The sequence below is a fragment of the Spirosoma sp. SC4-14 genome, assembly GCF_037201965.1.
In the GTDB taxonomy this organism is placed as follows: Bacteria; Bacteroidota; Bacteroidia; order Cytophagales; family Spirosomataceae; genus Spirosoma.
In genome coordinates this window covers 3,075,685-3,191,027 of the sequence record NZ_CP147518.1, presented here as the reverse complement: position 1 = coordinate 3,191,027, position 115,343 = coordinate 3,075,685, and the positions used below count along the sequence as shown (strand labels likewise).

82 protein-coding genes (2 of these 82 only partly in view) are annotated in these 115,343 nt (G+C 48.1%); 37 read left to right on the top strand and 45 right to left on the bottom strand.

Annotation, left to right across the window (positions count from 1 at the left end; genetic code table 11):
• From WBJ53_RS12805 to WBJ53_RS12790, 4 genes are all read left to right on the top strand, one after another.
• Positions 1-493, top strand: the 3' portion of a protein-coding gene (locus WBJ53_RS12805) for a tetrahydrofolate dehydrogenase/cyclohydrolase catalytic domain-containing protein (protein WP_338876520.1). Its footprint begins 389 nt before the window's first position; 493 of the gene's 882 nt are visible here — the last part of the coding sequence; its start codon lies beyond the left edge, outside the window; its stop codon occupies positions 491-493.
• 82 nt (positions 494-575) lie between these two features.
• Entirely contained in the window at positions 576-956 is a 381-nt protein-coding gene (locus WBJ53_RS12800) for a RusA family crossover junction endodeoxyribonuclease (RefSeq protein ID WP_338876519.1), read from the top strand.
• The gene (locus WBJ53_RS12795; RefSeq protein WP_338876517.1) at positions 946-1,203 is read left to right on the top strand and encodes a hypothetical protein; all 258 of its coding nucleotides are present in this window, start codon (positions 946-948) and stop codon (positions 1,201-1,203) included. The genes WBJ53_RS12800 and WBJ53_RS12795 overlap by 11 nt, the downstream gene beginning before the upstream one ends.
• A 140-nt stretch (positions 1,204-1,343) precedes the next feature.
• Positions 1,344-4,295 carry a DUF2723 domain-containing protein gene (locus WBJ53_RS12790; RefSeq protein ID WP_338876516.1) on the top strand — a complete coding sequence of 984 codons (2,952 nt, stop codon included), beginning with the start codon at positions 1,344-1,346 and terminating at the stop codon, positions 4,293-4,295.
• 84 nt (positions 4,296-4,379) lie between these two features.
• On the opposite strand, the gene WBJ53_RS12785 is transcribed toward WBJ53_RS12790, so the two are convergent.
• The 4 genes from WBJ53_RS12785 to WBJ53_RS12770 all read right to left on the bottom strand — a co-directional run bounded on the left by WBJ53_RS12785 (position 4,380) and on the right by WBJ53_RS12770 (position 11,313).
• Complete coding sequence (locus WBJ53_RS12785; RefSeq protein WP_338876515.1) at positions 4,380-5,978, bottom strand: Na+/H+ antiporter; 1,599 nt, start codon at positions 5,976-5,978, stop codon at positions 4,380-4,382.
• Between the two features lie 108 nt (positions 5,979-6,086).
• Complete coding sequence (locus WBJ53_RS12780) at positions 6,087-6,992, bottom strand: hypothetical protein (RefSeq protein ID WP_338876514.1); 906 nt, start codon at positions 6,990-6,992, stop codon at positions 6,087-6,089.
• A gap of 409 nt (positions 6,993-7,401) precedes the next feature.
• Entirely contained in the window at positions 7,402-8,283 is an 882-nt protein-coding gene (locus tag WBJ53_RS12775) for a porin family protein (protein WP_338876513.1), read from the bottom strand.
• A gap of 159 nt (positions 8,284-8,442) precedes the next feature.
• Positions 8,443-11,313, bottom strand: coding sequence for an ATP-binding protein (locus WBJ53_RS12770; RefSeq protein ID WP_338876512.1), 2,871 nt, complete (start codon positions 11,311-11,313; stop codon positions 8,443-8,445).
• A 557-nt stretch (positions 11,314-11,870) separates the two neighbouring features.
• On the opposite strand from WBJ53_RS12770, the gene WBJ53_RS12765 reads away from it, so the two are divergent.
• Complete coding sequence (locus WBJ53_RS12765; protein ID WP_338876511.1) at positions 11,871-13,235, top strand: FAD-dependent oxidoreductase; 1,365 nt, start codon at positions 11,871-11,873, stop codon at positions 13,233-13,235.
• Between the two features lie 234 nt (positions 13,236-13,469).
• On the opposite strand, the gene dnaJ is transcribed toward WBJ53_RS12765, so the two are convergent.
• Both dnaJ and WBJ53_RS12755 read right to left on the bottom strand, forming a co-directional pair.
• Positions 13,470-14,630, bottom strand: a complete 1,161-nt coding sequence (dnaJ, locus tag WBJ53_RS12760; protein WP_338876510.1) for a molecular chaperone DnaJ — start codon at positions 14,628-14,630, stop codon at positions 13,470-13,472.
• 95 nt (positions 14,631-14,725) lie between these two features.
• Complete coding sequence (locus WBJ53_RS12755) at positions 14,726-15,316, bottom strand: nucleotide exchange factor GrpE (protein ID WP_338876509.1); 591 nt, start codon at positions 15,314-15,316, stop codon at positions 14,726-14,728.
• A gap of 251 nt (positions 15,317-15,567) precedes the next feature.
• Between WBJ53_RS12755 and queG the strand changes: the two genes are divergently transcribed.
• The gene (queG, locus tag WBJ53_RS12750) at positions 15,568-16,503 is read left to right on the top strand and encodes a tRNA epoxyqueuosine(34) reductase QueG (protein WP_338876508.1); all 936 of its coding nucleotides are present in this window, start codon (positions 15,568-15,570) and stop codon (positions 16,501-16,503) included.
• Here the strand turns inward: queG and kynU are convergent.
• Positions 16,491-17,759 carry a kynureninase gene (gene kynU, locus WBJ53_RS12745; protein ID WP_338876507.1) on the bottom strand — a complete coding sequence of 423 codons (1,269 nt, stop codon included), beginning with the start codon at positions 17,757-17,759 and terminating at the stop codon, positions 16,491-16,493. The genes queG and kynU overlap by 13 nt on opposite strands.
• A gap of 225 nt (positions 17,760-17,984) precedes the next feature.
• Between kynU and WBJ53_RS12740 the strand changes: the two genes are divergently transcribed.
• From WBJ53_RS12740 to WBJ53_RS12720, 5 genes are all read left to right on the top strand, one after another.
• Positions 17,985-19,379 carry a glycosyl hydrolase gene (locus tag WBJ53_RS12740; protein WP_338876506.1) on the top strand — a complete coding sequence of 465 codons (1,395 nt, stop codon included), beginning with the start codon at positions 17,985-17,987 and terminating at the stop codon, positions 19,377-19,379.
• A 6-nt stretch (positions 19,380-19,385) separates the two neighbouring features.
• Complete coding sequence (locus WBJ53_RS12735) at positions 19,386-20,831, top strand: NADH:flavin oxidoreductase (RefSeq protein ID WP_338876505.1); 1,446 nt, start codon at positions 19,386-19,388, stop codon at positions 20,829-20,831.
• The gene (locus tag WBJ53_RS12730) at positions 20,828-21,598 is read left to right on the top strand and encodes a 3-ketoacyl-ACP reductase (RefSeq protein WP_338876504.1); all 771 of its coding nucleotides are present in this window, start codon (positions 20,828-20,830) and stop codon (positions 21,596-21,598) included. The genes WBJ53_RS12735 and WBJ53_RS12730 overlap by 4 nt, the downstream gene beginning before the upstream one ends.
• A gap of 194 nt (positions 21,599-21,792) precedes the next feature.
• Positions 21,793-23,097 carry a Gfo/Idh/MocA family oxidoreductase gene (locus WBJ53_RS12725; protein WP_338876503.1) on the top strand — a complete coding sequence of 435 codons (1,305 nt, stop codon included), beginning with the start codon at positions 21,793-21,795 and terminating at the stop codon, positions 23,095-23,097.
• An 85-nt stretch (positions 23,098-23,182) separates the two neighbouring features.
• Complete coding sequence (locus WBJ53_RS12720) at positions 23,183-24,442, top strand: MFS transporter (protein WP_338876502.1); 1,260 nt, start codon at positions 23,183-23,185, stop codon at positions 24,440-24,442.
• Between the two features lie 75 nt (positions 24,443-24,517).
• Here WBJ53_RS12720 and WBJ53_RS12715 read toward each other — a convergent pair whose 3' ends face one another.
• From WBJ53_RS12715 to WBJ53_RS12685, 7 genes are all read right to left on the bottom strand, one after another.
• On the bottom strand, positions 24,518-24,883 hold the full coding sequence (locus WBJ53_RS12715; protein ID WP_338876501.1) for a heavy metal-associated domain-containing protein: 366 nt from the start codon (positions 24,881-24,883) through the stop codon (positions 24,518-24,520).
• A gap of 34 nt (positions 24,884-24,917) precedes the next feature.
• Positions 24,918-26,387 carry a hypothetical protein gene (locus WBJ53_RS12710; protein ID WP_338876500.1) on the bottom strand — a complete coding sequence of 490 codons (1,470 nt, stop codon included), beginning with the start codon at positions 26,385-26,387 and terminating at the stop codon, positions 24,918-24,920.
• 18 nt (positions 26,388-26,405) lie between these two features.
• On the bottom strand, positions 26,406-27,437 hold the full coding sequence (locus WBJ53_RS12705) for a sialidase family protein (RefSeq protein ID WP_338876499.1): 1,032 nt from the start codon (positions 27,435-27,437) through the stop codon (positions 26,406-26,408).
• Between the two features lie 75 nt (positions 27,438-27,512).
• Positions 27,513-27,854: a four-helix bundle copper-binding protein gene (locus WBJ53_RS12700; protein WP_338876498.1), complete on the bottom strand. Its 342-nt coding sequence runs from the start codon at positions 27,852-27,854 to the stop codon at positions 27,513-27,515.
• 101 nt (positions 27,855-27,955) lie between these two features.
• On the bottom strand, positions 27,956-28,570 hold the full coding sequence (locus WBJ53_RS12695) for an AraC family transcriptional regulator (protein ID WP_338876497.1): 615 nt from the start codon (positions 28,568-28,570) through the stop codon (positions 27,956-27,958).
• A gap of 112 nt (positions 28,571-28,682) precedes the next feature.
• Positions 28,683-30,947 (bottom strand): TonB-dependent receptor, encoded by a 2,265-nt coding sequence (locus WBJ53_RS12690; RefSeq protein WP_338876496.1) that lies wholly within the window; start codon positions 30,945-30,947, stop codon positions 28,683-28,685.
• A gap of 83 nt (positions 30,948-31,030) precedes the next feature.
• A complete protein-coding gene (locus WBJ53_RS12685; protein ID WP_338876495.1) occupies positions 31,031-31,483 on the bottom strand; it encodes a hypothetical protein in 453 nt (150 codons plus the stop codon).
• Between the two features lie 289 nt (positions 31,484-31,772).
• Between WBJ53_RS12685 and WBJ53_RS12680 the strand changes: the two genes are divergently transcribed.
• Entirely contained in the window at positions 31,773-35,414 is a 3,642-nt protein-coding gene (locus tag WBJ53_RS12680; RefSeq protein WP_338876494.1) for a VCBS repeat-containing protein, read from the top strand.
• A gap of 36 nt (positions 35,415-35,450) precedes the next feature.
• Here WBJ53_RS12680 and WBJ53_RS12675 read toward each other — a convergent pair whose 3' ends face one another.
• Entirely contained in the window at positions 35,451-35,960 is a 510-nt protein-coding gene (locus WBJ53_RS12675; protein WP_338876493.1) for a DUF4494 domain-containing protein, read from the bottom strand.
• A 260-nt stretch (positions 35,961-36,220) separates the two neighbouring features.
• Between WBJ53_RS12675 and WBJ53_RS12670 the strand changes: the two genes are divergently transcribed.
• Together WBJ53_RS12670 and WBJ53_RS12665 are read left to right on the top strand one after the other, a co-directional pair.
• Positions 36,221-36,769 carry a YceI family protein gene (locus WBJ53_RS12670; RefSeq protein ID WP_338876492.1) on the top strand — a complete coding sequence of 183 codons (549 nt, stop codon included), beginning with the start codon at positions 36,221-36,223 and terminating at the stop codon, positions 36,767-36,769.
• Between the two features lie 346 nt (positions 36,770-37,115).
• A complete protein-coding gene (locus WBJ53_RS12665; RefSeq protein WP_338876491.1) occupies positions 37,116-40,391 on the top strand; it encodes a C25 family cysteine peptidase in 3,276 nt (1,091 codons plus the stop codon).
• Here the strand turns inward: WBJ53_RS12665 and WBJ53_RS12660 are convergent.
• Positions 40,388-41,089, bottom strand: a complete 702-nt coding sequence (locus WBJ53_RS12660; RefSeq protein ID WP_338876490.1) for a hypothetical protein — start codon at positions 41,087-41,089, stop codon at positions 40,388-40,390. The genes WBJ53_RS12665 and WBJ53_RS12660 overlap by 4 nt on opposite strands.
• 109 nt (positions 41,090-41,198) lie before the next feature.
• On the opposite strand from WBJ53_RS12660, the gene WBJ53_RS12655 reads away from it, so the two are divergent.
• Positions 41,199-43,151, top strand: coding sequence for an asparagine synthase-related protein (locus WBJ53_RS12655; RefSeq protein ID WP_338876489.1), 1,953 nt, complete (start codon positions 41,199-41,201; stop codon positions 43,149-43,151).
• 43 nt (positions 43,152-43,194) lie between these two features.
• Here the strand turns inward: WBJ53_RS12655 and WBJ53_RS12650 are convergent, their stop codons facing one another.
• From WBJ53_RS12650 to WBJ53_RS12600, 11 genes are all read right to left on the bottom strand, one after another.
• A complete protein-coding gene (locus tag WBJ53_RS12650; protein WP_338876488.1) occupies positions 43,195-44,361 on the bottom strand; it encodes a nucleotidyltransferase family protein in 1,167 nt (388 codons plus the stop codon).
• A 3-nt stretch (positions 44,362-44,364) separates the two neighbouring features.
• Positions 44,365-45,285 (bottom strand): serine kinase, encoded by a 921-nt coding sequence (locus WBJ53_RS12645; RefSeq protein ID WP_338876487.1) that lies wholly within the window; start codon positions 45,283-45,285, stop codon positions 44,365-44,367.
• Positions 45,276-45,716 carry a lasso peptide biosynthesis B2 protein gene (locus tag WBJ53_RS12640; protein ID WP_338876486.1) on the bottom strand — a complete coding sequence of 147 codons (441 nt, stop codon included), beginning with the start codon at positions 45,714-45,716 and terminating at the stop codon, positions 45,276-45,278. The genes WBJ53_RS12645 and WBJ53_RS12640 overlap by 10 nt, the downstream gene beginning before the upstream one ends.
• Entirely contained in the window at positions 45,688-45,975 is a 288-nt protein-coding gene (locus tag WBJ53_RS12635; RefSeq protein ID WP_338876485.1) for a PqqD family peptide modification chaperone, read from the bottom strand. Before WBJ53_RS12635 ends, WBJ53_RS12640 begins: the two co-directional genes overlap by 29 nt.
• Before the next feature lie 101 nt (positions 45,976-46,076).
• On the bottom strand, positions 46,077-46,220 hold the full coding sequence (locus WBJ53_RS12630; protein WP_338876484.1) for a hypothetical protein: 144 nt from the start codon (positions 46,218-46,220) through the stop codon (positions 46,077-46,079).
• 143 nt (positions 46,221-46,363) lie between these two features.
• On the bottom strand, positions 46,364-47,401 hold the full coding sequence (locus tag WBJ53_RS12625; RefSeq protein ID WP_338876483.1) for a T9SS type A sorting domain-containing protein: 1,038 nt from the start codon (positions 47,399-47,401) through the stop codon (positions 46,364-46,366).
• A gap of 117 nt (positions 47,402-47,518) precedes the next feature.
• Positions 47,519-51,055: an Ig-like domain-containing protein gene (locus WBJ53_RS12620; protein ID WP_338876482.1), complete on the bottom strand. Its 3,537-nt coding sequence runs from the start codon at positions 51,053-51,055 to the stop codon at positions 47,519-47,521.
• A gap of 710 nt (positions 51,056-51,765) precedes the next feature.
• Positions 51,766-53,805, bottom strand: coding sequence for a M3 family metallopeptidase (locus WBJ53_RS12615; protein ID WP_338877186.1), 2,040 nt, complete (start codon positions 53,803-53,805; stop codon positions 51,766-51,768).
• 290 nt (positions 53,806-54,095) lie between these two features.
• Complete coding sequence (locus WBJ53_RS12610; RefSeq protein ID WP_338876481.1) at positions 54,096-54,557, bottom strand: hypothetical protein; 462 nt, start codon at positions 54,555-54,557, stop codon at positions 54,096-54,098.
• A 185-nt stretch (positions 54,558-54,742) separates the two neighbouring features.
• A complete protein-coding gene (locus WBJ53_RS12605; RefSeq protein WP_338876480.1) occupies positions 54,743-56,014 on the bottom strand; it encodes a dicarboxylate/amino acid:cation symporter in 1,272 nt (423 codons plus the stop codon).
• A gap of 194 nt (positions 56,015-56,208) precedes the next feature.
• Entirely contained in the window at positions 56,209-56,733 is a 525-nt protein-coding gene (locus tag WBJ53_RS12600) for an acyl-CoA thioesterase (protein WP_338876479.1), read from the bottom strand.
• Positions 56,734-56,895: 162 nt separating this feature from the next.
• On the opposite strand from WBJ53_RS12600, the gene WBJ53_RS12595 reads away from it, so the two are divergent.
• From WBJ53_RS12595 to WBJ53_RS12585, 3 genes are all read left to right on the top strand, one after another.
• Positions 56,896-57,345: a DUF2147 domain-containing protein gene (locus tag WBJ53_RS12595; RefSeq protein WP_338876478.1), complete on the top strand. Its 450-nt coding sequence runs from the start codon at positions 56,896-56,898 to the stop codon at positions 57,343-57,345.
• A gap of 96 nt (positions 57,346-57,441) precedes the next feature.
• On the top strand, positions 57,442-58,575 hold the full coding sequence (locus tag WBJ53_RS12590; RefSeq protein WP_338876477.1) for an NAD(P)/FAD-dependent oxidoreductase: 1,134 nt from the start codon (positions 57,442-57,444) through the stop codon (positions 58,573-58,575).
• 59 nt (positions 58,576-58,634) lie between these two features.
• Positions 58,635-58,820 (top strand): CsbD family protein, encoded by a 186-nt coding sequence (locus WBJ53_RS12585; RefSeq protein ID WP_338876476.1) that lies wholly within the window; start codon positions 58,635-58,637, stop codon positions 58,818-58,820.
• An 83-nt stretch (positions 58,821-58,903) separates the two neighbouring features.
• Here the strand turns inward: WBJ53_RS12585 and WBJ53_RS12580 are convergent, their stop codons facing one another.
• From WBJ53_RS12580 to WBJ53_RS12545, 8 genes are all read right to left on the bottom strand, one after another.
• Positions 58,904-61,513, bottom strand: a complete 2,610-nt coding sequence (locus tag WBJ53_RS12580) for an ABC transporter permease (protein WP_338876475.1) — start codon at positions 61,511-61,513, stop codon at positions 58,904-58,906.
• Positions 61,514-61,556: 43 nt separating this feature from the next.
• A complete protein-coding gene (locus WBJ53_RS12575; protein WP_338876474.1) occupies positions 61,557-64,250 on the bottom strand; it encodes an ABC transporter permease in 2,694 nt (897 codons plus the stop codon).
• A 58-nt stretch (positions 64,251-64,308) separates the two neighbouring features.
• A complete protein-coding gene (locus tag WBJ53_RS12570) occupies positions 64,309-66,945 on the bottom strand; it encodes an ABC transporter permease (RefSeq protein ID WP_338876473.1) in 2,637 nt (878 codons plus the stop codon).
• A complete protein-coding gene (locus WBJ53_RS12565) occupies positions 66,942-67,268 on the bottom strand; it encodes a PadR family transcriptional regulator (RefSeq protein ID WP_338876472.1) in 327 nt (108 codons plus the stop codon). The genes WBJ53_RS12570 and WBJ53_RS12565 overlap by 4 nt, the downstream gene beginning before the upstream one ends.
• Positions 67,269-67,461: 193 nt before the next feature.
• Positions 67,462-70,116, bottom strand: a complete 2,655-nt coding sequence (locus tag WBJ53_RS12560) for an ABC transporter permease (RefSeq protein ID WP_338876471.1) — start codon at positions 70,114-70,116, stop codon at positions 67,462-67,464.
• Entirely contained in the window at positions 70,113-70,448 is a 336-nt protein-coding gene (locus WBJ53_RS12555) for a helix-turn-helix transcriptional regulator (protein ID WP_338876470.1), read from the bottom strand. Before WBJ53_RS12555 ends, WBJ53_RS12560 begins: the two co-directional genes overlap by 4 nt.
• A 517-nt stretch (positions 70,449-70,965) precedes the next feature.
• Positions 70,966-73,428: an FtsX-like permease family protein gene (locus WBJ53_RS12550; protein ID WP_338876469.1), complete on the bottom strand. Its 2,463-nt coding sequence runs from the start codon at positions 73,426-73,428 to the stop codon at positions 70,966-70,968.
• A gap of 30 nt (positions 73,429-73,458) precedes the next feature.
• Entirely contained in the window at positions 73,459-74,637 is a 1,179-nt protein-coding gene (locus WBJ53_RS12545; RefSeq protein WP_338876468.1) for a hypothetical protein, read from the bottom strand.
• Positions 74,638-74,840: 203 nt separating this feature from the next.
• On the opposite strand from WBJ53_RS12545, the gene WBJ53_RS12540 reads away from it, so the two are divergent.
• The 7 genes from WBJ53_RS12540 (at position 74,841) to WBJ53_RS12510 (ending at position 82,913) form a co-directional block, all read left to right on the top strand.
• Positions 74,841-76,130, top strand: coding sequence for a hypothetical protein (locus WBJ53_RS12540; protein ID WP_338876467.1), 1,290 nt, complete (start codon positions 74,841-74,843; stop codon positions 76,128-76,130).
• Positions 76,131-76,192: 62 nt separating this feature from the next.
• Positions 76,193-76,450 carry a DUF1016 N-terminal domain-containing protein gene (locus WBJ53_RS12535; protein WP_338876466.1) on the top strand — a complete coding sequence of 86 codons (258 nt, stop codon included), beginning with the start codon at positions 76,193-76,195 and terminating at the stop codon, positions 76,448-76,450.
• On the top strand, positions 76,447-77,085 hold the full coding sequence (locus WBJ53_RS12530; RefSeq protein WP_338876465.1) for a YhcG family protein: 639 nt from the start codon (positions 76,447-76,449) through the stop codon (positions 77,083-77,085). The genes WBJ53_RS12535 and WBJ53_RS12530 overlap by 4 nt, the downstream gene beginning before the upstream one ends.
• A gap of 156 nt (positions 77,086-77,241) precedes the next feature.
• Positions 77,242-78,051, top strand: coding sequence for a helix-turn-helix domain-containing protein (locus WBJ53_RS12525; RefSeq protein ID WP_338876464.1), 810 nt, complete (start codon positions 77,242-77,244; stop codon positions 78,049-78,051).
• A 218-nt stretch (positions 78,052-78,269) separates the two neighbouring features.
• The gene (locus tag WBJ53_RS12520) at positions 78,270-78,596 is read left to right on the top strand and encodes a helix-turn-helix transcriptional regulator (protein ID WP_338876463.1); all 327 of its coding nucleotides are present in this window, start codon (positions 78,270-78,272) and stop codon (positions 78,594-78,596) included.
• A 3-nt stretch (positions 78,597-78,599) separates the two neighbouring features.
• Positions 78,600-81,293: a permease prefix domain 2-containing transporter gene (locus WBJ53_RS12515; protein WP_338876462.1), complete on the top strand. Its 2,694-nt coding sequence runs from the start codon at positions 78,600-78,602 to the stop codon at positions 81,291-81,293.
• A gap of 174 nt (positions 81,294-81,467) precedes the next feature.
• Positions 81,468-82,913 (top strand): alpha/beta fold hydrolase, encoded by a 1,446-nt coding sequence (locus WBJ53_RS12510; protein ID WP_338876461.1) that lies wholly within the window; start codon positions 81,468-81,470, stop codon positions 82,911-82,913.
• 33 nt (positions 82,914-82,946) lie between these two features.
• Here WBJ53_RS12510 and WBJ53_RS12505 read toward each other — a convergent pair whose 3' ends face one another.
• Entirely contained in the window at positions 82,947-83,675 is a 729-nt protein-coding gene (locus WBJ53_RS12505) for a LytTR family DNA-binding domain-containing protein (protein ID WP_338876460.1), read from the bottom strand.
• On the bottom strand, positions 83,672-84,823 hold the full coding sequence (locus WBJ53_RS12500) for a histidine kinase (RefSeq protein ID WP_338876459.1): 1,152 nt from the start codon (positions 84,821-84,823) through the stop codon (positions 83,672-83,674). Before WBJ53_RS12500 ends, WBJ53_RS12505 begins: the two co-directional genes overlap by 4 nt.
• A gap of 274 nt (positions 84,824-85,097) precedes the next feature.
• Here WBJ53_RS12500 and WBJ53_RS12495 point away from each other — a divergent pair, with 274 nt between their 5' ends.
• The 3 genes from WBJ53_RS12495 to WBJ53_RS12485 are packed head-to-tail and all read left to right on the top strand — an operon-like array spanning position 85,098 to position 89,304.
• Positions 85,098-86,177, top strand: a complete 1,080-nt coding sequence (locus tag WBJ53_RS12495; RefSeq protein WP_338876458.1) for an alpha/beta hydrolase-fold protein — start codon at positions 85,098-85,100, stop codon at positions 86,175-86,177.
• Positions 86,178-86,206: 29 nt separating this feature from the next.
• The gene (locus WBJ53_RS12490) at positions 86,207-87,133 is read left to right on the top strand and encodes a nuclear transport factor 2 family protein (protein WP_338876457.1); all 927 of its coding nucleotides are present in this window, start codon (positions 86,207-86,209) and stop codon (positions 87,131-87,133) included.
• Between the two features lie 14 nt (positions 87,134-87,147).
• Complete coding sequence (locus tag WBJ53_RS12485) at positions 87,148-89,304, top strand: xanthine dehydrogenase family protein molybdopterin-binding subunit (protein WP_338876456.1); 2,157 nt, start codon at positions 87,148-87,150, stop codon at positions 89,302-89,304.
• 59 nt (positions 89,305-89,363) lie between these two features.
• On the opposite strand, the gene WBJ53_RS12480 is transcribed toward WBJ53_RS12485, so the two are convergent.
• The 5 genes from WBJ53_RS12480 to WBJ53_RS12460 form a co-directional block, all read right to left on the bottom strand.
• Complete coding sequence (locus WBJ53_RS12480) at positions 89,364-92,003, bottom strand: ABC transporter permease (RefSeq protein WP_338876455.1); 2,640 nt, start codon at positions 92,001-92,003, stop codon at positions 89,364-89,366.
• 76 nt (positions 92,004-92,079) lie between these two features.
• Complete coding sequence (locus WBJ53_RS12475) at positions 92,080-94,734, bottom strand: ABC transporter permease (RefSeq protein ID WP_338876454.1); 2,655 nt, start codon at positions 94,732-94,734, stop codon at positions 92,080-92,082.
• Between the two features lie 76 nt (positions 94,735-94,810).
• Positions 94,811-97,438: a permease prefix domain 2-containing transporter gene (locus WBJ53_RS12470; protein WP_338876453.1), complete on the bottom strand. Its 2,628-nt coding sequence runs from the start codon at positions 97,436-97,438 to the stop codon at positions 94,811-94,813.
• A gap of 85 nt (positions 97,439-97,523) precedes the next feature.
• Positions 97,524-100,208: an ABC transporter permease gene (locus WBJ53_RS12465; protein ID WP_338876452.1), complete on the bottom strand. Its 2,685-nt coding sequence runs from the start codon at positions 100,206-100,208 to the stop codon at positions 97,524-97,526.
• 24 nt (positions 100,209-100,232) lie between these two features.
• Positions 100,233-100,568: a helix-turn-helix transcriptional regulator gene (locus WBJ53_RS12460; RefSeq protein ID WP_338876451.1), complete on the bottom strand. Its 336-nt coding sequence runs from the start codon at positions 100,566-100,568 to the stop codon at positions 100,233-100,235.
• A 337-nt stretch (positions 100,569-100,905) separates the two neighbouring features.
• Between WBJ53_RS12460 and WBJ53_RS12455 the strand changes: the two genes are divergently transcribed.
• The 9 genes from WBJ53_RS12455 (at position 100,906) to WBJ53_RS12415 (ending at position 112,337) form a co-directional block, all read left to right on the top strand.
• A complete protein-coding gene (locus tag WBJ53_RS12455) occupies positions 100,906-102,222 on the top strand; it encodes a TolC family protein (protein ID WP_338876450.1) in 1,317 nt (438 codons plus the stop codon).
• Between the two features lie 107 nt (positions 102,223-102,329).
• Positions 102,330-103,424, top strand: coding sequence for an efflux RND transporter periplasmic adaptor subunit (locus WBJ53_RS12450; RefSeq protein ID WP_338876449.1), 1,095 nt, complete (start codon positions 102,330-102,332; stop codon positions 103,422-103,424).
• 56 nt (positions 103,425-103,480) lie between these two features.
• On the top strand, positions 103,481-104,731 hold the full coding sequence (locus WBJ53_RS12445) for an FtsX-like permease family protein (RefSeq protein WP_338876448.1): 1,251 nt from the start codon (positions 103,481-103,483) through the stop codon (positions 104,729-104,731).
• Positions 104,732-104,825: 94 nt separating this feature from the next.
• Positions 104,826-105,518: an ABC transporter ATP-binding protein gene (locus tag WBJ53_RS12440; protein ID WP_338876447.1), complete on the top strand. Its 693-nt coding sequence runs from the start codon at positions 104,826-104,828 to the stop codon at positions 105,516-105,518.
• Positions 105,499-106,518 carry a histidine kinase gene (locus tag WBJ53_RS12435; RefSeq protein ID WP_338876446.1) on the top strand — a complete coding sequence of 340 codons (1,020 nt, stop codon included), beginning with the start codon at positions 105,499-105,501 and terminating at the stop codon, positions 106,516-106,518. The genes WBJ53_RS12440 and WBJ53_RS12435 overlap by 20 nt, the downstream gene beginning before the upstream one ends.
• 96 nt (positions 106,519-106,614) lie before the next feature.
• Complete coding sequence (locus tag WBJ53_RS12430; protein ID WP_338876445.1) at positions 106,615-107,385, top strand: LytTR family DNA-binding domain-containing protein; 771 nt, start codon at positions 106,615-106,617, stop codon at positions 107,383-107,385.
• A 173-nt stretch (positions 107,386-107,558) separates the two neighbouring features.
• A complete protein-coding gene (locus tag WBJ53_RS12425) occupies positions 107,559-107,759 on the top strand; it encodes a hypothetical protein (protein ID WP_338876444.1) in 201 nt (66 codons plus the stop codon).
• Between the two features lie 184 nt (positions 107,760-107,943).
• Positions 107,944-110,751 (top strand): pitrilysin family protein, encoded by a 2,808-nt coding sequence (locus WBJ53_RS12420; protein WP_338876443.1) that lies wholly within the window; start codon positions 107,944-107,946, stop codon positions 110,749-110,751.
• 164 nt (positions 110,752-110,915) lie between these two features.
• Complete coding sequence (locus WBJ53_RS12415; RefSeq protein WP_338876442.1) at positions 110,916-112,337, top strand: leucine-rich repeat domain-containing protein; 1,422 nt, start codon at positions 110,916-110,918, stop codon at positions 112,335-112,337.
• 93 nt (positions 112,338-112,430) lie between these two features.
• Here the strand turns inward: WBJ53_RS12415 and WBJ53_RS12410 are convergent, their stop codons facing one another.
• The 3 genes from WBJ53_RS12410 to WBJ53_RS12400 all read right to left on the bottom strand — a co-directional run.
• Positions 112,431-113,468, bottom strand: coding sequence for a serine hydrolase domain-containing protein (locus tag WBJ53_RS12410; RefSeq protein WP_338876441.1), 1,038 nt, complete (start codon positions 113,466-113,468; stop codon positions 112,431-112,433).
• Between the two features lie 193 nt (positions 113,469-113,661).
• Entirely contained in the window at positions 113,662-114,846 is a 1,185-nt protein-coding gene (locus tag WBJ53_RS12405) for an FAD-dependent monooxygenase (protein WP_338876440.1), read from the bottom strand.
• A gap of 224 nt (positions 114,847-115,070) precedes the next feature.
• Positions 115,071-115,343 carry the 3' end of a VIT1/CCC1 transporter family protein gene (locus tag WBJ53_RS12400; RefSeq protein ID WP_338876439.1) on the bottom strand. It continues 429 nt past the right edge of the window, so only the last 273 of its 702 coding nucleotides appear in the window; its start codon lies beyond the right edge, outside the window; its stop codon occupies positions 115,071-115,073.

The window sequence follows — 115,343 nt, the reverse complement described above, 5'->3', positions numbered from 1 at the left end:
CAAAAGCCTACCAGCCTACATTTCGGCTACGCCACAAGGCGTTCTCGAAATGATAAAACGCTATAACATCGAAACATCGGGTAAGCATTGTGTGGTGGTAGGTCGTAGCCAGATTGTTGGCCTTCCGATGTCGATTCTGATGCAGCGCAACACCTATCCGGGCAACTGTACCGTCACGCTCACCCATAGCCGGACTCAGAATCTGGCCGAAATCTGCCGCTCTGCCGACATTCTTGTTGCAGCCCTGGGCCGTCCTGAATTCATCACCGCCGATATGGTAAAAGAAGGAGCGGTTGTGATCGATGTTGGTCTGGAGCGGGTACCGGATGCCAGTAAAAAAAGCGGCTTTTCGCTCAAAGGCGACGTCAAATTTGCGGAAGTAGCGCCGAAAACGAGCTTCATTACGCCCGTACCGGGTGGAGTTGGTTTAATGACGATCTGTTCGCTGATGCAAAATACGCTGAAAGCCGCCCGGGGGGAGGTGTATGTGTAGAGAAATCTTAGTACAGATTATCAAATCTGTGTATTGCTTCGTCGTTAACACCAAACCTAAAGCCTATAAGAGTACAAAAAAGTTGAGCTATCAGAAGCGACTGGTCACCGCTTTTCAGGCTAGCTGCCCGCAACATTCCCCCCTTTCAACGGATCTATATGGGCTAGTTTATCATTTCTTTCGGCGGGATATTGGCATTGATGCCGACAATTTGAGTAAGCCAGTTTGGGATACGTTGAAAGGACTATTATTTGACGATGATAGTCAGGTTAAAATGCGCATAGCCGGTAGTTTCGACCTGTTAGTCAATGACTTGGCAGTTCTCGATTTTTCGGGGTTACCGGGCGGCATCATCAATACTTTGCTGGAGGTTTTAGAAACCGAAGAGCACGTCCTTTACGCTGAATGTGGTAACTTCACAACAGATACAATCCGACTAAATCTGGCCAGAAATGGAAATTAAACAACAGTACTTGCAAAACTACCTGCATGATATAGCCATTGACCAGTTGATGGATGATTATCGGGCCAAGGGGTATCAGGTAGTCAGAGAGGAAAAAGTTGGTGATTACCGGGCAGATTTAGTTGCTAAAAAGAGCGACTCATTTCCACTATCATTTGGGATTATCCTGAAGCATAACGAAACGCAGGAATTGTTTATAGCCGATGCCGAAATGATAGAAGTAGATACGTCATCGTTTTATGACTAGTGCTATAAAAACGACTCGGAATCATAGCAAAACAATTGTAACCTTAACAAACTTTAACAGCCTATCCAGACTCCCCAGGCTACTTTTTACGTATTTTTGGCTGCTACTTACACAAAAGCAGTTCGTTAATCTCCATTTGTATGCAATCATTCAAACGCCTGAACACGCTCACGGGCTGGCTAACTTTCGTCGTCGCGCTGATTACCTATGCGATGACCGTCGAACGAACGGCCAGTTTCTGGGACTGTGGCGAATTCATTGCGTGTTCGTTTAAACTTCAGGTACCGCACCCTCCTGGTGCCCCTTTCTTCCTGCTCCTGGGACGAATTTTTTCCATGATGTCGTTCGGCAATCTGACATCTGTAGCCTACTGGATCAACATGGCATCCGTACTGGCCAGTGCCTTTACCATTGTGTTTCTGTTCTGGACTATCACCATGCTGGCACAAAAAGTACTGGGCAAACCCGAAAATGAATACACAACCGCCGATACACTGCTGATTCTTGGCTCCAGTGCGGTAGGTGCTCTGGCCTACACGTTTTCCGATACATTCTGGTTTTCGGCGGTTGAAGCTGAGGTATATGGAATGTCGTCGTTCTTTACGGCCATTGTCGTATGGGCAGCCTTCAAATGGGAACGTATCGACGATGAAGCCGCGGCCAATCGCTGGCTGATCCTCATTGCCTACCTTACGGGTCTGTCGATCGGTGTTCACTTGCTGAACCTGGTTACGCTACCCGCCCTTGCCCTGATTTATTACTTCAAAAAATACCCCAAACCAACCTTCTGGGGTGGTGCAACGGCTTTTGCAATCGGCATGGCCATTCTGGGTATTATTAACTCCGGTATCATCCCTGGCCTGCCCAGCATGGCTTTCTTCTTCGAGCGGCTGTTTGTCAACTCCTTTGGGTTGCCGTTTAACTCGGGCATGATATTCTTCGTCATCGTGTTTCTAGGGGCCGTTACGTACGGAATTATCTGGTCGGTTCGGCAAAAGCGTCCTGTCCTCAACACATCGCTGCTGGCACTGGCTTTTGTTCTGATCGGTTATGCATCGTATATGCAGGTGCTGGTACGGGCCGATTTTAACCCGCCAATTAACGAAAACAATCCAAGTGATGCGCTGAACTTCCTGTCGTATCTAAAACGCGAACAATATGGCAGCCGGTCGCTGCTGTATGGTCCGGTATTCACATCACGACCCATCGATCAGAAACAGGGCGCGCCGATCTGGAAAAAAGAAGGCAACAAATACGTTATTTTCGATTATCAGCCCGAATATGTATACGCTCCTGGCGACGAAATGCTGTTTCCAAGGGTGTATAGCAGCCAGCAGAATCACCCACAACTATACCGTCAGATGCTGGGGCTGGCCGAAGGGCAGAAGCCAACAATGGGCGATAATATCAAGTTTTTGTTCAGCTATCAGTTGGGGCATATGTGGTGGCGCTATCTGATGTGGAACTTTGCCGGGCGTGAAAGCGACGAAGAAGGCGCAGGTTATCTATTGCCCTGGTCGACCAATCAGAACGCTCCCGATTTGCTGGTTCATAACAAAGCCCGCGATAATTTCTACATGCTGCCTTTCATGCTGGGTCTGTTTGGGATCGCATTCCAGTATTTCCGTCGTCGTCGCGATCTGCTGATTGTTGGTCTGCTCTTCCTCTTCACAGGTATTGCCCTTCAGGTTTTCCTTAACTCGCCACCATCCGAACCGCGCGAGCGCGACTACATCTACGTTGGGTCGTTCTATTTCTTCGCCATCTGGATGGGGCTGGGGGTCATGTCCATTGCCGAAGGGTTGCAAGCCTATCTGAAAGCAGACAAGCTCCGCAATGGTCTGGTGGTTGGTTTGTGCCTGCTGGTACCGGTGATGATGGGCGCCAAAAGCTGGGATAACCACAATCGAAATCACCGCTACCAATCGGTCGACTTTGCCAAAAATCTGCTGAATTCCTGTGCGCCGAATGCCGTTCTGTTTACGGGTGGCGATAATGATACTTTCCCGCTCTGGTATGTTCAGGAAGTTGAAGGATTCCGTCGCGATGTGCGCGTTTGTAACCTGAGTCTGCTCGGAACGGAGTGGTACATCCAGCAAATGAAGCGCAAGACCTATGAATCAGATGCCTTACCGATTTCGCTGGAATTCGATAATTTCAACAAGGGCAAAAATGATATTGTGCCGTTCTATGAAGTACCGGGCGTGAAAGATGGTATCGATCTGAAGCAGTATATCAACCTGATCCGAACCAACAATCCGGCCATTCAGGTACCACTGACCAGTGGCGATATGACCAACGTGCTGCCGTCTTCTATTCTGTTCCTGCCGATCGACAAGGCCGCTATCGATAAAGCGAACTTTGTTCCACCCCTGCTACGGCCCATGTTGAAAGATACGTTACAGTGGACAATCGGAAAAAAAGACCTGTATAAGCCTGATCTGATCATGCTCGATATTATTGCGACCAATAACTGGAAGCGTCCTATCTATTTTTCGAGCACACTGGCCAGCGACAACTACCTGAGTCTGAAGAACTATATGCAGTTGGAAGGCTATGCTTACCGGCTGATGCCGGTGGCGGTTCCGGGCGCTACAGATGGGTATGTCAATTCGGACATCATGTATAACAACATGCTGAAAAAGACGTTCTGGCGTGAGTTCGACAATCCGGATGTGTACTACGACGAAACCTATAAAGGTCCCCCAGTTATCTCGGCCCGAATAGCGTTCTTCCGGTTGGCCGATCAGCTAATCCGCGAAGGCAACATTGATAAAGCGCGTCAGGTACTCGACTTTTCGCTGAAGGTGATTCCCGACAAGAGTATTCCTTACGACCAGATTTCGTCGAATTACGTGCGGTTCCTGTTTACGGTTGGTGATGACAAAAAAGCCCTCCAGATAGCTGATACGATGGCAACCCGCGCCGATCAGAACCTCACCTACGACAAAACGGGAAATCGGTTCGGAAGTCCTGATTCGGACCTGTATATTCTGCAAACGATTATTGAAGCCTGTAAGGATGCCAAACAAACGGCTGCGGCCAACAAGTATGAGGCTATCTTCCAGAAACACATCAATTCGTTTGGTTAACGGATTCCATCCTAAAAGAGAAAGACTCGATCGGTTTACCGATCGAGTCTTTCTCTTTTAGGCAATCAGCAACGGCCAATGCCTCTAATGAATGGGATGGTTCATTTTTTCTTCCTCCAGATCAATTCGGGCTTCTTCCTTCCGAATGATCTCATCATCAAACTCTTCGCGATTGCGTAACCGGTGTAGTTCCCGCCGTTTAACACCGATGATCTCATTCATAATCTGGTTATACTCGGCAATTTTCTTACCATCGCATTCCAACGAATCCAGATGATGTTTTGTCAGGCGAACATCGCTTTTGATTCGGTCCTTCAGATTACGAACCAGGTCGTTAGTTTCGGTAGCACTGGCATACCGTTCTTCTAATTCATGAAGCGCAACTTTCAGTAATTTCAGTCGAATGGCCGATTCCTGTTCTTCTTCAGAGGGTCGGTTATCAGGGTCTTTATAGTTGATTTTTCGGATAACAAACGGTAAGGTTAGCCCCTGAAAAACAAGCGTAACCAGAATCACAACAAACGTGATGAACAGAATCAGATTCCGGTGCGGAAACGCCTGACCGTTGTTCAATGTCAATGGAATCGACAAGGCCGATGCCAGCGATACCACCCCTCTCATACCAGCCCAGCCCACAATAACGGGTCCCCGCCAGCCTGGATTTCGATCGGCAACCGTAATCCAGCGGCCAATCACCGTTGTAAACACAGATGAAAACAGAACAACTGCCATACGGGTAACAATAACCACCGACGTAATCATTAGCGCATACAGAACAGCATCCATTTTTGAATAATTACCCAGCGCACTGATAATAACTGGCAATTCAAGCCCAATCAGAATAAATACCAGCCCGTTGAGCGCAAACACAACCGTGGCCCACATTCCTGTTCCCTGAATACGGGCGCTGTGGTTCAGAATTTTATGGCTATGATTGGACAGAAAAAGACCTCCACTCACCACGGCCATAACTCCGGAAACATGAAATTCCTCGGCCGTCAGATACATGAAATAAGGAGCCATAAATGTCAGCAGTATACTGACACGGGTTGTTGTGAACAGATAGCGATGAATCACATAAAAAACACCCGCAATGGCTAATCCGACCAGAATTCCCAGGAAGGTGACCAGCATGAAGTCGACCGCTGCCGTTTGCCAGACAAACGAACCCGACAAAACAGCCGCCAGGGCAAACCGAAACACAACCAGACTGGATGCATCATTAACAAGACTCTCCCCTTCCAGAATGCTAATGGATCGCTTGGATACGTTTATTCCTTTCAGCACCGATGTGGCCGCCACGGCATCGGGGGGCGAAATGATGCCCCCCAGCAGATAACCCAGCGCAAGTGTGAACCCAGGAATAAATGCACTCGACATGTAGGCAACCGCCGAAGCCGTTACAATAACCAGCCCAAAAGCCAGCACAATAATGATCCGTCGCCAGCGCCAGAACTCCTTCCAGGATGTAAACCAGGCTGCTTCATAAAGCAGGGGGGGCAGAAAAATGAGAAAAATAAGTTCCGGGTCGATAGCTATTTGGGGAATGCCCGGAACCAAACTAACGGCAAGTCCGCTCAGTACTAAAAAAATGGGAGCCGAAATCCGTAAACGCTGCCCTAGCATCACAAAGAGCGATACAGCCAGCATCAGACCTAAACAAAGCAGTAGCGTTTGGTGCATATAGAGTAGAAGAGCCAGATAACAAAAATAACATAAGCGGCCTCCTTTCAAATGACAAACCTACCCAAGAGCGACACTCTAAAAAATAACTACCTGATAAATAAATTTTTAGGGGCTTTTTACCTCATATTGCTTCCCATAAATATACCGCAGTGAAATGCCAAAGCCCCATCCGGTTCCGTTCGCCGTAATAGCCGATTGTTGCTGTGATGTTGTATTGACGGTATATGTCAGATCGGAACGAAGTGCATTGCCAAGTCCCCAATATTTACGAACATAAAACCCCAGTTCAAGGGTCGACGATAAGCGGGTGGCATAGTCGACGCCCAATTCAGCAGCGCCCGATATTCGCTTCTCGGTCCCGGTAATCACATTGAGATGAAGCGTATCGATTCGATGGCTATGGGCATAAGTACTATATCCCGAAAACTTCAGCTCTTCGGTCTGCCCATCGCCATTGGGTATGAGCCAGGCACCTGCCGTAAGCCAGAATCCTGTTCCATTAGCGGCATTCTTTCCTAAACCGATTCGGCGTTTCAAACGCACCGGAATACCAAAGCCGCTATTCTGGTAGTTGAACACAAACGGGCTCGGGTCGTTTGTAATCGTAATATTCAGGTGAACCGGCGCATGCGTATAGCCCGTTTCAATAGCCCAGGCATTATGAAAAGTATAGCCCGTAAGGATACTCCAGGCAAATTTAGTCTGATTAGTACTACGGACCAGGCCATCAAATGAATTGGTTAGTGTGCTCAAATCGGTCCGAAATCCTCCCTCACTGCTTAGATACCAGGTTTGCGTTTCTTTTAACCGATGGAGTTCCAGATAATCGGCCTTCCGATCACCACTTGTCCGCCCTATGTGGCCTTTAGCCCTACGATCTTCGGGGTCGGCCGTCAGAACGCGCCGACGCACAGGCGGAGGAGCATAATAGTTTGTATCGAATACAACCTCCTGAGCCCATGCAGATGTCGATAAGCCTAAAAAAACCAAAAAAAGATAGATGTTCTTCACTATAGATTCAGTGTTTTAACCGAATAAACAGATACCGTACTTCAAATTACGCAGATCTTCCCTGTTGTGTTGCTAACGAAAGGCGCTTCGTCCCGAATTTCTTCGATAGCGATACTGACTCCTGAATGTGCGTCCAGATTCTGGCATCATGTACTATATCAACAGTTAACAAAAATACCCGACCTCAAACAAAGTCGGGCGTTAGGCTACTTATCAACTTTTCAAACGTTTCTTAAAACCAGCGAGGACCTTTACATCGATACTTAAACCTCAAAGAAAAAGTCCGGCCTCAACACGAACCGGACTTTCTGTCACTATCTACATTAAAAAACAGGTTTGTTCTAAAACATACCTCGTTTTGGCAAAACTAACATGAAGGATAGTATTTACAAAAACAGGGGTTTGTATACTAATGACCCGATAAAGGAATCAGATACCCTACCGAAAGCATTGCATTCTGGGGCGTCAGGCTGGTTCCGTCGTCATTACTTGAGAACAAATACGAATAGCGGCCTTCGACCAGAATTGTTCCCGTTCCCATTTTCATTGCCACACCGGCTCCACCCGCAGCTCCGTACGAAAACCGGCCCTGGCCCGTCATATCGATCACCTGCGATTGCGACTGACCGCTTTCCCGAACCGAAATAGAACCGCTCAAGGTGTAGGCTCCTACTGGCCCGGCATTAATAAAAAACCGAAGTTCAGGTTGTCCAAAAGAAGCTTTTAGCAGTACCGGTACTTCAACCAGATTGTATTTAAGCTGCAAATAGTCGGCCCCGAATGCCATACGAATTCCGTATTGTGTGTATAAAAGCTCGGGCTGAACCGAAAATGATGGTCCACCAATATTCATGACAACACCACCGTGGAAGCCAGCAACGCGCTTCAGGGTAAGACCCTCACCCATAGCCGACGCATCGACTCCTCCGATGGTCGAGAAATTACCTCCTACCCGAAACCCAATTCGAAAGCGGCTTTCTGACTGGCGATAGATTGCCACTGGCCGGGCAGGTTGAGGGGTGGCTACAACAGTGACAGGCTTTGGAGCCGGAGTTACCGCAGGCGATTGCTGAACCGGCATTGCAGAAGCCTGTTGAGCCGAACCGGTAGTTGGGGCAGCAAGTGCAGCCCCCCTGGAAACGCTACCTGCTTTTGGGGTCGTTGTACTTTGAACTGGCTGAGTAGTTTTGCGAACCTGCGAAACCACCGGTTTACGCTGCAAGGTTTTGGTTTGTGCCGATACACCCAGGGGCACAATCAGCAGCGCTAGTAGAGGCAGTAAATTGTTCATCCTATTATTATGCTTTTCTTGTTGTTTACAGCCCAAAATTGAGCAACGAGAATGCACTTTGCATTTGTAAACCGTTTGAACTAGCATTTCAACGGGATGAACCGAAAAAAGACGACCTCGAACAACACACGCACCAATGGTCGATATGATTCCGGACTACTAAACGGGAGGCCGTCTGGTCATGCTCTCGACTTCGGCCTGAATGATGGGCATTGCAGCTTTCAGACTTTGCATATACTTTCTGACAAGCGGTATAAGTTTCGGTAAGGGCTGCGCAACAACCAGGTGGGCTTCCAGCTCGCTTATCTGTAACGAAATGTCCTGCAAGCCAAGCATCTGAATGGCAGCCTTCTGCGTGTGCACGATTTTCCCGATCGTTTCCGTATCATTTTCGACCAGTGCTCTTCGTATGGTAGCCAGTTGATCTGGGGTTTGGGCGAGAAAGACGTTCAGCAGTTCCAGCGCCAGTTCTTTATCGTTGCCAACAGACTCCAGGAGTGGGTTAACCGAAAAATGATTGGCAGGTGTGGACGGTGCGGGTTCTGACTCAACGGGTTTATCAGGCTTTACCGTAGCTGGAACGTATTTCTGGATCAATCGTTGCAAATCGTCAGGCAGAAACGGTTTCGACAGGAAATCATTCATACCTGCCCGAAGGCATTGTTCCCGTTCGCTAGCCAGCGCATGAGCTGTCATGGCAATAATTGGAATTGGCATTTGAAGAACAGTTCGTATATGGCGAGTGGCCGTATAACCATCCATCACGGGCATCTGAATATCCATTAATACCAGATCAAAGGATTCCCGCATCAGTTTGTCGATGGCCTGCTGCCCATTTTCGGCAATTTGAGCCGTATAGCCTAACCGCTTCAATACGCCCAGCATCAGCTTCTGATTCATCCGATTATCTTCAACAACCAATATTCGCAGTTCATGTTCAGCCAACCCCCACGAAGAAGATGGCTGTCCTATTGGCTGACCAACAGCATCCTGCGCAATCCGATACGGAATTTCGACCGTAAAGCAGGAGCCTTTTCCGGGCGTACTGGTTACCGTTACCCAGCCACCCTGCATTTGCGCCAGCGACCGAACAATGCTCAGTCCTAATCCGGTACCACCATATTGACGGGTAGTGGAATCGTTGGCCTGCCGAAAACGCTCAAAAATATGCGGTAATACATCGCTATCAATCCCAATGCCGGTGTCCTCGACAATGAAACGCACCCGTACCGAGTTATTAGCTTCCGGGCTGTTCTCGATCCGTAGCTGCACACTTCCTTCTTTGGTAAACTTGATTGCATTGCTGAGCAAATTCAGTAATATCTGGGTTAATCGGGTTGGATCGCCCAGCAAAACAGGCGGAATCGTTGATGCTATTTCCGTTCTAAGATCCAGCTTTTTGTCGCTGGCCGTCGGCAGAAGCATCGTCTTGATTGAATCGACCAGCGATGGAATACTAAACGGAATCGTTTCCAGGGGAAGCATGCCCGACTCGATTTTGGCAATGTCGAGGATATCGTTTACAATCGTTAGCAGGTTTTTTCCGGCAGTGCCTATATCCCGGTTAAATTCTTTTTGTTCTGCTGTTAGTGCCGTTGTTTCAAGCAAACTGGAAAACCCAAGAATTGCATTCAGTGGAGTTCGAATTTCGTGGCTCATATTAGCCAGAAATTGTTTTTCGGTCAATCGGGCTTCATTCAGTGCATGAGCAAACCGGAACGATAATACCAGCGATTGCAGATAAAAGAACCCGACATAGCCAACAAACAGGATAAATTTATCGGGTATCTCCACGCCAAAATACTGCCCCAGAATTAAGCTGAAAACGACCATCAACAAGGCTGTGCTCAGTAATGAGTACTGGGCACCGGGTCGTTTTCGCCGGGCGGCAAGCGAATACACAAAAAATGCATAGCCAATATAGAGCACCATTAGCACCAGAAATGGGTCCATCAACTGTGTAAACAGCAGGGGTGGTAAGATTAGAACCGTACTGACAAAAGCCAGACATATCCAGGCCATAGGAATGGTGATCCGTCGGTCGGTATCGTTCGGATACAGCGATTGTGTATAAACAACAAACAAGGCTACGGCCAGATATAAGGAAGCATATTCGAGTCGGAGACTCAAGGCCCACGGAATAGTAGGCATCAATGTATGCAACACATAGAGGTCGGTTCCGATAATCCGATAACTATACACTAAACAAAACAGACCGAAATACAGCATTGGCCGGTCGGTTTGGCTGAATCCAAACAAACCAATAAAAAACAGCCCGGCCATGAACACGCAGCCTGTCAGGAATAAATCCAAAGCACGGGCCACTTCCAGACGGGTTTGCAACCGGCTGGCTTCACCAATTCGTAAGGCTTTCGCAGAACCTCCTTTAGCGTGCTGAAAATTGGCAATCTGCAAAAGTAATTGGAGTGTATCGCTGCTGGCAGGTAATTGGATCAGTTGTGTTGACCAATGGGCGGTCGTTGAATCGGCTGTACTGGCAGGATTGCCGTCGTGCGCCACCATCTCACCGTTCACAAATAATCGGTAGGCTGTATACTGATCAGGCACTTCCAGCATAAGCGGTACCGATCGTTGTGGCAATAGAACGGTAAGCGAATACGTAGCAAACCCCTGACTGCCCAGGCGTTTTTTTCCCCAGTCACTGGCCGTCCATAACTGCGGAAATGTAGTATACGCAAAAGGCGACTCCGGATTGCCCGGAATGCGTAATTGATTCCAGTACCATTTCCATTCGCCACGCAATTCAGCATCCTGCCGCGAAAAATTCACCTGTCTTAAATCCAATACTCCCTGTTTGGCTATCGGCTGTGAGCCCGCCCGCGTATAGGAAAAGCACAGACACAGGAATAGCACAGCGCATACAGTCCGGTCAATTGGTATGGACCGAAGGCCTTTTTTTAGCCCGGTTGTCGTATTGTGTATAGACGTTACAATCTGGTTCTTTTTACTAGTTTCCTTCCAACAGATACTCCCCCACAGATTCCAGCCAATATGCCTGATGTCTTGCATTAGTAGCTCTTCTACAAGTATTCGATCTATGTATTACCGAACTAATCGTCCAGAAAACGAAGAGCCCTCCAAGAACTACAACCACTGTTTTTTACAATTGTAGTTACCACAAATCTAATTAAACAAATTTACAAGAAAAGGGACAGGGCTAATTCTGTATCCGATAGGACACTAGTGTTTTCCGGATAAAAGCGAACGCACCAGTCCACAAATCAAGATGCCACCCCAAAAGAACAGTCGGCACATCGTCCTGATATTGGTTACAGGAAAAGGCCTAACAGGAAGCCGGGTATTTTATCAAAAAAAGAATGCGCCTTTTGAGTGGCTATAATCGGTCTGCCTTACCGGAAAAAGTTTATTAGCTCGCTACGAAACAATTATCGGTAGCCATTTGAGGCAAAGTGGTTAGAGATTGCTACACTATTTCGGTAATTTGCCCGTGTGTCAGTCAGTCGATGGACTAACACCTTATTTTTATTACCATCTACTCAAGCGTTTTACCAACAGCAGCAAGTCGCAAATGGCATGCTGGCAGGTAGTTAATTTTACTGTTTTACATGATGAAATCAATTCATAGCGCTTATGATGCCCTGATCATTGGCTTTGGGAAAGGGGGTAAGACGCTGGCTGCTTACCTGGCCAATCAGGGATGGACCGTGGCATTAGTTGAACAGTCGCCATTCATGTATGGAGGCACCTGCATAAACATTGCCTGTATACCAACCAAATTCTTAATACATGATGCCGAACTGGGTAAGCCATATGCAGAAGCCATCAGCGAAAAAGATCAACTTATCGGTACTCTGCGGCAACGTAATTTCAACATGGTCGACCAGTCGCCCAATGCTACAGTAATTACCGGCAAAGCCGCTTTCGTGTCTCCTCATCAGGTTTCTGTTCGGCTTACGGATACAGGAGAAGAAGTTCTGATTGAAGCCGGGCGAATTTTTATCAACACCGGTGCTAAACCCCTTATTCCATCAATTCCGGGTCTTCAGCATAGCCAGCGCGTGTTTACCAGTACTACCCTTATGCAACAGAAGCAACTCCCTGATGAGCTGGTCATTATCGGCGGAGGTTACATTGCTCTGGAATTTGCCAGTATGTATGCCCAATATGGTTCCAGGGTCACGATTCTGGATCGATCGATTCATTTCTTACCAAAAGAAGATCGGGATATGGCCGATGCGGTCCAGATCATTCTTTTAAGTAAAGGTATTCGAATTGAACAAGCCGTAACGGTCGACGAAATTATCCCCGGCGACGACCGTTACGATACGGTTGTTTACCATGGACAGGAACAAAATCGGCAGGAAATTTCGGCTGCTGCCATTCTGGTGGCCACTGGCAGACAACCTTATACCGAAGGCTTAAATCTTTCGGCAGCAGGTGTCGAACAGGACGCCAGAGGGTATATAAAAGTTAATGACCATCTTCAGACCAATATTCCGCACATCTGGGCAATTGGCGATGTGAACGGAGGGCCTCAGTTTACCTACATCTCCCTGGACGACTTCAGAATTATTCGGAGCCAGTTCTTCAACTTTAAGCCGCATACGCTGACAGATCGCAGCCAGGTAGCCTTTAGCTTATTTACCAGTCCACCTTTCTCCCATGTGGGTTTGCGCGAACACGAAGCACTGGCGCAGGGCTATCGTATCAAAGTAGCTACCTTACCAGCCGCATCGATCACGCGGGCTCACGTCTTAAAAGAAACGGAGGGTTTGTTAAAAGCCATTGTCGATGCGGATACCAATCAGATTTTGGGATGTACGCTATTGTGTGCCAACTCCAGCGAATTGATCAATCTGGTTCAATTGGCCATGCGTGCCGGATTCGATTACACCGTATTGCGCGATACGATCTACACTCATCCTTCCATGAGCGAAGGGCTAAACGATTTGTTCGCTAAGCTAACCTAATCGGAACCAGTTAGGCTTTATCTGCCTATACTGGAAGGTTAGCATATTGTTTCTTTTCTGAAATAACGCAGGCTGGATTTTTCTTCCAGATGCAATTGATAGACTGGTGGTCTTACCCTACCCATTCTTTCATGTACAGCCCTGTAAATAAGGAATTCACAACAAAAAAGCCCCTTTCGGGGCTGATTTGTGCATTTATTATGTATCGGGTTAGTAACCGCTTTTGCTCAGTACTTAACCGTGGAAAAAGTCCTTCATCTTATCGAAGAAGCCTTTCTCGTTTTTGTTTGGCTTTGGCTGGAAATTCGGCGAAGTACGTAGCTTTTCAAGTAGTGACCGCTCTTCGGCCGATAGCACTTTCGGTGTCCAGACGTTAATGTGTACAAGTTGGTCGCCCCGGCCATAACCATTCAGTTCCTTAATGCCTTTACCTTTCAGGCGTAGAATCTTACCGCTCTGCGTACCGGCATCGAGCGTGATTCGGGCTTTCCCGTCAATGGTTGGAACTTCAACATTGGTCCCAATAGCTGCATCGATGAAGCTCACATACAGATCAAAGACCACGTTATTACCATCGCGTTTCAGATCGGCATCTTCCTCTTCCTCAATAACAATTAACAAATCGCCAGCAACACCTCCGCGTGGGGGCACATTGCCTTTGCCACCCACCGATAGTTGAATACCTTCGGCAACACCAGCCGGAATCTTGATAGGAATCACATCTTCCTGCAAAACACGACCTTCGCCAAAGCAAGCGTCGCAGCGATCGGTAACAATTTTACCTTCGCCATTACAGGTTGGGCAGGTACTGGTCGAAACCATCTGTCCAAGCATTGTATTGACGACTTTGCGGGTTTGGCCGGTTCCATTGCAGGTCGTACAGGTCTGAACGGCCGTACCGTTTTTAGACCCATTGCCACCACAGGTGTTACAGGTAACGTGGCGCTTAACTTTTATTTTTTTCTCAACACCATTGGCAACTTCCTGTAGGTTTAGCTTCAGTTTAATGCGCAGATCGGAACCCCGACGCACGCGCTGCCGCTGACCACCGCCACCTGCTCCACGGAAAAAGCTCCCAAATGGAGAATCATCGCCAAAGACATCGCCAAACTGGCTAAAAATATCCTCCATGGTTGGCCCGCCAGCGCCATACCCTCCGGCAGCACCACCTACACCCGCATGCCCAAACTGATCGTAACGAGCTTTCTTTTGCGGGTCGTTCAGAACGTCGTAGGCTTCGGCAGCCTCCTTAAACTTTTCTTCAGCAGTAGGATCGTCAGGGTTTTTGTCGGGGTGATATTTGATAGCCATCTTTCGATAGGCCTTCTTTAATTCCTCCGGTGTAGCGTTTTTGTCAACGCCCAATATTTCATAATAGTCGCGCTTCGTTGCCATATCTGTTTAGCGAAGAGTGTAGAGTGAAAAGTGAAGAATAAGGACAAGTGCATGTTTCTTTATTCTTCACTTTTCACTCTACACTCTTTACTATTTTAGCTTCCAACAATCACTTTTGCAAACCGAATGACCTTGTCATTCAGATAGTATCCTTTCTCGATTTCGTCAATAACTTTGCCTTTCAGGTCGTCGCTGGGCGCAGGAAATTGCGTCACAGACTCGTGCAAATCAGCGTTGAAAGGTTCGCCTTTCGACGTCATCGGTTTGAGTCCTTTATTTTCCAGTGTCTTGAACAACTTGTTATAAATCAGCGACACGCCTTCTTTCACCGCAGCAACGTCTTCGGCAGTTTCCATCGATTGCATGGCCCGTTCAAAATCGTCGACAACCGGAATCAACGCCTGAAGCAGTCCTTCATTGGCATTGCCAATCAACTCTAGTTTTTCCTTGGCTGTGCGCCGACGAAAGTTCTCGAAGTCAGCGTACAAACGGAGGTATTTATCTTTAAGTTCAGCAAGTTCGCTACCTATCCGGTCGGTTTCAGCGACAAACCCTTCTGCCGAAGCCGTTTCGGGAGTTTCTTCTGGTTCTCCACCATTGACCGTTACAGTCTCTTCACTTGCCAGGTTGTCAGGTTGTTGCGTATTCGCAGACGATTGATCGTCCAAAATGTCTTTATTTTCCATTGATGAGCTTCTATTTCGCTTCCAGAAATTCATATGCAAAGATGGGCAAAAGACCGGCCAAAACCGCATTTCCTGCCAACTTGACATTATCCGAGCCAGGATTTTTGGGATTTAACCGATTAACTGGATTTAAAAAGATGTGGTAAACGTTCTTATATAAAATTGATTCAGTCATTTATCATTGGTCATTCGTCGTTGGTGGATGCAGTTTGCAACAACGATCTGATGACAATTGACAAAATCCTGATTGTATGCATACAGTGGCTGGTCGATACGCCAACCTTATCAAAGCAAAAGCCCGTGAATTGGGCTTCGATTTTTGTGGTATAGCAAAGGCTGATTTTCTGGAAGATGAGGCTTCACGGCTGGAAATCTGGCTAAAGAATGGTATGCACGGCCAGATGAATTACATGGCTAACCACTTCGACAAACGGCTCGATCCGCGTTTGCTGGTCGACGATGCGAAGTCCGTCATTACGGTACTGCTTAACTATTATCCCGAACAAACGCTACCGGAAGCCAGCGACGACTACAAACTCTCTAAATATGCGTATGGCACAGATTATCACTTTGTTATAAAAGACAAACTGAAAGATCTGCTGGCCTTTATTCACAAAGAAATTGGCGAAGTTGGTGGCCGCGCGTTTGTAGATTCAGCTCCGGTTATGGATAAAGCCTGGGCTAAACGGGCAGGACTGGGATGGATAGGAAAACATACGAATCTGATCAATCGCGAGATCGGTTCATTTTTCTTTATTGGTGAGCTTATTCTCGATCTGGAACTCGAACCCGACGGCCCTATTACTGACTATTGTGGCACCTGCACTCGCTGTATCGATGCCTGCCCCACCGACGCCATTGTTGGGCCCTATGTGGTCGATGGCAGCAAGTGTATTTCGTATTTTACGATAGAACTAAAGGAAGCTATTCCAGAAGACGTTCGGGGCAAATTCAAGAACTGGATATTTGGCTGCGACATCTGCCAGGATGTCTGTCCCTGGAACCGGTTTGCCCGCCCGCACCAGACTCCTGCCTTCGATCTGCATCCCGATTTAGCTACGTTCACAAAAACCGATTGGGAAGAAATTACCGAAGAGGTGTTTCGGGAAGTATTCCGGCGCTCGGCCGTAAAACGAACCAAATTAGACGGTCTGAAACGCAACATTACGTTCAATCAGGAAGCGTAGAATCTCTTTAAAACCTCACCAACCTGCCAAATCTCTTCGAACGTATTGTAGAGCGGTGTTGGAGCCAGACGGATGCAATCGGGTTCGCGCCAGTCGCCAATAATGCCTTGTTGAGTCAAGTAGTTGAACAGCGCTTTGCCATTTTTACGCACTAACAGCGACAACTGGCATCCTCGCTGGTTCGGGTCGTCGGGAGTTAGAATCTGAATTTTATCGAAGGGTGTCAGTATGTATTCCAGAAAACCAGTCAGGTGTTCACTTTTTTGACGTAATGCCACTATACCGGCTTCGGCCGTAATAGCGATTGCGGCACGATGCACTGCCAAAGCCAGAATATTGGGCGTACTGACCTGCCAGCCATCGGCACCGGTATCTGGCAAAAAACCGGGCGTCATCTCAAAACGACGATCTTCGCGATAGCCCCACCAACCCGCCAGTCGTGGCAAATGCTGGTCGTGATGTTTCTGATGCACAAATATCCCCGAAACCGCCCCTGGTCCGCCATTTAAGTATTTATATGAACACCAGGTTGCAAAATCGACTCCCCATTCATGGAGTCGTAAGGGTACGTTGCCTATAGCGTGAGCCAGATCGAAGCCAATGGGCACACAATAGTGCCGGGCCGTCTGCGTAATGGCATCCATGGTATAGACCTGTCCGGTGTAGTAATTGAGGCCACTCATCCAGATCAGCGCCAGCGAATCGGCATGTTCGGCAATCGCGTTCTGAATATCGGTCGTATGAATTAGTCCATCGTTGGCGCGCGGAGCAATTTCAATCAGCACCTCGGAAGGCGACAAACCCCGGTGTTTTATATGCGTTTCGAGTGCATACTGGTCGGATGGAAAATCACCGGCAATGGTCAGAATTCTGTTTTTTTTATCCGTAGGCTGATAAAAAGAAGCAAGCAGCAGATGCAGATTTACGGTAAGAGCATTCATCGGACAAACTTCCACTTGCTCTGCCCCTACAATCTGGGCCAACGATTCTTTACAGGATTTATGATAGCTCAACCAGGACTGTTCAGCCCCCTCACGCTGCTCAAACCAACCTTCCACACCCAGATTCTGCCAAGTGTTCAGTTCCTGATTTAGCACTTCGCGAGCACATTTAGGTTGTAACCCCAGCGAATTACCACATAAATAAACTACTGGTTTGCCTGCGTGCTGAGGAATATAAAAACGGTCGCGAAACTGCCGAAGCGGATCAGCGTGGTCGAGTTGTTGCGCAAAATCGAGTGCGTGTTCGTAGATCATTGAGCGGCATTGACTATTGATCTACAAACTACGGTTTTACTCCCGTTTTGTTCAAATCATTCTTCAGATACTGTCCCCGTTTTGCGTTACGTTCGTCCGCAATACAGTTGCAGAAGAACTCTACCAGAACATTTTCATCCGAATTATAGTAGTCATTTCCAATCTGCTTCTTTAAAGGAACAACGACCTACTCGTTTATCCTAAACCCACGGATTTCCCTACCGTATGCAGATTGACTACTCAGTACAACCTACCGACCTTACTACAAAACTTGATCGTTTCTGGGAACTCTCAGGCCAGAAAATTCACCTTATTGAATCCGAATACGACATTACAAATGGCTCTCCCGTTTTCACCGCAGCTGGCAAATACACAACCCGTGGCTGGACAGAATGGACACAGGGCTTTCAGTTTGGATCGGCAATCGTACAGTTCGACGCAACTAACGACACCGATTTTCTGGCAATTGGGCGTCAGAAAACGCTAAGTCTAATGGCTCCTCACATCAGCCATGTTGGTGTACACGACCACGGCTTCAATAACGTCAGTACCTATGGCAACCTGCTCCGGTTGATGCACGAAGGCCGAATACCACACAATGAGTGGGAGAAAAACTTCTACGAACTGGCCCTGAAAATTTCTGGTGCGGTTCAGGCCAGCCGCTGGACAACGATCAAAACTGGCGGTTTCATCAGTTCCTTCAATGGCCCCCATTCGTTATTTGTCGATACCATTCGTTCCTGTCGGGCGCTGGTGCTAAGTTATGCGCTGGGTCATACTTTTCAGGGTGAAGGCGATGTGAAAATAAACTTGCTCGAACGAGCCCTACAGCATATGAAAGCCACGGCCGACTATTCGGTTTTCTATGGCGAAGAACGCGATACGTATGATATCTGGGGGCGAACCGCTCACGAAAGTGTGTTCAACACAAAAGATGGCAATTTCCGTTGCCCGAATTCACAACAGGGCTATTCGGGTTTCACAACCTGGACACGCGGTCTGGCCTGGGCTATGTGCGGTTTCGCCGAAGAACTCGAATGGCTCTCCACCCGCAACGACTCCGAACTGGAACCGTTTGGTGGACGCGCTGCCATTGAAGCCTATATGCTCAAAGCGGCTACGGCCACCTGCGATTTTTTTATCGAGCATACGCCTACCGATGGCGTTCCGTATTGGGATACGGGCGCACCTAATCTTCACCGTTTGGGCGATTATCTGAATTACCCGGCCGATCCATTCAACGATTTCGAGCCAGTCGATAGCTCGGCAGCGGCTATTGGTGCTCAGGGACTTCTGCGTCTGGGGAAATATTTAACCAAACAAGGCGATACAGAAGCCGGGAAACGCTACTGGCAGGCTGGTTTGACCGTAGTGAACACCCTACTCGACGAACCCTATCTAAGCACCAACCCTGTTCATCAGGGATTGCTGCTGCATTCGATTTATCATCAGCCAAATGGCTGGGATTATGTGCCACCCGGCAGTAAGATTGCCTATGGCGAATCGAGTATGTGGGGCGACTATCATATCCGCGAAGTGGCGCTTTATCTGCAACGCATCATTCGCAATGAGCCTTACTACACGTTTTTCAATCGGATCGCCAATCGTTTGACCGTATGAATTCCAATGAGCGAGAAATATAAACCCGCCTACCCTCGCATGGCTCAGCTAAAAACAGCGGCTGACCTGCGCACCTATCTGGAGACAAACGACATCGAGTTGCCGTTTGACAAGACGGTATTGCCACCTGGCGAGACCCCGTTTAACCGGCCAATTCAGCTAAAATCTGGAAAAACAATTGGCAACAGTCTTTGCATTTTGCCGATGGAAGGCTGGGACGGTACTACCGATGGCCGCCCGACAGATTTTACGCGAAATCGATGGAAAAAATTCGCCATCAGTGGCGCCAAACTGCTCTTTGGCTGCGAGGCCGTTGCCGTTTGTCATGCCGGAAAAGCAAACCCTAATCAGTTGGTTCTGAACACGGACACCTTTTCTGACTTTGTCGATCTGAGGCAGCTAATTCTTAACGAACATACCAACGCATTCGGTACTACCGACGATTTGGTAATTGGTTTGCAGCTTACCCACTCCGGGCGGTTTTGTAAACCCAAAAGCCACAAGGCATTTGAGTCGAAAATTCTCTACAGCCATCCGTTTCTGAACAGTAAATTTGGTATGCCAGCCGATTATCCAGTTCTAACGGATGACGAAATCGACCAGATTATTGCCCAGTACGTTGAAGCAGCCGTTCTGGCCCAGAAAGCCGGTTTCGACTTTGTAGATGTCAAACACTGCCACGGTTATCTTGGCCATGAGTTCCTGAGTGCGGTCTGTCGCGAAGGGCGTTATGGAGGTTCATTTGAGAATCGAACACGCTATCTGCGGAATATTGTGGCAGGTATTCGGCAGGCAGCCCCAGGGCTGGGAATTGGCATTCGGCTGAGCGCGTTTGATATGCTTCCGTTCAAGAAAGGGCCGACCGGAACAGGTATTCCCGAAACAGCCGAAGAGTATCCGTTTGCCTTTGGTGGCCAAACCACCGGCTTAGGCCCCGACCTGACCGAGACGAAAGCGTTTTTGTCGCTGGCGCAATCGCTGGGCATTCAATTGGTATGCATTACGGGCGGTAGTCCCTATTATAATCCGCATCTGATGCGTCCGGCTCTGTTTCCGCCTTCGGATGGTTACTTGCCGCCAGAAGATCCACTGCTGGGCGTTAAACGACAAATCGACGTTACCTACGAACTAAAACAGGCTTTCCCCGAACTCGTAATTATTGGCTCGGGCTATTCGTATTTGCAGGAATGGCTACCTAATGTCGCTCAGTATGTGCTGCGAAACGGAATGGCTGATAGTATAGGATTCGGACGTATGGTTCTGTCGTATCCGACGATGCCCGCCGATATGCTTGCCGGTCGGGCGCTGGTCCGCAACCATATTTGCCGAACGTTTTCCGATTGCACAACAGCCCCTCGTAATGGACTCATTTCGGGCTGCTATCCGTTAGATCCGCTCTACAAAAAGAGCCCTGAAGCCGAAGAGCTTAAAACCATAAAAGACCAACTGTGAAGAACATCGCATTCATAACAGGTGGTAGCCGGGGAATTGGATACGGTATTGCCGAGCAACTGGCCAAAGCCGGATTCGATCTGGCCATCAATGGCGTGCGGCCCGAAGCACTGGTGACTGAGGCACTGGACAGCTTACGGGCATTAGGCGCGGAGGTGCTCTACTGCCCCGGCGACATTGCCTCCCGCGACGACCGAATGGCTATGCTCGAAACCATAAAAGCACGTTTTGGTCGGCTGAATGTATTGGTCAATAATGCTGGCGTAACGCCGAAAGAACGGCGGGACATACTGGAAGCAACGGAAGAAAGTTTCCAGCACGTGCTGTCGACCAATTTGCAGGGTGCCTATTTCCTGACGCAGGCCGTTGCCAACTGGATGATCGAACAGAAACAGAATGATCCTGATTTCAAGGGCTATATTGTTAACATTTCGTCGGTTTCGGCTACGGTAGCTTCCCTAAACCGGGGCGAATATTGTGTGGCCAAAGCTGGTTTAAGTATGGCCACACAGTTGTTTGCCGCCCGACTGGGCGAATTCGACATTCCGGTTTATGAAGTCCGGCCCGGCATTATTCAAACCGATATGACGGCCGGAGTTACGGCCAAATACGATAAACTGATTGCCGACGGGCTATGTGTCCAGAAACGCTGGGGCCTGCCCGACGACGTTGGTCGCGCCGTTGCGGCTCTCGCACGGGGCGACTTCCCCTATTCAACTGGCCAGGTTATTATGATTGATGGTGGCCTGACTATACCCAGGCTCTAAGATTTTGATAATCAGCATCCGATTCTAATTAGTTTTAGTCCTTTTTACTCTTTGTTCAGTATATGGTTTACGGTATTCGGTTTCTGTTTACGGTTGCTTCGCCAATTAGTATACATCTCATCGAGGCAGCGCGACCGAAAACCATAAACCGAATACCACAAATCTCTTACATACCCTAAATCCTCCAATCCCTCATGGACAGTCAAAACGAATCCAGAAGAGAGTTTATCAAATCCGCAGCCCTGGGCTCATTAGCAGTAATTGGCTTACCAACCTATATTCCGGCCCATGCCTTTGGTGCAAACGACCGTGTACGGGTGGCCGTTATCGGAGTCAATGGTCGGGGTAAAGATCATATTCAGGGGTTTTCGAAACAGAAGGACGTTGAAGTAGTTACGCTCTGCGATGTCGACAACAACGTGCTTCAGGAACGCGCTGCTGATTTTGAAAAGAAATACAATCGGAAAGTGCAGACCGTGGGCGATTTACGTCAGGTTTATGATGATAAAAATATTGATGCCGTGAGCATTGCCACTCCGAACCACTGGCATGCACTGGCGGCTATCTGGGCTTGTCAGGCAGGGAAAGACGTATATGTCGAAAAACCAGGCGCACATAATCTGCACGAAGGCCGTAAACTGGTCGAAGCAGCCCATCGCTATAACCGAATTGTACAGCATGGCGTACAGTTGCGAAGTTCGGCCGCCATTCAGGAAGCGGTTCAGCACCTGCGCGATGGGCTGATCGGTAATGTGTATATGGCGCGCGGACTGGTGTTCAAATGGCGTCCTGATATTGGCGATCAGGGCAAATCACCTGTTCCGGCCGAACTGAACTGGAATATGTGGCAAGGTCCGGCGCAGGAGAAAGAGTTTAGCAAAAACTACGTTCACTACAACTGGCACTGGTTCTGGGACTATGGCAATGGCGATATTGGTAATCAGGGTATTCACGAAACCGACCTTTGCATGTGGGGGCTCAATGTAGGTCTACCCGAAGAAATCACGTCGTCAGGCGGCAAATTTTTGTGGAAGGACTGCAAGGAAACGCCCGAAACGCTCACCTCGGTCTACAAATACCCCAAAGAAGGCAAGGTAATTCAGTTTGAAGTGCGCCCCTGGATGACCAACAAAGAAGATGGCGTAGAAATTGGCAACCTGTTTTATGGCGATAAAGGCTACATGGTCATTAACGGCTACGACGACTACAAAACCTTTCTGGGTCGCGAACGTACACCCGGACCAGCCCGCAAAGCCGGTGGAGACCACTATGCAAACTTCATCGAATGCGTCCGGTCGCGGGATAAATCAAAACAAAACGGCCCGGTCGAAACGGCACACCTGGCGTCGGGCATTGCCCACCTCGGCAACATCGCCTACCGCTTAGGCCGAACCCTGCATTTCGATCCGAAAAACGAAGTATTCGTCGGCGACAAGGAAGCGAATCAGATGCTTACCCGTAAGTATCGGGCACCGTTTGTTGTTCCCGAAAAGGTGTAATGCCCTAAGTAGTTTCTGGTTTACTGTTTCAGGTATGGCTCCTCTACCCAAAAACAATAAACCAGAAACGATAATCCCTTAATCGATGAAGCCCCTCTCTACTCTTGAACCGTTGCCCCCGAATCGATCTATTCTTTCTCAATTACTGCAACTTCCAGTGCTGGTGGCAGCACTGGGGTATCTGGTCGATATGTACGATCTCTTTCTGTTCAGTGTTGTCCGGGTCCCCAGTCTGAAAGGATTAGGGATCGATGGCGATCAATTACTCAGCAAAGGGATTTTGCTCCTGAATGCTCAGATGGCCGGTATGCTCATTGGTGGGATATTCTGGGGTATTCTGGGCGATAAACGGGGGCGTCTGTCGGTGTTGTTCGGTTCCATTCTGCTCTATTCGCTTGCCAATATTGCCAATGGTTTTATTACCTCGCTGGATCAGTATGTGCTGCTGCGTTTTATAGCCGGAATCGGGCTCGCTGGTGAGCTGGGAGCAGGTATCACGCTGGTTACTGAAATTCTGCCGAAAGAAATTCGTGGCTACGGCACAACGCTGGTTGCAACGATGGGGGTTCTGGGTGCCATTCTGGCTTACTTCATTGCTGACCTCTTCAACTGGCGGATATCTTATTTTATAGGCGGAGGCATGGGGCTGATTCTGTTGATTCTTCGGGTCAATATTCTGGAGTCGGGCATTTTTACGCGCTCACGCCAACGAGTGCTCCCCCGTGGCAATGTGCTGATGCTTTTTTCTTCCCGTTCGCGGCTTCGCAAATACATTCAGTGTATTCTGGTAGGCCTGCCAATCTGGTTTGTAGTGGGCATTCTGATTACCTTTTCGCCCGAACTTGGAAAAGCACTCGGTCTGACCGAACCCGTTGCAGCCGGAAAAGCGGTTATGTTGAGTTTTTCTGGGCAGGTATTGGGCGACATTGTCAGCGGTTTTTTGAGCCAGTACCTAAAAAGCCGGAAGAAAGTGATTCGGCTTTTTATGCTGCTATCACTGGCGTTTATGCTCGTTTATCTGCTCGTGCCGCTAACCGATTTAACGCTTTTCTATGCTGTCTGCGTTTGCCTTGGCTTCGCCAATGGCTACTGGACGCTGTTTGTGACCATTGCCGCCGAACTTTTTGGCACTAATCTTCGAGCCACGGTTGCCACCACTGTGCCGAACTTTGTGCGGGGCGCAACCATTCCCCTGAGTGCCCTGTTCGTGCAATTAAAACCCGGTTTAGGAACGGTTTACAGCGCCCTGGTTGTGGGCTTGCTAACGATTGCATTGGCTCTTGCAGCGTTGACGTACCTCGACGAGACCTTTACCAAAGATCTGGACTACGTAGAAGAAGTTTAGTCCGGAACTGGCAATTCATCATAAAAAACGCCCGACAGGATCACCTGTCGGGCGTTTTTTATGAAACGAAAAACATTATTGATGATCCATTCCACCGCCTTTTTTACAGCAGCTTGGGAGTTTGTTATAGCCTACTTCGTCGGCCAGTACATCTTCGGCATCGTAACCTGTTTTGCTGATGTTGGCCTTTAGTTTGGCCACATCGGTTTTAGCCGGGTTGTAGCGAATGGTCACTACTTTGGTTTTTACATCCAGATTAGCTTCTTTGACTCCTTTTTCAAACGACAGGTTGCGCTCGATACGCGCTTTGCACATACTGCAAATAGCCGACGTTTTAATTTTCACTTCCTTGTCTTTGTCGTCGCGAACGGTCGATCCGGCAAAAGCAGATCCCAAAATCACCAACGACGTCAGGGCAGTCAGAAACAGGTTACGAAACATAGTTGTACGAAGTTTATGAGTTGAAAACAAAAAATTAACGGGAATGGTGCCCGCTCAGGCGGTGCATACTGTTCATTGTCATCAGGCTGGGACTCAGGCGGAGATAAATTTCCCCCGACACCGGTGTTTTGCCGTATATATTCTGTAATAGGCTATGGTCGGGGCGGGCTGCCGTAATCTGCGCTCCGAGTACCAGATCGGATTTAAAGTGCTGCGCCAGCCGATAGTTCATCCCAAGCGTAAGCGAGTTAATGACAAACGTTTCGTGCAGATCAACGCCCAGATCATCATAAAGCGGTATGCTCAGTTCTTCCAGCGACTTCCGTACGTTCTCGTAGCGGCCATAAAATGCAACCCGATCTATCTGCAAACTGCTTTCGGCCAGTATTGAATTTTCGCCCTCGCCATTGTGGCTATTCCGCCCCCAGACAAGCGCTGATGTAATATAACGACCTGGTGAGAATGCTTTACTATGCAATACAGACGCCGTGGTTCGGGTAACATTTTCGTCGGGATGCAACTCTTCGGGACTATGCAAAAATCCCTGCGAAAACTGGAATGCCAACGACGGCGACGGGTTGACCGACACCCGGTAGGAATAGCTATCGAACCGGGGTTTGTCAAAATTATACCGGTTCTCATCTGGTTCACGGCCCGTGAATGACGACCCTTCAATTTTGGCCCATTTATACCGGAAACCTATCGTTGCCACACCGAACAGAATGTGCGTAGCATCCTGCCAATGGTGGCTTAAGGGCGCATCGGGATTGTTGAATGAGGAGATTCGGTGCATAAACGCAGGCGGTCCCAGAGCCGGTTCGCCAGGATAACCGACATACCCATAGAGATCGATATCCTTGCTGAATGCATGGCTATAGCTGATCGACAGTTCCGAAACCAGATCGTGCGGATGTTGTTTGTCGATCAGGGGTTGCCCTTTGTAGCTTTCCCCGGTCTGGAACAGCAGGGGATACCCGCCATTGCTAACCGTCAGTGGGTCGAGCGAAATCATGGCCCGAATTTGAAACAATCCACGTTTCCCTACTTTTCGCTGAGCCATTCCCATAAACCAGTTTGGTGCTCCCAACTGCTGATTATGGCCCCGTTTATCGACATTATTGGCATTCTGGCTGGTATAGCGCAGATAAATCGCATAGTGCAGCATATAACTCCACCCTTTCGGGCTCGGCTGACTCATATAGGCGTACATCGGCGTATTGTCGGGATGCCACGACGTTCCCGATCCGTTTCGGTTCATGGGCAAATTTCGCGACAGCGAATGCGTCATGCCCATGGCGGTATCCATCATCATACCGTAGTTCCTATTCGCCATTGTGCCCATCCTGTCATCCATTTTCATTCCTTCGTGCATGGCATGATCCATCGTGGGGTTTGCGGTATCTGCCTTCGGTTTATCCGGCATAGGCATCCCTTCAGGGTGTTGATGCTGCGCTAATCCTACAGTTGAAACGAGGAAAAGAGTTAGCAGAATTAAGTTATTCATCACGTTTTTGTATTCTGTTTACTGAACGAGCTGCGCCCAAACAGAGCCATCCGCTTCCCAAAATCCCATCACCTGTTCAGGCGGCACAAGCGCTATTTTGGGGTACGCCCCTTTTCCAAGCAACTGTGGCTCCGACTGACCAGGCGCTAACACAAACACATTGGCACCCTGCTGAAATACGATATACTCCCCTTTCCGGGTCGATACAATTTTGGCATTTTTACCTTCGGCTATCTCCCTTTCCGGTTGCCCCGGCTTATCCGTGAAGAGCTTGTTTGTACGACGCCAAACCGTAGAAATTGTTCCATCAGGAGCCATAAACAAGCCGCCCCCATCCATCGGACACGCTTTCAACTCCCAGGTTCCTTCACCAATTTTCTGAGCCTGACCAAACGTTTTTCCAGCGTCTGTCGACTCTAGCAAATACATATCCCGCGATCCGGCCAGGTAGTTTCGAAACATGATTGCCACATGCGCCCCGCGGCTAACAGCCGATACCTGACAACACTCACAAACTGTACCATCGGGCGACTGATACAGAATCTGGTTTGGCGACCATGTTTTTCCTCCATCAGTCGAATAACAGCCTGCGATTTTGTTTCGCCGATTGCCTCGCAGGTCGAGCCAGACAGCATTTATTACATTATCCTCATTCGCAGTTAGTGCAACAAACCCTTCTTTGGCAATATCGGCTACATCGTTGACCTGCACACGTCTGGGCCATTTGCCCGTTTTTCGGTCCATCGAATAAGCCCATACATTTCCAGGCTTATCAGTAGCCAGAACAATCACCTTCTGAGCAGTAGCAGTAATCTGCGGCCCCCGCGAGGCTCCCAATTGAAGATTGGGCAGGCTATCGACCAGAACCGGCTTACTGAATGTTTTTCCATCACGGGAAAAGGCATATAAAATAGCATTCCCCTGACCATAGACGACATGGATTCCTCCGACAGGATCATTCGCCACCGACGGATGGATACCACTACCAATAAGAATCGGCGATCCGGCCAGCCGAATAAATAATGTCAGTACAAGCGTAAATAGAGTCATTGATTTCGATTAAACGAGGTTAACCAGCGTCCAGCCGGAATCAATAGAATTGAAGTCCGGCTGGACGCAATCTTGCTAAGCCGCCATCTGACGGCATTCTTCGGCGCATTTGCGACAGGCTTCCGCGCAGGCTTTGCAATGGGCAAAGTGATCGGCATGTTTTTCGCATTCGGCAGCACAGGCCTCGCAGGCTTCGGCACATACCTTCATGAACGATTTCATAAACTGCGATCCACGCGCCGTCAATCGCCCACAAAGCGTGCAGAGATCGGCACAGTCCCGGCAAAGCATAATACAGGCTGTCATATCGTGGCCTTTGCTATCGGTATCGCCTGCTTCAATACAGGCCGTAGCGCATTCTTCACAGGCTTTTGCACAGTCGAAACAGGTGTCAACATGCGAGGTCATTGTTTCCATGATAGTAGGTAAGTTTGACTTGTTCTGACCACCATTGGTCTTACAAAATAACTCACCGGTTGGTATTGGGTTTTTACATAATTATGGACTGGGGTACGGTTTCACTCTTTCGCTCCGCCCGGCGGCCCGGATTCATTTTTTCGCTCATTTAGCACCGCATCCAGGCTTCGTCGTTCAACATGAGTAGCTTTCCGAAACTGTCCGGGCGTCTGTCCCGTCACGTGCCGAAACTGATTCGACAAGTGCTGCACGCTACTGTACCCCAACCGCCAGGCAATTTCACTGAGTGTCAGCTCATCATAGCGCAGCCACTCTTTTACTTTCTCAATTTTCAGGGCGATGATGTATTTCTCCAGCGTTAGCCCTTCAGTGGCCGAAAACAGTCCACTCAGGTACGAATATTCGTAGCCGAGTTTGCGCTCCAGAAAGGCCGAATAATTTTCGGTAGCGAGCCTTTCGCCTTTTAGATGCTGTATTTCGTTGATCAACAGCACTTTCATGTGTTCGACCAGCGACTGTTTGCGATCATCGATCAGATCGAAGCCGTTGGCCTGTAGCATTTGCCGAATCTGCTGAAGCGTTATGGCTTGTGGCAAACCAGCTACTTCGGCTTCCCCCAGTTCGACCTGGCCAACCGTCAGCCCCATTTTCTCAAGTTCTTCGCGCACGACACGTTTACAACGGTCGCACACCATGTTTCGAATTGTGAGTTTCATAGCTATTAATCTGAACCGGGATTTGCAGGATTTAAATGATTTCCCAGATTAGATCTATCCAGGGAAGAAATCAGGAAAATCGTTTAAATCCCGAAAATTCCGGTTCAGCCAGTTATGGTTGCGGTTTAAATCGAAAGCCCAGATAGACCATCTGGCCGGTAATTGGTCCCCAAACGTGTGCTCCAGCATCGAAACTGGGACCGAAGGGATCATTGGGCGCGATGATTGGGTTTTGCTGGCGAAAGCCCGTGAGGTTTTCGCCACCCAGGTAAATTTCCCAGCCACTCCGAAACGCACGACTAAGCTGAGCATTGAGGTTATAGAAACCTGGCGCATAATCGGTTGGCATATTCTGATACGATGTATGCACATAGCCTTCGGCCAGATACGGAATCCGTCGAGGGCCGTTCCATTGGAGCGTTGCGTCGAACTTCCACTTATCGTAAGGCAATGCATAGCCTGCATTCAACAGCACCCGATCGCGGCTAACCATCATTTTCGGCAATAATCGCTCTTCTCCGAAAGGACCACCCATGCTTTGCCGAACGTCGAAGAGTCGATAAGCGGCCTTAATGTCGAATCGCTTCACGGGCTGAACATTGACTTCGACCTGAAAACTGTTGGCAAACGAAGGTCCCTGTAGGTTGTAGAAATACAATTCACGCGGATGTTCGATGTCTACGACCAACTGGTTCTGGAAATTAGTACGGTGGTAATCCATACTAAACGAGGCTTTCTTACCAAAAACCTGAAAATCGTTGGTGAGACTCACACCGTAGTTCCACGACACTTCAGGGCGCAGCGCTTCTTTCAGATAAACCGTTCGGGAACTAACCAGATAGCCAAAATTTTCGGCAAACGGGTTAGGTACCCGAAACCCCCGACCTGCCGACGCCCGCAGGGCAACGTTATCGCTCAGATTATACTTCAGATGAAGTCGGGGAGTGAATTGTGTGCCATAGAGATTGTGAAAATCTACGCGTCCACCGGCTACCAGAGTCAGCTTATCAGGATAAACATACGTATATTCGGCAAAGACCCCCGGCACCGATTCGGTTCGTGCCGTATGAATCGTTTTATAGGTTTCGTTGTAATCATCGAGCAGATAACTTATCCCGGTTTTAAAGCTATGATTGGTATTGTCGATGATCGTCTGGTAAATCAGATTGGCATACAATGTCTGCTGGCGACCATCGTAGGGAGCAAATCCGAAACGAGCCGACTGCTCATGATGTACGCCGTTTAAGATGAGTCCGAGGCCTTTATAGGGCTTATCGGGATACAGTTTAGCCGTTTTCGAGAAAAACTCCAGTCGTTTTGTCGTATTCAGAAAACTATAGCGCGATTCGCCAAAGCGCGACAATTGTCCGCCATTACGGTCTTCATAAAGTGCCTTAACGCCAAACTGAGCCATAAATCGATCACTACTGTATTTATAGCGATTAATGGCATTAAGCTGCGTATAGAGCGGCAAATCCCGAAATCCATCGTTATTCTGATCGATTTCACGTTGTAGTGTACTGGCATGTCCCAATACGCCCATACTCCATTTTTTGCTTAGCGTTTTCGACCAATTGGCATTTCCTTCAAATCGGCCAAAACTGTTTACATAGCCATTCAGAAAAATGGTCTGTTTATCGTCGGGTTTCTGCAATTCAATATTCATCTGGCCACTCATCGACTCGTAGCCATTGACCACTGAACCAGCCCCTTTGCCCACATCGATACTGGTGATCCAGGTACCAGGAATGAAACTCAGACCAAACGTAGTGGCCAGTCCCCGAATTGTTGGGATGTTTTCAACGTTCGTTTGCACATACTGGCCACCCAACCCCAGAAACTGAATTTGCCTGGCCCCCGTAACGGCATCACTATACGACACACTGACAGACGCATTGGTCTCGAAGCTCTCCGACAGATTGCAGCAAGCTGCTTTGGCCAGCGTTCGTTGGGTGATCAGTTCGGTTTGTATCGGATTAATCCGATCTATTTGCCCCGGCCCGCCCGACACCGTAACCTCCTTCAATGTTTTTTCGGGAGTAAGAGTTACGGTCAATACAGTATTCACACCGGTAAAAGTCAGCGTATCAGGCTGGTATCCAACATAGCTGATAATGAGCCATTTGGCTGCGGGTTGTTTGGCAAGTGCAAAATGCCCCAGCGAATCGGTTAGGGTACCTTTTGTTGTTCCTGCCCACACTACACTAGCGCCAATAAGTGGTATGCGGTTGCCATTAACAACTTCGCCAACAGTTCCCTGAACCATCGACTCAGCCGCAACCGAAGTAGTAGATTCTACGGCAGATTGATTACTGACGGATTGCCCCCATACGGGCGATATAGCCAGCAGGGAAATCCATATATAAAACGATTTCATGAGTTCGTTGATTAAACTATAAACCAGACAGGTGCCAGCAGCAATATGACACTGGCAGAATTGGCTTAGATTTAATCAGCGATTCAAATTAAAAGGCAGCGAACGAGCGTCAGAATGTCACGCCCGGATGGGGATGGGGGATCGGAAGAAAGGGTAGCCGCAACCGAAGCACTTCTGTCGAAAATCCACTCGACAATCCAGGCCAGCATTGCTGTTACACCTGCTAAAACCGACTCAGTGACGATTTTAACAAACTTGGCAACTAACTGACTAAGTGATGAGTTAACATCAATGTTTTCGTAGCGTTGATCTTCCTGGCAGCATTCGGTCTTTTTGACAACCGTTTGCATGGATGGTTCCGAAACAGCATGTCTGGAACAGCCAGCTTCGGTTCTGGTGCCACTAAAAGCAACAACCATCGTTTTTTTCTTGCCACGCATCTGACACGTGTGTTCAACGAGCCCAAACCCCGTACTGCTAAGCAGCACGACGCAGGCCATCAAGACGTTGAACAATTGGAACAGAGTGCGTTTCATATCGGAGTCAAAGGTAAAAACGGTTACTAATAATTACAAGTCCCGCTCTCACGAACTGGTAATTATGTAAGCTTAGAACAGGATTTTATAAACCGTACTTTATTAAACGGTTAGTCAGGATTAATAACCAATAGTCATTTGCCGTTGAGATTTTGCACCAATCAATGCCAACAGACTATTGGCTTCAGATTAAATGGTTTTAATCCTCTGATAATTTATGATTTATCTTCCTGTAGTCGTATTTTTGTTTACCTGAAATGCATCTTATACGTAACTCGCTTTACCTCACGTGAGAAATTTCTCTCTTTTTATCCTAATTGGTATCACGTTTTTTCTGACTTCCTGCGATAAACCTCTTTTTTCGCTCCTTCCAGCCAGTGATACCGGCATCACGTTTTCCAACCGGATTACGGAAAACGATACGATGAATATCATCGATTTTGAATACGTTTATAACGGTGGTGGAACGGCTATCGGTGACTTTAATAACGACGGTCTGGCCGATATTTTCTTCACGGGCAACCAGGTTGCTAATCGGCTCTATATAAACAAGGGCGATTTTAAGTTCGACGATATTACGGCGAAAGCGGGGGTTAGTGGCAATGGAAAATGGTGTTCGGGTGTTGCCCTGGTCGATATCAATAATGATGGCTGGCTCGATATATACGTCGGCGCTACTGTCAGTAAAATAGCTACCAAACGAGAAAATCTGCTGTTTGTGAATCAGGGAGCAAAGCCAGGTGAGTCGCCGGTCTTTCGCGAGATGGCCAAAGAATATGGCATTGCCGATGATGGGCATACGACCAATGCCGCTTTTTTCGACTATGACAACGACGGCGATCTGGATTTATATGTGTTAACAAATACGATCGAGAATAACCCAAATGCCTATCGTGACCGTATTCTGGATGGCACCTCTCCCACCACCGACCGCCTATATCGCAACGACCCCAATCCGGCATTGGGTCACCCGGTTTTCACCAATGTATCCAAACAGGAAGGCATTCAAAGCGAAGGATATGGGCTTGGGCTTAATATTACGGATATCAATCGCGATGGCTGGAAAGATGTATATGTAACAAATGATTATCTGAGCGACGACCTCCTCTATATCAACAACCACGATGGCAGCAATCGCCATACGGGTTTTACGGACCAGGCCCCTCTCTATCTGAAACACACCAGCGGAGCCGCCATGGGCAACGATGTTGCCGACATCAATAACGATGGTTTAACGGATATTGTGGCTGTCGATATGCTCCCACGCGATAATTACCGCAAAAAAATGCTGATGGGTGCCAATAATTATCAGACCTATCTTAACAACGAACAATTTAAACATACCTACCAGTTTACCCGAAATACGCTCCAGTTAAATCAGGGGCTGGCACCCACCGCAACCGGCTGGCATCCGGTTTTTAGTGAAATTAGCCTCTTTAGCGATATTGCTGAAACCGACTGGAGTTGGGCGCCTACATTGCTCGACTTCGACCATGATGGCTACCGGGATCTTTTGGTAACAAATGGTTTTCCAAAAGATGTAACAGACCGCGATTTCGGGTCGTTCCGGGAGCAAAGCGAACGTGTCGCTACCAAATCGTTTATGCTGGCGCAGATTCCAGTCATAAAAATCAGCAACTATGCTTTCCGAAATAAAGGGGATCTAACGTTCGAAAATGCCACCGAAAAATGGGGCCTCCAAAGCCCGTCGTTCTCTAATGGCGCAGCCTATGGCGATCTGGACAACGATGGCGATGTGGATTACGTAGTCAATAATATCAACGATTCGGCCTTTGTTTACCGAAACAACCTTGTTGAAAGCAAAGCAGAAAAGGCCAATTACCTGCGGATTAAGTTCGTAGGTGAAGCCCAGAACCGCATGGGTCTTGGCGCTATCGTTGAGCTATACTACAACAAAAATAAGCCCTCTGGTCCAAAACAACAGCTCTATGAACACAGCCCTTACCGGGGCTATCTGTCTACAATGGAACCCGTTGCCCATTTCGGATTAGGTGATGTAGCGACAGTTGATGAGATACGAATCATCTGGCCCGGTCTGAATGGTAGTCCACAGAAACAGCAGACTCTGCGCAATATTAAAACCAATCAGGTCTTAACCGTTGATGTGCGCAATGCCCGTGAACCCGTGCCATCAACTCCGCAACCCCGAGGTCTGTTCAACGAAATAACCGATTCGCTTAAGATTACGTACACTCATACCGAACCCGAATACATCGACTTTAACGTTCAGAAACTACTCCCTCACAAACTCTCGCAATTTGCCCCGGCGGTCTCGATTGGCGATGTTAACGGCGATGGGCTCGATGATATGTTTGTTGGCGGTTCACGAATGAACAAGGGACATTTTTTGCTCCAGACGCCATCGGGTGCCTTCGTTGAAAAAGATCTATTACCCGAACCCGCTATCTCCACTCCAATTGTTGGCGGCACAGCCAATGCAAAAGACAAACCCGAAGAAGATATGGGCACACTTTTGTTTGATGCCGATGGCGATGGCGATATGGATCTGTATGTAGCGAGTGGCAGTATTGAAGGCAATCCCAACAGTCAAACGTTTCAGGACAGATTGTACCTGAATAACGGCAAAGGTGTTTTCACACGTGATCTGGCAGCATTACCAGTTTGTACGGTTAGCAAATCCTGTGTAAAAGCCATTGATTTTGATCGCGACGGCGATCTCGACCTATTTGTGGGGGGGCGTGTAGAACCCGATCACTATCCGGCTCCAGTATCGAGTTTCATCTTCCGAAACGATTCCAAACCGGGTCAGGCTAAATTTACAGATGTCACTAAAACGGTGGCACCTGCCCTACAAAATCTGGGATTAGTATGCGATGCACTCTGGACCGACTATGACAACGATGGCTGGCCCGACCTGATGCTTGCTGGTGAGTTTATGCCACTAACCATTCTAAAGAACCAGCAGGGTAAACTTCAGCCGGCCGATACAAAACTCCAGAATCAAAAAGGCTGGTGGAACTCTTTGGTAGCGGGCGATTTTGACCGCGATGGCGATATGGATTATCTGGCTGGCAATTTGGGCCAAAACGCAAAAATGCGGGCCAGCGATACCGAACCCGTTCGTATGTATGCCAACGACTTCGATAACAATGGTTTCTTCGATGCAATCCCAACCATTTACCTGCCCGACGAAACTGGCAAAAGCCGGGAATTTACGTTCCACGGCCGCGACGATTTAATTAAGCAGATGATTGTGATGCGGAAACGATTCCCGCTTTATAAAGACTTTACGCAAGCTAGTATCGATAAATTGCTTACTCCCGAAGAACGGGCCAAAGCGCTGGTGCTGGAAGCTACTTATCTTCAATCGGCTTACATTGAAAATAAGGGTGATGGCACATTTGCGATGCACGCCCTACCCACACCCGCCCAGATGGCCCCAATTTTTGGCATGGTAACCACCGATGTTGATCAGGACGGCAATTTAGATGTCATGATGGTTGGTAATGATTTCAGCGGTGAAGTCTCAATGGGTCGCTACGATGCCCTGAATGGCTTATGGCTTAAAGGTGATGGCAAAGGCGGGTTCACGGCCCAGTCCATTGCCACCAGCGGATTTTATGTACCGGGTAATGCCAAAGGGCTCGCCCAAATGGCTTCTGCCGATGGACATGAACTGCTGATTGCGACCCAAAATCGAGGCCGTTTGTGCGTATTTCGCAATACAAAACCCACACCGTTCGTTCGGTTGCGCCCCACCGATACATCGGCATTGCTGACCTTCGCCGATGGCAAAAAACAGAAAGTTGAGTTCAGCTACGGCAATTCGTTCCTGTCGCAGTCGGCCCGAACATTGCTCGTCGATCCTCAGGTGAAAGCAGTAGAAATAACCGATTCAAAAGGCAATAAACGTCAGGAGTTTAATCAGACTAAACTCGTAGGGCGGTAAATCAAAAAGGCGGGTAGAGACCCGCCTTTTTGATTTTTATTCGGCCGCTTCGATAATTTCACTCAATGGTCGTAAATTCCGTTTGTCTTCTTCGTTATAAGGAAAAATTTCCAGAATCTTTGTGGTATTCACGTCGGTAATTTCGAACGGGTCGAGGGCGGTTTTCAGGCTCAACTCCACTCGTTCGTAAGCCTGTTTAGGATTCTCGCCATTCACGAGCATCACACTGGGCGATTTCTTCTGTTTTCCGGTCCGTTCGTCTTCAGTTATAAACATGGCCTTAACCTTATACCAGGTTTCGCCACCATCTTCATGATGGAACACATCAGCGAGTTTCATTCGGGATATGTTCGTAATTTCGAAGTCGGGCGTGTTGGCCGCAATCTCCTGATATAGCCGGGTTTCGGCGTCCGTATAGCTAACGGCATCCACCAGATAAGCCTCCGTAACCGTTTTCTGCTTTATAAATTCTTCGTTTCGCGAACCTACGTTCGCGTCGTCAATGGGTTGCTGATAGCGGATTTTTCCGAGAAACCAGTTGGGCATTTTTTAGTGATTTGATACGTATACAGAACAAAAATTGGTCGGCAAAGGTGCCGAAAAAATCCTCAAATCCACCTACCAGACGCTCGCTTTTTAGTCAGTATTGAACCGCAACACCGGCCATTCGGTTCAACTCTCAACACCCCTACCCGAAGCCCGACAAAAAAAATTAAATCTGATGAAACATTTTTTGAAAATTAAATGTATATACATTAAATGCACGTACAAATATTATAACCAACAACACAACTCGTATAAATATCATGGAAGCTCAAGCAACCACCGCCACAACCTGGGTTATTGATCCGATGCACTCAGAAGTACAGTTCAAAGTAAAACACCTGATGGTATCGACCGTGACCGGCCTGTTCAGTCAGTATGAAGGCCAACTCGAAATGGCTGGCGATGACTTTGAGGATGCAACAATCACGTTCTCGGCCGATATCAACAGCATCAGCACCGGAAACGAACAACGCGACGGTCACCTGAAATCAGCCGATTTCTTTGATGCCGAACAATTCCCAAAACTGACCTTTGTTTCTACGCAGTTTACAAAAACTGGCGATGATACCTACGACCTTATTGGCGACCTGACCTTACACGGCATTACGAAATCCGTAAAACTGAAAGCCGAATATGGCGGACAGATGCAGGACTTTTACGGACAAACCAAAGCTGGTTTCGAAGTTACGGGCATCATTAAACGGAAAGAGTTTGGCCTCTCCTGGGATGGCGTTACCGAAGCCGGTGGTGTGGTCGTTAGTGACGATGTTCGTTTGGTCATGAACATTCAGGTTACCAAACAAGCGTAATCCCTTACCAACCAACCTAACCGGTTTTGAGAACCAATAGGTTTACCACTATTACCCTTCATAACAAACAAAGAAAGCACGCTGAGCATCTTGCCCACCGTGCTTTTCTTTTTTTATTCCTACTACATACTTTGATATACATACAGCTTATTTATCGATACAGAATAATGCGTAGCTCTTACTATTTCACTCAATAAGCGCTACTGGTCACAGTATAGTAACTAATAAATCCACCGTTCTCCTTATCTTTGAAAAAACTGTTTCGATTGTGTTGGGGGGCAGAATTGAGGCTTTCGGGACTCCGAACGGCCAACTGTTATTACTCCTGGATTAATTAATCAACTGTATGAAAAACTGGGTACTGTTAGCGTGCTTCCTCGTTCATCCTCTCGCTATATATGCCCAAAATCGATTCGGAAACGAATGGATCAGGCCCAACCAGCATTATATTAAACTGTCCATCAATCAGGCTGGCGTCTACCGGGTTACTTATCAGGATATTCAGCAGGCAGATGCGACTCTATTACAGACAAACCCCACAAACTGGCAGTTATTCTTCAGAGGTCAGGAAGTGGCCATTCGACTCGTTGGCCAGCAGGATGGTCGTTTCGACTCGCAGGACTACGTTGAGTTTTATGCCGAAGGCAACGATGGTAGCCAGGATTCTCTTCTTTATCGGCCACAGAAACGCCTGCATCCCTATCAAACCCTATTTTCGGATGTGGCAGCCTATTTCCTGACGAGCAGCCCTACCCAGTCTGGCAGGCGAGTGGCCGAACTCAACTTGTCGGCGCAGAACCTAACGGCCGAACCCTACCACATCGAAGAACGTGTTCAGGCATTTACGAGCGACTATACGTTCAACAACCTGAAAGGGCTGGAGCCCTATATTCAGGAAAGCTATTTTGAACCGGGCGAAGGCTGGTCGGGACATAATCTGACGGCCGATTCGATAGGGATTGTAAGGTTTGTGTTTACGGGCAGGGTATCGACAAATATTCCCATTACGCTGGAAGGCATGGTGAACGGCCGCGACAACAACCCTCATCAGATCCAGATTCAGCAGGATAATAACACGACTACCCCGTTAGCCAATTTATCGTTCTCGGGCTTTAACAGCCAGACATTTCAGAGTACACTGCCGACAACAGACATTCAGAATGAGCAGCTTACCCTGCATTTTGTTCCGGCTAAACCCGTTAGCTTTTACCCAACCAATAATTTTTCTGTTACCTATGTAAAGCTGTCGTACCCGCAGGCAACCGACATGACCGGCCAGACGAGCAAGCTCTTCCACCTGCCTGCCGGAACTCGTCAAACAGCTTTGCTGGCCGTAACGAATGCCCCCACAACCGCTTTCGCCTACGACATTACCGACAAAGCCAACTGCCGGTATCTGACCACCCAACTCAGTGGCAATCAGAAACAGGTAGTGGTTAGTGACCTCGGACGAAATCGAAACATTCTCATAACCGATCAGGTAGCTAAACCCCTGGCAATTCAAAGCATACGGTTCCCGGCTTCGTATCCCAAAAACACTACGTATCTACTCATTACGCACGCGTCGCTGAAACAATCAGCAATTACGTATGCAGCCTATCGGACATCGGCGCAGGGAGGTGGCTATCAAACCTTTATTGCCGACGCCGATTCACTGTATGACCAGTTCAACTACGGCGAACGCAGCCCACTGGCCCTTCGGCGTTTTGCCGATTTCATGCTGGCCAATTCGTCGGTGCAGCATCTGCTGCTGGTAGGGCGAGCCTGTAGTTACCCCTATCTGGTCAAAACAACCAGCAATGACCTTGTTCCAACCATTGGCTATCCCGGCTCTGATATTCTGCTTACGGCTGGTTTGAATGGGTACTCGATCAATACACCTGCCATTCCGACCGGGCGGCTTAACGTGACGACCAACGAGCAGGTTCTCACCTATCTCGAAAAGGCAAAGCAGTTTGAAAACTCAACTCCCAATGGGCTCTGGCGCAAACGGATCATTCATATCAGTGGTGGCAAATCGAAAGACGAAGCGCAAAGCCTACGTACGGCGCTGGCTAATCTGGGAACGGTCTTCAGCAATGGGTTGGTGGGCGGAGAGATCAGCGCTTACAGCAAAAACAATGCATACGAAGAAGTTGAACCGCTCAATATCACCCCCGAAGTGAACGAGGGAGTTGGCGTCATTACCTTTTTCGGGCATGCTGGCCCCGCCGTCACCGATATGAATTTTGGCTTTGCTTCGCCGGTCGAAAATGGGTATCGGAACACAAAATACCCACTTATGGTGTTCAACGGCTGCGGGGTGGGCGAGATTTTTTCTAACTTCAATACCCTGTCGACCGACTGGATTCTGGCGCCAAACAAAGGAGCTACCCTGGTGCTGGCGCACTCCTACCTAAGTTTCGAGCAACCCACCACCCGCTACCTCAACGAACTATATGCGCACCTCTATACCGACGCCAGCACCCTGGGAATGCCATTCGGGAAAGTGCAACAACAGATCAATCAGAGCCTCGACAAGGTTGTTAACAATGATTCCTATTTAACCTCTGTTATGCTGGAAATGGTGTTACAGGGCGATCCGGCTCTGCGTGTATATCCCCTGCCAAACCCCGATTATGCCATTGAGGATAAAGGCATTTACATTCAGTCGTCGGTGACGGGCAGCGCCATCAAAAACAGCGATTCCATTGAGGTTGTTATTCCACTTCGGAATCTGGGGAAATTTGTGGCAGGGCAGTCGGTTGCGGTATCCGAAACGCGAACCTTTACTACTGGAGGAACCAGCACTACGCTCCATTTTACGGCCTTTCATTACCAAGACACACTGGTTTATACAATCGCCAAAGATCCTAACCTGAAACAGATCGACATTGCCATCGACCCAACTAATCAACTGACTGAATTAGACAAAAGCAATAACAAAGCCACACTGGCCATCGACTGGACTACCGCCGAAATGGGAACCAGTTACCCTTTAGATGCGCTCCCCGACAATGTTAGCCCTACGCTTAACGTATTCATCAATGGCTCAATTAAAGAAAATAAGGCTGTAGTCAATACCACACCTCGCATCGATGTTTACCTGCTCGACGAAAATCCGCTTTCGGCTACTGATCAGGATGCCGTAGAAGTTTACATAAAAACATGCGATAGCTGTGCTCAACAACGGGTTCCATCAGAAAATATAACCTTTACGCCCCTGGCTACTAATCAATTACAGGCCACCGCTACGTTATCGTTTCAGGCCGGCAGCACCTATCAATTGTTAGTTATTGGGAAAGATGGCTCGGGCAATCGCACGATTCCACCTTATACGATCACGCTGAAAACGCTGGGCAGCGATGAGCCGGTTGTTGTCAATACGTATCCGAATCCCGCAACGACCTACACAAAATTTGAGATCATACTAAACCGGGAAGAATTACCAACCGAATCGAAACTAACGATTTACACCGCATCCGGTGCTCAGCTTTTTGAGCATATATTGCCGGTTGCAACCGGCAACAATTCGTTCTTATGGCAGGGAACAGCCCCAGGCCTTTACCCATATTCGATTCATCTGACCTGGCCAGATGGGCGCATTGAAACCTATACGGGCAAAATTGTCTGGCAACCCTAAGGCAATCGGTTCGAGGCAATCAGTTCCCACTTTTGCGTGGTTCCTGACTCGATCATGGCTTTGCCAATGCAATCGGGAGTTGACTGGCAATAGGCGAGCGACGCATTTTCGCGAAAAATCAGACCGACATTCTGTGCATAAACCCACCGGTTTTTCGCCAGGTTGATCAGGGTTGAATCGTTGGCACCCACAACCGAAACCGTACGATCAAAGGTCAGCGAGCCAACCGAAAACGGACGGCCATTGTCCTGATAATGCAGTAGTGTATCGGGATTAGCATTATATAAATTGGTATTCCACGAATCGGTCAATGCAATCGGGAACACCAGCCGCACAACGGGCACATTGTTATCGACACTAACGGCTTCGGTCAAACTGCGGTAGACGCTACGGATAGAGCTAACCTGCCAGGCTGCCTGTTCTGACGTTCGGGTCGATTCTTCCATCAGGAAAAACAGTTGACCATCTTTGGTATACGAACTACTGATTTTATCCTGTATCTGAAACGTTTGGGTTATTGTGGGGTTTGTAGGAGAATAGTTTTCCTGAGTTACCTGATAAATCCAGTAGTCGCCAGTCTGGAGTGGGAAATAGGTAGAGTCGGCAGGTTCCGGATTGGCAGAATCCTGCTGGCAGGCACCACAGATACTCAGTAAAATAAGTAATGAAATGGTTTTCAGGCCGCTTTTTTTAAGCATTTTCAGGATGATATAGCAATCGTTTTTGGCAGGAGGAACTTAGCACAAATAAGCAAAAGCGAAGATACAAAAGATAGCCATTTAGTAAGGATTTCGGGAATACACAACGATGAGTGGAATTGCGGGAATAGTTCGGTTCGACCAACAGGCGGTCGCCAGAAACGATGTAGAAGCGCTGCTTTCGCGGCTGAAACACCGGGGCACAAGCGTTATTCAGGCCATTGAAAACGGGCTGCTGGTCAGCTTTGGTGGCCTCCTCGAAACCGAATCTGATACGAAACTCTACGCAGTTGCCGATGCCGACATTTTTGGCCGATCTGCGATCAAAAACCCATTCATCACTACCTACCGGAACAATCATCAGGATTCATTCAATGAACTTAACGCCGATTTTGCGGTTGCTGTCTGGAACGAACGTCGGCAAACAATCACCTGCGTGCGTGATCCGTTGGGGGTTAAACCATTGTATTATGTGTTTCAGCCCGGTCGTTTTTTTGCTTTTGCTTCTGAAATCAAAGCGCTGCTCGATCTGACCGATGTTGCCATAACGCCAAATTACACCAAATTCAGAGAGTACCTGACCTGGGCAACAACCTATGTGCCATATGGCGAGGCTACCTTCTATGAGGGCATCTATAGCGTCTTACCGGGTCATTCGCTCGAAGTAACCCATCAAACCCTTCATACCAGTCCATACTGGAATCTGAATCTTTCTCCCTTTAAGGGGTTAGATCGGGCGGCCGACTATGCGAATCTGTTCAGAACGCATTTTACCGAAGCCATTGACCAGCGTATGAGAAGCCGCAAAACCATTGGCGCTCACCTGAGTGGTGGACTCGATTCGTCGTCGGTAAGCTCAATAGCACAACACCTGTTAACGCAACAGCATCGCCCGGCGCTTCATACGTTCAATATCGATACAGGATTAGCTTCAACCGACGAGAGCACTTACGTACAAGCGGTTGTCGATCAATACCATACGTCGCATCAGGCCGTTCGGCCGCTTCAGCATGTGTTGGATTCCATTCTCGAAATCAATCGCATTTTCGACCGGCCCGATCATTTCATTATCCCGTCTAGTTTCCATTTAAGTGTTTCGCGGGCAGCCCGGCAGGTCAACTGCGACCTCATTCTTACGGGTCATGACGGCGACAGCGTAATTACACCTGGTTTCGACTATTTCGATGAACTGATCGAATTGGCCGATTGGGAACGTCTCCGAATGGCCAGCCAGCAATTTACCGCTTATGCCGACCGAAATCTGCGGTATGTTACCCCCAACTGGAACCAATTGTCCGATCAGGCAAAATACGAAAAACACATTCTGTATCTGATTGGGCCAACTCTCAAAAAGCAGTTGAAAGAGCAGCGAGCCACCCAGTTTATGGGCACATTTCGCCAACAGAAACAGACGCTCGGTCTTTCGTGGGCATCCATCATGGGTTACCTCAGCCAGCGAATCCGGGACAAATGGGCGCATAAAGCTTTACTTGACACTGTTCTAAACGCTGAATTCAGGCAACAGACAGCAACAAAGTCGCAGCAATCGACTCAAAAACTTACCGATTCTCTGAGCAGCGAACATCAGGTTCCGGTTAAACCGATTCTGAATCTAACGAACGTGATCTGTAATGAGCAGTTAAACCATATTGGTGCTTACTATGGGCATCAATATTCGTTTCCGTTCTTCGATAAAAATGTCATGGCACTGGGTTTAGCGACGCCACTGGCAGTCGAGTTCGACAATGGGCGCGGGCGTGGACTAATCCGAAATGGCCTGCAAACAATTCTTCCGCATTCGATTTCTACCCGATTAACCAAAGCCAATTTTGTTGAGTATGGAAACTTATCGGCCAGACAACTCTATGAAGCCACGCACGAACAATTCAGTGCCACGAGTCACCCGATCTGGGAGGTAATTGACCGGCAACGGTTTTCACAGATCAAAGATTTTGTTTTCGATGGCCGTATCGATGTTACCCGAAAAACCCGTTATAACTGGCTACTCAGCCGGTCGATTTATTTAGCCTTATGGCTGGGTGCACTTCGCGGCAAACCGTAAAAACTCGGTGCCTCTGTCGACAATTTGAAAGCAACTCTTCTTACTATTTTGCAGGAACGAAAAAGCGGGAAAACGAGCGAATTGCCCGAATAAAGACCGTGATTGGGCCAAACTCCCTCGGAATATAGACCAGTTGTTTCCCTATCTTGAACGTGCTGGCCCTAAATACCCGACTTGTAGCGAACGTAGCGTAAATTTTCAGCTTTTTTCGGGTCTGCTGCTGCGTTTTGGCAAAAAACGTTAACTGACTCAATACCAGCGGACTAAACTCAATCGGCTCGTCCGATTCCCAGTTGGCTTCATACCCATTGGCCAACGAGCGTATTGCATCATCAGCCAGTAGGTTTCGGATTGTTTCGGGCATAGCCAACGACCATAGCTCCTGACACCAGTATAACCCCACCAGAAAAACCCGTTCAAGGCCATACCGACGCATTTCGGCCAGTAGCCACAACCAATCGGTAGGTTTGCCGTTTAGCAGAAAATAGAGATCGTTGATATAATAAATCTGCTGCCAAATGTTGGTTACGCCATGGTGCGAGACCAGTAAAACCACCTGCAATTCGTGTGAATGCGTCGGTTGCGATTGAATGTAGCTCAGATCAAATCCGGCATAATCTTTATTGAAGCACAGAATTTTCCAGTGCAAATCAATATCGATCGGGTTATTGAAAACCTGTTTGAACAGACTAACTTCATACAGATCGTCGAGAAGTTTCTGTTCTCCATCCTGAAAATAAAGCTGGTGTTTAGGGCTAAGGCTATATTTTTCGGCTTGTAGGATTTCAATTGCCCGGAACGCCAATGACTGATCGACCAGCACATCAATATCGCCACTAATCCGTAGACTCGGGTCAGGATAGCCGTGCTCGGCCAGATAGACACCCTTAAAGGCCATGTGCCCAATGCCGTGCTTGTTCAGCAGCGCATCGAGCAGCCGATACTGTTGCTGTTTCACCAAACCATCGATGGCCATCAGCTTATTATCGTTCTGGATCGTCTGCAGAAACGATTCGTTTACCTGAGTAAGAGCAGGTAGGGTTCGACATAGATACGGAATCAGCCGATGCCGTTTGGCCAGCCCATACACCCGTTTCCAATCCAGCGGATACTGAGCCAGAAAATCGCCTAGCTGTTTTTTTCGGGAAGCCGACAACTCCAGCGCACAGGCCATCAACAGAAAGCGAATTTCGGCAGATCGATCGGCCATGTTTTATAGAGTCGTTTTCAGGTATTCGACAAAGTCATAGAGCGTCTGAAAATTGGCCGGGCGATTCATTCTGACCACCGAAATAGCATTGGCAACTTCAATGCTCTTTTCAAAATAGTCTTTTAGGGCCGTTCCATTCAGTAGCCCATCAGGCAACGGAAAATGATTGAGCAGTTCAATCGGCACCTGACTTTTTGCCACCGGATGCATCGGATTGCCGCTTTCGAGTGGGGGTTCCAGCACAAAAATCTGCTCCAGCGGCACTTCATGTTCGTCAAACGAATCGGCCTCTGTCCAGGCAAACTTATTAACGCCCTCGCGCACCGATGCCAGATCTTTTTTTTCGATACCTAACCCTTCAACCGCACTTTCCCAGATTTTTATTTGCGGAAATGCCGGAATCAGCGATGGCCTTCCACTGCTATTTATACGTATACACACCAAATCGTCACATACAACTTTCACACCTTTCTGCGAAAAAGCGGCTACCGTCGTTGATTTACCAGCACCCGGCTGCCCCAGAAATAGAACCCCTTTCTGGTTGATCTGAATGGCGCTACCATGCAACAGAAAATACCCTTTTTGAAACAGAATCAGGCCAAGTGCTTCGCTAAGCGTAAAGAGCGATAATGTGTCGGCATCGACTTCGTCTGCCTCCAGAACCAGTTGATTTTCGTTTACCATCAGAAACGACAGCAAGGGAGGCCAAACCAGCCAGCACTTCCCCTCAGCATCCTGAGCAAATCGGGCATTGAGCCCGGCTCGATACACTTTGGTTGGTTCTAAGGGTGGACTTGGGGGGATGTTTCCGCGGCTAATGAATAAATCAGGCTTTCCTGACTGAGTTTCGGCAAGATGCGGGAGTGGCACTTCTGAAGCAATGTTCAGGCCATAGGCCCTATAATATTGTACACTTATTTCCATTCCAGAATTGGCTCAAAGACCTGGCCTGTCTGTTCGCCAAGGATTGTTTTATCGTTATATGTGATCCAGGCATGGGCCGCAAACCCCCGACTGGCGTTTTTCTGAACCCCAATGCGTAGCTGCACATCGTATCCACGGCGTAGTAACCATTTTGCACTCAGGGCCTGAACCAGACAGGTAAACCCGAGGGGAATATGGCTACTCACTACCCGAATGGCCCAGATACATTCGTGCAGATAGGTATCGGCTGAGTCGTGTACTTTATTTTTAAACCCGGAATCGGTCTTTACGAAATACCTGAATGGCAAAATAAACAACAGCAATTTATAGACAGAAAGCACCCCGAAAGCATAAACCAGAAGCCATTTCCGCTTCCGGTTCAGGTGCCAGAACCTGCCCAGTTTAGACGGTTGCTTCGATAAGTTTCTCATGCAATAGCGATTCCAGAAACGTCATTAGTTCGGCCTGACAAACACTCTCTTCTACATCAAATTCATCAAGTATTTTTTCTTTTATTTCCTGCACTGTTATCGGCGTATTATCTTCTAAAAGCGACCAGATAAACCCACCGATTTCATTTAGTTCGTAATAATTCCCGACTTCATAATTCAGCACAATTGTTTCCTGACCTAACACGGAAGACGATTGCCCACTTACTCGTTTAATTCGACTGCTGGATGTAATATTCATGTACTACGATTCAATAAACGGATTGGAAATTAACGAAAATAGCTTGCTTCGTCAAATTACAGACGAAGCAAGCTATTTTCTTATTAATTAATCGGCAGTTATTAACCGAATGTACCGCCAAAACCGTCGGTGTTCGACCCTACTTTTAAGGTCAGTTTCTTAACATTGCCCAATACGTTTACTTTAGGCGTTTTATAGGCCTTTTTAACAGAGCCAATCTGGGGTTGTTTTGTATTTTTATTCATTATCGATGAGATCTTAAGGTCTTGACTGAGTTTTTTGCGGAGCGGCTTAGCACTCCTGCGTTTTCAAATGATCGGGGTGTATTGTAAGCGTTGAGAACCCGTTCTGTCAACCCTACTCAAAGGCTGACGAACCCTCACCGAAACTATTCTACAACAATCCGATGCTGGCGGCTTAGTCCGCGCTCCTCAACCGTTACGATATAGAGACCCGCCGATAAATTAGCCGTGGTACGCAACAGCAGGCTACCCGACTGAACACCTGCTTTTTGCACAGGTAACGAACGGCCATCTGATGAGAACATTTTCACAACGGCCGTTTCGGGCTCATCGAGACTCAGAATAAATTGCTGACCTTTTATAACCGGATTCGGGAATACGCCATAGTCCCCTTCCCGAACTACTACCGATACAGCGGGGAAAGTCGTCCTTTTTCCACTCAGGTCAATCTGGGTAAGCCGGTAATAGCTCGTACCGGCAAATGGATTCTGATCAATCAGGGTGTAATATTTCTTGGCATTACTATTGGCTGCCACTTCGCCAATTTCACCAGCCTTCTCAAAAGTTTTCAGGTCTTTACTACGCTCCACCAGAAAGCCTTTGTTATTGGTTTCCAGCGAGGTTACCCAATCGAGCTGCACCGTACGATCTTCCAGAGCTTTTGCCGTGAAGGAGATGAGAGATACAGGCATTGCACCGGCAGTAACAATTATTGTACCATTAGCATTATCGTTACCTGACACATTCGTTCCCACAGGTGGAGTTGTAGCAGCATTAATACTGATAGGAGCACCTGCCGTTACAGTTAATCCAACAATATTCAATGTAAACAGGTAATTGGCATTACCTGCCACATCGCCTAAGCTACTAACCACCGTAACGATAGTCCCCGTTGATGGGTCGTATGTACCAATGGTTGTAGTTAGGTTGGATGGAGCAGATGGGTTAAAGCTAAAGCCCGTTACTCCAATGTTAGGAGGAAGATTGATCGTCCAGGTTGCATTATTGGTTTGAGAAATCGGAGCAGAACTGCCGTTACCAAAATTAGCTTGAACAGTTCCTGCTTCGCCAACAGAAACGGAGCCAGGGACCGAAGCGATTCCACCCACTGAGGGGTCCTGCGCATAACTGGCAGAAAGAATACCCACACCCATTAGAAAAACTAGTAAAAGTTTTCTGGTCATGATTACAACTGTTTAGTTTAAAATTTTTGTTAATAGAGGATTTAAATAATTGGTAACTCAATAATGGTACCAAGTACACTTTACTATTGGTAAAAATACTTGGTACCATTAAAAAGTTTATAACGCATTAATATTTCTGGCGTAAATATTATTTACCGGGTTGCTATCATACGTTTCGGAGGCATCATTGGCTACATTAACGGTAATATTTGCCGTACTATTAGAGTTAGCTACCGTACGAGTAATAGTAAAACCTAGATTCATAAAGCCATTTGCAGCAATAAATTGCCCGGCATTTATGGTCAAAGTCAACTGCAAGCCATTATTCGATGTGACCGTCCATTTATTATTATCTACATTAGTTGTAGATCCACCTGACACATTTATAGACGTGCTAGTGTTGTCAAAAGCTAATGTATACCCAAATGGAACCGTTATCGTGAATACTATATTTCCACTTGAAGTCTGCTGGCCTACCAGTTCATAAATACCTACTGTGAAATTTTTCACTGTGTTTGCTCCAGACGTCGTAAAGTTATTCGAAGGCAAATTGATGATTGGCGTCAGATCTGGCCCCGAAGGATTCACCAGAATGTGCAGTGTTCCATTACCGCAAGCCTGGGGAGAACCATCGTCGCAAGTTGTATAGGTAAAGTCGACGGGGCCCGTGAAGGTTGGGTCTGGTGTGAAGGTAAAACTACCATCCGAGTTCAGCACCAATGTACCCGACCCCGGAACGGTAACGTTCTGAGCCGTAACCGTCTGGTTATTTCCTTCGGCATCACTATCGTTGGTTTTCACATTACCCGTCACCAGCAAGCCTTTGGTTGTGCTTACATAATCGTCGACAACTGTTGTTGTATTGGCACCAGCCGGATCTTTCACCGTAATGGTCACATCTGCCGTAGCACACAAACCACTTGGCGTTTCACAAACCTGATAGGTTAGCGTGTCTGCTCCATAATAACCTGGGGTAGGCGTATAGATCACGTTGCCGCTGCCATCTACCGTTGCCGTTCCGTGCGAAGGCTGCGTTACAATAGTCGGCGTACCTAATGTGCCCCCTTTATTACCCGGTCCGTCGTTAGCCGTTACTTTAATGGTAGCAGAGCTCGGTGTAGTATCCGATCCATTTACGATAGCAATATCTGGGTTTGCCACAGGGTTATTGGTCGTTACCGTTGGATCGAGAACCGTAATGGTGAGCGGTTCGGTCTGGCAATTCGTGCTCGACGTGGGCGGACATATCGGTACATTATATACGTACACACCGGGAGTCGCGCTTGTGAAGGTGTAGCTGCCAGTAGAGGTAAGTGTCAGGCTGGGCGTTGACCCATTTGGGCTGCTGGCCGGGCCAGATGGTTGGCCATAGGTTGTGCCCGACACGGGTGTGTCGTTGGTGCTCACATTGCCCGAAACCGGAATGCCCTTATTCGTCACGTTGAAGTCAGGGTTAGCCGTAATGGAACAAACCAGCCCCCCCCCCGTCGAGGTTTTCGTATCGATAAAGGCTCCATAAACGTCGAGGCTACCGCCCAGAACATCTAAACCAACCAGCGGAGAAACACTCAGTTTAATTTCATCAAACTGCTTTGTCGTAACAAAACCAACATTGAAGAAATCGGATGTCGATCCAAACAAAGCAACAGACAAATTCAACAGGTTTCCGGCATTTCTCGACTCCTGTAACGTCCCATCAAGATACGTCGTTACTGTCAGTCGCGAGAACAGATCAGCCGCTACCAATCCAGACACGTTTTTAACCGTAAATCCGGCGAAGGTTCCAATCGGGAAGGTATTGACAGCATCCAGAACCGAAATGGTTGCATCGGCAGCCACACCGGCGGTGTTGGTAATGCGGGCAAAATCAGTAGTGCTGGCCGACACCACGTTCCAGGCATCCTGCACAGTTGTCGATGCACCAACGATACCCGTCACGCCCGTATTTTTCGGGTTAATAACAACAGGGAACGTTGGCGTATTGAGCGAGTAGGTTGTGTTACAGGCAAGGGTGGTTGCACAGTTTTTCTGGATGATGGCATTATAGATCCGTATCGTCCCCAGATCGGCCCCTACCAACTGATTGAATGTAATTTTCACTTCATCGAACGGAACGGTTGCTACAATGCCAACAATCTGGCGGGTGAAGCCCGACCCTAACAGAGAGCTGGTAGCTCCTATTATCAGCCCATTATCAGTGCTGGTTTGTACGGCGCTGCCGTTGTTATAAAGTGTAATCGTTGCCGTGCTCAGAACATTTGCCGACAGCAGGGTATTGGTCTGAATATCAAACCCGGCAAAGGTGGTAGCCGGATAGGTATCGACCGCATTAGCCACAGCAAACGTTGGACTAACCGCCACTCCCGTTGTTAAATCGATCGTTGCGTAATTCGTGGCATCGCTATCGACCACATTCTGTGAGTTATTGATGCTACAGGCTACGCACGCCAACGCACCAATACCGGTATTTGCTCCGTCCACATAAACTGGCTGATCGGGATTGGTTACTGGCGTCAATGTATTACAGGTCAGATCGACGCCAGCACAGAAGCTTTCAAAAACAGCGCCGTAGATGTTAGTGGTCCCCACCGCGTTAACACCACTTAAGGTGAGCTTGATTTCATCGAATGGAGCCGTTGCAATGAAACCAACCACTTGTCGGCCCGTTCCGCTCAAAAGAGAACTACCAACCGAAACCAGACTTGCACCTGTAACGCTTTGCCCGGTAGCCGTACCATTCAAGTATGTCGAAATGGTTAATCCATTCAGAACACCTGCAGTTAGCAAATTCGTACTGGAAATATCCATGCCGGCAAAGGTTCCGGTCGGATAATCAGTGATCTGATCTTTAATGGCAAACGATGCCGAACCAGTACTCAGCAATAAATTAACTGATGCAAAGTCGCTTGTGCTGGCACTAATGGCATTATCCTGATTTGATATAGTCGCTACATTGACACCGCTAAATCCTGTGTTAATGGGATCAACAAAAACCGGGTACGTAGGCGCAGTCGGTGTTGTTGGGGTGTTACAGGTTAATGCAGGCCCGGCACAGAACCGCTCAACAAGTGGAGCATATACGCTCAATGAGCCAGCCACTAAACCAGAATAGGTGATTCTGATTCTGTCAAAACTGCTGGTTGTATAAAAACCAACTTTCGATTTACCACTTAGTATACCTGTCGCTAATAAAGAGCCTGTAGTTTTAGTTTCAACAGCCGTATTGCTGGACCCCAGGTATGTTGAAATTGTTACGGTACCAACGGCGGCCAACAGCGAATTATCATCGACCACAAATCCAGCAAATGACCCTCCTGGATATACGTTTCCGCCGGTAGCATTCAGATCTTTAACTTCCAGCCAGGCCGACCCTCCAATAAGAAAACTAAACGTCGACGCCGTAGAAAAAGTAGCATCGTCATCAATCAGATTAGCCTTGTTAGAAAACGCATCGCCACCAACAATAGCAACCTGACTGGAGGTTACCGACAAGCTGGCAAATGTCGGATTGGTTAATGCCGTAACGGTATTACAGGCTGCACTACCAGATTGCGCGTAGGCCTTTGGCGGACTGGCGAAAAGTAAACAAAAAGCACAGCTAGCATAAAGCAGTAGCATGGCTCCCCTAACTAAATAGTCGGATAGTTTTTCCATAAAACAGTTGAAGTAAAAGTGAAAAAATAATGCGAATAGAATAAATGGGAATGCAATCAGGTAAATGGCACACTGAATTGTACCAAGTCATATTGCTCAGACGGCAATGGACATAGAGAGGCTTCTGTTCATCATAAAAAGAAAAGTGTTGATAGTTGAGTATTTAGTAATTCACAGATGATCAAGTTACCAATTACTGTCGCAAATAAACAATATATAGTTTTAATTCGCGAAGAAATTTACATGTATTTTTAACTATGATCACTGTATGACGCATAAAAGTATACCCAATGAACTTTATCGGTATAAAAAATATATTATTCGGTATATTATTATTAAACAGTAAACAAATATATTTTTTCAGGCGATTTATAACTATGATTTATCAAAGAATTTATTTACAAAATAATCCTACTATCCATACCTAATAGCTATTTATTAATATATTACGTCAATATTATGCGTCACCAACCACCTTTACACCTAATTCATATTTGAATAGTCATAAAATCAAAATAGATAGCCGCAAATAGCCACTATATTTAATGTAACTTTCCAATCCTACTAAAGCCGAATTGTGCTTTTCAACTTTATACATTCATCTATTTAAATAATTATTTACATCTAAATTCACGTCAATAAATTCCATAGAAACAAAAAGGCTACCGCTTCTCAGCAGTAGCCTTTTTGTTTCTATGGAATAGCGATGGCTATAAAACCAAACCGCTACGGCGTAGCATGGCCCTGGGTGATGGTTCGCGCCCCCGGAATTTCTTATACAATTCCATTGGTTTCTCACTACCACCTTTCTCCAGCACATTCTTACGGAAGCTTTCGGCAGCTTCTTTGTTGTCGAGCCCTCCCTTTTCCTTAAAGAACTCAAACGCATCGGCATCGAGCACTTCACTCCATTTATAGCTGTAATAGCCGGCCGAGTAACCGCCCGCAAAGATGTGTGAGAATGCCGGGCTAAACGCCGTTCCTTCAACGCGGGGAAACAGGTTGGCCACCGAATCAATTTTTCCTTCAACCTGCGAAATGCTTTCGCCGGTGGGTTTCTGATTATGGTAATACATATCGACCAGACCAAACCGCAACTGGCGCAGATTAGCCAATCCCGCCAGGAAATTCTGGCTGGCCCGAATCTTCTCAATCAACTCGTTCGGAATCACTTCGCCCGTCTGGTAGTGCTTCGCAAAGAGTTTCAATGCTTCGGGGTCGTAGCACCAGTTTTCCATCACTTGCGAAGGCAGTTCGACAAAGTCGCGTGGAACGCTGGTTCCGGTAAGGCTTTCATATTTTCCGTTGGCCAGCATACCATGCAGGGCATGGCCAAATTCATGGAAGAGTGTTGTTACTTCATAGAAAGTCAGCAGAGACGGCTTGGTATCGGTAGGACGAGTGAAGTTGCACACATTAACAATATGCGGACGAATGTTTTCGCCGTTCTCCACTTTCTGCCCCTGAATGTCGTTCATCCAGGCACCGCTACGCTTACCGGCACGCGGAAAATAGTCGCCATAGAACACCGCTACGAATTTGCCATTCCGATCAAAAACATCGAACGTTTTTACTTCCGAGTTATAAACCGGTATATCGCTGCGCTCTTTGAAGGTGATTCCATACAGTTTGTTGGCGACCGTAAAAACACCATCGAGCACGTTTTCCAGCTTAAAATACGGTTTCAGCGTTTCATCGTCGAGGTCATACTTTTCTTTTTTCAGCTTTTCGGCATAGTAGCTATTATCCCAGCTTTGCAGTTTGTCTTCCGTAAATCCGTGTGCTTTGGCATAGGTTGTTAGCTCAAGAAGCTGACGTTCGGCTGCCGGACGAGCATAGGTAACGAGTTCGTCGAGAAACGACTGTACTTTATCTTTTGAGCCAGCCATGCTTTCTTCCAGCACAAAATCAGCGTGGGTTTTGTAGCCCAGCAGATTAGCACGTTCATAGCGCAGGTTTACGATTTTTTCGATAATGGCCGAATTATCGTTTTTGTCGCCATGAAAACCCCGGCCGTTGTAGGCCAGAAAGAGTTTTTTGCGGAGTTCACGGTTATCGGCATACTGCATAAAAGGGCCATAGCTGGGAGCCTGCAGGGTAAACGCCCATCCTTCTTTCCCTTTTTGCTGAGCCGTTGCTTTGGCGGCTTCGCGAGCAAAATCAGGCAATCCTGCCAGGTCTTTCTCATCGGTCACTACCATCAGATACTCGTTGGTCTCGTTGAGTACGTTCTCCCCAAACTGAAGCGACAGTTGCGACAGTTCTTTGTCAATAGCCCGCAGCCGCTCTTTACCTTTTTCGTCGAGATTAGCGCCATTCCGGGCAAACCGTTTGTAGGTTTTCTCAAGCAGCATACTGCTCTCCGGATCGAGTTTGAGGCTTTCCCGATGATCATAAACGGTTTTTATTCGATCAAACAGCTTCTCGTTCAGCGTAATGTCATTCCCGTATTCGGTAAGCAACGGCGACGCTTCCTTAACAATTTTCTGGAGTTCGGGACTTGTTTCGGCACTGTTTAGGTTGAACAGCACCGACGCTACCTTACCCAACAAATTACCCGACCGCTCAAGGGCCACAATGGTGTTGTCGAAGGTAGGTTTTGCCGGATTAGTAACAATGGCATCGACTTCTTTTCGTCCCTGAGCCAGGCCTTCTTTCAGGGCAGGCAGGTAGTCATCATTTTTGATTTTGTCGAATGGAGCCGTTTGGTGAGGTGTCGAATACGGCACCAGAAATGGGTTCTGGGTCATCTTAGATTGTTTTGGCGTTACCGGCGACTGAGCCAGCGTTGTTGTAACGGCTAAAGTCAGCAGCACCCCCGTTTTTTTGATCTGTTGATGCATTAACATACAGTATTGTGGTATGAGTTTCCTTGAAAAATACGAAACAAAGACAACTCCACCAATTGACCGTTGCATCTGCGGTTATAGCAGCGGCTGAATGGCATACATCGTTTGCTGGTAGCTCTAAAGAGGGTCAACAAAAAAGCAGCCAATCAAACTGATCGGCTGCTTCCAACATACACCACTCCTCTCACCAATCAATACCCTCTCGGATAGTTTCTCCGGTCGTTGCCATACCCACGGCCACGGCTGGCCGACCGTTCGTAGGGGCGCATCCGATCAATTACCCGGTCGCGTTGCTGAGGACTCAACACGGCCATCATGTCGAAAAATTGACTTTGGCGGGCCTGCCGGAAGAAATCACGCTGGCGCAGGTCGCGCGGGTCAATGCCACGGGTTTGCTGTTCAAATCGATTCCGAATACGGCGAATTTCGCGCTCCTGCCTGCGCGACAGATTCAGTTCGCGATCCCACCAGTCGAGGTGACGGTCGAACTGATAATCGTCGTAGTCATAATTGTAATTTGGCTGACCATATCCCTGGCTATAGCCTGGCTGCGACGGATAATTGTTGGGCGAAGGATAGCCATAACGTTGTGCCAGCGCGTTGGTGGTGAGCAGAACGACCAGCGTTGCGGCCGTTATCAGTACTTTGTTCATGGTAGCAACTATTTTCAGGTTGTATTTGCCTCTTTGAACAAGTGCTCACTAAATGGTTTAATTTAATCCCCGAAAAAGAATAAAAAATTTATAAGCTTAAGTAGCCCGTTGTCCACATAGCCCCAGTGGACACAAAGAGTCAGGTGAGAGATTCTTTGTGCCCGCTGGGGCCTGTAAGCCGCTGTTTAATACTTATAGTCTGCCAGTTCGTTTTCGGCTTCCTGTTTCAATACCCGGTTGTATTTTGTCCGGTCGAACTCGCCCTCATTGTTGGCAATAAAAATAGTAGCGGCCGTATTCCCGATAATGTTCGTAATCGATCGGGCTTCCGACATAAACCGATCGACACCCAGTAGTAATGCCAATCCCTCTACCGGAATAACTTTAATGGCGGTAAGCGTACTGGCCAGCACAATAAATCCACTACCCGTTACACCGGCAGCCCCTTTGGAAGTAATCATTAGAATCCCAACAATGGTCAACTCCTGCCCTAATGACAGGTCGATTCCGAACACCTGCGCCAGAAAAACGGTTGCCATCACCAGATAAATGGTTGTGCCATCCAGATTAAACGAATAGCCTGCCGGAACAACCAACCCCACAACCGACCGCGAACAGCCCAGCGTTTCGAGCTTTTCCATAATCTGCGGCAAAGCCGACTCCGACGACGACGTTCCGAGTACGATCAGCAGTTCTTCCTTAATAAATTTCAGAACAGCCCACAGACTGATTTTGTAGTAGCGAAGAATCAGATTAAGGACAACGAATATGAAGATAAACATGGTAGCATACACCGTACCCATCAGTTTGGCCAGCGGCAATAAGGTGCTCAGTCCATACTTGCCAATGGTAAACGCCATACCGCCGAAGGCCCCCAATGGAGCCAGCACCATCACCACGCCCAGAATATTGAAAAACACCTTCGAAAGCCGTTCAAACGTCTGAATCAGCGACTTTCCGGTTTCGCCCATCCGTGTCAGGCCAACCCCAAACAGAATGGAAAAGACCAGCACCTGCAAAATATCGCCTTCGGCAAACGCTTTGATGGCATTACTTGGAACAATGTGCAGAAAGAACTCGGTCCAGTCCATTTCGGCACCCTGCTCGGCATATTTACTGATGTCGCCCCCTTTCACCTCTGCCGTTTGCACACCAGCGCCTGGTTTAATGACATTGGCCAGCAACAGCCCAATTGCCAGAGCACCGGTAGTAACCACTTCGAAGTAGAGCAATGCCTTTCCGCCTACCCGGCCCACTTTCTTCAGATCGCCCATATTACTGATGCCCAACACAATGGTCAGGAAAATAATAGGAGCTATTACCATCTTGATCAGGTTGATGAACAGGTCGCCGAGGGGTTTTAGCTTAGCCGCCGTTTCGGGGAAGAAATAGCCGGTCAGAATGCCCAGCGTAATGGCAATCAGAACACGAACAGTGAGGTTATTGAGCAGACGCACAGTAGAGAGGGTTTCAGTAACTAGTTTGTAGTTTGTGAGTTCGAAGCCTGATCAGAATTGCTTCCAGGCCACGCACTGACAAACTACAAACTTTTTTTCAAACGGGCGTAGAACATGTTTTTTTTCGACAGGATTGACATGATTTTCAGGATTAGTCTTGAAAATCATGTCAATCCTGTCAGAAAGAGCTTGTTCTATACCCTGACCGGGACGAGTTCCTGCTTGATTTCGCGAATACGGTCGTTAAAATTTACTTCTGGATAACCGACGTGCGGATACTTCGTTGCTTCCAGATAGGCCATAACGTCGGGGGTATGTGGCGTACGTTTACCTGTTTGCACACTAATGTACTTCGACGTCATCCAGAGCACGTTTTTCAGTTCCGTTTTGTCATCGTTGGTCATGAAAAACTCTTCAACGAGGGTATCTTCGTTGAAATAAATCAGCCGGGAGGTGATGCGTACCCACTCACTCACCAGTGCGGGTCGGATGTAGGCAATCTGGTGCTGGTATACGACCCAGCTCGTTTTCAATTCCCGAAACATCTGGCCATAGTTAATGTCGTAGAGTTTGGCTACCTGATCTTCACGGGCATTAAAATAATAGTCGAAATACTTTGCGTTGTTGAGGTGCTGAAGAGGATCGCAATCCTGAAACCGAATAATTACCCGCGATTCGGTTTCGGTTGGATAGGTCCGGTTGGGATCTCGATGAAACATAGTTACTGATTAATTCACATAGAATACCTGAGCCAATTCGGGAATCTCCCGAACTCAAAATCCTGTAAATCTACGGATATGTGGCATCTGGGTTCAGACTTTTTAGTCCATATTTACGTTAATACAGCAAATTTACCGTTTCATTTTAATTAACGAGTACTTATGAAAACCCTACGTAACCTGGTCGCAATCTTCATTCTGCTCATTGCCCAATCTGCTTTTATTGCCGACGACGACTCTGATGCGGTAGTGGGCACCTGGCTAAATGGTACGAAAAAAGGGCATGTGCAAATTTATAAGCGCGGAGGCACCTATTTTGGTAAACTTATCTGGCTTAGCGAACCCAATGACCCCACAACGGGCAAGCCAAAAACAGACATCCGCAATGGCGACCCCTCCAAACGAACCCGCCCCCTGATGAATTTACCAATCATGTATAATTTTAAATACAACGGAGGCAATGTCTGGAGCGATGGTAAAATCTATAATCCGGAAGATGGGAAAGAGTACAATTGCAAAATGACGCTGAAAGACCCTAATACGCTGGACGTACGAGGCTATATGGGTATCTCACTGATTGGCAAAACTCAAACCTGGACCCGGATCAAGTAGGTAAAACCGGTTTACGGTTTATGGTGGCTCCGCCTGTCAGCGTTCATTCTTCTAGTACAGCGCAATCGTAAACCGTACACCATAAACGGTACACCCATGTCAACAATCATCATTGGGGCTGGTCCGGCGGGGTTGGCCATTGCCGGGCAACTGGCTCACCGAAAGCTCCCGTTTACGGTTCTGGAAGCCAGCGACTACATTGGTTTTGCCTGGCGTAATCACTACGATCGGCTGCATCTGCATACCGTAAAAGAACATTCGGCTCTCCCCCACTTTCCTTATCCGAGCAATTACCCAACGTATGTACCTCGCCTACAGGTGGTTGAATACCTAGAACGTTATGCCGAACAGTTTAACATTCGTCCACACTACAACCAGAAAGTGATTGGGCTTCAACGAATAGCCAACGGACAGTGGCAGGTACAGACCGAAACCGATACGTTTACGGGTGAGCAGGTGGTGGTGGCAACGGGCTATAACCGCATACCGAATATTCCAGAACTACCAGGCCAGCGCGATTTCCGGGGCATTATCTGGCATAGCTGCGAATATCGTAATGGCGCACCCTTCCGCGACGAAAATGTGCTGGTTGTAGGTATGGGAAACACGGGTGCTGAACTGGCGCTCGATTTACTGGACTATGGAGCCAAACCCTTTATTTCCGTTCGTAGAGCAATCAATATCATCCGGCGCGATTTGTTCGGGCGACCCGCTCAACCGACGGCGATCTTCCTCAGTAAATTTCCGACCTGGTTTTATGACTTTGTGGCTGGACTTTCGCAGAAAATCAGCGTTGGCGATGTATCGGCCTATGGGCTAGGAAAACCGGCCCATCCGCCGTCCTACGATACCCGACGCGGTGTGATTCCCGTTATCGACATCGGTACGCTCGATCAGATTAAGGCCGGAAAGATCACCGTTGTTCCGGGTATTGAACGAGTCAACGCTAAAACGGTCACCTTTACCGACGGGCGCGAACTTCCCTTCGATGCTATTATTCTGGCAACCGGTTACCGACCGGGACTTACTTCGTTTCTGGACTCGACCCTGGCCGCACAGATTTTAAATGATCGCGGCTATCCCAAACAGCTTTGGTTCAGCAATCCGCCCCTCAAAGGGCTTTACTTTCTGGGATATACAACACCAATTACGGGTGTTATTTATAATCTTACCATCGATTCTGACCAGATTGCAACTCATATTGCCCAAAACAATTCCGTCATGGCATAGTTATACTTATGTAATCAGGGCGATTACACTAATTTCTCAACGTTATAAACACTACGACCATGAACGAGACAACCGTGAAAGGGGGCTGGAACGAAATGAAAGGCAAACTGAAACAAGCCTATGGCGACCTCACCGACGATGATTTAACCTATCAGGAAGGTCAGGAAGACGAAATGTGGGGAAAAATCCAGCAAAAAACCGGAAAAACGAAAGACGAAATCAATAAAGCGATTGCCGACCTATAAGTAAGCCAGTAATCGTATTATTGAAGCCGGAGCCATTCGCTCCGGCTTTTTTTGTTTCTGAAAACAGTGAATACTTTCTCCGACTATTCACTTCGCAAACTTTTAACGGGATTCATCAACGCAGCTTTGATACTTTGAAAACTGACCGTCAGCAACGTGACGACTAAAGCGCCTAAACCGGCTGCCACAAAAATCCACCAGGATATTTCGGTGCGGTATTCATATTTCTGAAGCCAGTTGTTTAGGCCATACCAGGCTATAGGTGTAGCAATGCTAAAAGCAATAACAACCAGTATCACAAAGTCTTTGGACAGCAGCGCCCATACATTCGTTACGGATGCGCCCAGTACTTTGCGCACGCCTATTTCCTTTGTCCGCTGCTCGGCTACGAAGGAAGCCAGCCCAAACAGACCCAGGCAACTGATTAGAATGGCCAGGATGGCAAAGCCCGAAGCCAGCTTACCGATCCGTTCTTCGGCCGCAAACTTTAGGGCATATTGCTGATCCGTGAAGCGATAATCGAACGGGCTGCCGGGATTGAATTTACGGAAAACACCTTCGATTTTAGCCAGTGATTCTCTGGTGCTTTGGGCCGGATTGAGTTTGATATTGATGACATTTGCCCAGCCATAATCCATAACATAGACCGTCTGATAAACAGGCTTAAACGGCGAGTCCATGAGCATATCCTTTATAACTCCCACCACTCGGTATGGCTTACCATTCCATTTAACCTGTTTACCCACCGGGTCTTTCAAACCCATATACCGCACAGCGGTTTCATTGATGACCATGCCCGATGAATCGCTGGTAAATTGCCGGGAAAAATCGCGACCTTGAACAAACTGCCAGCCAACCGTTTTGCCATAATCGTGCGTAACGGCAATCGTTCCAAAGTTGTCTTTGAAGTTCGGGTCTTTACCCTCCCAATCGAAGCCGCTATTTTGTGAGTTTAGATCCGTTGCCGGAGCCGATGAGGTCGACATATCAACAACGGCTCCGGTCTGAATCAAAGCATCCCGAAGCGCATTGTAATGCTGATGTAACTCCGGTGTATTCATCGCTACCGTAATCAATCCAGTCCGGTCGTAACCAACTGGTCGATCTTTGGCGTATTGAATCTGCCGGAACACAATGATCGTTCCGATAATCAGCGTCACGGAAACCGTGAATTGCACCACCACCAACACCTGACGCGGAATCGAGGCAAATCTTCCAACCCGGAATGTGCCTTTCAGTACCTTGACAGCCTGGAACGACGATAAATAAAGGGCCGGATAACTTCCCGCGATCAGCCCCGTTAGTAAACTAAAACCAATACCACAAAACCAGAAGACCGGGTTGGTCCATAAAATGCCAATCTGTTTATCGGCCACCTCATTGAAGACAGGAAGGATTAGGAGAACTAACAGTATAGCCAATACAAACGCAAACGAAACCACCAGCAGCGACTCGCTGAAGAACTGACTGATTAATTGACTCCGAACGGAACCAACCGCCTTCCGAATGCCCACCTCTTTCGCACGCTTTTCGGAACGGGCTGTACTCAGATTCATAAAGTTGATACAGGCCAGCAGCAGCACAAACACCCCGATAATCCCGAACAGCCACACGTATTGTATCCGGCCTTCGAGGTTGCCCGACTTATCCCAACCCGAATAGAGATGCCATTTGCGCATGGGAAGCAGGTACACTACGGGCTTGATGAACGCTACCTCCGGGTTATGCTTTAGCCGTAGGTCTTTGATTTTGGCTGAAACGGCATCAAAATCAGTATTGGGTGCAATCTGAGCCAGTACCTGCCAGGAAAAATTACCCCATTCGACATTGTCCTGTGCGCGTTTTACCCAGCTTTCCGACGACACATATAAGTTCCAGGGCGCAATGAATTTCATCTCCCGAAACTCGGTATTGTACGGAAAATCTTCATATACGCCCGTCACTTTCACATCCAGTTTATTATCGATCTTCATCAGTTTACCTACCGGATCGGCCTCGCCAAACAAGGTCTTGGCCGTCGACTCCGACAGTAAAATCGAATTCTGGTCTTTTAGCCCAGCCCGTGTACCGCTAAGCATCTTCAGGGTCAGCATATCGGGTGCATCGGCACTCAGGTAATTGCCGGTTTTGGTTAATTTTTTGTCCCCATATGCCAGAATGTGATCGCGTGTCCAGGACGACATGATGACATGGGTAAAATTATCACCGTAAATCGTCCGCAGCTCGGGACCCATAGGTGCCGGGTTGTATTCACCATGAAACACTTCGCCATTGAAAGTTCCGTTTTGCATGACCTTGGCAATACGGTCGTAGTTCTGAAAATATCGATCGAACGACAGCTCATCGTATATCCAGAGACCGATCAGCATGGCAACAGCCATACCAACGGCCAGTCCACCAATGTTGATGAAGGAATACACCCGGTTCTTGGCCAGATTTCGGAGTGCGATTTTGAGATAGTTGCGTAACATAGTGCTAAAAGCTGGGGTTGGGTATTCATTTCCATTTTCTTTCATCAATGACGGGCGCAACAGACTCACCACATCACGCATATACCGCCAACGCGCCTTCCGCAGGCCCACCTCCCGCACTCGCTGCCGAAACAGCTCATCCAGATCGCCCTCCAGCTCTTCGGCCCGATGCGGTGGGCAGAACAGATGGAGCAGGTAGGTGGCAAAACGGGGTGGTTTCATGGGGTATTTTTTATATAGAGACGCGAGGGATCGCGTCTCTACATCATTCCGACCGTAACGATTTGACCGGATTCATCAAGGCCGCTTTAATGCTTTGAAAACTAACCGTCAGCAGGGCGAGCACTAGTACTGAAAGACCAACCGACGCGAATAACCAACCGTTTAGATTCATCCGGTACACGAACCGGTCTAGCCATTGTCGAGAAGCATACCAGCCGATGGGTGCAGCTATTAGAAACGCCAGCAATACCAGTTTCAGAAACGCGCCCGATAACATACTATTGATTTCCAACGTAGTAGCTCCCAGAACTTTTCGGATACCGATTTCTTTGGTGCGCTGCTCGACCGTTAGCGAAACCATGCCGAACAGCCCAAGGCCTGCAATCAGGATAGCCAGCAGAGCGGCATAAGTAATGAGTTGCTTCCAGTTGGCCTCATCGGCGTAATTGCTCAATCGGTCATCCTCCATAAAATGATAGGAGAATGGCTGAAAGGGAATGAGTTGCCTGAATGTCCGTTCAATGGTCTGCAAACCGACCTGCGTCTGGGCAGGGTTCAGCCTGACGTAAAGTTGATTCATCTGCTCGGCCTTGCCAATTTGAAACAGCACCGGTTCGGACTTATCGCGCATGGATCGATATTGATAATCCCGGACGACACCAACCACCGTCAGATCGTGCCGGATAGCAGCCTCATCCTGCCGCTGAACAATCTGCCCGATAGGCGACCGATCGGTCGAGAGGAAACGCTTAACAAAGGTTTCGTTTACCAGAATGTTGGACGCACTATCGGCAGGGCTGTTGGCCCGCAAACCCCGACCTTTCAGAATCGGTATGTTTACAAACTGAAGATACTGATCATCGACCCATTCATTACCCGACTTTACCGCTTTGTTGTTGACGTAATAGGTACCAGCCCGATGCCCTCCTGATTTTCGGGCGACAGCTTCAATACCGGGCTGATTGCGAAGGGTCTGTTTCAGCAGTTCGCCCTGCCGCTCGCGACCCCAGGGTACGTAAATACGTACACGATTGGCACGCTCGTAGCCTACATTGGCCGTCTGAATGTACCGGAACTGCCCATGCAGTACCGCCGTGCCAATCAGCAGTACAATGGCAACCACGAACTGTAAAACCAGCAACGATTTGTCGGTTCTATTGCTTCGTATCAGGCCAGATCGGCCGTAGAGTACCCGTGCCGGGTTGAAACCAGAAAGCACCCGAGCCGGATAAAAACCAGCCAGTATGGTAACCAGCACGATAAGTGCTCCAAAAAGGCCAATGGTCTGGGGAGTCAGCAGGTAACGGACGTTTAAAGCCTTGTTGGCAAGCGCCCCAAATTCGGGCAGTAGGCTATACACCAGAATCAGGGCCGGAACAAAGGCCAGCAGGGTCAGCAGGAAGGTTTCGCCAACAAACTGCCCGATCAACTGCTGACGTGTGCTACCTGTCACTTTACGAATACCAATCTCTTTAGTCCGACGGAGCGACCGAGCCAGGGTCAGATTGACGAAATTAATACCGGCCAGCAGTAAAATCAACGCAGCAATCCCACTCAATACATACGAATATACCGACGATGACCCCCGCTCCAGACCATTGCTGAGTTCATACCGGTCGTCGAGGTGCATGGCCGAAAAAGGCTGCAACTGATAAGCCATCCGAAACGAACCATGCTCTTTACGAAGTTGCGCGAGTTGCTGACCAGCATATTTTTCGAATACCGTAGCCATTTTCTGCTCTATCGCACCGAGGTCGGCCGTATGCACGTTAGGCTTCAGCAGCAGAAAGGTATTCAGAAATCCATCCGACCAGTCACTTTGCGCCCAGGTTTTCTGATCGGGTGAGAGCGATGCAACAAACGGTCTCAGTATATCGAACCGGATGCTCGAATTGGCTGGGGGTGTTTTTACAACGCCAGTAATCCGATAGTTTTCGAAATTTCCTCCGGCATCAATGGCTAATAACTTATTCAGCACATCGATCGTACCGAAGTATGTACGAGCCATATCATCCGTAATGACCACACTTCCCGGATCGTTCAACAGAGTCCTGGAATCACCGGCCAGCAGGTTAAAACTAAACAATGAAAAAAAAGACGTATCGACGTACATAACCTGGTGGTACACGGCATCCTGATTGTGACGGACCAGCATTTCATACCCTTGTACCCGGCAAAACGCGGCTACCTCAGGCAGGTCAGTAGTAAAGGCTGGTCCCTGTGGCAGCCCCGTTGCTCCGTTGGCAATTTCGTTGCCCTCAGGACTTGTCGCGTTCAGGACAACCCGGTACAGTTGATCACCACGGGCATGAAAGCGATCATACGACACTTCGTCCTGTACGAACAGCAGAATGAACAGAACAGCCGCCAGACCAATGCTTAGACCAACAATATTGATGGTGCTGAGACCAGGGCTACGAAGCAAATTCCGCCAGGCGATTTTGAGATAGTTGCGTAACATGGTTGTATGTGCTGGTTTGGGGTATGTATTATTTATGTTTGCAGAGACAAGGCATGCCTTGTCTCTACGGATTAGGCTGGGTCGCATCAGGCTCACCACATCGCGCATATACCGCCAACGCGCTTTACGCAGGCCCACCTCCCGGACGCGCTGCTGAAACAGTTCATCCAGATCGCCCTCCAGCTCTTCGGCCCGATGCGGTGGGCAGAACAGATGGAGCAGGTAGGTGGCAAAGCGGGGCGGGTTGTTGGGCATAAGGCAAAGGGGTAAGAGCATGGGGTTAGGGGTGGGTTACGGCGACTCTTATCCTATGCCCTTTGCCCCAGGCCCTATGCTATTCGGAACGTAATGATTTCACCGGATTCATCAAGGCAACTTTTATACTTTGAAAACTGACTGTCAGCAGGGTAATGATTAAGGCACCCACACCCGTTGCGGCAAACAGCCACCACGAAAGGTCGGTATGATAGGTGTATCGCTGAATCCAATCCTGCATGAAATACCAGGTTACGGGAAAGGCAATGAACAGCGAAATGATTACCAACAGCACAAAATCTTTGGAAAGCAATTGCCACAAGCTACCCACCGACGCACCCATTACTTTTCGGATACCGATTTCTTTGGTGCGCTGCTCCATTACGAACGAAGCCAGACCGAATAAACCCAGGCAGGAAATGAAGATGGCTAGTCCGGCAAAGAAGCTGGCCAGTTTACCAACTCGTTCTTCTTCGCCAAATTTTTTCGCGTATTCCTGATCGGCAAATTTGTAGTCGAGCGAGTTGTCGGGATCGTATTTTTTATAAACCGCTTCGATTTTAGCCAGTGCCTCCGACGCGCTTTTCGTGGGATTGATTTTGGCCGTGATCAGGTTAAGCCGTTTGTAATTAATGACAAAGATAGTCTGCTTAACAGGATCGTAAGGTGATTGGGTAACCAGATTTTTGACCACACCAATGACTTTAAAAGGCTGATCACCCCATTTAATAATTTCACCAATAGGGTTCTTGAATCCCATATAGGCAACAGCAGCTTCATTGAGGACAAACCCAGCCGAATCAGTGGCAAACTCCTTTGAAAAATCGCGCCCTTCTTTGATTTGCCAGCCAATCATTTTTCCAAATTCATAGGTGGTCCGTAGGGTTACAAACTCGTCGGCCATATTCGGTATCTGCCCTCGCCAGGTGAAACCACTATTGGTCACGTAGGTGTCGGTAATGGGCGAATCGGTAGCGGCAACTTCCTCAATAGCGCCCGTATTCAGCAACTCCTCCCGGAACGTCGGAAAATGGGTAATCAGATTGTCCGATTTGATCGGGAACGACACCAGATTATTTCGGCTGTAGCCTACCGGTCGATTCCGGGCGAACTCAATCTGTTGAAAAACAATCAGGGTGCCCACAATCAACGTGATCGAAACAGCAAACTGAACCACCACCAGCATTTTACGTGGAAGCGCTGCGAGTCGCCCCACGCGGAACCGGAGCGCCGGACCGTTTCCTTTCAACACCTCAATCGGTTGGAACGACGACAGATACACGGCCGGATAACTACCGGCTACTAAACTGGTAATCAGACTAAAGCCAAGTGCTGCAATCCAGAACAGAGGGTTGGCCCACGGAATACTAATCTGGCGATCGGCTACGGTATTGAACGCCGGTAGTACGAGTAGCACCAGCAACAGGGCAAAGGCGAAAGCGACGACGACAATCAAAAACGATTCGCTGAAAAATTGCAGCATAATCTGATTGCGTACTGATCCAACGGCTTTACGAACCCCAACCTCCCGAGCGCGTTTCTCGCTGCGGGCGGTGCTCAGGTTCATGAAATTGATGCAGGCCAGCAGCAGTACAAACAAGCCGATGATGCTGAACAGACGAACGTACTGAATTTGCCCGCCCACATTTACGCCATTTTTAAACTCCGAATACAGATGCCAACGACTCATCGGCAGCAAAAACAGTTCGGGCTTAAAGCGTGCATCGTCCTGACTACTAATCCGTTTCAGTTTGACGTCTTTAATGGCTGCCGATACGGTTTCCATCGTGGCGTTATCGGCTATCTGTACGTAGGTTTGAAACCAGCTATTGCCCCAGCTAAGCCATTCGGGCAAATCTTTCTTTTTCAGCTCAAACGGTGCGATAAACGTTAATTCCTGGAATGACGAGTTGAGCGGCAAATCGGCATAAACACCCGTCACTTTTACCGGCCATTTTTTGTCAATCGTAATGATCTTATTCAGCGGATCAACATCTCCAAACAACGACTTTGCTGTCGTTTCGGATAGAAGAATGGACGATGGGTCGCGTAAGCCCGCTCGTGTACCTTTCAGCATGTTCAGCGCCAGCATTTCTGTGATGTCGGGGTCGATAAAGCTGCCGACATTGGTGATTTTCTTCGTATCGAGCGACAACAGATGTTTTCCGGGAAAGTCAGCCGTAACAACGTATTTGAAATGACTACTGTAGTTGCTTCGTAGTTCAGGTGCCAACTGCATTGCCTGGCTGGTCCAGGTTTCAATCTTATCATTAAAGGTTTGATTCTGAAGCACCCTCGCAATACGATTATAATTCGCATAGCGCTGATTATAGGCAAACTCATTCCAGACCCATAGGCCGATGAGTAGGGCTACAGCCATGCCCGTGGCTAAACCAGCAATATTAATAGCCGAATACCCTTTGTGTTTGGTCAGGTTTCTTAGAGCGACTTTAAAATAATTCCGTAGCATGGTTGTATTTGTTGGTCTAGGATACAAAGTCTCTTCTCGTTTGATCAACGACGGGCGTAGTAAACTCACCACATCGCGCACGTATCGCCAGCGGGCCTGCCGCAGCCCCACCTCCCGAACGCGCTGCTGAAACAGCTCATCCAGATCGCCCTCCAGTTCTTCGGCCCGATGAGGGGCCAGGAACCAACGAAGTAAGCGAGTCGCAAAACGGGGTGGTGCATTTGTACCCAATTTTTTAGTATTCATGACCAGGCGGTTCGGGGAATGGCGTCCCACATCTGGTTGCGTAGTTGTCGAACCTCTTCCAGCACCCGCTTCCCGTATGCCGTTACAGTGTACAGCCGTTTTCGGCGACCTCCCCGCTCGGCCGTCATACCGCCCATTTCGGAGCTAACCAGTCCTTTTTCCTGAAGGCGGTTCAGGGCGGAGTGGACGGCTCCCAGATTCACCGAACGACCCATTTGTTGCTCAATCTCGTTGACGACAGCCGCTCCATACGCATCCCCCGCCCGGATCGCTACGGCCAGCAAAACGACTTCTTCAAACTCCCCTAAATAAGTCCCTTTCATACGTAAGGATTATATGTGTAAATGTATAACAAATGCCGGGCCAGCAATAAAAAATGCCCTCTCTATGTCAGAGAGGGCATTTTAGCCACGGTTAGCAAAAAATCCGTTGTCCAAAAACGGACAGTATCTGTACGGTCGTGGACAAGAGCGATGCGCAGAGGGCTAAGGGCGTAGGAAAACTAAACCCTCTGCCCTACTCCGTCCGTAAGGTTTTTATTGGATTCATCAGGGCTGCCTTCATGCTTTGAAAACCGACGGTCAGTAGGGCAACGATAACAGTGATTAGAACGGCCAGCACAAAAATACCGGCTCCTGGTTCAATCCGATACACAAAATTGGCCAGCCACTCGTTCATGACCCACCACGCCAGCGGAGCTGCCAGTACAAAAGCGATCAGCAGCAACCGGATAAATTCTTTCCCGAACAACCAGAGAATACTGGATGTGCTGGCTCCCAGTACTTTACGTACGCCAATTTCCTTTGTTTTCTGTGCCGCCATGAACGATACCAATCCGTACAGGCCCAAACATCCGACAAAAATGGCGATACCCGCAAATGCCTGAATGAGCCTTAGCAGCATGTTGTCCAGTTTATAGAACCGTTCAATATCCTCGTCCATAAAACGGTACGTAAAAATGGCAGACGGATACGTGGCTTTCCAGGCTCTTTCAATACTAGCCAGCGTTGGCCCCAGATTGGCCGGATTTACGTTTACTCCGCAATTGCCATACACCTCACTGCGGGTCGTGAGGCATAGTGGCTCAATGGCCGCATGAAACGACTTATAGTGAAAGTCTTTCATGACACCAACGATGGTTCCCGGCTGATCATTGATCGTAGCCGTTTTCCCAATCACGTCCTGTAGGGAAGCTAATCGGAGCGCTTTCACGGCTGTTTCATTCAGGAGGTATTCCCGGATTGTATCCGACGGATTCACATTGCGCCCGGCCAGAATGGGTATACTAAACGTAGGGATATACTGATGGTCGGCCGATTTAACGGAAATGGTAAAATCTTCTGCTTTCGGACGCGAATCAAAGCGAATTGGGGTACTTCCTATGGATTCAGTGGCCGGGGGCGTATCAAAAAATGTCACATTTTCGACACTGGACATCTCCGAAAGTTGTGCGCCTAACGTACTGATTTTTGACTTTTTATTATCAGGTATGGGAAGAATAATCATCGCATCTTTCCGAAAACCCATATCAGCCTGCTGCGAATAGCGTAATTGGTTTGTAATGATCAATGTGCCGATAATGAGCAATTGCGAGATAGCAAACTGGGTGACAACCAGGCTTTTCCGCAGGGAGAATCCGCCTACTGCCCGCTGTGAGAGTTTCCCTTTCAACGCCAATACAGGTTGAAAACGGGCCAGAATCAGACCAGGGTAAGCACCTGAGCAGAAAACTACGATCAATAGCAGAACTAGTAAAAAGGCAGGCAAATAGGCATCCGTCAACGGATTGAGAACCAGTTTTATCTCAAACCATTGATTAACAAATGGCAAGACCAGATACGCCAATCCCAACGCAATAATCATGGCGACTCCAGCAATGAGTGTCGTTTCGGTAATGAACTGCCAGAACAGCGCTCCCCGCTCACTTCCCAACGCTTTTCGAACCCCAATTTCTCTTGAGCGCCCCAGCGCCTGGGCTGTCGCCAGGTTAATAAAATTGACACAGGCCGTAACGATCAGGAATAAGCCAATCAGGCCGAAAGTCCAGAGATTCTTTTTCTCGGTGTATCCCCGAAGTTTGGGATTAAAATGGACATCGGAAAGTGGCTGTAATTTGAATCGGAACACCTTCGCATACTCTTTATCATAATATTTATTAGTAATGGCCGGAAGGATTTTCGTGTCGACCATTGCCGCCGATACACCCGGTTTAAGCCGGATAAAACATTGCATTTCTTTGTTGAAACCCATCCACCAATCTTTTTCGACCAGCCAGGGGCTATGGTCCTGCAAATTGCCGAAGGGAACATAGATTTCCGAACGAAAGTCTGTCGTAGCGGGCAGGTTCTGAAGAATACCCGTAATCTTCACAACAAGCGACTCGTCAATGTGCAACAACTTGCCGATTGGGTCTTCATCGCCAAAATATTGTTTGGCTATACGCTCCGTAATCAGGGCTGTATTGCGGTCCTGCAACGCCGTTTGTGGATTACCCCGAATCAGCGGAAAATTGAAAATGTCCAAAAAATCCGGGTCAGCAAAGGCAACATCTTCTTCAAACTTTTTCTCTGGCGATAGGGTCACCAGCCGTTTTTTCAAAAAGGCGATTCGTCCGACTTTTTCCGCGACACTGTACCCTTTTCGGAATGCCTCGCCCATCGGATTAGGAACGCCCGTACTATAAGTCACTTTATCCGTATGAAGCTCTGTATAAATTCGATAAATCCGGTCCTGATCGGCATGGAAGGTGTCGAAACTCAGGTGGTACTTGATCAGCGTAAAGATCAGAATAGCACAGGCGATACCCAGACTAAGGCTCACCACATTGATCAGCGTATAGGATTTGTGCCGAATCAGTTTTCGAAAAGCGATTTTACCATAATTGCTTAGCATAGCCATTGGGTTTGGTAGTGAATACTCCGTTGGTTTTGTATATAATTGGGCTGATCGAGCCTGTTGTCGCCAAAGTCGGGGATGCAGCAGCAACAGCATTTCCAGCACATACAGCAGGTGAGCTTTGGTATACCCGTAACGCAGAACCCGCCGTTGGAACAATTCATACAGATCGCCCAACACTTCATCCCGGATGTGAGGAGCTGTAATTCGGGTCAGCAGTCGTTCGGCCCAGCGTGGTGGCTCCGTCTCCTGTTGCCTTTTATAGTTTCGGTTCATGTCAGGTGGTCAAAAGCAGTTTTCGGAATACCGTCCCACAATTCATTTCGGATGCGTCGCGCTTCCCGCAAGGCTTGTTCGCCCGCCATAGTTACCGTAAACAGGCGTTTGCTTCGTCCACCCCGTTCGGCGATGGGTTCGCTAAAGCGGGAATGAACCAGCCCTTTTTCTTCTAATCGCTGCATGGTCCGATGCACAACGCCCAAGCTCATGGGCCGCTCCAAACGCTCACTAAGCTCTTCCAAAACGGCTACGCCGTAGGCATCATCGTAGAGTCGGGCAATCGTCAGCAGAACTATCTCTTCGAACTCGCCAAGCTGAGTACCTTTCATAAGCGGCTTATAGTTTTCAGCAGATAAAAATTATCTTTCCCTTTTGCATAGCAAATCAAAGGCCAACCAACCGTTTAGCCGCATAGCGCCTATAAACGACTGTTTTACCCTTCTTTTTCGTTAAAGCCGTCCGTTTTCGGACGGTGTCCTGTCCAGATATGGACGGAAGCAGGTGAGCTTCGTAATCATTCAATGACTTTCTGCCACGAACCCATCATCACCGTTCAGCCGTCAATTCATTCCGAGTGCGAATAAACTGAAAAATTATTACACAATTTTTCAGTTTATCTAACAAATTCTACTTAGCTGATGTTATATATTCGTAGCTCGCTGGTAGACGGAGATGCTGTAAAAAAGCATCTGATTTTAAGTAATAACCGATCTATTAAGCGAACCAAAAGCCAGGTGACTTCGCGTCGTCTGGCTTTCTTTTTTTGTGCAGGTGCAGGGCTAAGGTTATTGATCAGAGACCATAGTCTGTACGTGATATTTCCCTATGCCCTCAGCCCTACGCTCGCTATTCCGACCGTAGCGAGCGAATCGGATTCACCAAAGCCGCCTTTATCGTTTCGTAACTGACGACAGCCACTGTCAATAATATCACCAAAATGATACTCAGCAGAAAAATGGCCCCATTTAGCTCGATACGGTATGTAAAATCCTGAAGCCAGCGGTGCATCATGAACCAGCCTAGTGGAATGGCCAATACACAGGCAACAGCCAGTAACGTCAGGAAGGGGGTAAACAAAAGACCCATAACCTGAAGCAGCGAAGCCCCCATCACTTTCCGAATACCAATTTCTTTGGTACGCCGTTCGGCCAGGTACGACGACAGACCAAACAATCCCAAACAGGCAATCAGAATTGACAGCAGCGAAAAGGCTTTGAACAACCCGGCCATACGCGTTTCGCCTTCATACATCCGGCCGAATTCTTCACTCATGAACCAGTGTCCGAACCCTATTCCGGGCAGCACCTGCTTCCATTTCGCTTCGACCTCCGCAATTTTCTCCTGAAACTTCCCGGCGGGCAATTTTACGTACACAATCCGGTCTTCGGGGTCAGGGCGGGCGCTGATTGCTAATGGGGAAATGGTGTGATGCATAGAGCGGAACGGGAAATCACGTACAATACCGACTACTGTACCTTCCATCTTCTGAGCAGGGTCCTGATAGGGTCGTTTGATGGTCAGACGCATACCAAGCACTTTATCGAGTGGTAAATTCAGGGCTTTTACCGCGCTTTCGTTAAGCAAATATGCACTGGAATCGGCGGGATTGTCGTTTCGGAATGTACGACCGGCCAGTAGGTTCAGGTTAAAAGCTTGCGGTAGGTCAAAATCGCCGTTCATGCCCGCCCATTGATACACCTGATTGCCCAATTGCGGAAAGGTAACGTCGTGATCAAGTGAACCGAAATAATCCTGATTGGGTAAATGATTGGCCATCGTCACCACCTGAATATCGGGATCTTCGAGAATGCGCTGCTTTAACGATCGATACTTATCCATCGAGGCCATACCCGACCACCGAATGGACAGCAACTGATCCCCACTTTTGCTTAAAGTCGACTGCCGGATAAAGCTCATCTGCTTCATCATGATACCCGTTGAGACAATCAGCAGAATGGTAATCGTATATTGCAGCACAACCAGTCCTTTCCGAAGCCAATCGGAACCACGACTCGCAAACCGGGCATTTTTCAGAACACTGATGGGCAACAGTCCAGACAGATACAGCGCCGGGTAGCTTCCCGCCAGCAGTCCAACCAGTAGCGTAGTACTCAGTGTTATACCGATCAGCTTGCCCTGCACCAGATGAGCCAGCGTGAAATGCTTTCCCGAAATCTCATTAAATACGGGTAACAGAATGATTATTAACAGCAACGCAATCAGCAACGCAATGAACGTAGTGATCAGCGATTCGCCCAGAAATTGCCAGACTAGCTGGAGTCGATTGCTACCCAGCACTTTTCGTAAGCCGATTTCCTTCGCCCGCCGGACGGCTCTGGCCGTTGCCAGGTTCATGTAGTTGATACTGGCAATAATGATCACCAGCAGAGCGGAGCAGGCAAAAATGTAGAGATACTTAACATCGCCTATCCGACTATTGTTATAACTCGACCGGAGGGCTTCGTTGAAATGCACATCCTTCAGTGGTAAAATAACCGGCTCGAAGGCCCGGTCAGGATTTTTGGTCACATTGGCCTGTACGACCTGGTAAAACGACCGCTGTAGCTTATTAATATCGGTATCGGGTTTAAGGTGCAGGTAGGTCAGGAAGTACCCGTCGCCATTGCCCCAGTTTTCCTGCCAGTTCTGATTATTGGCCGTCATCATTGCCCGAAGCATACCGGTACTGATCAGGTAATCGGGCTGGATGTGCGAATTTTCCGGGTAATCGTCCAGCACACCCGTTACGGTCAGCGGTACGTATGTGTTATTGGTAGCGTAGATGTGGCTTATTTCCAGTGTTTTGCCGACTGGATTCTGATCGCCAAAAAATTGCCAGGCAATGGTTTTACTCAGGACAATGCTATTGGGTTTCTCAAACACCGTTTCGGGATTGCCGTATACCAGAGGGAACAGAAACACCTCTTTAAAATCGGGATTCACCCAGAAGGCATTCTCCGACAGTAAAATTTTATCCGCCTTTTTATCCCAGAATGAGGCAGGGTAGCCCAATGATACCAGTTGCGTACCGCCAACAACATCCGGGAAACGACTCTTCAGTGCTTTCAGCCAGGCTCCGGCGGCATAGGCGGAGGTTCGTTCCTGACCATTGCTCCTGCTATGCGTCCCCAGGATGTAGAGATTATTGGAGTCGGGGTGGAACCGGTCGAACCCTTTTTCGTCGAGAATAAACAAATAAATCAGCGTAACGCTGGCGAGACCAGTAGCCAGTCCGGCCAGATTGAGCAGGGTAAAGCCTTTCTGACGCTTAAAATTGCGTAGCGCAATGGTGAGGTAGTTTCGGAACATGGTCAGGAAAATAATAGATTATGAAGGCACTTATTTCATGGTCTGAATCCCAACGGTATCGTCCAGTCGGGCAACGATACCCCAACCGTAGAAATAATTGGCCAGTCCAATCAGAATTTCGTTATTACCCTCTTTCAGAGGAAGTTTGATACTCGTGTTGTCAATCGTGCACCGGCCAGCGGGGAATTTTTGCTGCGGGGTTCCGAAATAATTTTTGTCGGCATACAGGAATTGCCCGTTCACGAAAACCCATACTTCGTCGCTAAAGCCCAGATTCAGCAGCCGCTCCTGCGCTTTGCTGGATTGTATAGTAGTTTTGAGCCAGGCCATCAGACGTACTTCACCATCTTTATGGGCAAAGCGTCGGCTCAGGTTGACCATGTTTCGGTTTTTGGCACTGATGGGCGACCAGCGCGTAGTGCTATCGGGGAGTTCGGCCCGGCCTGTTTTTCCATAGGTGCTCTGTACGCCAATAACCGGTTCTTTGCCAAATGGCAACAGGAAAGGTTCACTGACCAGCCAGTTTCGCAGATAGCGCGTATCGTGGGCGACGATGTTATAGCCGGCTTCTGGATTGAGCCCTTCGGTACCATCAGGTTTGATAATGAAATTGGCATAATTGACCGAACCACTCAGCGAGATAGCCCCTGACCCTTCCGGGCTTTCCAATTCAGGCACAATCAGCGCTGGTTTGCTCATGTCGTTGACATAGGCTTTCATCTGCCGACCCGAAATCACCAGTTTTACGTGGTTCCAGCCCGTTTCGGCGATGGTTGCCCCCGTCTGGTATTCGTCCGTTAAATCCCACATACTCATTCCCTTCACGATGGGAGCATATTGCAGTGTGGTTCGTACATCGGGCGTTACTTTGCCGAACGAACGGATATAAAAATTTTCGCCATTCTGCTGTTCGGCATCCATTCGGAAATTGATACCGGGAAAACCGGGGCCTGTAAGTTCGACATCGTATTCGATAGTGCCATTACTGAACGTTACGTCTTTCAGTACGATGCTTTTGGGGCCTTTTATGATTTTCATGATACCAGCCTCTTTGCCAGCCAGAAATTCAACCTGCCCCGGTGCATAACTCCACCGCTCGGCTGTCATCGGGATGTGTAGTTCCTGGGGTTTACGAACGGGCGTTTTCTGGGCATTTGCAGGCCGTATCTGTGCTAAAAGGAAAAGCAGAAGAAAAAGGATTCGGTACATACGGTTATTGATTAAGGAGTTCAGATTGACAGAAAAGTGATTCGTGATCGTTTGAGAGGCAGTAGGCAGCATCGGAATTGATCGTAAAAACGTGTAAACTCGTACGCTGATTTAGATTGTGCTGGCAAACGTATCAAGAAAGCCCATCGACGTAAAATCATTCCGAATTCAAGTTTTTTCAAGTTGTATCACACTGACTGACAATGGTTTCCGATTCAACCGATTTGCTCCGCTGCAAACAATTGATCGAACAGAAACTCGATTGGGGAGCGAGCGAAACCTGGACAAGCACCGACTTTGAGAATCTGCAACAGCGGATTCTGGACGAAACGGGCGTTTCGTTAAGCGCCAGTACGCTACGCCGAATTTGGGGGCGGGTCGATTACCAGCATTTGCCCAGCGGCACCACGCTAAATACCCTGGCTCAGTTTGCCGGTTACGCCGACTGGCGGCAGTTTGTTCGATCGTTGAGTATGCCGATAGAATCCACCACGCAATCCTCCGGTACTGCTGAGCCGATAGTGGCCATACCGATGAAGCCGTCCATCAACTGGCGTCGGCTGGGCTGGATGTCAGGCATTACACTTGGGATTGTTTTACTTGGGATGGTGGCCTTTGAGCAGAAAAATCCGCAGGTCGATGCCGCTCAGTACAGCTTTAGCAGCAAGCCCCTGACCCGTACCATTCCAAACTCGGTCATTTTCACGTACGATGCATCAGCGTCGCCTACCGATTCGATCTACATTCAGCAATCCTGGGATCAGGCCCGCCGGGAAGTGGTTGACAAAAATGGCCAGACACATACATCCATCTATTACGAACCAGGTTTTTACCGGGCCAAGCTGATTGTGGGTCATGAGATCGTGAAAGAGCACTCGCTGTTGATTCCTACCAACGGCTGGTTAGGAACCATTGTGACCAAATCCGTTCCGATTTACCTCAAGCCGGCCGAATTTATGACACCGGAACAGATGCGATTATCTACTGCAACCATCCAGCAGAAAAACGTAACACTACAGCCCGAAGCACCCCTACTAAAGTATTTCAACGTCGGCAATTTCGCGCCCGTGCCCGTTACAGATTTCACCTTTGACTGCCGGGTAAAGAACGAATACAGCGAAGGGTCGGCCACCTGTCAGCAATCGTGGATTGTGCTGATGACCAACGACATGCCGATCTCGATACCACTCTGTACCAAAGGCTGTATTTCCGAACTGATGCTGATGGATGGCGCCCGGACTGTATCCGGCAAAAACACAGATTTGTCTGGATTGGGGGTTGATTTTTCGGATTGGGTTCACGTAACATGCCACAGCGACGGCCAAAAACTCTATTATACCGTCAATGATAAAGTGGCTTACTCAGCACCGCTTCCGACAAAGAACGTAGAAATTGTAGGAATTACATATGGGTTTCGGGGAACAGGCGCGGTGAAAGATGTAGCGTTGAAAACTGGTGGAAAAACTGTCTTCCAGGCATTCAACCTCCGCTAACCTTATGAGGGAGATTTCCCTATGATTAGCAAAATAGATGACCAACACCGTAACTATTGATTATGAATCCAACTCCACACTCAGAACATATCATCGTTTCCGATATTAGACTACTGATCGAAGCCAGCAAACAGCAGATGGCCACATCGGTCAATGCAGCCATGAGTTACTTATACTGGCAAGTCGGCCGTCGAGTCAATAATGAGTTGGATCAATATAGCAGCGCAGAAACCTATGGCAAGCACCTTGTCAGTGCAATAAGCCAGCAGTTAGAATCTGAGTTTGGAGCATCTTTCGCCGAAAAAAACTGCGTCGTATGATGCAGTTTTCCAAGGTATTTCCCGACGAGCAGATTGTCGTATCAGTGATACGACAATTGAGCTGGACGCATCTGTTAGCGCTAATTCCAATAAACGACCCGTTGAAACGGGAATTTTATACTCAGATGTGCATACTCGAAAAATGGAGTGTCCGCACATTTCGCGAACGCATCGACTCCATGCTCTACGAGCGCACAGCTATCAGCAAAAAACCTGAGCAGACGATTCAAAATGACTTGACTGTACTTCGTAAAGAGCAGAAAATTAGCCCCGATCTAGTGTTTCGTGATCCTTACGTCCTGGATTTTTTGGGTTTATCTGACACTTATTCCGAAAAAGACCTCGAAACAGCCATTATTGTTGAATTGCAGCGTTTCTTGGTTGAAATGGGCAGTGATTTCGCGTTTATGGCCCGACAGAAACGTATTAGTATCGATAGCCGCGATTATTACATCGATCTATTGTTTTATCATCGTCGACTAAAATGTCTAGTGGCTATTGATCTGAAACTGGGCGAGTTTGAAGCCAGCTATAAAGGGCAGATGGAATTGTATTTACGATATCTGGAAAAATATGAACAAATTGACGGAGAGAATACGCCTATTGGCCTAATCCTCTGCACGGGTAACAACTAAGAGCATGTCGAACTGCTCCAAATAGATAAGAGCAACATCCGTGTTGCCGACTATCTGACAACCCTCCCCCATCCAAAGCTATTGCAGGAAAAACTACACAAAGCCATTCAAATTGCTCAGCAAAAGCTTAACCGCAATAAGTAACTTAACTTGAAAATGACGGAAATCTTCGACAACATCCGAAAGCTGTATCGATTCTACTTTCCGCAAAATGAACTAGCCAGTTACATTGAGTTTATTTCGGAATCGTCTCCAGAAGAAACCTTTCGGCAGGTGGCTAATAACCTGTTTACGGTCAGGATGTTCCCGAGCTGGACACCAACCTGCTACATCAATCTGGGAGAACCGTATCAGCTAACTGTGGGCTCAACCATCTACCAGATTCAGAAGCAGACCGATGTGCTCATTCTGCGAAACAACATCGTTGAGCGGCATAATCTGCCAACCGATCATATTGTTACAGTCAAGTTTTTTCCGGGTGGCCTGGAAGCGATTCTTGGCATCAATCAGGTGCAGTTTCGAGATCGGGTGGTGCCGCTGGAAACCGTTTGGCCCGCACCGCTCATTCAGCGCGTTAAACAGGCTATCGATTTTGACGAGCGTGTCAATCTGCTTGAGTCGTTCTTTTTGAGTCGGTTAAACGGTAGGAATAAGCCTGACCATTACCGAACGATGGTGAGCCATACCATTGGTACGTTTGGCGCGAACGGTATGGAACTGAACACGGGGCAGCTTGCCGACCGCCTGTTTCTGACCTCCAAAACGATCAATCGGTATTTCCACCGGGTTATTGGGAGCCCGCCCAAACAATATCTTTCGATAATGAGAGCGCGAACGGCCTTATCCAATTACGTCGCCCATAAAAATCAGTTCTCGCCTTACGAGTACGGCTATTACGACATGAGCCATTTCTACAAGGACGTTGTTAGGCTCACGGGCAAAAAATTAACCGCAGGCAACGCATAAAAATGCCAGCCTGGAGCAATAGACTATTGTATTCAATCTGTTGCTCCAGGGAAATTGAACCCATCGATTCTGTTCAGGAACGGACATAAACTGTACGCTTTCGGACAGCTAATGACGTCTGAAAAAGACACAAGCAACTGATAGTCTGCACAATACACTTGTGGCATTTCATTTGTTTAGCAAATAGCAAGAAAATTAGCTGATTAACGAATTGGGATATGGGTAGAACTTATCTGGGGGAGTTTGAAGAACTCGTTCTGCTGACGGTGGCGCTATTAAATGGCACGGCTTATGGACTCAATATTGCCGACGAGTTAAAGCAACGATCCAACCGTTCCATCAACCTCAGCGGAGTCCATGTCGCCTTATATCGGCTGGAGGAAAAAGGATTTGTCAAATCGGAACTGGGTGGCGCTACGACGGCCCGTGGAGGACGCCGAAAGCGCCTTTTTTCGATTACCGCTTACGGTAAACGCACACTGGATGAGATGCGACAGGTACGCAATGACTTATGGGAGGCTATCCCGAACCTATCTTTCTCCTGAATCATGCCCCACCGTCAGCCCGCACCGTTGCCGCCTGCCTGGGCCGATCAATTGCTCAGGCTCTTCTGCCCGGAAGATTTACAGGAAGAACTGCTCGGCGATCTCCACGAACAATTCGATCGACAAGTAGCTGAGTTGGGCGAGACACCCGCCCGGCGTCGGTATATCCGGGAAGTCATCCGATTTTGTCGTCCATATTTCATCGCTCGCCAACTCAGCGTTCAAACCGCTCAGAAAACCTCGTATTCACCTCATTCTTCGCTCAGTCCGCTTATGCTCAGCAACTACTTCAAAATCGCTCTGCGAATTTTCCGAAAAGACACCACCTTCGCCCTTATTAACCTCATAGGGCTGGCCACTGGTTTGGCGGTTGCCTTACTGATAATCCAGTATGTGCGCTTCGAGTTGAGTTATGAGGCTACCAACCCCCTGGCGAATCGGATTGTGCGGCTCACTATGGATTACCTGAATGGGGGCGCCCTCGACGCTCAGGATGCCGAAACATACAACCCGATCGGCCCCAAAGCCAAACAGGAAATGAATGAGGTCGTTAACTACACCCGGGCCAAACCATTTACCAAACGACTGACTATTCAGCTTGGCGATCGGTATTACGTAGTTGACCAGGCTCTGGCCGTCGATTCCTCCTTTTTCGCCATGTTCAACTACCCACTGATTCGGGCGGCCCGAACCAGTATCTTTACCAGACCCCGGCAGGTTGTGCTGACTCAAACAATGGCGTTGACCTATTTCGGAACGCTGGATGTGCTGGGCAAAACGCTGAACGTGTCACGCCCTCAAAATAAGATCCTGCTGGAGATCGTAGGCGTCGTGCCAGATAGCCCGGCCAACACCCATCTGAAATTTGACATGCTGTTCTCTTACCCAACGCTACAGTCGGACTTTGACCAAAAGGAAGAGGACTGGAACGGTAATAATCTATACACGTATGTACAACTGGCCGAAAATGCCAATTATGAGCGGTTTACAAAGTCGCTGGCAGCCTTTAGTGATCGATTGATCAAGGAAAAAAAGATAACCAGCGAGCGGGTAATTGGCCAGAAAATCGGCGATATTCATCTGTATTCCCACAAAACGTATGAAACAGAACCCAACGGAGACGCGCAGTCGGTGTACTTCTTGATGGGGGTAGCGTTTCTGGTACTCCTGAGCGCCTTTGTCAACTACGTGAATCTGACCACGGCCAAAGCCACTGATCGCGCCAAAGAAATTGGTATGAGAAAGGTCATTGGGTCCACCCTGGCCCAAATCAGAACTCAGGTTTTTCTGGAAACAGTTTTCATCAATGGAATCGCTGGGGTCCTGGCCATAGGTTTAGTAGCAGCCCTGCGGTCGGTGTTTGTTCAGATGGCGGGATTGCCTGAAGGGTTTACGGTGTTTGGAGACGTATTTTTCTGGCAAAGTCTAGCCGCCTTTTTAGTACTTAGCAGTTGCCTTTCTGGCCTTTATCCCGCCTTTGTACTGTCAACTTTCGAGCCGCTTACGGTCCTGAAAGGCAATTTCTCGCGTTCCAGCAAAGGTGTATTTCTACGCAAGACGTTAGTGGTTTTTCAACTGACGATTACTCTTATTCTGTTAGTTCAAACGTTCACTGTTTACCAACAGGTGGCCTTTCTGCGGAAACAGAATTTAGGTCTTCGCATGGATCATACGCTGGTAGTTAAAGCGCCGGTGGGAACTAATAGTGAGCAGGCTTATGAATCCTTTCGACAAATGCTGCTGGCTCAATCGCAGGTCAGATCGGTAGCGTATTCCGGCACTGTACCGGGGCTGGTGTCGTCGCAAATGGGAACATCCACTGGCGTCAATTTGTCTGATGCAGTCAGGAAAACCTATTATAACTTTTATATAACGCCAATCGATACTTCGTTTATTGACTTAATGGGGATACGGCTATTGGCGGGTAGGAACTTCGATGCCACCACTCGGTACGGCTTTTCGGACACCACCGATCGGCAACTCATTGTCAATGAGGAAACGCTGCGTTTATGGGAAATTCCAACACCTCAGCAGGCCATCGGTAAGCGGGTCGATTTGTGGGGACATCAGGCTACGATCCGGGGAGTCGTCAAAAATTACCACTACGAATCGCCCAAGTCTGCCTTTATTCCTATTATCCTGCTATACTCCCCTCATTTAAGTTCATTTGCCAGCGTGAAGTTTACCAGCGGAAATGCGGAAGAGCACCTGGCCACGCTGAAGCGCATATACGAGGCTAATTTTTCCCATTCTCCCTTCAACTATTTCTTTCTCGACAGTGAGTATGACAAACAATATAAAGCCGACGATCGCTTTCAGCAGGTCTTTGGTGGCTTAACGGGATTTGCCATTCTGATCTCCTGTTTGGGCCTGTTCGGTTTAGCCACGTTTACGGTATCCAAACGGACCAAGGAAATTGGGATTCGTAAAGTGATCGGAGCCAGTACGATAAACCTGCTTGTTCTGCTCTCGAAGGATTTTATACGCACTGTGTGGTTATCCATTCTGATCGGTTTGCCGGTAACGTATTTTCTGGTCAACAACTGGCTGGCCAATTACGCTACACGGATTGAACTAAGCTGGTGGCTTTTTGCGGGCCCTGCTCTGCTGGTCTTTGTGATGGTATTGCTATCCATTGGTAGTAAAACGATTGCCAGTGCGCTGATGAACCCTGTCAACTCATTACGTAGCGAATAATAGTTAGTGTTCTGGCAGTAACCTGATCTGTAATCGGAAGTTTCCAGCTTACCGCGCAGGAATGGACATGGCTGGCATAGTGCATTTCAACAGGCAGTCGGGACTGAGAATGTCCGTTTTTTACTAAAATCTGCGCGGGTAATCCGATTGTTTTGCTGAAAAAAGCAGATACCGATGAATCAACTGCCCAAACTAGCCGTACTTACTTTCTTCTTCGTTTGCCGCATTACCCTGGCTCGAAGCCAGCCAGGCGTCGTTCGTCAACTGGAGTCATGCCCTTGTCAGGTTCAGCCAGACAGTACGTTTCGGACGCGCTGTGCGTATCTGATTGTACCCGAAAACCGGAAAAAGAAGAACGGGAAAACCATTAAACTACCGTTCATTTGGGTCGAAAGTAAAAATCCGGCTAAACGGAAAGACCCCGTATTGTTTACGGGTGGCGGTCCCGGTGCCAGTTCACTGGGTTGGGTGAAGGGAGCGGTTAAGTCGCTGGTTATTAATGACCGCGATTGTATTGCCTTTGAACAACGGGGTACTCACTTTGCCGTTCCGAATTTGGAAGGTATCGAGCTGGGTCAGGCTGTCAGGGAAGCCTATCGCAAAAATCTGAACAAGGACAGCATGGAGGTGGTCGGTGTCAAACGACTCAAAAAATCGCTGGAGACCAAAGGCATCGACCTCGCTGGTTACAATACTGACGAAACCGTATCTGATATACATGATCTGCTGGCTACGCTCAGGGTCGATTCGATTAATTTGGTGGGTATTTCGTATAGCGGTGGACTAATGACCGCCGTTCTTCAGCGAGATCCGTCGCGCATCCGATCCTTAATTCTGGACTCTCCCTTACCCATTTTTGTACCGATTGATGAGGATGAACCTGCCAATTTTGCCGAAGCGCTGAACATCCTGTTCGATCACGTCGAACGTGACTCGACCGATAAGGCCCGGTACGGCAATTTAAAGGCACGATTCGAGCAATACTTTACCGGTATCGAAGGCAAAACGTTTACGTTTCCGTACGTTGAAAAAGGGGCAAAAGACACCCTGCGAGTGCAATACACGCGAAATGAACTGCTCGACTACCTGGTCAATGTTATGTACAATGCCGCCCGCATCCGGCAAATTCCATACATCATTACGGAGATGATCCACGGAAATCACGGGTTCGTAAAAGGTGTTTTAGATAGCAAACTGAGTGGTTATAATGGGCCTTCGGGTATGCGAATGTCGGTGTACTGCGCCGATCAGGCCGCTTATCATAGCGAACAGGTAAAACAGCAACTGTATGATGTCTATCCCTACCTGAGAGGGTATCACATCAATGATGTCTACCAGCCGCTATGCGACTGCTGGAAGGTGCCACCGATCAGTCCGGAAACCAAAAAGCCCTTCTATTCCAACAAACCAGCCCTGTTAGTCGACGGTGAGATGGACAACGCCACCCGACCGCTATACATCGATAGGCTTCACCATTATATGCCCAATAGCCAGCGAGTCCTCTTTAAACTACGCTCGCATGGCGTTGGTGGTCCCGAATGGGCACGTTTGATGCAGGAATTTCTGGCCAATCCCTACAGGAAATTAACGTCTGGTAAACCAGAGCTTGTTGTGTATTGAGGGTAGGAATGGCGGGGGTGCGCAGCTCCTCGTTTACTTCTTCCACAACTTATCGGCCAGCACACTGCTCATCACCTGATCGCGATAGTTCCGGCTGATAGGAATACGGTGTGTCTGGATGAATAACTCATTGCCCTCGATTCCGTCAATTTTGTCGACAGCCACCAGATACGATTTATGCACCCGAATGAAGGGCGGAGCGGTTAGGTGTTGTTCTAAATTTTTAAGGTTCAACAAAGTCACATACTTCCCTTTGGCAGTAAAAAAGGTTACGTAGTTTTGTAATCCTTCAATGAACAGAATGTCGGCATAAAACAGCTTTTCATACTTATTGCCGCACTTGATGAAGAAATAATCAGAACTGGCAGTGGCGTTGGTCGTGTCCACAACAGACGGCTGGGTCAGGAGCCGATGGTACTCCCGCGCTTTATTGGCCGATTTAAAGAAACGATCGAACGTAATGGGCTTGAGCAAATAATCGAGTACGTTCAACTGAAAACCTTCCAGTGCAAAACTGGGGTAAGCTGTAGTGATAACCACCATCGGCGGCTTCTGAACGATTTTCAGAAAGTCGATACCACTCATCTTGGGCATCTGAATATCCAGAAAGATCAGCTCGATGGGTTGCTGGTCGAGTAAAGGAACCACATCAAGCGGATGTTCACAGGTGCCCATTAGCCGCAGGAAATCAACTTCCCGTACATAACTGGCCAATCCCTCACGTGCCAGAGGTTCATCGTCGACAATGATACAGTTGATCATACAGAACGATTGGTTTCAACGAAGCCAGCCCGTTGCTGCACGGGCGCGTATACAAATTCGGTTAACCATAGCTGCAGGTGAATCTGAAACTGATCGCCATTGTTCTCAACATCGAGTTCATAGTGATCGGGATACAACAAATCCAACCGACGCCGTACATTTTTGAGGCCAATGCCACCGTGCCGGATAGCCTCAGCGACTGGGTTGGTGGTTGTGCTATTGGCTACATGCAGTATGAGTTTTGTTCCCTGCAACGCCACTTTCAGTTCGATCCAGTTGGACTGGTCATGATGATGCGAAACGTGTTTGAATGCATTCTCCACAAATGTCAAAACAATAAATGGTGCTATCGTCAGGTAATCGGCATCCAACACCGATACAATGTCCACCGAAACTTCAACATTAGCATTTTGCCGGAGTCGTTCCAGTTCGATAAAATTTTCCAGATAGGCAATTTCCCGGCTAAGTGGTATCTGCTGGTCGTTGCATTCGTATAGCTGATACCGGAGCAAGTCAGAAAATTTGGCCAGTGAAGCCGATGCCATATCAGGGTTTTTATGAATCAGAAAAAAAATGGAGTTGATCGTATTGAAGAGAAAATGCGGATTGAACTGATTTTTAAGAAACGTAAGCTCCGTTTCCAGCTTTTCTTTTTCGAGCAACTGCTGCCGTTGCCGCGTCTGAATCCAGTTTTTGGTCAATTTAATACTCATCGCCAGCGTCATACTGGCCACCGTTGAAGGCAGGGCATTGCTCAGAAAAGTATTGAAACAGGCCGATTGCCCGAAAAGGTCGGCAATGGTTCGACCGCTGACATAGGAACTGACGTAATAACCACTCACAACGCAAAGCGTTGCACACACCACCGTAAGAGCCAGGTAACTGATGTAGCGCGCAAAATGACTTTTTTCCAGATACCTGGGAATCAGAAAATACAGGTTAAAATAAACGGCCAGTGCCTGAAAAATAACGTAGAAACTGTATTTAAGGGCATAGGGTGGAATCACAATTGTCTGGAAAACCTTGATAGGATTACCCAGCGTTACATTCCACCAGAGATAATGATAAAGGAACCAGAATGGCAGGTGATAGAGCTTATACCGAAAAAACCAATTTTGACTGGATTGACGACTATGCATAACGTTCATGGCATAAGCGCCACGCGGTTAACGGGTATAAATCTGGCCGATCCGAAATTACAGAAATCAGCTCAATTTATGCTGTTCTTTATGTCAACGGCGTCTATGAATTGACGAAATGAACGCCCTGCCACACAAGCGGTAACAAAATCCTCTTAACGGATACCGAGTGCCCTATTAGCCCAAAACCGGCAGTTGATCAAGTAAATGAGCCTGATTGTCATATAGGTTCACTTTTAAGGGATGGAGGTCATTTCTTTATGTACCAATTAATGGCCCATCTATGAAACAACTGATTTTCACCTTCCTGCTTCTTTCTGGCCATATGGTTTGTAGCTATGGCCAGGCCACTGGTCCGGTCGGCAAAGCGGGCACTGTGCAGACCAAAAAACTAACCTCCCGGCTGCTTCAGGAGAACCGGATAGGCCTCGACCTAAACCGAACGGTGAAGGTTTATCTGCCACCTGGCTACAACAGATCGGGCAAATCGTATCCGGTTGTTTACTACTTCCATAGTATTTTCCAGAATACTGACCAGCTCTTTCAGGATGGACGAGTAGTAGAATTGCTGAATCGGGGAATAGCCAACAGAGTTACTAACGAATTCATCTTTGTGGCCGCCGATTACAGCACCCCAACCACGGGTAGTATCTACGAAAACTCACCCGTAAGCGGACGCTGGATCGATTTTACGACGGAGGAGTTAGTGCCCTTTATCGACAGTACGTTTCGGACCATTCGCCACCGCAACAGTCGGGCGCTGGTGGGCGATTTCATGGGTGGGCGTGGTGCACTGAAACTGGCCATGACCCGTGCCGATCTGTTTAGTGTTGTATATGCCATGCATCCGGTGGCTACCGGCATTGGCTACACGCCCTTTCAGTTGGTCGAAGTGAATTGGAAAAAAATTCACCAGGCTAAAACATTTGATGACCTCGGGAACGACGGTCGAACAAAACTCTTTTTGACGGTCTGTCAGGCTTTTTTACCTAATCTGAATCGGCCGCCATTCTTCTGCGATTTTTTTATGGAACCGGACAATGGCGACCTCAAACCGCAAACTGAACGCATCATCAGGGGATATCAGCACGGTTTTTTGCTGGAAGAAGCATTACCTGAATCCGTAGCTAACCTAAGAACAATGCACGGTATTGCCTTTGACTGGGGGCGTTTCGATCCGACACAAAGCCATGTCTTTTCCAATCAGGTGTTCAGTCGAAAGCTGGAAGAATTAGGTATTGAACACGAAGCCGAAGAATACAGAGGAACACCCTGGAATAGAGTTTGGACCGACGATGGTCGATTTTATAACCGTGTGTTACCGTTCCTCGACCGGCACCTCGTTTTCGATAGCACAAACTAGGATTGCTTTTCACCTTAATCGATAAACTGATGCTGATGCACTATTTCCTGCTGCTTGTAGCCATGTCAGGCATAACCGCTTCCCCGGTGCAACCGGATTTACGGGCCGATGCGAAGACGATTGCCTATCTGAAACAATACCGGGCCGATTATGTAAACAGCCTGCTCAATGCGCAAACGGAACGACTTCCCGACTATTGGACTGATGGCATACGCCTGATGACCGAGTCGCAGCGAACAATGATTGGCGCTAAGCCTGTGTTAACCTACTACAACGCTTTTCTGAACCGATTTACGGTAAAATCATATACCCGAACCGAACTCGAAATTCTCGATCTGGGCAAACAGGTTGCAGAATATGGGCAATTTAGCCTTACTATTGCGCAGAAAACATCTGGTAAACAATACAACCTGAAAGGCAACTATCAGACCATCTGGGAAAAGCAGGACAATACTAAACTGGCCGTTATTACCGAAGGCTGGAATTACGATCACTGGCTCGATCTGGCCGACCTGTTACGCTTTCCTCAAATTCCGGTAGTCGATGTTGCACTTCAGGCACATCTGCCCGTCAACAGCCCTATTCGTTTCGAATTAGCGGCCCTCAACCGACTGATGGAGAAAACCATCGCCGAACACGATGCGAAGCTATGGATGCAGTTTTATTCAGACGAAAGCATTTTGTTCGCTCAGCACCATTCCTTCTATAAAGGCCGTAAGGAGATCGATGCGTATATTGAAATGCACACAAAAGAATTGCCCATCTTTGAAAAACTGGATGTTCGCAACGACCGAATCGATGATCTGGGGCCGTTCGTGATCGAATATGCCAGTCATATTGCCAACTGGCGAAATGGCGAATCGTCGGGTATTGGTTTAGGGAAAGATCTTCGTATCTGGCGACGGGAGGCAAACGGTTCGCTCAAAATTTTCAGACATATGGGTATGTATGATTAAAGAACAACGGATCAATGGACGATATAGCGCCTAAAACCAATCTGCCCGACCGGCGAAGTTTTCTTAAAATCAGCGCTCTTGCCGGTGGTGGATTATTGGTTGCCATTGCTTTGCCCGAAAAAGCAGTGGCCCATGCGGTTGCTCCTCCAATTTTGAATACGACACCGATGAATGCATTTCTGCGTATTGGCTCAGATAGTAGCATTCATGTGATTTTGTCGAAGGTGGAAATGGGGCAGGGAATCTGGACTACGCTTCCCATGCTTATTGCCGAAGAACTCGACTGCGACCTGACGAAAATACGGGTAGAAGCCAGTCCGCCGGGAAATGCACCGGACTTCTTCGGCAATCTGGCTTACCATTCAACGGGAGGCTCAGAAAGCACCGTTCAGGAGTTTGATCGCTATCGGCAGGCTGGCGCTACGGCGCGTGTGATGCTTACGATAGCCGCAGCCCGAACACTTGGAGTCCTGCCCGAAGAATGTCGCACAGAAAACGGCTACGTACTGGCAGGAGCTAAGCGCATCAGCTATGGTGAAGTGGCAGCCGAAGCATCAACATTACCTGTTCCTTCGGTAACCTTGCGGGAGCCCAGAGACTGGAAATACATTGGTAAATCGCAAAAACGACTCGACACGCCTGAGAAAATAAATGGTAAGGCCGTTTATGGACTCGACATTCACCTCCCCGGTTTACTAACCGTTGTTGTTGCACATCCGCCGGTTTTTGGCGCAACAGTTAAATCCTTCAGGGCTGATAAAGCAAAAACGATACACGGGGTTCGGCAAGTGTTGCAGGTATCCACGGGGGTTGCCGTTATTGCCGATTCATTCTGGGCGGCCAAAAAAGGGCGGGATGCCTTGCAGATTGACTGGGACTTAGGATCGAACGCGACGTTAAGTAGCACAAAGCAGATGGAACATTACCATCAACTAGCTCAAACGGAAGGTATTTCATTCGCCCGAAAAGGGGATGTAACAACAGCCTTATCCCAGACAACCCAACAGATCGAAGCAATTTTCAGCTTTCCGTATCTGGCCCATACCCCAATGGAACCATTGAATTGTACGGTGCGCATTTTGCCGGATAGCTGTGAGGTATGGACCGGAACGCAATCGCCGTTATTACACCAGGCCGAAATAGCGGCTTACCTCGGCCTAAAGCCCGAACAGGTTCAGTTGTATACACCCCGGCTGGGCGGCAGTTTTGGCCGACGTGGTTCTTTTAGTTCCGATTGGGTGATGGAAGCGGTGCAGATTGCCAAACTCAGTGGCAAAGCCATTAAGCTGGTCTGGACTCGCGAAGACGATATTCGGGGGGGCTATTACCGGCCCATGTATACCCATTTTGTTCACGTAGGTATGGGGTCAGATGGCCTGCCGAATGCGTGGCTCCATCGCATTGTTGGCCAGTCGTTATTTACCAATACACCACTGGCCGATATGATTGTGCATAACGGAATCGACTACAGCTTAGTAACAAAAGGTGCTCCTTATTCAGATAATATCCCCAATTTTTCCTTTGAGCTGCATACTACTCAGGTAGGCGTTCCGGTGCTGCCCTGGCGATCTGTTGGAGCCACGCATTCCGTTTTTGTTATAGAAACGCTGGTGGATGAACTGGCTTGCCGAGCAGGGAAAGACCCTCTTGATTATCGTCGTACAGTATTGAGACACGCCCCCCGGCATCTGGCAGCACTCAATCTGGCCGCTGAAAAAGCAAACTGGTATAAACCACTATCCAATGGGATGGTTCGTGGCATAGCCGTTTGTGAAGCTATGGGAAGCTATGTCGCTCAGATTGCGGACGTATCTGTTAGCGACGGGCAGATTCGGGTGCATCGGGTAGTATGTGCCATTGACTGTGGCCTGGCGGTAAATCCTGATGGCGTTGTGGCGCAAATGGAGGGCGGCATTGTTTATGGTCTGACAGCCGCCTTGTATGGCGAAATCACATTTGCCGAAGGCCGGGTTCAGCAAAGCAATTTTCACGATTACCGAATGCTGCGTATCAACGAAATGCCAATCATTGAGGTCCATATTGTTCCGAGCACCGAACAGATGGGTGGCGCTGGCGAACCAGGGGTGGCACCCATTGCTCCCGCTCTGGCTAATGCCCTCTTTGCCGCTACCGGCAAGCGACTTCGGTCGCTACCTTTACGGATTGGGTAGGAATTAGGAGAGCAGAGAAGTTCCTCCGCCTTCTCTGCTCTCTCGCAATGAATACCCTGCTATTCCGACCGCAAACTTTTCACCGGATTCATCAATGCAGCCTTTACGCTCTGAAAACTGACTGTCAGCAAGGTGATGAGCAGGGCACCGGCACCCGAAGCGGCAAAAATCCACCACGACAGTTCAGTGCGGTACTGGTATTTCTGAAGCCAGTTGTCTAAGAAATAATAGGCGATGGGTGTGGCAATGCCGAAAGCGATAATAACCAGTATCACAAAATCTTTCGATAGCAACCCCCAAAGGTTGAGCACTGAAGCGCCCAGCACTTTCCGAACGCCAATCTCTTTGGTACGTTGCTCGGCTACAAATGAAGCCAGACCGAACAGACCCAAACAGGAGATAAAGATGGCAAGAATAGCAAAACCTGAAGCCAGCGTACCAATCCGCTCTTCGTCCGCAAATTTTTGGGCGTATTCGGCATCGGCAAATTTATAGTCGAAAATGGCCGTTGGGTTATACTTCTGGTAAACGGCCCCAATTTTACGGACAGCTTCACTGGCGCTGATAGCCGGATTCAGGCGGATGTTGATGAAATTGCTGGGAAAAGCACTGATGTAAAAAAGTATCTGTCGGGCGGGTTCATAGGGCGAATCCATCACCATGTCTTTAATGACACCGATGATTTTGTAACGCAGATCCCCTTCCCGGATGATTTTCCCAACCGGGTCTTTTAAGCCCATAAACTTCGCAGCGGCTTCGTTGATGACCATCGCGGCCGAGTCGGTGCCGAACGTTTTCGAAAAATCGCGCCCCGCTTTAAACTGCCAGCCAACCGTTTTACCAAACTCATATGTCACACCAACGACGGCGAAATCGGGCTGCTGATTCGGATCTTTCCCATCCCAGTCGAACCCGCCATTTACATTCCAAACGCCCGTTAATGGACTTTCTGATTCCCCGATTTCGGTAACCGCTCCAGATTCGATCAACTCCTTCCGGAAAGCATCGTAGTGATTATGAATATCGGGGGTTGTCGTCTGAACGTAAAGCAAACCACTACGGCTATAACCAATCGGTCTATTTTTGGCAAACTGAATCTGCCGAAACACGATAATGGTGCCGATAATTAACGTAACAGAAACCGTAAACTGAACTACCACCAGCACTTTGCGCGGTAGGGTTGCCAGTCGTCCGACCCGGAATGCTCCTTTTAATGCGTTAATGGGCTGAAAACCGGACAGATACAAGGCTGGATAGCTACCTGCCAGCAAGCCAGTAAATACCGTAAAGCCGAGTCCCATTAGCCAAAAGACAGGGTTGGTCCAGAGCATGGTCATTTTCTTTGCGGCCACGTCGTTGAAGAAGGGCAAAACCAGTTGCACCAACAGTAGCGCCAGCGCAAAGGCAATAATCACCACTAGCAAGGATTCGCTCAGAAACTGGCCGATCAACTGGAACCGAACAGAACCAACTGCTTTGCGAATGCCAACTTCTTTCGCTCGTTTTTCGCTTCGGGCCGTACTCAGGTTCATAAAATTGATGCAGGCCAGCAGCAGCACAAACACACCGATAACCCCAAACAGCCAGACAAACTGAATCTGCCCGCCTACGTTGACGCCATTTTTAAACTCCGAATACAGGTGCCAGCGACTCATGGGCTGAAGGAAAAGCTGGGGGTTGAATTTGGCGAGTTCCTTACCTCCATTCCGCAATTTTATGTCTTTGATCGTTGCCGAAACCTGGTCCATATCAGCATGATCGGCCAGTTGAACAAAAACCAGAAACGAGTTATTATCCCACTTTTGCTCCGATCGTTTCACCCAATCCCGTATGGCTACATTCACCTTCCAGGGAACCATATAATCCATGTTGCTAAACTGTGTATTGTATGGCAAGTCCTCATACACGCCAGTCACTTTTACGGTGATCTGGTTGTCAATTTTCAGTAGTTTCCCCAACGGTTCACCGGTGCCGAAAAAGGCGTTGGCAACGGATTCGGAAATCATGATGGAGTAAGGTTCGTGCAGGCCTGCCCGTGTCCCTTTCAGTATCTTCAGCGAAAGCATATCAGGTGCCTGCGGCTCAATGTAATTACCTGTCCGCCAGAATTTCTTATCGCCAAACGACAGAATATGTCTCTCGGTCCAGGACGACAGTAACACGTGTTTAAATAGCCCACCGTTACGGTCAGAGCCGTAGTTTCTCCGAAGTACACTGGCCACTGGAATAGGAACCGCCCGGCTAGTGCTTGTAACATCGTTGATCGTCTGATGCTGCATGACCTGAGCAATGCGGTCGTAGTTCTGGTGGTATTTGTCGAATGTCAGTTCATCATAAATCCACAAACCGATCAGCATCGCCACGGCCAGCCCCACCGCCAGTCCGCCGATATTGATAAACGAGTAGGCTTTCTGACGAGTCAGATTGCGAAAGGCGATTTTGATATAGTTCCGTAGCATATCTGCACGTTTCGGGTTAGGGTATTCCGGTTTCTGTCGTGTTATAAATTCAGGCCGTAGATAGGCCAACATATCCAGCCAATAGCGCTGGTTCGCATTGGTTTCTCCCCGTCGTTTGACGCGGATGGCATACCGCTCGTGCAAATCACCCAGCACCTCTTCACGCAGATGCGGAGCGCAGAACCAGGTCAAAAAGCAGTCGGCCAGGCGGGGTGGGTTGAAGCGAGGAGCAGGGGGCATGGGGCAAGGAGGTAAAGCAGGCAGCGCGGGGGGGACCCATAGCGAATAGCCCATGCGCCACGCCCCTGGCTCCAAGCTATTCAGAGCGTAATGATTTTACAGGGTTCATCAGAGCCGCTTTAATGCTTTGGTAACTGACCGTCAGCAAGGCAATTGACAGGGCCATCAGACCAGAAAGGGCAAACATCCACCACTCGACGTCGATCCGATAGGCGAAATCCTGCAACCAATAATGCATGGCATACCAGGCAATCGGCGAAGCAATCACTACAGCAATCAGCACCAGTTGAACAAAGTCTTTCACCAGCAACTGCACGATGCCTGGCACCGAAGCGCCCATCACTTTCCGGATGCCGATCTCTTTAGTACGTTGCTCGATCACAAACGCTGATAGCGCAAATAATCCAAGACTGGCAATGATAACGGCCAGCAGCGCAAAGGCCGAAAAGAGTTGTTGAGTACGCTGCTCGCTGGCATAGAAGGTAGCGAACTGCTCGTCCAGAAAATGATATTCCAGCGGACCATTCGGGTTAAAAGAGTCCCATTGCCGCTTCAGATCGTCCAGGAAACCAGACACATCCGTAGTTTTGATTTTTAGGACGATACCGCCCGCATTCCGGCCCATCATCAGCATGAGCGGGGCCACCTTTTGCTTGACCGACACGTAATTGAAATCCTTCACCACGCCAATGACTTTGTATTCATGATTTCCCGAACGAACGATGGATTTTCCGATTGGATTGGTGCCTTTCCAGCCTAGTTCATGAACCGCCGATTCATTGATGAGTATACCCGAAATCGAATCGGTCGGGAAATCTCGGGAGAAATTCCGGCCCTGTACCACCTGTATGCCCAGCGTGTGTAGGTAATCGTAGTCGATGTAAAAAATGTTGGCGTGAATTTCGGCGCCGTTCGAGGATTCGTTTTTGGGGTAAATCTGTGTCCCATCCATCATCATTCCTCCCGGCGTGTAGCGCGACAGACTGGCCGAAACAACGTGTGCATTCTGCGCCAGTTGCTCTTTAAAAGCGAGTTGCCTGTCGCCCAAGAGCCGCGTATCGGGTAGCGTAATAACCTGATCTTTATCATAGCCCAGCTTTTTAGTCTGCATGTATTGGAGTTGCTTATACACAACCAGCGTGGCAATCAGCAGGATGGTTGAAATAGCAAACTGGAATATGATTAGTCCGTTATGCAGCGGTTTTTTCTGTGAGCCTTTGCCGAAAAAAGACCCTTTCAATGTTTTGATGATACCGAACGACGACAGGAAAAATGCCGGATAAACGCCCGCCAGTATGCCCGACAGGAAACTGACCAGAAAGAGGGTAAGAACAGCCCGGTAATCCAGCAGAAAGGAGAGGCTAATCTGTTTGTTGGCAACCTGATTAAAATAGGGCAGCAGCAGAAACAGCAGGCCATAGGCACACAGCATCGCCAGTAAGGTAAGCAAGACGGATTCGGTCAAGAACTGGAAAACGATCTGGTTCTTAATCGACCCCATTACCTTCCGGATGCCTACTTCTCTGGAACGTTTGGCGGCCTGAGCCGTCGATAAATTGGTGAAGTTGATGCAGGCCAGCAACAGAATAAACAGCGCCAGTGCCGAGAAAATATAGACATACTTAATATCGCCATTTGGTTCCAGTTCGTATTTGGTGTTTGAGTACAAATGGATGTCGGTCAGCGGCTGCAACCAAAAGCGGAATGTACCCACTGCTTTCCGGGCTTCGGCCAGGCTAACCCCCATATCGCGCTGCACTTCCGGCACCACGTATTTTGCCACCAATTGCGGGAATTTCGCTTCCAGCTTTTTCGGATCGGCTTTATCGGCAAGTTCCAGATAGCTAAAAAAGCCGATATTGCTCCAGGTCGGATTGGTAATACGCCGGGACGACAAGCTTAGAAACGCATCGCTGTGAAAATGCGAATTCTCGGGCACTTTATCGATGACCCCCGTCACAGTAAAAGCGGATCGCTGGGTGCCCACTGCCAGTGCTTTGCCCATCGGGTCTTCATCGCCAAAATACTTCCGGGCAAATTCGTTCGAAATCACTACGCTGTTGGGGGCTATCAGCGCCGTTGCCGCATTGCCTTTGATGAATGGAATGGAGAAGAGTTGCAGAAAATTGGAATCGGCAAAAGCAAGGTGCGCTTCCTTGAACTGATTGTCTTTGTACTGAATATAATCGCTAACGGGCATGTATTTCGTCGCAGCTTTCACTTCAGGAAAAGCCCGTTGAATACCTTCGCCAACTCCCGCATCGACGTTCGGATAAACAGCTACATCGCCATTGCCAGCCACGGAAAGCTGTACCCGATAGATATTTTTGGCATGGGCGGGGTATTTGTCATAACTCAATTCATTGTATACGAACACTGCAATCAGCATAAAACTTGTCAGCCCAATAGCCAGCCCCAGAATATTGATAGCGGTAAACGCTTTGTTCAGCATCAGATTCCGCCAGGCGATTTTTACATAGTTTCGGATCATAACAGTTGTCCTTGGGTTTGAATAGGTTTGAGGTTGTCGTTTCAAAAACTCAGGTCGTACATACGCAATCACGTCTCGCCAATACCACCATCTGGCTTTGCTTTCTCCCAATTGCGTTACTCGTAACGCGTAGCGCTCGTGCAAATCACCCAGCACCTCTTCACGCAGATGCAGAGCGCAGAACCAGGTCAAAAAGCAGTCGGCCAGGCGGGGTGGGTTGGAGCGAGGAGCAGGGGGCATGGAGCAGGGAGGTAAAGCAAGCAGCGAGGGGGTGACCCATAGCGAATAGCCCATGCGCCACGCCCTTTGCTCCTCGCTATTCAGATCGTAACGATTTAACGGGGTTCATCAAAGCCGCTTTTATGCTTTGATAACTGACTGTCAATAAGGCAATGACAAGGGCCAGTAGACTGGAAATTCCAAACATCCACCATTCAATGTCGATGTGGTAGGCAAAATCGTTTAGCCATATATGCATGGCCCACCAGGCCACTGGCGAGGCAAGAATAGTGGCAATGAGTACCAGGCGAAGGAAGTCTCTGGAAAGTAAAGCGATAATTCCGGTCACTGTAGCCCCGAGCACTTTCCGAACCCCCACTTCTTTTGTGCGTACCTGAGCGGCATAGGCTGTCAGACCAAATAAACCCATGCAGGATATGAACATAGCGAAGACGGCGAACACATTCAGCACATTACCGACCCGTTTTTCTGAATCATACAGGCGAGCCATTTTTTCATCCAGAAATGTGTAGCTGAACAAGCTGCCGGGCGACAGACGAGCCAACGTAGATTGGGCGAATTGTAAGGTTTCGGTCAGTTTGTTCCCGCTAATCTTCAGCAGAAAGTAATTGGCCTGTCCAGGGTGCTGAACAATAACCAGGGGATCTACGGTGTTGTGCAGGGACGCAAAATGGAAGTCGCTGACAATACCCACAATTTCGCCGGTGTCGCCCAGGGATACGGCCTTCTGCCCGATGGGTGAATCCAGCTTGAGGGCTCTGGCAGCCGCTTCGTTTAGAATTAAAGGAAAGTGCGCGTTTTCCATTTTTCTGACGAAATTTCGACCGGCTTTCATCCTGATCTGTAACACCGGGAGCGTATTTTCATCGGCCCACATAAATCGGAATTGATTCGCATCTTCGGATTTCCCCGGCAGCGTGAGCATATCCGTACCGAATCGGTCACCCGGTAAGGTAGAAATTCGGGCTACATTGGTAATGGCTGAATTTTTCTGAAACTCCTGCTGAATCACGTCGGCTTTGTCCCACATCTCACGTCCATACAGTTTTATAGCCACTACCTGATCCTGATCGAAACCCAGATCTTTCGTCTGAAAAAACTTCATTTGCCGGTATACGACAATTGTGCTGAAGATCATGAATACCGACACACTAAACTGAAATACGATCAACCCTTTTCGAACCAGTGTAACTGACGAAACCTGGCTTTTTTTTCCTTTCAGGGAATTGACAGGGGTGAAGTTTGCTATGAACAGGGCCGGGTAAAAACCAGCAACCAGACTGATTAGTCCAATCAACAGCGCCAGTAGCACTCCGTTCGAAGCGGTGAACAATTGCTCAAAGCGAAGGGTCTTCGCAGCCAGATCATTATAAAAAGGAATGGCCAGGCGGAATAGAAGAAAAGCCCCCATTGTAGCCACCAGCGTCAGAATAAATGATTCACCCAGGAACTGCCTGATTAACTGATTTTTGCGAGCGCCCAATACTTTCCGAACACCCACTTCTTTCATTCGATTGAATGCCTGGGCCGTGGCCATATTAATGAAGTTGACCGCTGCTAACAGCAGAATGAATAGGGCGGCTATTGAAAACACGTAGACGTAGGTGATGTCGCTGTTTGGCCCCATTTCCTTTTCCAGCTTCGAGTGCAGGTGTATATCCGTAATGGGTTGAATCGGCGTTCTTCGGGTTGCCAGGATTTCTTTTCTGGTTTCGCCCTTAGCCTCGTAGAACTTCACCATGAACGCTGGAATGCGTTTTTCCACATCCGATCGCGAAACACTGCTGTTCAGTAGAATGTAGTTGTAAAAGCCTGACCACCCTCTGTTTTCCAGCGTATTTCTGTCAGTATAGCTGTAAAAGGTGGACATGGAAATCAGATAATCGAACTGTAAATGCGTTGGGAACGAATAGGGTTTTATTACGCCCGTCACGGTCAATAAGCGTTTGTCCAGGTCATCCTGAATCCGTTTACCCAGGGGATTTTCATTACCAAAATATTTAGCCGCCATCGCTTCGGTAAGGACAATGGCGTCCTGGTGTTTGAGGGCGGTTTGTGGATCACCTTTCACAAACGAAAGGTCGAATACATCCACCACCGTCGAGTCGGCGAAAAAGCCTGATTTTTCCTCGAACTGCTTTGTCACTCCATTGGCAGGGACATAGCTGAAAATCCGGTCTGGATAAGGACGATGGAATCGGGCTACGGTCTGGATCGCAGGGATTGCCTGTTGCATTTCACCCCCCAGAATGGGCGATGTAGCAGCCCACTGCCGGTTTTTCTCGCCAATATTTTCCGATGTAATCCGGTAGATTCGATCTGCTTTCGAAAATCCTTTGTCGTAGTTCAATTCTTCCCGCACATGAAGAATCATCAACAGCCCACAGGCCAGTCCTAAAGCTAGTCCGGTTATGGTAAGTGCGCTGTTTAGTTTGTAGCGGAGTACGTTTCGCCAGGCGATTTTCAGATAATTCCGTAGCATAATCGTATTGGTTGGTTGAGGGTATTCTGAAGGGTGTCGTTTTATGAACTCAGGTCGCACATAAGCCAGCACATCCCGCCAATAGCGTCGTCGGGCACGGGTTTGGCCCCCATGCTTCACCCGCAGTGCGTAGCGTTCATGCAAATCCCCCAGCACCTCCTCTCGCAGATGGGGAGCGCAGAACCAGGTCAACAGGCGGTCGGCAAGACGGGGTGGAGACATAATGATGAATGATAAATGAAGAATGAGGGGACGACGAACTAGGAATGGCAGGCATCATTTATCATTCATAATTCATCATTACCTTTCATTCCGATCTCAGCGATTTTACGGGGTTCATCAGGGCTGCTTTAATGGCCTGAAAACTGACGGTTGCCAGGGTAATGACCAACGCTCCTATACTCGACGCAGCAAAAATCCACCAGGGAATAGACGTGTGATAGGTGAATTTTTGCAACCATTCATGAAGTGAATAATAGGCAATAGGCGTGGCGATGATGCATGAGATAATTACCAGACGGATAAAGTCGACCGATAAAAGGCCCCACAAATTGGCCACGGATGCCCCCAGCACTTTCCGAACCCCGATCTCTTTGGTGCGTTGCTCAGCAATGAAAGACGCTAAGCCAAACAAACCCAGACAGCTAATAAAGATGGCCAAAACAGCAAAGAAACTGGCCAGTTTACCAATCCGCTCTTCATTCCCAAACTTTCGGCCAAACTCCTCATCCACAAACTGGTAGTCGAACGGCTGCGATGGATTGAATTTTTTAAACACGGTCTCAATCTGCCCCAAGGCTTCGCTGGCACTGCGCTGTGGATTGATTTTCAGTATAGTAACCGCACCAGCGTAGTTTGCCAGATGGAAAACCGTGGGTTTTACCTGTTCATAAGGCGACTGAATGACCAGATCCTTTACCACACCAATTACCTTAAACGGCTGATCGAACCAGCGGATGGTTTCGCCCACAGGCAGTCCGCCGTTGCGGTTGTTCAATCCCATGAATTTCACGGCGGCTTCGTTTAGGATGATACCGCTCGAATCGGTCAGAAAATCGCGCGAGAAATCCCGGCCTTCTTTGATGGTCCAGCCAATGGTCTTTCCGTAGTCGTGAGAGGCTTCCACAATCGAAAAATCGACAGACAGGTTCGGGTCTTTGCCTTTCCAATCGATTGAACTACTGCTATTCCAAACTTCGGTTGGTGGACTGCTCGACTCGGCCATTTCTGAAATGGCTCCCGTTTGAAGTAATTCGCGCTTGACGGCATCAAAATGTTTGTGGATGTCGGCCGTAACCATAGGTACTGAAATCAGTCCATTGCTTTCATAGCCAATTGGGCGATTTCGGGCAAACTGAATCTGCCGAAAGACGATAATAGTCCCAATAATCAACGTGACCGACACCGTAAACTGAACCACCACCAGCACCTGACGCGGTAATGACGCCAATCGCCCTACCTTGAACCGTAGCGACGGACCGGTTCCCTTCAGAATTTGCACCGGATTGAACGACGACAGGTAGAATGCCGGGTAACTGCCCGCGATCAGACCAGTCAACGCGCTAAAACCAAGGCAGATCGACCAGAATATAGGGTTAGTCCAAAGAATGCGTAATTCCTTGTCGGCAACCTCGTTAAACGTCGGAAGCAGCAACTGAACCCAAAGCAATGCCAGTAGTAACGAAAAAAACACGATCAGCAGCGACTCAAACAGAAACTGGTAGATCAATTGTGTGCGCACTGATCCAACCGCTTTACGAATGCCCACTTCCTTGGCGCGCTTTTCGCTCCGGGCCGTACTCAGGTTCATAAAATTGATGCAGGCCAGGAGCAGCACAAATACGCCGATGATACCGAACAGCCACACATATTGGATTTTACCACCCACGTTCACCCCATCCTTAAACTCCGAATACAGATGCCACTGGCTCATCGGATGCAGAAAGAGAGCAGGCTTTTTCTTCGCCAGTTCTTTGCTGACCCGTTTGAGTTTAGCATCCCTGATCTTGAACGACACTTTATCAAAATCAGCCTGATCGGCTAGCTGCACAAACACCTGGAAGGCGTTTGGTCGCCACGGATCGGCCATCGTTCGGACCCATTCGGTATTGTTGTAATACAGATCCCAGGGCGCCATAAACGAGACCTCATGAAAAAACGAGTTGCGGGGCAGGTCTTCATAAACACCCGTCACTTTTACACTCAGATTGTTGTCGATTTTGATCAGTTTATTCATCGGGTCCACATCCCCAAAGAAGGCTTTAGCCACCGACTCCGAAAGCAAAATGGAACCGGGCTCCCGTAACCCATTCCGACTGCCTTTCAGCATCTTAAGCGAGAGCATTTCGGTAACCTGTGGCTCGAAGTAAACCCCTCGTTCCGAGAATTTTATGTCGCCCGAGGACAGTATGTGGCTACCGTCTTCGCGGGCCAGCACAACCCGTTTAAAATCACTACCGTAGTTTCTGCGAAGTTCTTCAGCCAATGGAAAAGGAGCTGTATTCCAGGTTTGAACTTCGCCGTTATTCAGCACATGCTGTTTGACCTGAGCAATGCGGTCGTAATGTTCATGGTATTTGTTAAAGGAAAGTTCGTCCCACAGCCAGAGGCCAATCAGCAGCGCCACCGCCATACCAACCGATAGCCCCGCCATATTGATGGCCGAATAGCCTTTGTGCTTGGCCAGCGTCCGAAACGCGATTTTTAGATAATTCCGTAGCATAGTCGTATTTGTTGGTTGAGGGTATTCCGAAGGTTTTCGTTTGACGAATTCAGGTCGTACATAAGTCAGCATATCCCGCCAGTAGCGCCATTTAGCATTCTTCTCGCCTATGCGCTTCACCCGCAAGGCATAGCGTTCGTGCAAATCGCCCAGCACCTCTTCACGCAGATGCGGAGCGCAGAACCAGGTCAAAAGGCGGTCGGCCAGGCGGGGTGGTGTCATAGCAGGGATGGCAGGGGTAGCGGGAATTTTCCGGACGATCCATGCCATCCCTGCCACTCCCTGCTTTTTATATTAGCTCCATTCGAGTCGGATATTCGGGATAATGCGATCCCATAGTCGGTTGCGAACGGCGCGTACATCGCTCAAAACACGCCCGCCCAGCGCAGTAACCGTAAACAGCCGTTTCCGGCGGCCACCTCGTTCGGCGGTAGCTTCGCCCAGTTCCGAACGGAGGTAGCCTTTCTGTTCCAATCGCTGAAGAGCCGCATGGACAGCCCCTGTACTGACAGAGTTGCCAGTCTCACGTTCAAGTTCTTCTGCAATAACTACCGAGTAGGCTCCCGGCGACAGCGCGGCTACTGCCAGTAGGACCACTTCTTCAAATTCGCCTAAATCACTTCGTCGCATACGTCAATGGTTAGTCTGCCGGAGGCTTTCGATTTCATCCATTTCCGTATGTCAAATGCCGGACCAAACTCAGAAAGGTTTGTTTTTAGGCTGAAAAGAGGCTTATTCTTACGCTTTACCTCATAGCATTGTCCATAAACGGACATATTCTGTACGCATCTGGACAGCAGCAGAATCCAGAGATATCTATTCCACGGCGCCAACAGGTTACGGCAGCTCGACGTTTCGGTTTATTTTAACCTGATCAGCTTCATGTAGTTTTTTTTCAGCTTTATGATAAAAGTCAGGATTAATGCCGGGGAAACTTTCTTCCTTTGATCGTCCATTCGACCTATCTATGAATCGACTTATTCTCATTGGTTTAGTACTTTGTTCGTACAATGTCCGCTGTCAGACCATCGTCTCTTCCGTGCAGGAGGCTCTGGAGCTGGCTCACCGTAGCAATCCAGAACTTAGGAATGCACAGCAGAACCGGCAGGCGCAGGAGCAACAACGTAGGGCAACCCGCGCTCCTCTCCTGCCCCAGGCACGCTTCTTTACCAATTTCGATTACAACTATGCCCTGCCTGTTCAGTTAGTTCCGGCCGAATTTCTGGGTGGTCAGCCCGGCGAGTTCCGTTCGTTGCGCTTCGGCCTTCCCTACGTGCTGGCAAGTGGTGTTGAAGTGACCGTTCCGGTTATAAACCGGCCAGCACGAGCCGACCAGGGAATTACGGAGCAGAATTTACGGATTACCGATAACCAGATGCTCGTTTTGCAGGACGAAATCTCAACACAAACGGCCCGCCTGTATCATGCCACACTCCTGACTCGTTCGGCCATTTCCTTAACGCAGAAAAACCTGTCGGCAGCCGATACGCTTACCCAGATTGCCCGCGACCGGCTCGACAAAGGCATCATTGAACCATTGGAATACAACCGCATCCGGGCGGTACAGCTCACCACTGCCGATGTACTGTATCAGAACGAACTGGCCTATGTTCGTAACCTGAATCAGTTGAAACTGCTGCTGGGTCTGGCACCTTCCGATAGTCTTATGCTTTCAGAAGATCTGGCCAATCGCCCGGCGGGCGGGCCTGTTCCAGCCTCCGACCTACCCAGGCTCGAACGTCCACAGGTTACGTTAGAGCAATCCCGCGTCGAATTATCGAAACGTCAACTCAATCGCGAACGATTGCAGCGGTGGCCTACACTGTCGGCCTACGGTCGATTTACCGAACAGGCACAACGTAATGCGTTCAACTTTCTCAGTACCAACCAGCCCTGGTATCAGATTGGAGTAGCGGGGTTGCAGTTTAACTGGCCAATTTATTCGGGGGGCCTTCGGACTAGTAATATCACCCGTGCGCGGCTTCAATTAAAAGCCGCCGAAACGGCGCTGGCCTATGAACGCAACAAACAACAAACGGATAACGAAGACATCCGGAATACCTACAACCAGGCCATTCGATCGCTGGACCTGAATCGTCAGAATTACGAACTCAGCAGGCAAAATGTACAGATAGCGCTTATCAAATACCGATCGGGCCTGTTTGCCTACGATCAGTACCTAAACGTATTCAATGAAGCCCTGACCGCACAGAATCGGTATCTGAACAATTTGTCGAACGTATTTATCAACCAAACGATCCTACAAATCCGTAATGGGCAATGACGAGGTACTCGGTTTACGGATGCGCTGCAATAGAAGGATATTTATTGACAGGCGGAGCCACCAAAAACCATAAACTGAGTACCAACTCCCTCTCCCCAAATACTTCCATGAAAACAGCTCTTTCCATACTGGTCTTGTTACCCATTATCGTGGCTTGTAACCATGACTCTGGCAGCACGTCGCCTTCGTATCAGGAACTGACCGAAGCGGTGTATGCATCGGGCAATGTATATCCGCGCAATGAATACACCGTTACGGCCGATGCTACGGGTATTTTACAGCAACGACTCATTAACGAAGGCGACTCCATTCACCAAAATCAATTGTTGTTTGTACTCGAAAATGCGACGGAAGTGGCCCGGCAGCAGGCAGCCGCCAATGCTTACCGGCAGGCCCGATCGAACCTGAGTCCCAATTCGCCCGTGCTGGCCGAACTCGAAGCACAGGTACGAAATGCCCGCACCCGACTCGCCAACGACTCCATTAACTACCATCGCTTTCGGGAACTTTATCAGCAAAATGCCACCTCCAAAGCCGAACTCGAAAAAGCCGAACTGAATTATACGCTATCGAAAAACAACCTACGCGCCCAGCTCAACACACTGGAGCGAAGTCGCGACCAGATTCGGCTCGACGTGGAAAACAACCGCAGCCAGTTGGTTAGCTCTGAAGAAGCAGGGCGCAACACGCGGGTTCGCAGCTTTGTGAATGGAAAGGTATATGAAGTGTATAAAGAACCGGGCGAGGTGGTGCGTGTAGGCGATCAGTTAGCGCTGGTAGGAAGTGGCAATCAACTATACGCTCAACTGTCGGTCGATGAAAGCGATTTCGGTCGGTTGCGCATCGGACAGGAAGTCATGCTAAAAGCCGACGTTTATCCGAATAAAGTATTTAAAGCGAAGGTGAGTAAGATTTACCCAAAGCTGAATCGAAGTGATCAGTCATTTCGGGTCGATGCAGAGTTTGTGGGCGACAAACCGGCCTCCTACTATGGCCTGACAGTAGAAGCTAACATCATAATCAGTCAGAATCCGCATGTGCTGACCATTCCGAAGTCCTACGTTGTGGGCAACGATAGCGTCTGGGTTGAAGAGGATGATAAGAAACAAAAGATCAAATTCCAGAAAGGAGCCGAAAACTTCGATCTGGTTGAAGTGAAGGGCGGACTAACCGAGAAAGCTAAGGTAATTATAAATGATTGACTTGTTGGCTGTATTCAGTCATTCAACAAGTCAATCATTCAACAAGTCAATCATTCATGGATATTCATATAGCTTCCCAAATCGCCCGGACGCATCTGCTGACAAAAAAACGTCAGACGCTGGTGGCCATGCTCGGCGTAACGTTTGGTATTGCCATGTTCATTACCATGATTTCGTTTATGCAGGGGGTAAATCAGTTTCTGGAAGATTCGGCGCTGGATGCCAGTCCACACATCCGCATGTACAACGAAGTCAATACCCAACGTCCCAGTCTGATCGACGAGCTTTGGCCGAAGCAGTTCAACGTGGTCTATCACCAGAAGCCCAAAGATGAACAGTCGCGCATTAGAAACGGCCTCGCCATTGCCGAACGGATCGAAAAAGAGCCGGGCGTACTTGGCGTATCGCCCCAATTGGCTACCCAGGTTTTTTATAACAACGGCCCTATTCAGCTTTCGGGCACAATTTCGGGCGTTGATATCGATCGCGAAAACCACCTGTATAATCTGAAATCACGGATCAAAACAGGTAATTTAAATACGCTGAAAACCAATCCCGATGGGTTGGTGATGGGTTTTGTACTGGCCCGCAAGCTCAACGTTCGGGTGGGCGATAAAGTAACGGTAACAACACCGGGTGGCGGTACGCGCATTTTGCGGGTGGTGGGTACGTTTGGTTTTGGCATCGGAACGGTCGATAATACGAAGAGTTACGCCAACCTCTCGACTGTCCAGGAAATTATGCAGAAAGATCCCAGCTACATTACCGACATCCACATTAAAATGACCGACCCAATGAAAGCCATCCCGTTTGGGAAACGGCTCCGGGCCACATACGGCTACTATACCGAAGACTGGGCAACGGCCAATTCGGCGATTCTGGCGGGCGAAAAAATTCGTAATATGCTTACCTATGTGGTATCGATCACGTTGCTGGTTGTAGCAGGGTTTGGCATCTATAACATCATGAACATGACCGTCATTAACAAAATAAAGGACATCGCCATCCTGAAAGCAACTGGCTTTGAAGCCCGCGACATCATTGCCATTTTTCTGTTACAGGCTATTTTCATTGGGTTTTCCGGTGGCCTGCTCGGTCTGGGCATTGGCTTTTTTCTCAGCTATCTGCTTTCGATTACGCCTTTCGAAGCCGGCGACTTTCTGAGTCTGAAAACCTTCCCGGTCATCTTTTCAGCCAAATATTACGTAATGGGCATCCTGTTCGGCATTATTACTACTGTGCTGGCAGGGTATTTTCCGTCGCGCCGAGCTGCTCAGGTTGACCCGGTGGAAATTTTGAGAGGCTAACTTTGTTAATGATGAATTATGAATGATCAATGATGAACGCCTGATGGCTCATCGTCCGTAATTCATCATTGATCATTCATAATTCATCATTAAAATGAACACCGTTCTTTCCGCCCAGCACCTGAACAAATTCTTTTACGACCCGGAGAAATTCCAGGTTCTGAAAGATGTAACGTTCGACGTGCAGAAAGGCGAATTTCTGTCAATTGTGGGTAAATCGGGCTGTGGTAAATCGACGCTGCTCTATTTGCTGTCGACAATGGATACTGACTACGATGGAGCCATCGAGATGGCCGGAACCCGCCTGACCGGTCGCAGTCAGGACTATCTGGCCCATTTCCGCAATGAGCATCTGGGCTTTGTGTTCCAGTTTCATTTTCTGTTGCCCGAGTTTACGGCCCTTCAGAACGTAATGCTGCCGGGCCTTAAGCTGGGCAAATATCCAGAAAAAGAAATTGAAGAGCGGGCCATGGAAAAGCTTCGGATCATTGGCATGGCCGATTATGCCCGTAAACCCGCCAGCAAACTCTCGGGTGGTCAGCAACAGCGCGTTGCCATTGCGCGTGCGCTTATCAACGACCCTACAATTGTGATGGGCGACGAACCAACCGGTAATCTGGATAAGGCCAATACCGAAAATGTGTTCGAGATTTTTAGAGAACTGGCAGAAAAAGGGCAAACCATCATTGCGGTGACCCACGACCCCGATTTTGCTGCCGGTACAGATCGCGTTATTGAAATGTCGGACGGTATGGTTATTGCCAGTCATGAAAATAAAATTCAATAAATACGTTGAGTTTCTGCTCCTCTGGGTTGCGCTGGGAGGAATGGTGGCCCGCCAGTGGCTGGCTCCCGACATTAGCTGGAAGGTTCACATCTTTCTGTTCTTCATGTCGTTTGTCATGTTGAATCTGGTCTGGATTTTCCACTACGTCTTTAACGAGTGGCTGAACCGTCGGTTACCTTTCGAAAAAAATGTGCGCTGGCGCATTATCGTTCAGGTACTGGGAGGTTGGGGTATCGTTAAAACCATGGCACTGGTGTCTGGCTACTTTATAGCGATGCGCTATTTCCCGCCGGGTTTAACGTTGATGAACAAATTTGGCTTCATCATCATTGGCATGATGGTTTTTCTGGTCAATACGGTTATTTGTCTGGGATTCATTGCCAGCCATTTATTGAAGCGCTGGCAGGAGAACGCGGTTCGAACGGCGCAGTTGGAAAAAGAAAAAGTGCAGGTTCAGCTCGACAGTCTGAAAAATCAGATTAGCCCACATTTTTTGTTCAACAGCCTGTCGTCGCTCGATAGCCTGATCGACCACAATCCGGTGCTGGCCCGCCAGTTTCTGCAACAACTCTCGAAAGTATTCCGATATGTGATTCAGCATAAAGACAAAGCACTGGTGCCACTGGAAACCGAACTAGCCTTCATCAAGAACTATATTTCGCTGCTCCAGACCCGTTTCGACGGAGCTTTGCTGGTTCAGTATGGCCTAACCGACGATGCGCTGGACGAACAGATCGTTCCGGTAACGCTTCAAATCCTGATCGAAAATGCTATAAAACACAACATCATCAACGAAGCTCTACCGCTGCGGATTACCATTGCAACCCACAACAACTACCTGGAAGTTTCCAATCCTATTCAGCGCAAACGGCAGGTCGAAACCTCCAATGGTCAGGGACTCGAAAACCTGAAACTTCTTTATAGTTTTCTCAGTCCTCGCCCTGTTGAGATCGACGAAACCGCAAACACGTTCCACGTCCGCGTTCCGTTGCTGGCCTAATCAGTTCATTGTTTATGGTTTATAGTTGCTCTGCTTGGTCGGAACCTACATGAGCAGAGCAACCATAAACCATAGACTATAAACCCAATGCCCACCATGACCATCTTACTTATTGAAGACGAACCGCTTATTGCCCGACAGCTTCATAAACTGGTGCATCAACTGGAACCCGATGCGGTGACTGACGGTCCATTGGCAAGCGTGCAGGCCATTTGCGAGTACTTTCAGACACATGAAAACCCAGACCTGGTCATTGCCGACATTCAGCTTTCGGATGGGGTTAGTTTTGAGGCTTTTCAACAAATTAACCTGAACGTCCCCATCATATTCACGACGGCGTACGACGAATACGCCATTCGGGCCTTCAAACTAAATAGCCTCGACTACCTGCTCAAACCTATCGACCCCAACGATCTGAAAGCAGCTTTGGATAAATATCACCGCTGGTCGGGTCATCAGTTCGACTATACCGGACAATTCCGGCAGTTTTTGGCTCAGTTCACCGAAAAGCCCCTTACTCCGCTCTATAAACGTCGGTTTACGGGGCATTTTCTCCGGCAGATCGTGTCGGTCCCTCAGGAGCAGGTTGCCTATTTCCTCCGCGACGAAATCATTTACCTGATTACCACAACCGGACAAAAGCTCATAACAGATTACAAAACGCTTGATGAACTGGAAGAGCTGGTTGATCCGACTCATTTTTTTCGGGCTAATCGCCAGTGTCTCATCAATCTGGATGCCGTGTCGGGCTACCGTCCCCATTATACCAGCAAACTCCAGGTGCTGCTCAAAAGTCCAAACGACAGCTTAGAGCTGATGGTCAGTAAAGACAAAGCCGCTATGTTTCGGCAGTGGTTTGAGGGGTAACCGATAACGCCCCCAGCAATAGTAACCGTTTATGAAAATAAATACACATCGCTATTGCAAGCTGTTGTATTACTTCGCAACTATGCACATAGTTCATGTCAACTTCCCATTCCCTATGTGTAGTAATTCGATCAACAAATGGATACGAAACAGTAGCCTGACGGTAGCCTCTATTGCCGCTGATTCAGACGCAGGACAAATCGGCAGCCATTCAACTTCCAGCCAACTATGAAAAACCGATTAATGCCGTCGCGCCCGAACAGGTGAATGCAGCTCTGAAGAAATATATCGACTATACTAAACGGGCCATCATAAAAGCCGGTGATTTTGAAAAAGCAGCCCGCTTCTTCGTAGGCAGCGGTAGTAAAAACTAGCTTTTTCTATCAAGCAAATTTAAGGTGTAATTTTGCTTGGTAGGGCGCTTTGTTTTTGAAACGCCAGCGACTGTTAACCGCTCATCATCACTTTTGTTAAAAATATAAAATAAGGATTGCCCTCAATCAGTATTCTTTGTAACTATACGCATAGTTTTTTTGTACCCAACTAACTCATTTTTCTATGCAATTAGGTACGCTCAGCAAACGAATACCACAAGGAGTGCTGGCAGCTACACTTCTGGTTGGTAGCCTTACCCTATCATTGGCGCAGAACAAGCTGCCCGACGGGGTCACGAAAGGAGCCTCAGTTGAAGGAATCACCGAATATCAGCTCAAAAACGGCTTAAAAGTGCTTCTCTTCCCCGACCCTTCAAAGCCAACCATCACCGTTAACATCACGTATCTGGTCGGTTCCCGCCACGAAGGTTTGGGCGAAACGGGCATGGCTCACCTGCTCGAACACATGGTCTTCAAAGGCTCAACCAAACACACCAACATCCCGCAGGAGCTAACGGCCCACGGTGCCCGCCCAAATGGTACCACCTGGCTCGACCGCACCAACTATTTTGAAACCTTTGCCGCCACCGACGAAAACCTCAAGTGGGCCCTCGATCTGGAAAGCGACCGGATGGTGAATTCGTTCATCAAAAAGAGCGACCTCGAAACCGAGTTTTCGGTGGTTCGGAACGAGTTCGAAATGCGTGAAAACTCCCCGCAGAACGTGCTGAATGAGCGCGTAGTTTCATCGGCCTATTTGTGGCACAACTATGGCAAGTCGACCATTGGCAACCGCTCCGACCTGGAAAAAGTGCCCATCGAAAACCTACAGGCGTTTTACAAAAAATACTACCAGCCCGATAATGCCGTGCTGGTAGTTGCCGGTAAAATCGACGAAGACAAAACGCTGCAACTGGTCAGTGACTATTTCAGCCCCATTCCGAAACCAACCCGGGTGCTTCAGCCAACCTACAGCGTTGAACCCGTTCAGGATGGCGAACGCGAAGTGGTGCTTCGGCGTGTAGGTGACACAAAAGTAGTCTCGGCGCTGTATCACATCATGCCCAGTTCGCATCCCGACTACCCGACAATGGATGTGTTAACCGAAATTCTGACCGACGAACCCAGCGGCCGACTCTATAAGTCGTTGATCGAAACCAAGAAAGCCTCACAGGAATATGGTTATTCGTTCATGACGAAAGATCCCGGTTATGTGTATTTTGCCGCCGAACTTCTGAAAGATAAATCGGAAGGGGATGCCATGAAAGCGCTGCTCGGTACGCTGGACTCCATAGCCATTCAGGCGCCAACCAAAGAAGAGGTAGATCGGGCAAAAGCCAAAATACTGAAAGATGTTGAAATCAGTTTTAAAGACGTAGAGCGGCTGGGTCGTACGCTGAGCGAATACATCGCTACCGGCGACTGGCGGCTTGGTTTCCTGTATCGCGACGCGCTCGAAAAAGTGACCCCTGCCGATGTGCAACGGGTAGCCAAATTCTATTTCAAGCCCTCCAACCGTACAATTGGTACGTTTATTCCTGAACAAACCCCCGACCGGGTTGAAGTGCCCAATGCGCCGGATGTGGATGCGCTCGTGAAAAACTACAAAGGCCGGGCAGCCATTGCCAGTGGCGAAGCCTTCGATCCATCGCCGTCGAACATCGATGGTCGTACGCGCCGGGTCGAGCAGCCTAACACCATTGAACTGGCGCTGCTGCCCAAGTCGACACGTGGTAATGAAGTAAACGCCCGCTTAACCCTGCGTTATGGCGATGTAAACAGCCTGAAAAACAAGAGTGCGATTTCGGTCTTTACGGCTTCCATGCTCAACAAAGGCACCACCACCCGCACCCGTCAGCAAATTAAAGACGAGTTCGATAAATTGAAAGCACAGGTTGGCGTGTTTGGCGGTGGCAATCAGGTTAACGTATCGATCAAAACCACGAAAGAGAATCTGCCTGCCGTGATCCGCATCGTTAGTGATATGTTGAAGCATCCGGCTTTCGACCCCAACGAATTCGAGAAGCTGAAACAGGAGCAGCTAGCACAGATCGAAGCGCAACGCTCGGAACCTCAGGCACTAGCCTTCACAGCCTTCCAGCGTCAGATGAACCCCTATCCGAAGGACGACATTCGGTATACATCAACCCCCGATGAAGACGTAGCCGACGTGAAAGCGCTGAAACTCGATGATCTGAAGCAGTTTCATAAAGATTTTTACGGAGCGCAAAACTCAACACTGGCCATCGTCGGCGATTTCGACGAAACGCCTGTCCGGAAGGTAGTGATGGATGAACTGGGCACCTGGAAAGCCAAAAAGCCATTCAGTCGGTTGGTTACGCCGTTTAACGACATCAAGGCGACTCCCCAGAAGATTGAAGCACCCGACAAAGCCAATGCTTTTCTGGTGGCAGGCGTAAATATTCCGCTCCGCGACGACGATCCCGATTATCCAGCGCTAGTGATGGGCAACTATATGCTCGGCGGTGGATTCCTGAATTCTCGTCTGGCTGTGCGTATCCGTCAGAAAGAGGGTATCAGCTACGGTGTTGGCTCGCAAATCCAGGCCAATCCGCTCGATAAAACAGGCATCTTTTTGACCTATGCGATCTACAATCCCGAAAATTCGGAACGGCTGACAAAGGCTTTTCTGGAAGAGATGGACAAAGTAGTGAAAGATGGCTTTACAGCCGAAGAACTGGCGGCTGCCAAATCGGGCTATCTGCAATCGCGGATGGTTGGCCGGGCGCAGGACCCTAGCCTGACCAGTACGCTCAATAACAACCTGTATCTGAACCGAACCATGGCCTGGGATGCTGATTTTGAGAAGAAAATCAATTCGCTGACCGCCGATCAGATTAACGCAGCCATGAAGAAACATATCGACCCAAGCAAAATTTCGATCATTCAGGCAGGCGACTTCGAAAAGGCAGCCAAAAAATTATCGGAGAAACAGCCGGCTTCGTCGGTAAGTGGCGGACAGAAAAACTAATCCTGACCGGGATTTATAGGATTTAACAGATTGACTCGATTTTTTCACTTCGAAGAAGCGCTTTCAAAAAGAATCAAAGTCAGTCAGAAAAATCTAATAAATCCCGGTTTTTTTGTGGAATTTAACTATAAAAATAGTCATACACCTAAAAGACTCGTTAATCCATGAAAAACCAGGTTTTACTCCTGTTGTTTTGCCTGCTTACTGTGCCGACATGGGCGCAGGTAAAGATGATGTTGTTACGGGATACAGCTCAATATAATTTATCGTTGGCTGATCTGGAAAAACAATATCCTCCGGCATTTGCCCGCGTAGCAGGACAAAAAGGTGTCTTTATGCAACATGGGAGACGGTTTCTCGATACCACAAACGCCCGAACGCTGCGATTCTTCACATTTATCGAGAACAATAAAAAGCGTATGCCCGTGGCTGGCGTTTTTCTTCAAACAAAAGAATTTGTTCGCCCCAATGGAAGCTACGAACGTGTTTTCTGCCAATTTGAAGGACGCGACCTGACTGCTGAACAGGAAAGTCAATTACTGGAATTGCTTGGTGACTGGTATGACCAGCATCCGTTTCCGATAAAAACACAAACTGGTTTTCGATGGGACGGTATGACGCAAATAGGTCATATCCCACAAAAGCGCACCGCTCGGCGCGGGGCAGGTATTATCAGCACCATCGAAGCCGCCGAAAAAACAACCCGACCCGACACAGTCAGGATGCTGGCTTTTAACCAGTTGGAGCTGAACAATATTCCAGAGATAGTTTACCGCTTTCCAAAACTGGAAGAACTCGATTTATCTAAAAACCATCTGCACGAACTCCCTGCCCGACTCACGGCTGATATTCCAACGTTGAAACGGCTTAGCCTGCTTTACAATGCCATCCCGAACGACAGTGTCTTTTTCAGCAGAAATAAACATCTGGTAGCACTGAACCTACAGGGTAATAAACTGACGCAGGTGCCCCTTTCGATCCGGCAGAATCGTCGTCTCGAAAGTTTGTGGATTGGCAATAATAAGTTGCAGGATGTTAACGTGAAGGGGTTACGTCGGTTGAACGATCTGAATCTGTATAATGCCGATCTGGCGCGATTTCCGGCTTCGGTCTGTAAACTTAAGCGGTTACAGGTGCTGGATTTGTACTACAACAAATTCACTGAAATTCCCACACAGATTCGCCGGTTAAAACGGCTGGAACAATTGGCTATTGCTTACAACAAACTGAACGCACTGCCACCATCGCTTAGCAAACTAATGCGGTTGCAGATGCTCTATGCGCATCACAACCGCATTAGCCAGTTGCCCAGTCAGCTCCAGAAATTGCATTACCTGCGCATTCTCGATCTGAGCCATAACTGGTTTTCGGTGGTACCGGCCGTTGTAGCCGATTTTCCGTACCTGGAAGAACTCGACTTTTCGAACAATAATCTACAGGAAATGCCCGCTTCGCTCGGCAAATCGAAAAGCCTGAAAAAGCTCTATCTACGCTCCAACCCGCTCACCCACGACAATGTAAAAGCCGGCCCCTATGCCCCCGTAATTGAACAACTAGAAGCCAATCAGACTGAAGTGTTTTATTGATGAGTATTTTGAAATAGACTGCTCGTTAACGTTTCCAGTCCCGTTTTGAAGGTCTGGAAACATTTATTATTTTGACTTTCTTATTGGCTAATGTTATGAGCTTTTCAATATTTTCACAATACGATTATATACAATTTCCGATAAATTCCAGGTGTATCCACCACTTGTATTTACAAACTGAACAACGACTGCATCAATATCTTTGTGATACCTGGCAATACTAGAATATCCTGGCAATAGTCCTGTATGCTCATAGTCATAAATAGATGAATAGATAGCTTGTTCATTATCCTTTAGCAAAGAGCCATCGTTCAATGCCCTCAGGAATATTCCCACATCTTTTGCTGTAGCTACCATTGAGCCGCTGGGGTTTATAAAATCATTATACTTCAAATCACCATCATAACCTACAGAATAGCCACTCATAACATCGTCTAAATCCACTTCACTGAGCAAACTGTAAGTATTATTTAGTTCAAGCGGTGTTAAAATTTCCTTCTTGATATATTGGTGATGGCTATACCCCAATGTTTTATCAAGGATTTCGCCTATCAACAAATAATTCGTATTTGAATAACTATATTTTTTATCAGGTTCAAAGTCAGCAGGTTTATCCAGTACCAACTCAAGCGTTTTTCTATTGTCTTTCGGAGGATTTTCCCAATAACCAGGGGTATCAGTAAAATTGGGGATGCCGCTTCTATGCTGCACCATCATTCTCAAGGTAATTTTATCAGCATTTTCAATTCTTCCCGCCAACTCAGGAAGGTAGTTAGCGAGCGTTTTATCTAAAGATAAATGTTTGCCATTAACCAATTTAGCCACAGCCACAGCAACATATAGCTTACTAATACTGGCAATTTTGAATAAGGCTTTCGGGTTAACAGGAATTTTATTTTTTCGGTCATGCCAGCCTGCAGCATAAAGCTCTGGCGGCTTCCCAGCCTGATCCACGTAAACAATCATACCGTCCAATCCATATCCGATGGCATCATTTACCTGTTCCTGAACCGTATCGGGTAGTGGTGCTAACCACGCTCTTACCAAAATCCAGGGTACGAAATACAAGGAAGATATACTTGCGACAATAAATGCTATTTTGAGTATTCGCTTTGTTTGCTTCTTAGTCATACTTTTTCAAGATGGGGCACTTTTATTAAATTGCCCATAACGATTTATGTATTGACGATATAGCAGGTTTTCGGCGCCACGGTTGATTTAAAGAATTAAAGCTGACTATAAGAAAAATAATTTCATAGAATCGTTTCAGCCAGCATATTGTAAATACGATATTAGCAGTCGCATATTCATGTTTTGTTATCAATTAATACTCTTTTAGTTTTAGTCCACTATCTTTAAATTGATTTAAAAAAAGTTTTGAAAAGATTGATAAAGACATCAATTTAAAAACTTTATTTCGCAGCCAAATACCAAAACTACTTTTAGGAACAAACGATTTTGCAAATTGCTGAGCAGATTTTTGTTTTTTCTCCATAAAAGGTTTGAATACCAGTTGGTATTGTTCAAAAGCTTTTTTATAATCTCCGTTTGCCTGCTTTAATTCTCCTGCGAGTATGTATGCGCCAACCATTGCAAGCGTAGAACCTTTACCCGATAATAGTGACGGGCAATAACCAGCATCGCCCACTAAAGCTACTCTACTTTTATACCAGCTCTCCATTTTTATTTGACTAACGCAATCAAAATAAAAGTCGGTCGTTGAGTCAATTCGGGAAAGCAATTCCCGACACTTCCAACCACTGCTTTCGAATTCCGATTTTAAAATTTTCTTTTGTCTGGCAATATCGTGATGTTGATAAGCTAGTTTTTCAGGAGAGGCAAAAATAAAAAAGGCAGTGGTACTATTCTCATTTTTCGAAAAAACACCAACTTGTTTATAAGGAACATTATACATTGAAAAAGCATTATTCCCTAAAGAAATATTGTCAATCGTAAATGACGAAGTATAATAACCGTAATATTTTTCAAACTGCGATTCGTTGCCGAAAACTAACTTTCGCACATTAGAGTGCAAGCCATCTGCTCCTACAAGCAAATCAAAATCTCTAGTTTTGCCACTTTGAAACATTACGGCAACTCCTTTTCTGTTTTCTTCTATCTTCGCAATAGTATCGCCAAAAATTATTTCAACACCTTTGTCTATACTTTGATAAATAACCCTTGCCAAATCGCTGCGAAACAATGTAAATGCCCTGCCATTCAGAAAGATTTTGATTTTCTGATAATCCATACTGCCTTTTTCCCTGTTGTCACTATCAACAAAAACTAGTTTTGAAAAATTGATGTCAACCGCTTTAAGGGCCGGTATAATTCCCATTTTTTCAGCAACGTCATAGCCTGCCCCCATAAAGTCAATGGCGTGACCACCTTTCCGTAATGTAGGCGAGTTTTCAACCATGGTCGGATTAAATCCAAACTCTTTTAGCCAAAATGCAAGTGTTGTCCCTGCAATGCCCGCACCCGATATTAAGATATTCTTATTGTCCATCGTTTTAGTTTATGATGTCGTTACATATGGCTGCTAACTAGTAAATAGACGCACTTTTCGGGCATCTAAGGCATGTACTTATACAATCCATGTCGTTAAGGGTTTACGCAGAAAAGCACTCCCTTACTCATTGAAAAATAGCACATTAGCAACTTCTCGATCTTCAAAACTTTAGCAACAACACTAAATACTAATGTAACCAATAAAAGCACAAATAGTTATATTCATCCAAACAGCTTGGCTACTCCAAATGCGGCTGCGGCAGCCAGTGCACCAATGAGCATCACTTTAAACGCTCCGGCAACAGGCGATTGTCCCGTTACTTTACTTTTGAAATAGCCGAACACAAACAGACAAAGCAGGGTCAGTCCGCACGAATAAATCAGTGCCTGATGCGGATGCTCTACAAAAAAATAGGGAGATAGCGGAATCAAGCCGCCAGCTACATACGACAATCCTATGGTCAGCGCACTTTTGGTAGCCCGGTTCGGGTCGGG

Bases quoted from the DNA above. Each gene is read 5' to 3' on its own strand.
- WBJ53_RS12770 (WP_338876512.1), bottom strand. From the start codon at position 11,313: ATGCAAGACATCAGGCATATTGGCTGGAATCTGTGGGGGAGTATCTGT.
- WBJ53_RS12640 (WP_338876486.1), bottom strand. From the start codon at position 45,716: ATGAGAAACTTATCGAAGCAACCGTCTAAACTGGGCAGGTTCTGGCAC.
- WBJ53_RS12675 (WP_338876493.1), bottom strand. From the start codon at position 35,960: ATGCCCAACTGGTTTCTCGGAAAAATCCGCTATCAGCAACCCATTGAC.
- WBJ53_RS12405 (WP_338876440.1), bottom strand. From the start codon at position 114,846: ATGGACAATAAGAATATCTTAATATCGGGTGCGGGCATTGCAGGGACA.
- WBJ53_RS12535 (WP_338876466.1), top strand. From the start codon at position 76,193: ATGAATCCAACTCCACACTCAGAACATATCATCGTTTCCGATATTAGA.
- WBJ53_RS12525 (WP_338876464.1), top strand. From the start codon at position 77,242: ATGACGGAAATCTTCGACAACATCCGAAAGCTGTATCGATTCTACTTT.
- WBJ53_RS12570 (WP_338876473.1), bottom strand. From the start codon at position 66,945: ATGAATACTAAAAAATTGGGTACAAATGCACCACCCCGTTTTGCGACT.
- WBJ53_RS12435 (WP_338876446.1), top strand. From the start codon at position 105,499: ATGAAAATAAAATTCAATAAATACGTTGAGTTTCTGCTCCTCTGGGTT.
- WBJ53_RS12495 (WP_338876458.1), top strand. From the start codon at position 85,098: ATGAAACAACTGATTTTCACCTTCCTGCTTCTTTCTGGCCATATGGTT.
- WBJ53_RS12470 (WP_338876453.1), bottom strand. From the start codon at position 97,438: ATGTCTCCACCCCGTCTTGCCGACCGCCTGTTGACCTGGTTCTGCGCT.
- WBJ53_RS12530 (WP_338876465.1), top strand. From the start codon at position 76,447: ATGATGCAGTTTTCCAAGGTATTTCCCGACGAGCAGATTGTCGTATCA.
- WBJ53_RS12430 (WP_338876445.1), top strand. From the start codon at position 106,615: ATGACCATCTTACTTATTGAAGACGAACCGCTTATTGCCCGACAGCTT.
- WBJ53_RS12580 (WP_338876475.1), bottom strand. From the start codon at position 61,513: ATGAAACCACCCCGTTTTGCCACCTACCTGCTCCATCTGTTCTGCCCA.
- WBJ53_RS12630 (WP_338876484.1), bottom strand. From the start codon at position 46,220: ATGAATAAAAATACAAAACAACCCCAGATTGGCTCTGTTAAAAAGGCC.
- WBJ53_RS12475 (WP_338876454.1), bottom strand. From the start codon at position 94,734: ATGCCCCCTGCTCCTCGCTCCAACCCACCCCGCCTGGCCGACTGCTTT.
- WBJ53_RS12690 (WP_338876496.1), bottom strand. From the start codon at position 30,947: ATGAAATCGTTTTATATATGGATTTCCCTGCTGGCTATATCGCCCGTA.
- WBJ53_RS12650 (WP_338876488.1), bottom strand. From the start codon at position 44,361: ATGGCCGATCGATCTGCCGAAATTCGCTTTCTGTTGATGGCCTGTGCG.
- WBJ53_RS12510 (WP_338876461.1), top strand. From the start codon at position 81,468: ATGAATCAACTGCCCAAACTAGCCGTACTTACTTTCTTCTTCGTTTGC.
- WBJ53_RS12505 (WP_338876460.1), bottom strand. From the start codon at position 83,675: ATGATCAACTGTATCATTGTCGACGATGAACCTCTGGCACGTGAGGGA.
- WBJ53_RS12655 (WP_338876489.1), top strand. From the start codon at position 41,199: ATGAGTGGAATTGCGGGAATAGTTCGGTTCGACCAACAGGCGGTCGCC.
- WBJ53_RS12545 (WP_338876468.1), bottom strand. From the start codon at position 74,637: ATGTACCGAATCCTTTTTCTTCTGCTTTTCCTTTTAGCACAGATACGG.
- queG (WP_338876508.1), top strand. From the start codon at position 15,568: ATGCATACAGTGGCTGGTCGATACGCCAACCTTATCAAAGCAAAAGCC.
- WBJ53_RS12725 (WP_338876503.1), top strand. From the start codon at position 21,793: ATGGACAGTCAAAACGAATCCAGAAGAGAGTTTATCAAATCCGCAGCC.
- WBJ53_RS12480 (WP_338876455.1), bottom strand. From the start codon at position 92,003: ATGCCCCCTGCTCCTCGCTTCAACCCACCCCGCCTGGCCGACTGCTTT.
- dnaJ (WP_338876510.1), bottom strand. From the start codon at position 14,630: ATGGCAACGAAGCGCGACTATTATGAAATATTGGGCGTTGACAAAAAC.
- WBJ53_RS12720 (WP_338876502.1), top strand. From the start codon at position 23,183: ATGAAGCCCCTCTCTACTCTTGAACCGTTGCCCCCGAATCGATCTATT.
- WBJ53_RS12635 (WP_338876485.1), bottom strand. From the start codon at position 45,975: ATGAATATTACATCCAGCAGTCGAATTAAACGAGTAAGTGGGCAATCG.
- WBJ53_RS12665 (WP_338876491.1), top strand. From the start codon at position 37,116: ATGAAAAACTGGGTACTGTTAGCGTGCTTCCTCGTTCATCCTCTCGCT.
- WBJ53_RS12520 (WP_338876463.1), top strand. From the start codon at position 78,270: ATGGGTAGAACTTATCTGGGGGAGTTTGAAGAACTCGTTCTGCTGACG.
- WBJ53_RS12450 (WP_338876449.1), top strand. From the start codon at position 102,330: ATGAAAACAGCTCTTTCCATACTGGTCTTGTTACCCATTATCGTGGCT.
- WBJ53_RS12410 (WP_338876441.1), bottom strand. From the start codon at position 113,468: ATGACTAAGAAGCAAACAAAGCGAATACTCAAAATAGCATTTATTGTC.
- WBJ53_RS12775 (WP_338876513.1), bottom strand. From the start codon at position 8,283: ATGAACAATTTACTGCCTCTACTAGCGCTGCTGATTGTGCCCCTGGGT.
- WBJ53_RS12485 (WP_338876456.1), top strand. From the start codon at position 87,148: ATGGACGATATAGCGCCTAAAACCAATCTGCCCGACCGGCGAAGTTTT.
- WBJ53_RS12765 (WP_338876511.1), top strand. From the start codon at position 11,871: ATGATGAAATCAATTCATAGCGCTTATGATGCCCTGATCATTGGCTTT.
- WBJ53_RS12735 (WP_338876505.1), top strand. From the start codon at position 19,386: ATGAGCGAGAAATATAAACCCGCCTACCCTCGCATGGCTCAGCTAAAA.
- WBJ53_RS12515 (WP_338876462.1), top strand. From the start codon at position 78,600: ATGCCCCACCGTCAGCCCGCACCGTTGCCGCCTGCCTGGGCCGATCAA.
- WBJ53_RS12790 (WP_338876516.1), top strand. From the start codon at position 1,344: ATGCAATCATTCAAACGCCTGAACACGCTCACGGGCTGGCTAACTTTC.
- WBJ53_RS12540 (WP_338876467.1), top strand. From the start codon at position 74,841: ATGGTTTCCGATTCAACCGATTTGCTCCGCTGCAAACAATTGATCGAA.
- WBJ53_RS12700 (WP_338876498.1), bottom strand. From the start codon at position 27,854: ATGGAAACAATGACCTCGCATGTTGACACCTGTTTCGACTGTGCAAAA.
- WBJ53_RS12715 (WP_338876501.1), bottom strand. From the start codon at position 24,883: ATGTTTCGTAACCTGTTTCTGACTGCCCTGACGTCGTTGGTGATTTTG.
- WBJ53_RS12575 (WP_338876474.1), bottom strand. From the start codon at position 64,250: ATGCTCTTACCCCTTTGCCTTATGCCCAACAACCCGCCCCGCTTTGCC.
- WBJ53_RS12740 (WP_338876506.1), top strand. From the start codon at position 17,985: ATGCAGATTGACTACTCAGTACAACCTACCGACCTTACTACAAAACTT.
- WBJ53_RS12420 (WP_338876443.1), top strand. From the start codon at position 107,944: ATGCAATTAGGTACGCTCAGCAAACGAATACCACAAGGAGTGCTGGCA.
- WBJ53_RS12440 (WP_338876447.1), top strand. From the start codon at position 104,826: ATGAACACCGTTCTTTCCGCCCAGCACCTGAACAAATTCTTTTACGAC.
- WBJ53_RS12490 (WP_338876457.1), top strand. From the start codon at position 86,207: ATGCTGATGCACTATTTCCTGCTGCTTGTAGCCATGTCAGGCATAACC.
- WBJ53_RS12670 (WP_338876492.1), top strand. From the start codon at position 36,221: ATGGAAGCTCAAGCAACCACCGCCACAACCTGGGTTATTGATCCGATG.
- kynU (WP_338876507.1), bottom strand. From the start codon at position 17,759: ATGATCTACGAACACGCACTCGATTTTGCGCAACAACTCGACCACGCT.
- WBJ53_RS12710 (WP_338876500.1), bottom strand. From the start codon at position 26,387: ATGAATAACTTAATTCTGCTAACTCTTTTCCTCGTTTCAACTGTAGGA.
- WBJ53_RS12445 (WP_338876448.1), top strand. From the start codon at position 103,481: ATGGATATTCATATAGCTTCCCAAATCGCCCGGACGCATCTGCTGACA.
- WBJ53_RS12625 (WP_338876483.1), bottom strand. From the start codon at position 47,401: ATGACCAGAAAACTTTTACTAGTTTTTCTAATGGGTGTGGGTATTCTT.
- WBJ53_RS12755 (WP_338876509.1), bottom strand. From the start codon at position 15,316: ATGGAAAATAAAGACATTTTGGACGATCAATCGTCTGCGAATACGCAA.
- WBJ53_RS12685 (WP_338876495.1), bottom strand. From the start codon at position 31,483: ATGAAACGCACTCTGTTCCAATTGTTCAACGTCTTGATGGCCTGCGTC.
- WBJ53_RS12500 (WP_338876459.1), bottom strand. From the start codon at position 84,823: ATGAACGTTATGCATAGTCGTCAATCCAGTCAAAATTGGTTTTTTCGG.
- WBJ53_RS12415 (WP_338876442.1), top strand. From the start codon at position 110,916: ATGAAAAACCAGGTTTTACTCCTGTTGTTTTGCCTGCTTACTGTGCCG.
- WBJ53_RS12585 (WP_338876476.1), top strand. From the start codon at position 58,635: ATGAACGAGACAACCGTGAAAGGGGGCTGGAACGAAATGAAAGGCAAA.
- WBJ53_RS12460 (WP_338876451.1), bottom strand. From the start codon at position 100,568: ATGCGACGAAGTGATTTAGGCGAATTTGAAGAAGTGGTCCTACTGGCA.
- WBJ53_RS12465 (WP_338876452.1), bottom strand. From the start codon at position 100,208: ATGGCATGGATCGTCCGGAAAATTCCCGCTACCCCTGCCATCCCTGCT.
- WBJ53_RS12555 (WP_338876470.1), bottom strand. From the start codon at position 70,448: ATGAAAGGTACTCAGCTTGGCGAGTTCGAAGAGATAGTTCTGCTGACG.
- WBJ53_RS12600 (WP_338876479.1), bottom strand. From the start codon at position 56,733: ATGTTTCATCGAGATCCCAACCGGACCTATCCAACCGAAACCGAATCG.
- WBJ53_RS12645 (WP_338876487.1), bottom strand. From the start codon at position 45,285: ATGGAAATAAGTGTACAATATTATAGGGCCTATGGCCTGAACATTGCT.
- WBJ53_RS12560 (WP_338876471.1), bottom strand. From the start codon at position 70,116: ATGAACCGAAACTATAAAAGGCAACAGGAGACGGAGCCACCACGCTGG.
- WBJ53_RS12615 (WP_338877186.1), bottom strand. From the start codon at position 53,805: ATGACCCAGAACCCATTTCTGGTGCCGTATTCGACACCTCACCAAACG.
- WBJ53_RS12705 (WP_338876499.1), bottom strand. From the start codon at position 27,437: ATGACTCTATTTACGCTTGTACTGACATTATTTATTCGGCTGGCCGGA.
- WBJ53_RS12455 (WP_338876450.1), top strand. From the start codon at position 100,906: ATGAATCGACTTATTCTCATTGGTTTAGTACTTTGTTCGTACAATGTC.
- WBJ53_RS12565 (WP_338876472.1), bottom strand. From the start codon at position 67,268: ATGAAAGGGACTTATTTAGGGGAGTTTGAAGAAGTCGTTTTGCTGGCC.
- WBJ53_RS12695 (WP_338876497.1), bottom strand. From the start codon at position 28,570: ATGAAACTCACAATTCGAAACATGGTGTGCGACCGTTGTAAACGTGTC.
- WBJ53_RS12610 (WP_338876481.1), bottom strand. From the start codon at position 54,557: ATGAACAAAGTACTGATAACGGCCGCAACGCTGGTCGTTCTGCTCACC.
- WBJ53_RS12785 (WP_338876515.1), bottom strand. From the start codon at position 5,978: ATGCACCAAACGCTACTGCTTTGTTTAGGTCTGATGCTGGCTGTATCG.
- WBJ53_RS12795 (WP_338876517.1), top strand. From the start codon at position 946: ATGGAAATTAAACAACAGTACTTGCAAAACTACCTGCATGATATAGCC.
- WBJ53_RS12595 (WP_338876478.1), top strand. From the start codon at position 56,896: ATGAAAACCCTACGTAACCTGGTCGCAATCTTCATTCTGCTCATTGCC.
- WBJ53_RS12590 (WP_338876477.1), top strand. From the start codon at position 57,442: ATGTCAACAATCATCATTGGGGCTGGTCCGGCGGGGTTGGCCATTGCC.
- WBJ53_RS12550 (WP_338876469.1), bottom strand. From the start codon at position 73,428: ATGTTCCGAAACTACCTCACCATTGCGCTACGCAATTTTAAGCGTCAG.
- WBJ53_RS12620 (WP_338876482.1), bottom strand. From the start codon at position 51,055: ATGGAAAAACTATCCGACTATTTAGTTAGGGGAGCCATGCTACTGCTT.
- WBJ53_RS12660 (WP_338876490.1), bottom strand. From the start codon at position 41,089: ATGCTTAAAAAAAGCGGCCTGAAAACCATTTCATTACTTATTTTACTG.